This is a genomic window from Pseudomonas sp. Irchel 3E20 (assembly GCF_900187645.1).
GTDB lineage: Bacteria > Pseudomonadota > Gammaproteobacteria > Pseudomonadales > Pseudomonadaceae > Aquipseudomonas.
Genome location: NZ_FYEE01000015.1, coordinates 1 through 96,934 on the forward strand (window position 1 = coordinate 1; position 96,934 = coordinate 96,934).

The 96,934-nt window shown below is 63.2% G+C and carries 97 protein-coding genes, 5 tRNA genes and 2 pseudogenes; 77 read left to right on the forward strand and 27 right to left on the reverse strand.

Translation table 11 applies throughout. From position 1 onward, the window contains the following. A partial coding sequence (locus tag CKW13_RS24600; protein ID WP_218192067.1) for a hypothetical protein occupies positions 1–235 on the forward strand: 235 nt, incomplete at its 5' end. Positions 236–289: 54 nt separating this feature from the next. Here CKW13_RS24600 and CKW13_RS21540 read toward each other — a convergent pair. Then, the gene (locus tag CKW13_RS21540) at positions 290–691 is read right to left on the reverse strand and encodes a GFA family protein (protein WP_256576648.1); all 402 of its coding nucleotides are present in this window, start codon (positions 689–691) and stop codon (positions 290–292) included. 442 nt (positions 692–1,133) lie between these two features. Then, a complete protein-coding gene (gene inhA / locus CKW13_RS21545; protein ID WP_095110802.1) occupies positions 1,134–1,814 on the reverse strand; it encodes an isonitrile hydratase in 681 nt (226 codons plus the stop codon). Positions 1,815–1,920: 106 nt separating this feature from the next. On the opposite strand from inhA, the gene CKW13_RS21550 reads away from it, so the two are divergent. Together CKW13_RS21550 and CKW13_RS21555 are read left to right on the forward strand one after the other, a co-directional pair. Continuing rightward, positions 1,921–2,904, forward strand: a complete 984-nt coding sequence (locus tag CKW13_RS21550) for a GlxA family transcriptional regulator (protein ID WP_095110803.1) — start codon at positions 1,921–1,923, stop codon at positions 2,902–2,904. A gap of 230 nt (positions 2,905–3,134) precedes the next feature. Then, a complete protein-coding gene (locus CKW13_RS21555) occupies positions 3,135–3,443 on the forward strand; it encodes a hypothetical protein (protein ID WP_095110804.1) in 309 nt (102 codons plus the stop codon). 2 nt (positions 3,444–3,445) lie between these two features. Here CKW13_RS21555 and greB read toward each other — a convergent pair whose 3' ends face one another. Genes greB through CKW13_RS21570 form a run of 3 tightly spaced genes read right to left on the reverse strand, consistent with a single transcriptional unit; the run spans position 3,446 to position 7,171 of the window. Beyond that, positions 3,446–3,943 (reverse strand): transcription elongation factor GreB, encoded by a 498-nt coding sequence (gene greB, locus CKW13_RS21560; RefSeq protein WP_095110805.1) that lies wholly within the window; start codon positions 3,941–3,943, stop codon positions 3,446–3,448. 40 nt (positions 3,944–3,983) lie between these two features. Beyond that, complete coding sequence (locus tag CKW13_RS21565; RefSeq protein ID WP_095110806.1) at positions 3,984–6,488, reverse strand: ABC transporter permease; 2,505 nt, start codon at positions 6,486–6,488, stop codon at positions 3,984–3,986. After that, positions 6,488–7,171, reverse strand: a complete 684-nt coding sequence (locus CKW13_RS21570; RefSeq protein WP_095110807.1) for an ABC transporter ATP-binding protein — start codon at positions 7,169–7,171, stop codon at positions 6,488–6,490. The genes CKW13_RS21565 and CKW13_RS21570 overlap by 1 nt, the downstream gene beginning before the upstream one ends. 10 nt (positions 7,172–7,181) lie before the next feature. On the opposite strand from CKW13_RS21570, the gene CKW13_RS21575 reads away from it, so the two are divergent. The 3 genes from CKW13_RS21575 (at position 7,182) to CKW13_RS21585 (ending at position 9,194) form a co-directional block, all read left to right on the forward strand. Further along, positions 7,182–7,787: an arylesterase gene (locus CKW13_RS21575; RefSeq protein ID WP_095110808.1), complete on the forward strand. Its 606-nt coding sequence runs from the start codon at positions 7,182–7,184 to the stop codon at positions 7,785–7,787. Positions 7,788–7,842: 55 nt separating this feature from the next. Next, a complete protein-coding gene (locus CKW13_RS21580; protein WP_095110809.1) occupies positions 7,843–8,136 on the forward strand; it encodes a hypothetical protein in 294 nt (97 codons plus the stop codon). 92 nt (positions 8,137–8,228) lie between these two features. Then, positions 8,229–9,194: a L,D-transpeptidase family protein gene (locus CKW13_RS21585; protein ID WP_095110810.1), complete on the forward strand. Its 966-nt coding sequence runs from the start codon at positions 8,229–8,231 to the stop codon at positions 9,192–9,194. A 124-nt stretch (positions 9,195–9,318) separates the two neighbouring features. On the opposite strand, the gene oprI is transcribed toward CKW13_RS21585, so the two are convergent. After that, positions 9,319–9,570 carry an outer membrane lipoprotei OprI gene (gene oprI, locus CKW13_RS21590; protein ID WP_003172710.1) on the reverse strand — a complete coding sequence of 84 codons (252 nt, stop codon included), beginning with the start codon at positions 9,568–9,570 and terminating at the stop codon, positions 9,319–9,321. Positions 9,571–10,180: 610 nt separating this feature from the next. On the opposite strand from oprI, the gene CKW13_RS21595 reads away from it, so the two are divergent. The 4 genes and pseudogenes from CKW13_RS21595 (at position 10,181) to CKW13_RS25060 (ending at position 14,246) form a co-directional block, all read left to right on the forward strand. Continuing rightward, on the forward strand, positions 10,181–10,462 hold the full coding sequence (locus tag CKW13_RS21595; protein ID WP_022640086.1) for a GNAT family N-acetyltransferase: 282 nt from the start codon (positions 10,181–10,183) through the stop codon (positions 10,460–10,462). A gap of 295 nt (positions 10,463–10,757) precedes the next feature. Continuing rightward, positions 10,758–12,172 (forward strand): annotated as a pseudogene (locus tag CKW13_RS21600) (PLP-dependent aminotransferase family protein). Between the two features lie 1,012 nt (positions 12,173–13,184). After that, positions 13,185–13,388 (forward strand): annotated as a pseudogene (locus tag CKW13_RS25055) (HAMP domain-containing protein); the annotation flags it as partial. Positions 13,389–13,403: 15 nt separating this feature from the next. Further along, positions 13,404–14,246, forward strand: coding sequence for a methyl-accepting chemotaxis protein (locus CKW13_RS25060; RefSeq protein ID WP_371856252.1), 843 nt, complete (start codon positions 13,404–13,406; stop codon positions 14,244–14,246). Positions 14,247–14,313: 67 nt separating this feature from the next. Here the strand turns inward: CKW13_RS25060 and CKW13_RS21610 are convergent, their stop codons facing one another. Beyond that, a complete protein-coding gene (locus CKW13_RS21610) occupies positions 14,314–15,084 on the reverse strand; it encodes a hypothetical protein (protein ID WP_095110813.1) in 771 nt (256 codons plus the stop codon). Between the two features lie 360 nt (positions 15,085–15,444). On the opposite strand from CKW13_RS21610, the gene CKW13_RS21615 reads away from it, so the two are divergent. From CKW13_RS21615 to CKW13_RS21635, 5 genes are all read left to right on the forward strand, one after another. After that, a tRNA-Glu gene (locus tag CKW13_RS21615) sits at positions 15,445–15,520 on the forward strand. Between the two features lie 2 nt (positions 15,521–15,522). Next, positions 15,523–15,598: transfer RNA gene (locus tag CKW13_RS21620), tRNA-Gly, on the forward strand. Between the two features lie 104 nt (positions 15,599–15,702). Then, positions 15,703–15,778 (forward strand) — tRNA-Glu (locus CKW13_RS21625). A 3-nt stretch (positions 15,779–15,781) separates the two neighbouring features. Next, a tRNA-Gly gene (locus CKW13_RS21630) sits at positions 15,782–15,857 on the forward strand. A 186-nt stretch (positions 15,858–16,043) separates the two neighbouring features. After that, positions 16,044–18,104 carry a TonB-dependent receptor gene (locus CKW13_RS21635; RefSeq protein WP_095110814.1) on the forward strand — a complete coding sequence of 687 codons (2,061 nt, stop codon included), beginning with the start codon at positions 16,044–16,046 and terminating at the stop codon, positions 18,102–18,104. Between the two features lie 19 nt (positions 18,105–18,123). On the opposite strand, the gene CKW13_RS21640 is transcribed toward CKW13_RS21635, so the two are convergent. Then, positions 18,124–18,762 carry a LysE family translocator gene (locus tag CKW13_RS21640; protein WP_095110815.1) on the reverse strand — a complete coding sequence of 213 codons (639 nt, stop codon included), beginning with the start codon at positions 18,760–18,762 and terminating at the stop codon, positions 18,124–18,126. Between the two features lie 114 nt (positions 18,763–18,876). On the opposite strand from CKW13_RS21640, the gene CKW13_RS21645 reads away from it, so the two are divergent. Beyond that, the gene (locus CKW13_RS21645) at positions 18,877–19,833 is read left to right on the forward strand and encodes a LysR family transcriptional regulator (protein WP_095110816.1); all 957 of its coding nucleotides are present in this window, start codon (positions 18,877–18,879) and stop codon (positions 19,831–19,833) included. A gap of 39 nt (positions 19,834–19,872) precedes the next feature. Here the strand turns inward: CKW13_RS21645 and CKW13_RS21650 are convergent, their stop codons facing one another. After that, positions 19,873–20,271: a PA2817 family protein gene (locus CKW13_RS21650; RefSeq protein WP_095110817.1), complete on the reverse strand. Its 399-nt coding sequence runs from the start codon at positions 20,269–20,271 to the stop codon at positions 19,873–19,875. Between the two features lie 93 nt (positions 20,272–20,364). Beyond that, entirely contained in the window at positions 20,365–22,812 is a 2,448-nt protein-coding gene (locus tag CKW13_RS21655; protein WP_095110818.1) for an acyl-CoA dehydrogenase, read from the reverse strand. A 238-nt stretch (positions 22,813–23,050) separates the two neighbouring features. Between CKW13_RS21655 and CKW13_RS21660 the strand changes: the two genes are divergently transcribed. From CKW13_RS21660 to CKW13_RS21675, 4 genes are all read left to right on the forward strand, one after another. Continuing rightward, positions 23,051–23,710 carry a transglutaminase family protein gene (locus CKW13_RS21660; protein WP_095110819.1) on the forward strand — a complete coding sequence of 220 codons (660 nt, stop codon included), beginning with the start codon at positions 23,051–23,053 and terminating at the stop codon, positions 23,708–23,710. 43 nt (positions 23,711–23,753) lie between these two features. Beyond that, positions 23,754–24,377 carry a glutathione S-transferase family protein gene (locus tag CKW13_RS21665; RefSeq protein ID WP_095110820.1) on the forward strand — a complete coding sequence of 208 codons (624 nt, stop codon included), beginning with the start codon at positions 23,754–23,756 and terminating at the stop codon, positions 24,375–24,377. 133 nt (positions 24,378–24,510) lie between these two features. After that, positions 24,511–25,443 (forward strand): ABC transporter ATP-binding protein, encoded by a 933-nt coding sequence (locus CKW13_RS21670; protein ID WP_095110821.1) that lies wholly within the window; start codon positions 24,511–24,513, stop codon positions 25,441–25,443. After that, positions 25,440–26,219, forward strand: coding sequence for an ABC transporter permease (locus CKW13_RS21675; RefSeq protein WP_095110822.1), 780 nt, complete (start codon positions 25,440–25,442; stop codon positions 26,217–26,219). Before CKW13_RS21670 ends, CKW13_RS21675 begins: the two co-directional genes overlap by 4 nt. 51 nt (positions 26,220–26,270) lie before the next feature. Here the strand turns inward: CKW13_RS21675 and CKW13_RS21680 are convergent, their stop codons facing one another. Continuing rightward, complete coding sequence (locus CKW13_RS21680) at positions 26,271–26,786, reverse strand: DUF2062 domain-containing protein (protein ID WP_095110823.1); 516 nt, start codon at positions 26,784–26,786, stop codon at positions 26,271–26,273. Between the two features lie 135 nt (positions 26,787–26,921). Between CKW13_RS21680 and CKW13_RS21685 the strand changes: the two genes are divergently transcribed. From CKW13_RS21685 to CKW13_RS21740, 12 genes are all read left to right on the forward strand, one after another. Continuing rightward, entirely contained in the window at positions 26,922–29,141 is a 2,220-nt protein-coding gene (locus tag CKW13_RS21685) for a DNA internalization-related competence protein ComEC/Rec2 (RefSeq protein ID WP_095110824.1), read from the forward strand. 103 nt (positions 29,142–29,244) lie between these two features. Beyond that, positions 29,245–29,880: a MotA/TolQ/ExbB proton channel family protein gene (locus CKW13_RS21690; RefSeq protein WP_176465160.1), complete on the forward strand. Its 636-nt coding sequence runs from the start codon at positions 29,245–29,247 to the stop codon at positions 29,878–29,880. After that, the gene (locus tag CKW13_RS21695) at positions 29,877–30,305 is read left to right on the forward strand and encodes a biopolymer transporter ExbD (RefSeq protein WP_095110826.1); all 429 of its coding nucleotides are present in this window, start codon (positions 29,877–29,879) and stop codon (positions 30,303–30,305) included. The genes CKW13_RS21690 and CKW13_RS21695 overlap by 4 nt, the downstream gene beginning before the upstream one ends. Further along, positions 30,305–31,315: a tetraacyldisaccharide 4'-kinase gene (gene lpxK, locus CKW13_RS21700; RefSeq protein ID WP_095110827.1), complete on the forward strand. Its 1,011-nt coding sequence runs from the start codon at positions 30,305–30,307 to the stop codon at positions 31,313–31,315. Before CKW13_RS21695 ends, lpxK begins: the two co-directional genes overlap by 1 nt. Positions 31,316–31,339: 24 nt before the next feature. Further along, on the forward strand, positions 31,340–31,525 hold the full coding sequence (locus CKW13_RS21705) for a Trm112 family protein (protein ID WP_095110828.1): 186 nt from the start codon (positions 31,340–31,342) through the stop codon (positions 31,523–31,525). Continuing rightward, complete coding sequence (gene kdsB, locus CKW13_RS21710; protein WP_095110829.1) at positions 31,522–32,286, forward strand: 3-deoxy-manno-octulosonate cytidylyltransferase; 765 nt, start codon at positions 31,522–31,524, stop codon at positions 32,284–32,286. The genes CKW13_RS21705 and kdsB overlap by 4 nt, the downstream gene beginning before the upstream one ends. Continuing rightward, a complete protein-coding gene (locus CKW13_RS21715; protein WP_095110830.1) occupies positions 32,286–32,750 on the forward strand; it encodes a low molecular weight protein-tyrosine-phosphatase in 465 nt (154 codons plus the stop codon). The genes kdsB and CKW13_RS21715 overlap by 1 nt, the downstream gene beginning before the upstream one ends. Then, complete coding sequence (gene murB / locus CKW13_RS21720; protein ID WP_095110831.1) at positions 32,747–33,766, forward strand: UDP-N-acetylmuramate dehydrogenase; 1,020 nt, start codon at positions 32,747–32,749, stop codon at positions 33,764–33,766. Before CKW13_RS21715 ends, murB begins: the two co-directional genes overlap by 4 nt. Positions 33,767–34,003: 237 nt before the next feature. Continuing rightward, positions 34,004–34,474: a (2Fe-2S)-binding protein gene (locus tag CKW13_RS21725; RefSeq protein ID WP_095110832.1), complete on the forward strand. Its 471-nt coding sequence runs from the start codon at positions 34,004–34,006 to the stop codon at positions 34,472–34,474. Continuing rightward, complete coding sequence (locus CKW13_RS21730; protein ID WP_095110833.1) at positions 34,471–36,777, forward strand: xanthine dehydrogenase family protein molybdopterin-binding subunit; 2,307 nt, start codon at positions 34,471–34,473, stop codon at positions 36,775–36,777. The genes CKW13_RS21725 and CKW13_RS21730 overlap by 4 nt, the downstream gene beginning before the upstream one ends. Beyond that, a complete protein-coding gene (locus tag CKW13_RS21735) occupies positions 36,777–37,763 on the forward strand; it encodes an XdhC family protein (RefSeq protein ID WP_095110891.1) in 987 nt (328 codons plus the stop codon). The genes CKW13_RS21730 and CKW13_RS21735 overlap by 1 nt, the downstream gene beginning before the upstream one ends. Then, complete coding sequence (locus CKW13_RS21740; protein WP_095110834.1) at positions 37,760–38,341, forward strand: NTP transferase domain-containing protein; 582 nt, start codon at positions 37,760–37,762, stop codon at positions 38,339–38,341. The genes CKW13_RS21735 and CKW13_RS21740 overlap by 4 nt, the downstream gene beginning before the upstream one ends. A 56-nt stretch (positions 38,342–38,397) precedes the next feature. Here the strand turns inward: CKW13_RS21740 and rne are convergent, their stop codons facing one another. Next, on the reverse strand, positions 38,398–41,562 hold the full coding sequence (rne, locus tag CKW13_RS21745) for a ribonuclease E (RefSeq protein WP_095110835.1): 3,165 nt from the start codon (positions 41,560–41,562) through the stop codon (positions 38,398–38,400). A 702-nt stretch (positions 41,563–42,264) separates the two neighbouring features. Between rne and rluC the strand changes: the two genes are divergently transcribed. Genes rluC through CKW13_RS21760 form a run of 3 tightly spaced genes read left to right on the forward strand, consistent with a single transcriptional unit; the run spans position 42,265 to position 44,887 of the window. Continuing rightward, positions 42,265–43,221: a 23S rRNA pseudouridine(955/2504/2580) synthase RluC gene (rluC, locus tag CKW13_RS21750; protein WP_095110836.1), complete on the forward strand. Its 957-nt coding sequence runs from the start codon at positions 42,265–42,267 to the stop codon at positions 43,219–43,221. Beyond that, positions 43,211–43,879 carry an HAD-IA family hydrolase gene (locus CKW13_RS21755; RefSeq protein WP_095110837.1) on the forward strand — a complete coding sequence of 223 codons (669 nt, stop codon included), beginning with the start codon at positions 43,211–43,213 and terminating at the stop codon, positions 43,877–43,879. Before rluC ends, CKW13_RS21755 begins: the two co-directional genes overlap by 11 nt. Before the next feature lie 18 nt (positions 43,880–43,897). Continuing rightward, entirely contained in the window at positions 43,898–44,887 is a 990-nt protein-coding gene (locus tag CKW13_RS21760; RefSeq protein ID WP_095110838.1) for a S49 family peptidase, read from the forward strand. A 102-nt stretch (positions 44,888–44,989) separates the two neighbouring features. On the opposite strand, the gene CKW13_RS21765 is transcribed toward CKW13_RS21760, so the two are convergent. Next, positions 44,990–45,568: a nucleoside triphosphate pyrophosphatase gene (locus tag CKW13_RS21765; RefSeq protein WP_095110839.1), complete on the reverse strand. Its 579-nt coding sequence runs from the start codon at positions 45,566–45,568 to the stop codon at positions 44,990–44,992. 105 nt (positions 45,569–45,673) lie between these two features. On the opposite strand from CKW13_RS21765, the gene CKW13_RS21770 reads away from it, so the two are divergent. The 12 genes from CKW13_RS21770 to CKW13_RS21825 all read left to right on the forward strand — a co-directional run bounded on the left by CKW13_RS21770 (position 45,674) and on the right by CKW13_RS21825 (position 55,435). After that, positions 45,674–46,201, forward strand: a complete 528-nt coding sequence (locus CKW13_RS21770) for a YceD family protein (protein ID WP_017475815.1) — start codon at positions 45,674–45,676, stop codon at positions 46,199–46,201. A gap of 13 nt (positions 46,202–46,214) precedes the next feature. After that, positions 46,215–46,397, forward strand: a complete 183-nt coding sequence (gene rpmF / locus CKW13_RS21775) for a 50S ribosomal protein L32 (protein WP_003179396.1) — start codon at positions 46,215–46,217, stop codon at positions 46,395–46,397. 3 nt (positions 46,398–46,400) lie between these two features. Next, the gene (gene plsX / locus CKW13_RS21780; protein ID WP_095110840.1) at positions 46,401–47,411 is read left to right on the forward strand and encodes a phosphate acyltransferase PlsX; all 1,011 of its coding nucleotides are present in this window, start codon (positions 46,401–46,403) and stop codon (positions 47,409–47,411) included. A gap of 126 nt (positions 47,412–47,537) precedes the next feature. Then, positions 47,538–48,476 carry an ACP S-malonyltransferase gene (fabD, locus tag CKW13_RS21785; protein WP_095110841.1) on the forward strand — a complete coding sequence of 313 codons (939 nt, stop codon included), beginning with the start codon at positions 47,538–47,540 and terminating at the stop codon, positions 48,474–48,476. 16 nt (positions 48,477–48,492) lie between these two features. After that, positions 48,493–49,236 (forward strand): 3-oxoacyl-ACP reductase FabG, encoded by a 744-nt coding sequence (gene fabG / locus CKW13_RS21790; RefSeq protein ID WP_095110842.1) that lies wholly within the window; start codon positions 48,493–48,495, stop codon positions 49,234–49,236. A 191-nt stretch (positions 49,237–49,427) separates the two neighbouring features. Then, complete coding sequence (gene acpP, locus CKW13_RS21795) at positions 49,428–49,664, forward strand: acyl carrier protein (RefSeq protein ID WP_095110843.1); 237 nt, start codon at positions 49,428–49,430, stop codon at positions 49,662–49,664. 111 nt (positions 49,665–49,775) lie between these two features. Beyond that, a complete protein-coding gene (gene fabF / locus CKW13_RS21800; protein WP_095110844.1) occupies positions 49,776–51,020 on the forward strand; it encodes a beta-ketoacyl-ACP synthase II in 1,245 nt (414 codons plus the stop codon). After that, the gene (pabC, locus tag CKW13_RS21805) at positions 51,020–51,835 is read left to right on the forward strand and encodes an aminodeoxychorismate lyase (RefSeq protein ID WP_095110845.1); all 816 of its coding nucleotides are present in this window, start codon (positions 51,020–51,022) and stop codon (positions 51,833–51,835) included. The genes fabF and pabC overlap by 1 nt, the downstream gene beginning before the upstream one ends. 3 nt (positions 51,836–51,838) lie before the next feature. Further along, entirely contained in the window at positions 51,839–52,963 is a 1,125-nt protein-coding gene (gene mltG / locus CKW13_RS21810; RefSeq protein ID WP_095110846.1) for an endolytic transglycosylase MltG, read from the forward strand. A gap of 19 nt (positions 52,964–52,982) precedes the next feature. Continuing rightward, entirely contained in the window at positions 52,983–53,615 is a 633-nt protein-coding gene (gene tmk, locus CKW13_RS21815) for a dTMP kinase (protein WP_095110847.1), read from the forward strand. After that, positions 53,608–54,594 (forward strand): DNA polymerase III subunit delta', encoded by a 987-nt coding sequence (locus tag CKW13_RS21820; protein ID WP_095110848.1) that lies wholly within the window; start codon positions 53,608–53,610, stop codon positions 54,592–54,594. The genes tmk and CKW13_RS21820 overlap by 8 nt, the downstream gene beginning before the upstream one ends. Positions 54,595–54,646: 52 nt before the next feature. After that, on the forward strand, positions 54,647–55,435 hold the full coding sequence (locus tag CKW13_RS21825) for a TatD family hydrolase (RefSeq protein WP_095110849.1): 789 nt from the start codon (positions 54,647–54,649) through the stop codon (positions 55,433–55,435). Between the two features lie 222 nt (positions 55,436–55,657). On the opposite strand, the gene CKW13_RS21830 is transcribed toward CKW13_RS21825, so the two are convergent. Beyond that, the gene (locus tag CKW13_RS21830; protein WP_095110850.1) at positions 55,658–56,791 is read right to left on the reverse strand and encodes an aminotransferase class V-fold PLP-dependent enzyme; all 1,134 of its coding nucleotides are present in this window, start codon (positions 56,789–56,791) and stop codon (positions 55,658–55,660) included. Positions 56,792–56,869: 78 nt separating this feature from the next. Here CKW13_RS21830 and CKW13_RS21835 point away from each other — a divergent pair, with 78 nt between their 5' ends. The 4 genes from CKW13_RS21835 to CKW13_RS21850 all read left to right on the forward strand — a co-directional run bounded on the left by CKW13_RS21835 (position 56,870) and on the right by CKW13_RS21850 (position 59,879). Then, positions 56,870–57,508 (forward strand): TetR/AcrR family transcriptional regulator, encoded by a 639-nt coding sequence (locus tag CKW13_RS21835; RefSeq protein WP_095110851.1) that lies wholly within the window; start codon positions 56,870–56,872, stop codon positions 57,506–57,508. Between the two features lie 141 nt (positions 57,509–57,649). After that, complete coding sequence (locus tag CKW13_RS21840) at positions 57,650–58,618, forward strand: GTP 3',8-cyclase MoaA (protein ID WP_095110852.1); 969 nt, start codon at positions 57,650–57,652, stop codon at positions 58,616–58,618. 77 nt (positions 58,619–58,695) lie between these two features. Next, on the forward strand, positions 58,696–59,298 hold the full coding sequence (locus CKW13_RS21845) for a DUF4823 domain-containing protein (protein WP_095110853.1): 603 nt from the start codon (positions 58,696–58,698) through the stop codon (positions 59,296–59,298). 20 nt (positions 59,299–59,318) lie between these two features. Next, the gene (locus CKW13_RS21850) at positions 59,319–59,879 is read left to right on the forward strand and encodes a DUF1285 domain-containing protein (RefSeq protein ID WP_095110854.1); all 561 of its coding nucleotides are present in this window, start codon (positions 59,319–59,321) and stop codon (positions 59,877–59,879) included. Between the two features lie 16 nt (positions 59,880–59,895). Here CKW13_RS21850 and CKW13_RS21855 read toward each other — a convergent pair whose 3' ends face one another. Further along, positions 59,896–60,222, reverse strand: a complete 327-nt coding sequence (locus CKW13_RS21855) for a hypothetical protein (RefSeq protein ID WP_095110855.1) — start codon at positions 60,220–60,222, stop codon at positions 59,896–59,898. Positions 60,223–60,406: 184 nt separating this feature from the next. Between CKW13_RS21855 and CKW13_RS21860 the strand changes: the two genes are divergently transcribed. Next, the gene (locus tag CKW13_RS21860; protein ID WP_095110856.1) at positions 60,407–60,886 is read left to right on the forward strand and encodes a GNAT family N-acetyltransferase; all 480 of its coding nucleotides are present in this window, start codon (positions 60,407–60,409) and stop codon (positions 60,884–60,886) included. Between the two features lie 110 nt (positions 60,887–60,996). On the opposite strand, the gene CKW13_RS21865 is transcribed toward CKW13_RS21860, so the two are convergent. Then, positions 60,997–62,049 (reverse strand): NAD(P)-dependent alcohol dehydrogenase, encoded by a 1,053-nt coding sequence (locus CKW13_RS21865; RefSeq protein WP_095110857.1) that lies wholly within the window; start codon positions 62,047–62,049, stop codon positions 60,997–60,999. A 180-nt stretch (positions 62,050–62,229) separates the two neighbouring features. Here CKW13_RS21865 and CKW13_RS21870 point away from each other — a divergent pair, with 180 nt between their 5' ends. After that, positions 62,230–63,123, forward strand: coding sequence for an AraC family transcriptional regulator (locus tag CKW13_RS21870; protein ID WP_095110858.1), 894 nt, complete (start codon positions 62,230–62,232; stop codon positions 63,121–63,123). A 67-nt stretch (positions 63,124–63,190) separates the two neighbouring features. On the opposite strand, the gene CKW13_RS21875 is transcribed toward CKW13_RS21870, so the two are convergent. Continuing rightward, positions 63,191–64,855 carry an electron transfer flavoprotein-ubiquinone oxidoreductase gene (locus CKW13_RS21875; RefSeq protein WP_095110859.1) on the reverse strand — a complete coding sequence of 555 codons (1,665 nt, stop codon included), beginning with the start codon at positions 64,853–64,855 and terminating at the stop codon, positions 63,191–63,193. A 560-nt stretch (positions 64,856–65,415) separates the two neighbouring features. Here CKW13_RS21875 and CKW13_RS21880 point away from each other — a divergent pair. The 14 genes from CKW13_RS21880 (at position 65,416) to CKW13_RS21945 (ending at position 76,995) form a co-directional block, all read left to right on the forward strand. Further along, entirely contained in the window at positions 65,416–66,165 is a 750-nt protein-coding gene (locus CKW13_RS21880; RefSeq protein ID WP_095110860.1) for an electron transfer flavoprotein subunit beta/FixA family protein, read from the forward strand. After that, positions 66,166–67,095, forward strand: coding sequence for an electron transfer flavoprotein subunit alpha/FixB family protein (locus tag CKW13_RS21885; protein ID WP_095110861.1), 930 nt, complete (start codon positions 66,166–66,168; stop codon positions 67,093–67,095). A 76-nt stretch (positions 67,096–67,171) separates the two neighbouring features. Beyond that, on the forward strand, positions 67,172–67,996 hold the full coding sequence (locus tag CKW13_RS21890) for an ABC transporter substrate-binding protein (protein ID WP_095110862.1): 825 nt from the start codon (positions 67,172–67,174) through the stop codon (positions 67,994–67,996). A 9-nt stretch (positions 67,997–68,005) separates the two neighbouring features. Then, positions 68,006–68,362: a DUF4398 domain-containing protein gene (locus tag CKW13_RS21895; RefSeq protein WP_095110863.1), complete on the forward strand. Its 357-nt coding sequence runs from the start codon at positions 68,006–68,008 to the stop codon at positions 68,360–68,362. Next, positions 68,359–69,171, forward strand: a complete 813-nt coding sequence (locus CKW13_RS21900; protein ID WP_095110864.1) for an OmpA family protein — start codon at positions 68,359–68,361, stop codon at positions 69,169–69,171. Before CKW13_RS21895 ends, CKW13_RS21900 begins: the two co-directional genes overlap by 4 nt. Positions 69,172–69,411: 240 nt before the next feature. Beyond that, entirely contained in the window at positions 69,412–70,860 is a 1,449-nt protein-coding gene (locus CKW13_RS21905) for a PLP-dependent aminotransferase family protein (RefSeq protein WP_095110865.1), read from the forward strand. 82 nt (positions 70,861–70,942) lie between these two features. Beyond that, the gene (locus CKW13_RS21910; RefSeq protein ID WP_095110866.1) at positions 70,943–71,440 is read left to right on the forward strand and encodes a translation initiation factor 2; all 498 of its coding nucleotides are present in this window, start codon (positions 70,943–70,945) and stop codon (positions 71,438–71,440) included. Between the two features lie 168 nt (positions 71,441–71,608). Beyond that, a complete protein-coding gene (locus tag CKW13_RS21915) occupies positions 71,609–71,863 on the forward strand; it encodes a YkgJ family cysteine cluster protein (RefSeq protein WP_095110867.1) in 255 nt (84 codons plus the stop codon). A gap of 42 nt (positions 71,864–71,905) precedes the next feature. Further along, complete coding sequence (locus tag CKW13_RS21920) at positions 71,906–72,511, forward strand: START domain-containing protein (protein ID WP_095110868.1); 606 nt, start codon at positions 71,906–71,908, stop codon at positions 72,509–72,511. Between the two features lie 127 nt (positions 72,512–72,638). Beyond that, positions 72,639–72,881 carry a hypothetical protein gene (locus tag CKW13_RS21925; RefSeq protein WP_095110869.1) on the forward strand — a complete coding sequence of 81 codons (243 nt, stop codon included), beginning with the start codon at positions 72,639–72,641 and terminating at the stop codon, positions 72,879–72,881. A 198-nt stretch (positions 72,882–73,079) separates the two neighbouring features. Further along, entirely contained in the window at positions 73,080–73,421 is a 342-nt protein-coding gene (locus CKW13_RS21930) for a ribonuclease E inhibitor RraB (RefSeq protein WP_095110870.1), read from the forward strand. A 401-nt stretch (positions 73,422–73,822) separates the two neighbouring features. Further along, positions 73,823–75,232, forward strand: coding sequence for a circularly permuted type 2 ATP-grasp protein (locus CKW13_RS21935; RefSeq protein ID WP_095110871.1), 1,410 nt, complete (start codon positions 73,823–73,825; stop codon positions 75,230–75,232). Between the two features lie 12 nt (positions 75,233–75,244). Continuing rightward, positions 75,245–76,195, forward strand: a complete 951-nt coding sequence (locus tag CKW13_RS21940) for an alpha-E domain-containing protein (protein WP_095110872.1) — start codon at positions 75,245–75,247, stop codon at positions 76,193–76,195. Further along, positions 76,192–76,995 carry a transglutaminase family protein gene (locus CKW13_RS21945; RefSeq protein WP_095110873.1) on the forward strand — a complete coding sequence of 268 codons (804 nt, stop codon included), beginning with the start codon at positions 76,192–76,194 and terminating at the stop codon, positions 76,993–76,995. The genes CKW13_RS21940 and CKW13_RS21945 overlap by 4 nt, the downstream gene beginning before the upstream one ends. Positions 76,996–77,046: 51 nt before the next feature. On the opposite strand, the gene CKW13_RS21950 is transcribed toward CKW13_RS21945, so the two are convergent. Continuing rightward, positions 77,047–77,853 carry a cytochrome c gene (locus tag CKW13_RS21950; protein ID WP_095110874.1) on the reverse strand — a complete coding sequence of 269 codons (807 nt, stop codon included), beginning with the start codon at positions 77,851–77,853 and terminating at the stop codon, positions 77,047–77,049. Between the two features lie 571 nt (positions 77,854–78,424). On the opposite strand from CKW13_RS21950, the gene CKW13_RS21955 reads away from it, so the two are divergent. The 3 genes from CKW13_RS21955 (at position 78,425) to CKW13_RS21965 (ending at position 82,611) form a co-directional block, all read left to right on the forward strand. Beyond that, on the forward strand, positions 78,425–79,630 hold the full coding sequence (locus CKW13_RS21955; RefSeq protein ID WP_095110875.1) for an acetyl-CoA C-acetyltransferase: 1,206 nt from the start codon (positions 78,425–78,427) through the stop codon (positions 79,628–79,630). Between the two features lie 27 nt (positions 79,631–79,657). Next, a complete protein-coding gene (locus tag CKW13_RS21960; RefSeq protein ID WP_095110876.1) occupies positions 79,658–81,802 on the forward strand; it encodes a 3-hydroxyacyl-CoA dehydrogenase NAD-binding domain-containing protein in 2,145 nt (714 codons plus the stop codon). A gap of 95 nt (positions 81,803–81,897) precedes the next feature. Next, a complete protein-coding gene (locus tag CKW13_RS21965) occupies positions 81,898–82,611 on the forward strand; it encodes an amidotransferase (protein ID WP_095110877.1) in 714 nt (237 codons plus the stop codon). 258 nt (positions 82,612–82,869) lie between these two features. Here the strand turns inward: CKW13_RS21965 and CKW13_RS21970 are convergent, their stop codons facing one another. From CKW13_RS21970 to CKW13_RS21980, 3 genes are all read right to left on the reverse strand, one after another. Further along, the gene (locus CKW13_RS21970; protein ID WP_095110878.1) at positions 82,870–83,841 is read right to left on the reverse strand and encodes a magnesium and cobalt transport protein CorA; all 972 of its coding nucleotides are present in this window, start codon (positions 83,839–83,841) and stop codon (positions 82,870–82,872) included. Between the two features lie 167 nt (positions 83,842–84,008). Next, the gene (locus CKW13_RS21975) at positions 84,009–84,731 is read right to left on the reverse strand and encodes a 1-acylglycerol-3-phosphate O-acyltransferase (RefSeq protein WP_095110879.1); all 723 of its coding nucleotides are present in this window, start codon (positions 84,729–84,731) and stop codon (positions 84,009–84,011) included. 308 nt (positions 84,732–85,039) lie between these two features. Next, positions 85,040–85,729, reverse strand: coding sequence for a crotonase/enoyl-CoA hydratase family protein (locus CKW13_RS21980; protein ID WP_095110880.1), 690 nt, complete (start codon positions 85,727–85,729; stop codon positions 85,040–85,042). 307 nt (positions 85,730–86,036) lie between these two features. Here CKW13_RS21980 and CKW13_RS21985 point away from each other — a divergent pair. Continuing rightward, positions 86,037–86,126, forward strand: a tRNA-Ser gene (locus tag CKW13_RS21985). A gap of 150 nt (positions 86,127–86,276) precedes the next feature. On the opposite strand, the gene pcp is transcribed toward CKW13_RS21985, so the two are convergent. The 4 genes from pcp to CKW13_RS22005 form a co-directional block, all read right to left on the reverse strand. Next, positions 86,277–86,912: a pyroglutamyl-peptidase I gene (gene pcp, locus CKW13_RS21990; RefSeq protein ID WP_095110881.1), complete on the reverse strand. Its 636-nt coding sequence runs from the start codon at positions 86,910–86,912 to the stop codon at positions 86,277–86,279. 7 nt (positions 86,913–86,919) lie between these two features. Continuing rightward, complete coding sequence (locus CKW13_RS21995; RefSeq protein WP_095110882.1) at positions 86,920–87,870, reverse strand: DUF979 domain-containing protein; 951 nt, start codon at positions 87,868–87,870, stop codon at positions 86,920–86,922. Next, positions 87,867–88,592 (reverse strand): DUF969 domain-containing protein, encoded by a 726-nt coding sequence (locus tag CKW13_RS22000; RefSeq protein ID WP_095110883.1) that lies wholly within the window; start codon positions 88,590–88,592, stop codon positions 87,867–87,869. Before CKW13_RS22000 ends, CKW13_RS21995 begins: the two co-directional genes overlap by 4 nt. 241 nt (positions 88,593–88,833) lie before the next feature. Further along, positions 88,834–90,399 (reverse strand): PAS domain-containing methyl-accepting chemotaxis protein, encoded by a 1,566-nt coding sequence (locus CKW13_RS22005; RefSeq protein WP_095110884.1) that lies wholly within the window; start codon positions 90,397–90,399, stop codon positions 88,834–88,836. Positions 90,400–90,634: 235 nt separating this feature from the next. On the opposite strand from CKW13_RS22005, the gene CKW13_RS22010 reads away from it, so the two are divergent. Both CKW13_RS22010 and CKW13_RS22015 read left to right on the forward strand, forming a co-directional pair. Next, entirely contained in the window at positions 90,635–91,327 is a 693-nt protein-coding gene (locus tag CKW13_RS22010; protein WP_095110885.1) for an AzlC family ABC transporter permease, read from the forward strand. Next, on the forward strand, positions 91,327–91,638 hold the full coding sequence (locus CKW13_RS22015; protein ID WP_095110886.1) for an AzlD domain-containing protein: 312 nt from the start codon (positions 91,327–91,329) through the stop codon (positions 91,636–91,638). The genes CKW13_RS22010 and CKW13_RS22015 overlap by 1 nt, the downstream gene beginning before the upstream one ends. Here the strand turns inward: CKW13_RS22015 and CKW13_RS22020 are convergent. Both CKW13_RS22020 and CKW13_RS22025 read right to left on the reverse strand, forming a co-directional pair. Beyond that, positions 91,614–92,135 carry a C40 family peptidase gene (locus CKW13_RS22020; protein ID WP_371856251.1) on the reverse strand — a complete coding sequence of 174 codons (522 nt, stop codon included), beginning with the start codon at positions 92,133–92,135 and terminating at the stop codon, positions 91,614–91,616. The genes CKW13_RS22015 and CKW13_RS22020 overlap by 25 nt on opposite strands. Before the next feature lie 166 nt (positions 92,136–92,301). Continuing rightward, positions 92,302–93,369 carry a saccharopine dehydrogenase gene (locus tag CKW13_RS22025; protein WP_095110887.1) on the reverse strand — a complete coding sequence of 356 codons (1,068 nt, stop codon included), beginning with the start codon at positions 93,367–93,369 and terminating at the stop codon, positions 92,302–92,304. Positions 93,370–93,461: 92 nt separating this feature from the next. Here CKW13_RS22025 and CKW13_RS22030 point away from each other — a divergent pair, with 92 nt between their 5' ends. The 4 genes from CKW13_RS22030 to CKW13_RS22045 form a co-directional block, all read left to right on the forward strand. Beyond that, a complete protein-coding gene (locus CKW13_RS22030; RefSeq protein ID WP_095110888.1) occupies positions 93,462–94,025 on the forward strand; it encodes a TetR/AcrR family transcriptional regulator in 564 nt (187 codons plus the stop codon). A gap of 263 nt (positions 94,026–94,288) precedes the next feature. After that, on the forward strand, positions 94,289–94,702 hold the full coding sequence (locus CKW13_RS22035; RefSeq protein WP_095110889.1) for a glycine zipper domain-containing protein: 414 nt from the start codon (positions 94,289–94,291) through the stop codon (positions 94,700–94,702). A 146-nt stretch (positions 94,703–94,848) separates the two neighbouring features. Continuing rightward, complete coding sequence (locus tag CKW13_RS22040; protein ID WP_095110890.1) at positions 94,849–96,054, forward strand: MFS transporter; 1,206 nt, start codon at positions 94,849–94,851, stop codon at positions 96,052–96,054. A 282-nt stretch (positions 96,055–96,336) separates the two neighbouring features. After that, positions 96,337–96,934 (forward strand): type VI secretion system Vgr family protein (locus CKW13_RS22045; protein ID WP_095110893.1); only part of this gene is annotated, 598 nt, incomplete at its 3' end.

Consider the following 96,934-nt stretch of genomic DNA (forward strand, 5'->3'; position numbering starts at 1 on the left):
TGCGCGATGGAAAAGCGCGCAAGTGCACCCGAATCCTCACCGTTGGTCAGCAGCGGACAGTGCTAAGGTTCGCCTCTGGTTTTTTGCATTTTTCAAGGAAGCTCCCATGCCGGATGCGACGTCTCTCTTCTTCCTGCAAGAGCTGCTGCAGGGTCACTTGGTGCCAGTGGTCGGTGTCGGCCAGGGTGCCGTCGGGGTCGAAAATCAGGGGGTGTCCCTGTCTGGGCGCGGCTGAAGCGGTTAAGCCAATGGCCGATTATCCTAGCAGGCAATTTTAAGACAGTGGGGCTCAGTCACCCTGCCATTGGCGCCAGCGGGGCAGGGCCTCATCGGACAGCCAAGGCACCGCGTGTTCGGTCCAGATGTGCGCCGCAGGAGTTAGTTGGGGATCGTCGTCCAGGGTGGCGACCCGCAGGATCACATGGGGCTGGGCCGGGCGTTCGGCCATCAGGTGCGATCCGCAGCGCGTGCAGAAATACCGCAACTTGCCTGGTGATGACTCGAAGGTACCTAACGCCTCTTGCCCCGCGAGCCAGCGAAAGTGCTCACGCAGCACTCCGGCAGTGGTGGCGAACGCCGCTGCGTGGGCCTTGCGGCAGGTGTGGCAATGGCAGTGGCTGATGGGCATGTCCAGGCCATCTATTTGATATCGCACGGTATTGCATAGACAACTGCCGTTGAGTGCGGGCACGGGGAAGGCTCCTTTGTGGTTAAGCGCTGGCCAGTTTCGCTCCAATAGTTCAATGCCGCATCCACTCATCTACGCGATGGTTGGCCAACGGCCAACTACAAGGTCGACGAGCATCTGATTGTAGTGCTGAACCTTAACACCTGTTCAAAGGGAAATACTCCGACGGCTCCTATGACGAGCCGCGCGATGTGGTGGTCAACACCCGGTGGCAGCCCTGACAGGTACCGGGCTCTCAAAGGCTCTAGCCAAAGGCTTACACCAGAGCAGTGGTATGTCGTCTATTGCCTGCGCAATGCCCGCGCTAATCTGGCCTCCGTCAACTGCAGCGCAGGATGCGCTCAGGATCAAGGATGATCGACCATAGGCAAGGAATGCTGCGACAGGGAGTCGTAAATGGTCTGGAAAAACCCGCTTCGGCGGGTTTTTTCATGGTCGCGATTTTTCACGCCAAGCCCTGGGCCACGCGCTCGACGATCTCCTCGCGAGCCTTGAGCGACGGTGCCACTCGCAGCAGGGCCTGCTCCAGCACGACGGCCGGGGAGGTGTCCGGTGTACCGCCATGGAAGGGCGGGGCTGGGGCGTATTCAAGTTGCAACTGCACCAGTTGCGCCAACTCCGTGCCATACAACTCACCCGCCAAGACCAAGGCAAAGTCGATGCCCGCGGTGATGCCGCCGCCGGTCAGCAGGTTACCGTCGCGCACCACCCGGTCCTTCACCGCAATGGCGCCCAAAGGCTTGAGCAAGTCGTGGTACGCCCAATGGGTGGTGGCCCGCTTGCCCTTGAGCAGCCCGGCGGCGCCAAGGACAAGGGAGCCGGTGCACACTGAGGTGATGTAGCGTGCCTGGGCTGCTTGGCGCTGGATGAAGGCCAGCGTCGGGGTATCTTCCATCAGCGGGCCGACGCCGGCGCCACCGGGCACGCAGATTACGTCCAGGGCTGGGCAGTCTGCGTAGGTGGTGGTGGGCAGAAGCACCAGGCCGGTGCTGGAGGTGATCGGGGCAAGGTCCTTCCAGATCAAGTGCACCTTCACGTCCGGCAGCGACGCCAGTACGTCATAAGGGCCGGTCAGGTCCAATTGCTGAATTTGCGGGAACAACAGGAAACCGATCTGCAGGGGCATGGCGCTTTTTCCTTGGGAGACGGCCCACCCGACATGGCTGGACGGTTTCACTCTAGGAGCCTAGGATTTGGCGTATCCGCCAATTAGCCCACGAATTACGCCAAATATGCCCAAGACTATTGATGTACTCGCGTTTGCCAACGTGCAGTTGCTAGATGTCACCGGGCCGCTGCAGGTGTTTGCCTCGGCCAATGACCTGGCGCGCCAGCAAGGCTTGCCGCCGCCCTATGTGCCACGGGTGATCGCGCCGGGACCGGAGCCGGTGATGTCGTCGGCGGGGTTGGCGCTAGTGTCGGCGCAGTTGCCATCCCCCGGCCAGCCTTGTGACACCCTGATCGTCGCTGGTGGCTGGGGCGTGTATGCCGCCGCCGAAGACGCCGCGCTGGTGGCCTGGGTGCGCCAGCGAGCGGCGCAGTCGCGGCGCGTGGCGTCGGTGTGCACCGGGGCGTTTTTACTGGCCGCCAGTGGCTGGCTCGACGGGCGCCGGGTGGTTACCCACTGGACCCGCTGCGAGCAGTTGGCGCAGCTGTATCCAAGCCTGCAAGTGGAGGCCAACCCGATTTTCATTAACGATGGGCCGGTGTGGACCTCCGCCGGAGTGACGGCGGGCATCGACTTAGCGTTGGCCCTGGTGGAGGCGGACTTGGGGCGGGCCATGGCCCTGGAAGTGGCGCGACAATTGGTGGTGTTCCTCAAGCGCCCGGGAGGCCAATCCCAGTTCAGCGTGACCCTGGCCTTGCAGCAGGACGGCAGCCGTTTTGATGAATTGCATGCCTGGATCGCAGAAAACCTGAAGCTAGACTTGAACATCCCCAGCCTGGCGCTACAGGCGGGGATGAGCGAGCGCAGTTTCGTACGCCATTACCGCCAGGAAACCGGCCAGACCCCGGCCCGGGCCATCGAGGCAATCCGTGTGGAAAGCGCCCGGCGCCTGCTGTGTGACACGGGCATGGCGGTCAAGCGCGTGGCGGTGCAGTGCGGCTTTGGTAGCGAAGAGACCTTGCGGCGCAGTTTCCTCAAGGCCCTGGGGGTCACGCCCCAGGCTTATCGGGAGCGGTTCTCCGGGCGCGAGGCGGTACCAGGGGGCTGAAGGGCGGCGCAAACACGCGGACTAAAGCACTGAACGCGGTGGTTGACACTAACTGGCCAGCTTCTCTAGGATGTGCCCCATGCGCCGATTTAAACAGCTACTTGCGGGGCGCCAGGGGACCGAAAGGTCACCGATAGAAGCTTGATACTGGCTTCGAAATACCGCTAAAGCGCTGGTTCGGTGTTGCCTCTCACCTGCCCGGCAGAAATTTGAGGCAGAGACACGACACGATGAATGCACCCAGCCCCCTTGTACGTCTTGCGCCGATTACGGCGAACCTTCCCCAGCACAATCCAAAAATCCTTCTCGGTGGCAAGCATCAGCCCACCTTGCTGCGCTATCTCGATGGCTGGCCGCGCCGTACGGGGCGTCCTGCGGCGTTCCTGATCCAGTTCGTGGCCGATGGCGAATCCCTGGCGCGTTTTGCCAGCGATAGTTTCGACCTGGCCGTTATCCAAGCTCCCAGCGGCGCAGATGCCAACGAGATGATTAAACAACTGGTGCGCGTCAGCCGTCAGGGTCTGATTACCCGCCGTTGAGGCTAGGGATAGTCAATCGCCACGATATACACGCACTGTTCGCCGGTCGGCGTCTGCACCCGCACTTCGGCGTCCAGCGCCTTGCCGATCAAGGCGCGGGCCAAGGGGGAGTCGATGCTAATCAGGCCTTGCTTGAGGTCCAGTTCGTCGGGGCCGACGATGCGGTAGCGCGCCTCCTTGCCGCTCTCATCCTCAATGGTCACCCAGGCGCCGAAGTAGACCTTGTTCGGGTCGCTGGGCCGCTCGCTCACCACTTTCAGAGCTTCCAGGCGCTTGGTCAGGAAGCGCACGCGGCTATCGATTTCCCGCAGCATTTTCTTACCGTAGGTGTACTCGGCGTTTTCCGAGCGGTCGCCCTGGGCCGCCGCCTCGCTCACCGATTGGGTGACCTGGGGGCGGCGCACATGCCACAACTCATGGAACTCGGCCCGCATCCGCGCCTCGCCCTCGGGGGTAATCAGGGCGGTGCCAGCGGTGCGGGGAGGGCGGTAGCGGCTCATTGCGGCTTCTTGTGCGGAGGGCGGAGTGGGCGCGAGTCTATCAACCCTCGCGCAGGACTGTCAGGGGGCTGGCATTGAGCGCCCGTCGAGTGCCGAAGACGCCGGCGCTACCGATCAGCAGTGCGCCGATCAATGGCAGCACCAGCAACCAGGGGTGCGGTTGCCAGGGCAGGTCGAAGGCGTAGCGGTACAGCACCAGGCTCACCACTTCCGAACCCAGCGCGGCCAACAGGCCGCTGACCGCGCCGAGCAAGCCGAACTCGATGCGCCGCGCCTTGACCAGCAAGCGCCGCTCCGCCCCCAGGGCACGTAGCAGGGCGCCCTGGCGAATGCGCTCGTCGAGGGTGGCCTGCAACCCGGAAAACAGCACCGCCATCCCCGCCGCCAGAACGAACAGCAGCACGTACTCCACCGCCAGCGTGACCTGGGCCAGGATGCTGCGCAGCTGTTCGAGCAAGGCTTCGACTTGCAGGATGGTCACCGCCGGGAAGGCGCGGGACAGGTCGATGATCTGCTGATCGTTGCCCGGGGCCAGGTAGAAACTGGTCAGGTAAGTGGTTGGCAAATCCTTGAGGGTGCCGGGTTGGAAGATCATGAAGAAGTTGGGCTGAAAGTTATCCCAGTTGATGCTGCGCAGGCTGGTGACCCGCGCCTCGCGATTGACTCCGGCCACGGTGAACACCAGGTGATCGCCGAGTTTGAGCTTGAGGCTTTCGGCCACCTTGGTTTCCACCGACACGCCTGGCAAGTCATCGGGCGGCTGGGCCGGCCACCAGGCTCCCTCGGTGATGGCGTTGCCTGCCGGCAGGTCGGTGGCCCAGGTCAGGCTCAGGTCGCGCTGCACGGCGCGATCGCCGCTCGATTCCTTGGTGACGATCTCGCGCACCGGCTCGCCATTGATACTAATCAGCCGCCCCGGCACTACCGGGTAGAGCGGCGCCGATTGCGCCGACGCCTCGCTCAAGCGTGCGCTGAAGGCATCTTTATCGGCGGGCAGGATGTTGAGGGCGAAGTAATTGGGCGCGTCCTTGGGTAACTGGTTTTGCCAGGTGTCGAGCAACTCGCCGCGCAGCAGCGCAATCAGCGCCATCGACAGCAGGATCAAGCCAAAGGCCAGGGCTTGCCCGGCCGCAGCCAAGGGGTGGCGCAGCAGTTGCCCCAACCCTAGACGCCAGGGCAGCGAAGCCTTGGCCAGCAGGCGCCGCAGGCTTTGCAGCAGAAGCAGCAACAGGCCACCCAATACCAACGCAGCCACTACGCCGCCGCCCAGCAGGGCGAAGGTCAGCACTAGGTCCAGGCTCAGGCGCCACATAATTAACCCCAGGGCGGCCAAGGCTGCGCCGTACACCACCCAGCTACTGGAGGGGATGGGCAACATGTCGCGGCGCAACACCCGCAGCGGCGGCACGCGGCCTAGGGCGGCCAGCGGTGGCAGGGCGAACCCGGCCAGGGCTACCAGCCCGGTGCCGATGCCGGCGATTGCCGGCAGCAACCCGCCCGGTGGAACATCGTTGGGCAGCAAATCGTGGAGCAGGGCGAACAGGCCCAGTTGGGCCAGCCAACCGAGGAGGGCACCGCTGAGGCTGGCAAGCAGGCCGAGGACGGTCAATTGCACGCTGAACAGCAGCAGGGCTTCGCGCCGCGACAGGCCGAGGCAGCGCAGCAACGCGCTGGCATCGAAACGCCGGGCGGCGAAGCGGGCGGCGGACAGGGCCACGGCCACGCCGGACAGCAGCACCGCCACCAGGCTCGCCATGTTCAGGTAGCGCTCGGCCTTACCCAGGGCGCCGCCGATCTGCCGGTTGCCGTCGCGGGCATCCTGCAAGCGCTGGTTGGCGGCCAGCCCCGGTTTTATCAATTGGCGATAGCTTTCCAGGCGAGTGGCCTCGCCGCGCCACAGTTCCCGGTAGCTGACGCGGCTGCCCGGTTGCACCACACCCGTGGCTTGCAGGTCGGCGAGGTTCATCATCACGCGCGGGGTGAGGCTATAGAAGTTGCCGGCGCGGTCGGGCTCGTAGGTCAGCACACGGCTCAGGCGAAGGGTCTTGACCCCTACATCGATGCTGTCGCCGATCTTGAGTTCCAGGGCGGTCAACAGCCGCGCCTCGGCCCAGGCCTCGCCGGGCTGGGGGCCGCCACCGGGCGCTTCTGGTGCGAAGGGTGCGCTGGCGCTTTTCAGTTCTCCGCGCAGCGGGTAGGCCGGGCTGACCGCTTTTACGCTGGACAACTGGATGCCGTTGTCGGTGGCAATGACGCTGGAAAATTCCACCACCGACGCGTGTTCCAGGCCCAGGTCGAGACCGCTCTGGGTCTGCTCCGGGCGCGCTGGCGAGCTGCCTTCCAGCAGCAAGTCGGCGCCGAGGAACTCGGTGGCGCGCAGCATCATGGCGCCATTGAGGCGGGCGCCGAAATAGCCGATGGCAGTGCTGGCAGCCACGGCCACCAGCAAGGCGAAGAACAACACCCGCAACTCACCGGCGCGGGCATCGCGCAGCAGTTGGCGGACGGCGAGGCTGAACAGGCGCAACAGCGGCAGGCGTGCCATCAAGGCTCCAATGGCGCGACCAGCAGGCCGGCTTCAAGGCGGATCAGGCGTCGGCAGCGATGGGCCAGACGTTCGTCGTGGGTCACCAGCACCAGGGTGGTGCCGCGTTCCTGGTTGAGCTCAAATAGCAAGTCGCTGATGCGCTCGCCGGTATGGCTATCAAGGTTGCCGGTGGGCTCGTCGGCGAACAGCACGTCGGGCTCGGCGGCAAAGGCGCGGGCGATGGCCACCCGTTGTTGCTCGCCGCCGGAGAGCTGGCGTGGCGAGTGGCTCAGGCGCCGACCCAGGCCGACCCGTTCGAGCAACTCGGTGGCGCGCGCGCGGGCGTCTTTGCGCCCATCCAGTTCCAGCGGCAGCATGACATTCTCCAGTGCGTTGAGGCTGTCGAGCAGCTGGAATGACTGGAACACGAAGCCCACGTGTTCGGCCCGGACTCGCGCGCGTTGGTCTTCGTCCAGGGTGCTCAGGGCCTGGCCGGCCAGCACCACTTCGCCGCCACTGGGCAAGTCGAGGCCGGCGAGCAGCCCCAGGAGGGTGGATTTACCGGAGCCGGAAGCGCCGACGATGGCCAGGCTATCGCCCTTGTTCAGTTCCAGGCTGAGTTCGTGCAGGATGGTCAGTTCACCTTCCGCGCTGGGAACCACTTTGCTAAGGTTCCGCGCAGTGAGAATGCTTGCGCCCATGGAGAGTCCGATGCGTGTGTGGTTTTTGAGTGCTGGCCTGGCCTTGGTGTGCATGGCCCAGAACGCAGCGGCGGGTACAGTCCTGATCGTGGGCGATAGTATCAGCGCGGCTTTCGGCCTGGATACCCGCCAAGGCTGGGTCGCTTTGCTGGAGCAGCGCCTGGCGCGCGAGGGGTTCGACGACAAGGTGGTCAACGCGTCCGTCAGCGGCGACACCAGTGCAGGGGGCCAGGCGCGCCTGCCGGCACTGCTTGCAGAGCACAAGCCGGCGCTGGTGGTCCTGGAACTGGGCGGCAACGATGGCCTGCGCGGGCAGCTGTCCACGCAATTGCAACAAAATCTTGCGTCGATGATCGACAGTGCCCGTGCCAGCGGTGCCAAGGTGTTGTTGCTGGGCATGCAGTTGCCACCTAATTATGGCGTGCGCTACACCAAGGCCTTCGCCGAGGTCTACAGCCACCTCGCCAGCGAGAAAAAAGTGCCACTGGTGCCGTTTTTCCTCGAAGGGGTGGGTGGCCATCCGGAGCTGATGCAGCGCGATGGCATCCACCCGGCCGCAGCGGCCCAGGGCCAGTTGCTGGAAAATGTCTGGCCGACGCTGAAACCGCTGCTTTGAGACTTTTCTAGCGGCGGTCTTTCGGCTAAGGTGGCGCCCCGATTTGGAGCCCCCGATGCCACGTCCCGCCTGGTCCCTGTTTGCCTATCAACTGATCGAGCCTGATGAACAGCTGGATCTGTTCGCCTGCCAGGAAGTGCGGGTGCACCTGGTGACACGGCAGTTGGAACTGGGCGGCTCAGCGGATCGAACCCTGTGCGGCACCTTGCTGCCCGCGCAGCCGCGGTGGTCGGCGGTAGACCGCAAAATTTTCCAGGACCAACGCCTGTGCCCGCTATGTCGGGCTATCCTCGAATCCCAGAAGCGCGGTACGCCGCCGATCTGGCCGGAGCTGCGCTTCGAGCTGTAACCCGCCACCCCGCCCGCTGACACCCCCCAAGCCCCGGGCCGCGGTGTACAATCGCCTCTTTTGACCTCTTGACCCTGCGAAGGACTTTCCGGATGTTGCCGCGCTTTCCTGCCGTCACCCGCTGCCTGACCCTTGCCGCCCTGTGTGTGGCTGGCCCCGTTGCTGCCCTGGAGCTGCCGTTGCCGCCGCCGGGCGAAGACATCGTGGGCCAGGTGCAGGTCATCAAGGCCAAGTACGAAGACACTTTCGCCGACCTGGGCACCGCCTACGACCTGGGCTACCTGGAAATGGTCGCGGCCAATCCTGGGGTCGATCCGTGGTTGCCGGGGGCGGGTACCGAAGTCGTGTTGCCGACCCGCTTCATCCTGCCGCCAGGGCCGCGCGAAGGCATCGTCATCAACCTGGCTGAATACCGCCTGTATTACTTCCCCAAGGGGCGGAACGTGGTCTACACGTTCCCGCTGGGTATCGGCCGCGAAGGCTGGGGCTCACCGATCGCCCACACCAGTATCGTAGCCAAGACGCCAAACCCGACCTGGACGCCGCCGGCCTCTATCAAGGCCGAGCACGCGGCTGATGGCGATCCGCTGCCTAACGTGGTGCCTGCCGGCCCGGACAATCCCTTGGGGCCTTTCAAGTTCACCCTGGGCACCCCGGGTTACCTGATCCATGGCTCGAACAAGAAGTTCGGCATCGGCATGCGCACCAGCCACGGCTGCTTCCGCATGCTCAACAATAACGTGCTGGAAATGGCGGGCATGGTGCCAGTCGGTACGTCCGTGCGGATCATCAGCGAGCCCTACAAGTTCGGCCTCAGTGGTGGCAAGGTGTACCTGGAGGCGCATACACCGCTGGATGACAAGGGCAACCCCTCGGTGGTGGACAAGCACACCGCCGTCATCAACGCCTTGCTCAAGCGTGAAGACCTGGCCAACAGCCTGCGCATGAACTGGGACGTGGTGCGTGACGTAGTCGCGGCCGAAGATGGCCTGCCGGTGGAGATTGCGGTGCCGACCACTGCGCCCATGATGAGCAGTACCCCGGTCGAGCTGCAGTAGGCGCCTGCCTAGAGCCCGCCAGCACGGAGTCGTGTTGGCGGGTTTTTTATTGCCTGGGTAAAAAGCGGGCAATAAAAAAGCCGACCCAAAAATGGATCGGCTTGATAACAATCCCTAAGGACTATTACTTGCGGCTAGCTTTTTCCAGCATACGCAGAGCGCGCTCGTTAGCTTCGTCAGCAGTCTGTTGTGCTTTTTGAGCAGCAGCCAGAGCTTCATCAGCTTTACGGTAGGCTTCGTCTGCACGAGCCTGGGAGCGAGCTGCTGCGTCTTCAGTTGCAGTCAGACGTGCTTCGGTTTCTTTGGAGACGCTGCTGCAACCGGTAGCCAGAACTGCGGCCAGAGCCAGAGCAGAGAATTTCAGAACGTTGTTCATCGTGTTCCCCTTCAAGGACTTTCAATTAAGTAGCCACTTCCTCAGAGTGAGGAAATAGCCGGCGTACATACTACCCATTACTTGTAGTAAGTAAACTGACGTAGCGCAAGAAGCAAAAAAATTGTAGGCGTTGATTCTTTTTTGAGCAACTTTTCACAGCGTTGTTTAAAAAAACGCAGGCCTGCGCTCCAGGCAGGGCGATGGTTGTAGGCGCCGTGCAGTGTTGCCAACAGTCATTCTTTATTGATTTGTCTAGACTGTAGATTCTGAATCTGTGGTCGGGCTCTCGTATCTTTATCCATATTGAGGTGACTTTAAGAGTGCTGGTTCGTCTTAAGTGTCAATATCCGGCAATGTGCGGGCTATCGACCCGGCATATTGGGTCGAGCCCCTTCTATAGTCCCCCCGGCACGTTGGCCAGCCAACGTTGCAATGACGAGCGCGCCTTGAGCATTTGCGGCAATGGCGCCTACTATTTGATACGTGCTCGGCTGCGCAGAATCGACAGGTCTTGTTTGGTGCCTGGCAGGCACGGGGTGGCGTAGATGTTCCTTCGCCGGAAAAACATCGGTAAGGTAGGGTCGCTAACCCAGACCCGCGAGGAGTAGTGATGAGCGAGGCGTTGTCCATCCACCATGACCAGGTTGGTCATCAGTTCGAGACCAATGTGGACGGTCATCGTGCCTACTTGACCTATATGGACCTGGGTAAACAGACCCTGGATATCTATCGCACCTTTGTGCCCAACGCCCTGCGTGGGCGTGGTATCGCGGCGGCATTGACCGAGCAGGCGCTGGAATACGCCGATCGCATGGGCTACACGGTCATTCCTTCTTGCTCTTATGTAGAGCGCTACATGGAGCGGCATCAGCGACACGCGGCGAAACTCTGACTTCACGCGCTCACCGCAAGCGAATGCCGTGACCGAACGCCTCGCCCCCTTCACCGGGGGCGGGGCGTTTTGCTATGGGAAGCATGCCTGGCCCTCTGCGGGAAAAGTAGGCACATCCTGACTGCGCATTGGCTCCTTGGGCCATATTTCTGGCTTTTTCGGTCACGATCCCGAGATTGTGTTTCAAGGGGTTAGGAATGGCTGTTTCCGACGCCTTTAGGGGCTTCAGTGACGGGGCACCTGTGCTTAACTTCTTTTTTTGGAAACAAAACAAACAGTTAGGAATCGCTTACTCATGGATCTGAAGATTGATCGGCAGGCGCTCGTGCCCGTGGTGCAGCAAATCGTCAACGGATTGGCCAGTTGGATCCGCCAGGACAACGTGCAACCGGGAACGCGCCTGCCCTCCATTCGGCAACTGGCCAGGGAGAATTTGCTTAGCCAGTCCTGTGTGGTGCAAGCCTATGAGCGAATGGTTGCCCAGGGCGTGCTGGCTTCGCGCCATGGCCTGGGCTTTTACGTGGCCTGCGCGACTTCGCTCACGGAGCGCGAAGCTGCGCCTGCGGGCGCAGAACTGGCGTGGGGGCGGGTGGACGAGAGCCCGATGGGCGAATTGAAACTGGGATGCGGCTGGCTTCCGGAGAGTTGGCGCGAAACGGATGACCTCAGCTATGCGATCCGTGAAGTCACCCGCACTGACATGGCGGGGCTCTTTAGCTACAGCACGCCCCTGGGGTTGCCGGCCTTGCGCCAGCAGCTACGCCGGCACCTCAAGCAGGTCGACATTTGCGTGCAAGAGCAGCAGATCCTGACCACCCAGGGCGCCAGCCACGGCCTCGACCTGTTGGTGCGGACCCTGTTGCGCCCAGGCGATTGCGTGGTGATTGAACGCCCCGGTTTTGCCAACCTCCATCGCCTGCTCACGTTTTGCGGTGCCACGCTGTTGGAGGTTGCGCGTACCCGCACCGGCCCGGATCTGGAGGAGCTCGAACGTTTGCTGGCTGAGCACCGGCCCCGAGCGGTGTTCATTAATAGCCTGTACCACAACCCCACCGGCAGCAGCCTCACGCCCACGGTTGCTCGGCGTCTGCTGCAATTGGCCAGCGAATACGATTGCTACCTGGTCGAAGACGATGCCTACGCCGACTTCCAGAACGGCTCATTCGCTCGGCTCGCGGCGATGGACACCGAGGGCCGGGTGATCTACATCGCCAGCCTGTCCAAAACCCTGAGTAGCTCATTGCGCTTGGGTTACCTGGTCGCCAGCCCCGAGCTGGTGGCACGCCTGGCTGAGGTCAAGATGATTACCAGCCTGGGCACCTCGCGGTTCTGTGAGTCTGTGGTGGCGAGCATGTTGGCCACCGGGGCTTATCGAAAGCTGACCCAGCGCTTGCGCCAGCGCCTCAATAAGGAAATGGCGGCCACGTTGCAAGCCCTCGAAGATGCCGAGTGGGAGGTGTTCACCCGCCCTACCGGCGGCATGTTCATCTGGGCACGGCCGGCGAAGGGCGATGAGGCGCAGGTGCGCGAGCAGGCCACTAGATGCGGCGTGCTGCCGTCGATGGGCGATGCGTTCCATGTGCAGGCCGAGTCTAGCCCTTGGCTGCGGATCAATGTGGCCTATGCCGGCGACCCGCGGGCCCTGGCATTCTTCCAGGCAATGTTGCCGTCGCAGTGATGCGCACTGTCCTGAAAACGACCTCGGCATAGCTTTTTGCCATTATTGCGATGGCTAAGGCTTGTGCTCGGGGTTGGCCCGTTGCGACTCTGCAGGTAGAGAAATGGCGTATTGCCATTGAGCAAGGCAAGGGGACCGCACGCAATGAATACGGCCATTGAAGGGCGTTTCGCCAACCTGGGCATGGCGAAGAAGCTGGCGATCGGTTTTGTGCTGGTGTTGTTGCTGACCGCTGTGGTGGCGGTCATAGGTGTGTGGTCCCTGCAGGCCATTGGCCGCCAGTTCGACGGGCTCAAACAAATGTCTTCCCTTAATAGCCGTTTGCTCGCGGTGCGACTGCTGGAGCAGGACTACGCCTTGCGTGGTGACCCGAAAACCGTCGAAGCCCTGCACGAAGGCACAGACGCCTTGGTGGTGCAGGCGCGGCAGCTCAAGGCCGATTCGCCCGCCAACGGTCAGCTTATGGCGGCGGTCGAGCAATCCCTGGGCGCCTATCGCCAGGCCTTCGACGAGTTTGTCGATTTGACTCAAGCCAAGGAACTGGCCCTGGAAATGGCCAGTTGGTCGGTGTCCAGCGTGGCCAATAACCTGGACGTGCTCCAGGCCGGCCTGATCGATGATGGCACTTACACCCTTAAGGAAACCCAGGGCAAGGACGGCGCCGCATTCGTCGAGCAGGCAAGCCAGATCAGCCAGGTGTCGAAATTAATGCTGCAAGCGATGAACGAAGCGCGGCTGCGCCTGGATCAGAACCGCAAGGGCGAGGACGCCGCGCAAGGCCAGATCGAGCAAGCGCAGCAGGCGCTGGCACAGGTCGAGCAGCTCAAAGGCTTGGTTACGGACGACGGTTACCGGACTGTATTGGGCGAGGTGTCTGGGCACATCGCCAGCTTCGGTGAAAAACTCAGTGAATACACGGCGCTGCTGGCCCGGGAGAACCTGGTGTACCAGCAATTGCACGAGCGGGCCGCCGAGGTGGTGGCGCGGGTCGATCAGGCCTATGGCGTCGAGGACCAGGCCATGCAGGCGCGCATCAAACAGAGCATGTTGTTGATTAGCGCGTCCTCGGTGCTGGCGTTGCTGGTGGGGTTGCTGGCGGCATGGGGGATCACCCGTTTGATCGTGGCGCCGTTGCGCAGCGTGATTGCGGTTGCCCAGCGCATCGCCGCGGGGGACTTGACGGCCATGGCTCCCGTCACCCGGCGCGATGAAATGGGCCAGTTGATGCAGGCCATGGCGCAGATGGGCGAGGACCTGAGCCGCATGGTCAGCGGGTTGCAGGTAGGCATCGAACAATTGGCCGGTGCAGCCCAGTCGCTGTCGGCGGTCACCGAGCAGACGCACCGGGAAGTCAGTAGCCAAAAAGAAGAAACCGAACAAGTGGCGACGGCCATGAACCAGATGACCGCCACCGTGCATGATGTGGCGCGCAACGCCGAACAAGCGGCCCAGGCGGCGCAGACTGCGGACGACAAGGTCGAGGGCGGCCAGCAGGTGGTGCGCCAGAGTTTGCAGCGCATCGAGCAACTGGCGGGTTCGGCCACGGCGGCCAGTAACAGCATCGAGAGCCTCAGTGCGCAGATCCAGAACATCGGTACGGTGCTGGAGGTCATCAAGAGCGTGGCCGAGCAGACCAACCTGCTGGCGCTGAACGCGGCCATCGAGGCGGCGCGCGCGGGCGAGCAGGGCAGGGGCTTTGCCGTGGTCGCGGACGAGGTGCGCGCGCTGGCCCGGCGTACGCAGCAATCGACCGAGGAAATCGAACGCCTGGTCAGTACCTTGCGCGCAGCGGCGAGTGCTTCGGTGCAGCAGATCCAAGGCAGTGGTGAGTTGGTGAAGCTGGCTGTCAGCGATGCATTGCAGACCGAGAGTGCCTTGGGCAGCATTGCGGCGGCAGTGTCGTTGATCCAGCAAATGAATCAGCAGATTGCGGCGGCGGCGCAGCAGCAGAGTTCGGTGGCCGAGGAAATCAACCGCAGCGTCACCAGCATCCGCGCCAGTGCCGAGCATTCGTCACTGGCGATGCAGGGCAATGCCACCTCGAGCATCGAGTTGGCGCAGTTGGGCGGGCAATTGCAGGGGATGGTGGAGCACTTTCGCCTGTAGCAGGCCGGTATTGCGGGCGGGGGGAGAGCGCCCGCCCACGTCGGTGAGCGTGGGCGGGCATTGGCCGTCAGTCGTAGATGACTTTCTTCTTCCAGTCGGCGTCGGCTTCTGCCGCTTTGAGGCCTTCGGTCAGTTCGTTGGCTTCGTCTTCGGTAGGCTGGATGTTGGTCAGCACCATGGAGTTAGCGCGGGCCAGGAGTTTTTCCAGGTACTTGAGCTGCTCGTTGTACACCGCCGGGTCCGGCTGCTTGCGCAGGTATTGGGCGCCGCGCTCGAACGCCAGGCGAGCCTGGCCCGGTTGGTTTTGCTGCAGGGCGTGCTGGCCCAGGTTATTGAAGAACTCGATGTGCAGCAGCACCAGCAGGTGGCGAATTTCCCGCAGCCAGTGCTTGGCCTCGTTGGTGGGCAGAAAGCCATCTTGCACCGCGCGAGTGACCTGGCCGTGCAGCGCTTCGAGCAGGAAACGCACGTCCTTGGCCTTGGCTTCGGTCAGGATCGGCCCCGGCGGGTTGTTGACCGGGATCGATTCGCCCTGGGCCACCAACGCCTGGAGTTCGGCAATCCGCGCTTTGATGGACGGGTCGGACTTGTTCAGGTTGAGCAGGCGCTGGGTGACATTGAGTTCCAGGCGCGTGAGCAGCAACTTGAGGGCTGGCGTCATCAACTGGCCGGGAAAGGTCTCGGTGATTTCGCCGCAACGGCGGATACGGTCATTGAGTTCTACCCGGGTACGCGCCTTTTCCAGTTTGTTGTTTTCCACCACATGGTTCATGTAGCCAATGGCAATCAATAGGACAATCCCGGCTATGACTAGCAGGGCGATCATGAGTGGTGTCACCGGTAAGGCCTCTTCAGGGGATTGGCGTGCGAGTGTAGTGGCTTAGCCTATAGGCGCATAGGCCCGTACGACGAGTTGGAGCCGGTCGCTTCGCTGCTTATATAAGGGTAGTAAACGATGGGTGCACTTTGCCATCATCTGGCTCGGTGAACTATAGCGTCTTGTCGGGCGCCAGAATATAGGCGCCAAACACCGGGCGGCACAAATCCCGGGGAGCGCCCTGAAACCACCCCGAAGTCATTGATTTAAATAAATTTATAGTTGGGGGTTGACGACCCCCCAATCCATCCATAGAATGCGCGCCACTTACAGCGTAAAGCACACAGCAAACACGCAGTAAGCAGTGAATGTTGTACGTGTGTCCCCTTCGTCTAGTGGCCTAGGACACCGCCCTTTCACGGCGGTAACAGGGGTTCGAGTCCCCTAGGGGACGCCATTGCGGGAATAGCTCAGTTGGTAGAGCACGACCTTGCCAAGGTCGGGGTCGCGAGTTCGAGTCTCGTTTCCCGCTCCATTTTTAAACGGTGTTGCTTTCGGGCGGCACTGAGTGAAACCAGGACCAAGCCTTCGGGTGAGGGTCTGGGCACTGGGATACACACCATGTGTTCCAGTTAGCGTGTCCCCTTCGTCTAGTGGCCTAGGACACCGCCCTTTCACGGCGGTAACAGGGGTTCGAGTCCCCTAGGGGACGCCATTTGCGGGAATAGCTCAGTTGGTAGAGCACGACCTTGCCAAGGTCGGGGTCGCGAGTTCGAGTCTCGTTTCCCGCTCCATTTCACGAAAACGCCGCTCAATAGAGCGGCGTTTTTGTTTGTGCGCGATTTGTCGATTTCGGTGTTAATGAGACGTATTATCAATCTTGTTTCTCTGCGCTTGCTTTTCCCTTAGACTCCGCCCCGCTGGCGCCAAGTGCCAGTTTGCAGACAAAAAAACAACGATCTGTCGCAGGGGAGCAGGGCATGCCTTTCAAGAGACGCACCTGGGTGCTGGCCATCGGGTCGGCGTATTACCTGGCGCCTAGCGCTTGGGCTGACACCGTCACGAACGTGCTGGAAATCGCGCCGATCACGGTGACTGGGGAAAAAATCAACCGCACCCTGGCGCAGACCCAGTCCAGCGTGGTGGTGGTCACCGAAGAAAAGCTGCGCGAACACGGCGATAAAGACCTGGTGGACGTCTTCGCCCGCACCCCCGGCGTCTACAACCAGGCCGGCAATGAAACCTGGGGTATTCGCGGCGTGCCGGTGTCCGGTTTCGATGACCAGGGCCCGGCCACCCTCAATGGCGCCATTTCGGTATACGTTGACGGCGCCCAGCAGCCCAACCGCGCCTTGACCCTGAGCCCCACGCCGCTGTGGGACGCCGAGCAGGTGGAAGTGTTCCTTGGCCCGCAATCGACCACCCAGGGGCGTAACTCCCTGGCCGGTGCGGTGGTGATCCAAACCAAGAATCCTACATTCGAGCCGAGCTTTTCCGCGCAGACCAACGTCGGTAACTACGGCGAACACGGTGCTGCCGTGGCCGGTGGCGGTGCGCTTGTGCAAGACAAGATCGCCGGGCGCATTGCCGTGGACTACCAGGAAGGCGACGGCTTTATTCGCAACGTCGACCTGCACGACGACGCCAACCCTCGTCGCACCAGCAATGCCCGCGGCAAATTGCTGATTCTGCCGACAGACGATGTTGACGTACTGTTCACCTACGCCCACAACGAGCACCGCCAGGGCGATCGCTCGGTGATGCGGGTCAACGACAAGGTGCAGTACTACAAGATTTCGTCCGACACCCAGGCGTTCGACAACCTCAAGCAAGACACCCTCAGCGCCAAGGTCGATTACCGCTTGAACGACGCCTGGACCCTGACCAGCCTGACCGCCAACACGCATTCGGACTACAGCGCCCGCTTGGATTTCGACCAGAGCGCGACGGCCAACGATGTGGTCCTGCGCAATCAGGACGGTGACCTGTTCAGCCAGGAACTGCGCCTGGGTTATCAATCCGAGACGCTGCGCAGTTTCGTCGGCGCCTACTACGGCAACACCACCAACAACTTCCACGATCGCCTGCTGTTCGACAAAGTACTGGGCGGCACCACCAAGGGCGATACGCGGATCCAGAACCAGGCCCTGTTCGGCGAGATCAACTGGACCTTCGTGCCGCGCTGGACCCTGATTACCGGCCTGCGCCTGGACCACGAACAGAACGACACCGACATCGACCAGGACGACTTCTCCAGCGCTGGCAAGGTCAGCAAGTCGTTCAATGCCGTGCTGCCCAAACTGGGCATTGACTACGAGTTGGCCACCGACCAATTTGTCGGCTTCATGGTGCGCAAGGGCTATCGCGGCGGTGGCGTCAACGTGCGCGCCGGTGGCGGCCACGCGGCCTACGACCCGGAATACACCACCACCTACGAGTTGTCGTACCGCGGCGCGTGGCAGGAAAAAACCCTGCGCGCCCGCGCCAACCTCTACTACACCGACTGGAAAGACCAGCAGGTTAGCGTGCTGGATGACGCGGGCAACTTCGTGCACATCTATAACGCCGGGCGCAGCGAGATCAAGGGCCTGGAGCTGTTCGTCGAGAAGGACGTGAGCCGCCACCTGACCCTGACCGCCGGCGGTGCGGTGACCGATGGCAAGTACAAGGATTTCGTCACCGGCAATGGCGAGGACATGAGCGGCGAGTCGTTCCTCCATTCGCCCAAGTACAAGGTCTCGCTGGGCGGCACCTATCGCCTGGACAACGGCTTGAGCCTCAATACCGACGTCACCTACCAGGCCGCGAGCCCTTCGCAGTACCAGTTCAACGACGCGGGCAAGGTGACCGGCGAGCGCAAAAGCGACAACTACGTGCTGGTCAACTTCAACGGCCAGTACCCCTTGACCCAGAACGTCACCGTCTCTGCCTACGTGAAAAACGCCTTTGACAAGGAGTACGTCACCAACAACCGCGTGGACGACATCATCGACGTCGGCGCCCCGCGTACCCTGGGCCTGGCGCTGCGCTACGACCTGTAGCGCCGCGGTTCGCCGGGGGTTACAGCGACAACATCAGGCGCCCGGCGAACAGAATCAGGATCAGCCCCATGCTGCGCTCGAACCAGTGCCCTAGGCGCAGGAATACCTGGCGCACCCGGGCGCTGGAAAAAAACAGCGCGACGATGACGAACCACGCCGCGTTGACCAGGCACATCCACACCCCGTACAGCGCCTGCACCTGCAACGGTGTCGAGGCGCTGACCACGGTGGTGAAAATCGCCAGGAAAAACAGCGTCGCCTTGGGGTTGGTGGCGTTGGTCAGGAACCCGGTCATAAAGGCCTTGCCCAGGCGTTGCCGGGGCGAATCGGGTTCCGCTTGCGCCATGCCTTCCAACTGGCTGCGGGCCTTGCTGCGCAGCAGGTTGATCCCCAAATACAAAATGTAGCCAGCGCCCACCACCTTGGCCACCGTCAGTAGCCAGGGCAGGGCGTGCATCAGTGCACCCACGCCCAGCAGGGTGTAGAGCACGTGCACGGAAATCCCCGCGCCAATGCCCAGGGCGGTGCACAGGCCCGTGAGGCGGCCGAAGCGCACGCTTTGGCGGATGGTCACGGCGAAGTCCGGGCCGGGGGCGATCACGGCCAGCAGGTGAATGGTGGCCAGGGCGATGAATTCGCCCAGATAAGTCGAGAGCATGGCGGTTCCAAAAGGGCGGGGAGTGCGGCGGCTGGCGATCAGCGGTATGGGGCGCAGTATAAACTTGCGCGCGATAGTGGATAATCCGTGCAAATTTCAATGGACTTATGCGCCATGGGCATCAATCTACCGTTACCGCTGTTGGCCGAGATGGCCACCTTCGTCAAGGTGGTGGAAACCGGCAACTTCTCCGAAACCGCGCGCCAATTGGGCCTGTCACCCTCGGCGGTGAGCCGCAGCATTTCGCGCCTGGAACAGGCCCTGGGCACGCGCCTGCTGCAACGCACCACGCGCAAATTGCGCCTAAGCGAAAGCGGCGAAGAAGTGTTCAAGCGCTGCCAGGACATGGTCAGCGCCGCCCGTGCGGTGCTGGCGGTCAGCGGCCAGTACGTGCAGGAGGCCCAGGGCCTGGTGCGGGTCAGTGTGCCCAAGGCTGTCGGGCGTTTTGTGTTGCACCCCCACATGGCCGAGTTTTTGCGCCGCTACCCCAATGTGGACGTGCAGTTGATCCTCGAAGACCGCCAGGTGGATTTGATCGACGACAACGTCGACCTGAGCATCCGCATCACCGACAGCCCGCCGCCGGGGTTGATTGGCCGCCCCTTGCTGCCCATCGACCACTTGCTGTGCGCCACACCGCAGTACCTGGCCGAGCACGGCACGCCGCGCCAGCCTCGGGACTTGCTCGGCCACAGCTGTATTTACCTGGGGGAAACCCCGGGCGATGCACGCTGGAAATTCAAGCAGGGCAGCCGCGCGGTGACGGTGGCCGTGCGCGGGCGCTATGCCGCCAACCACACCGGCGTGCGCCTGGACGCGGCGTTGCAGCATGTGGGTATCGCCAGCCTGCCGTACTTCACCGCGCGCCATGCCCTGGAGCAGGGCACCCTGGTGCAGGTGCTGGCGGACTGGGACTTCATCGCCTCCTACACGGGCGACGCCTGGTTGCTGTACTCGCCCACCCGCTACCTGCCGCCCAAGTTGCGGGTGTTTATCGACTATCTGGTTGAATGCCTGGGCCGCGAGCCGACGTTGGCACCCTGGAAAGCCGCGCAAACAAAAGGCCCGTAGCGCAGGGCTGGCGGGCCTTGGGTCAAGCGTGGCGGCGGATCAGTGCTTGCTGCCCTCGTCAGGCATGGCCAGCAGTTGCTTTTCCTGGTTCCAGTCGAAGGGTTCGTCGTTCTGCTCGGCTTCGTAGCGGCGGTCTTCGAGGGCCTGGTACAGGTCGATTTCGTCGTCGGGCATGTAGTGCAGGCAGTCGCCGGCGAAGTACCAGAGCAGGTCGCGGGGCACCAGGTGGGCGATTTGCGGGTAGCGCTGGATCACCTGGCACAGCAGGTCCTGGCCCAGGTATTGGCTTTCGATCGGCTCGATGGGCAAGGAGGCGCGCAGTTCGTCGAAGCGTTCCAGGAACAAGGCGTGGCTCTCTTCCGGCACCTGCTCGGCATCACCTACCGCGACCAGGATGCTGCGCAGAAGGTCGAGCTGGACGAGTGTTTGGTCGAGCATATGAAGGGTCCTCTAGAACTGAAGCAAAACGGGCGCCGGAGTATATAGCCGCGGCGCCCGTTTTTCATTACCCGCCCGCTTTGCGGGCAGTGGTCAGCGCACTTTGCCGGCGCTGGCGCTCAGTTCCTCTTTGCTGAAGTCATCGACGTCGATCACCGCGCGCTGCGCCGTTTGCGCGTCGCGCAGGGTCTGCGCCTCGCCGGCCTGCAACACGCCGGCCTCCAGGGCGGCATCGATGGCATGCTCGCCGGCGGCCGGGGTGACCTGGCCGCTTTTGAGGGCGGCGTGGAGTTTTTTCTGCAAGGGTTGGGCGCCGTCGAGCAGGTCGCAGGCGTGTTGCAGCGCGCCGACCGGGTCTTGCGCCGATTGCGGGCGGTAGCAGCCTTGCAGCAACTCTTCCAGGGCCGGGTCGCCCTTGGCGCGGCCGATTAACGCAGCCACTTGCGCGGCCAGTGTGTCCGACGGCCCGGTGTGGCGCCGGCCGAAGGGGAACACCACCACCCGCAGCAGGCAGCCGAGCACGCGGTTGGGGAAGTTGCTCAGCAGTTCATCCAGCGCCCGTTCGGCCTGGCCGAGGCTTTCCTCCATGGCCCAGCACAGCAGCGGCTCCATGTAGTCGGGCGAGCCGAGGTCGTGGTAGCGCTTGAGGGCGGCGCTGCCCAGGTACAGGTTGCTCAACACATCCCCCAGGCGTGCCGACAGCCGCTCGCGGCGCTTGAGTTCGCCGCCCAGCAGCATCATGCACAGGTCGGCCAGCAGGGCGAAGGCCGCAGCCTGACGGTTGAGGGCGCGGAAGTAGCCCTGGCTGAGCTTGTCTCCGGGCGCCGCTTCGAAGTGGCCCAGGCCCAGGTTGAGCACCAGGGTGCTGGCAGCGTTGCTCACGGCAAAGCCGATGTGCTTGAGCAGCAGGCCATCGAACTCCACCAGGGCTTGGTCTTTGTCTTCACGGGCGGCGAGGGCCATTTCCTTGAGCACGAACGGGTGGCAGCGGATCGCGCCCTGGCCGAAGATCATCAGGTTGCGCGAGAGGATGTTGGCGCCTTCCACGGTGATGAAAATCGGCGCCCCTTGCCAACTGCGGCCCAGGTAGTTGTTGGGCCCCATGATGATGCCCTTACCGCCGTGCACGTCCATGGCGTGGCTGATGCACTCGCGGCCGCGCTCGGTGAGGTGGTACTTGAGGATGGCCGAAAGTACTGAGGGTTTTTCCCCCAGGTCCACCGCGTTGGCGGTGAGCATGCGGGCGCTGTCCATCAGCCAGGCGTTGCCGCCGATGCGCGCCAGGGCTTCCTGGATGCCTTCAAACGCCGCCAGCGGTACGTTGAATTGCTCGCGCACCCGGGCGTACTGGCCGGTCACCAGGCTGGTGAACTTGGCCGCGCCGGTGCCCACCGCCGGCAGGGAAATGGAGCGCCCCACGGAGAGGCAGTTCATCAGCATCATCCAGCCTTTGCCGAGCATTTCCTGGCCACCGATCAGGCAGTCCAGCGGCACGAACACGTCTTTGCCCGAGTTCGGCCCGTTCATGAACGCCGCGCCCAGGGGCAGGTGGCGGCGGCCGATTTCCACGCCGGGGGTGTCGGTGGGAATCAGCGCCAGGCTGATGCCCAGGTCTTCCTGGTCGCCGAGCAAGTGCTCGGGGTCATAGGCCTTGAACGCCAGGCCCAGCAGGGTGGCGACGGGGCCGAGGGTGATGTAGCGCTTTTCCCAGTTCAGGCGCAGGCCCAGCACTTCCTGGCCTTGCCACTGGCCTTTGCAGATGATTCCGGTGTCGGGCATGGCGCCGGCGTCGGAGCCGGCCAGCGGCCCGGTCAGGGCGAAGCAGGGGATGTCGTCGCCCCGGGCCAGGCGTGGCAGGTAGTGGTTGCGCTGCTCATCGGTGCCGTAGTGCAGCAACAGCTCGGCCGGGCCGAGGGAGTTGGGCACCATCACGGTGGACGCGAGGTCGCCGCTGCGGGTGGCCAGTTTCATCGCTACTTGGGAGTGGGCGTAGGCCGAGAAGCCTTTGCCGCCGAATTCTTTGGGGATAATCAGGGCGAAAAAGCCGTTTTGCTTGATGTGCTCCCAGGCCTGGGGCGGCAGGTCCATGTCCTGGCCGATCTGCCAGTCGCTGACCATGGCGCAGAGTTCTTCGGTGGGGCCGTCGAGGAAGGCTTGTTCTTCTTCGCTCAACTGCACCTTGGGGTAGGCCAGCAGCGTGTCCCAATTGGGCCGCCCGCTGAACAGCTCGCCGTCCCACCACACGGTGCCGGCGTCGATGGCATCGCGTTCGGTCTGGGACATGGGTGGTAGGGTTTTCTGGAACCAGCTGAACAGCGGCGCGGTGAACAGTTTGCGGCGCAGGTCCGGCAACAGCAGGGGCGCGGCCACGGCGGCCAGCAACAGCCAGAAAACCAGCAGCAGCCAACCCGGTGCGTGGCTGGCGACGCCCATGGCCACCAGGTACACGGCCACCACGCCCATCGCGGGCAGGGGCGCGACCCGGCGATGCGCCAGGTAAGCAATGCCGAGCACCAGAACCAGTATCCACAACAGCAACATATTCAATCCTCCATGAGGCCAGGGGCAAAACCACCCTCAGAGCGTAGACGGCATCTGTGAAGCGGGGGCGGTGAGAGCGGGGTAGGACAGTGTGCGTGATGATTGTCAGTCGGGTCGGCGGCAGATGTAAGAGTGCTGGCGCCTGCCCCGGTGGCAATCCCTGATATTTGGCCGAAACGTCGTTATCCGTGTGCGGGGTCTGTCGCTAGACTCGGGGCTTCCCCAGGAGAGCCTTCCCATGCACGAATACCTCAAGCCCGGCCGGTTCATCGATAGTGACCACCCTGCGGTGGTGGAGTTCGCGCAAAAACATCGCGGCACTGCTCGCGAGCCGCGCGAGCAAGCGGTGAACCTGTACTACGCGGTGCGTGAAGCGGTGCGCTACAACCCCTACACCTTCAGCCGCGACCCCGACACCCTGCGCGGCAGCTACGCCCTGGACAGCGCCGAAAGTTACTGTGTGCCCAAGGCCACCCTGCTGGCCGGGTGCGCGCGGCATTGCGGGATACCGGCGCGCATTGGCCTGGCCGATGTGCGCAACCACCTGTCCACGCCGCGCCTGATCGAGCTGCTCAAAAGCGACGTGTTCGCCATGCACGGCTACACCGAGCTGTACCTGGACGGGCGCTGGGTCAAGGCCACGCCTGCGTTCAACCAGAAACTGTGCGACCTATTCGATGTGCCGGCCCTGGATTTCGATGGGGTCAACGACAGCGTATTCCACCCCTTCAACCGCCAGGGGCAGCAGTCGATGGAGTACCTGGTGGACCACGGCCAGTTCGCCGATGTGCCCGAGGCGTTGTTCTTCGGCCACATTGCCCAGTGCTATCCGCACTTGTTCGCCGAACATCAGAGCGGCCTGCTGGGGGACTTGCAGAGCGATTTGAGTCGCGCCTGATCCGGCGTAGACTGCCCGGGCATTTAGCCATCTGGGAGCGCTCATGCTGAAAATCTGGGGTCGGAAAAACTCATCCAACGTGCGCAAGGCGCTGTGGTGCGCCGAAGAGTTGGGCTTGGCCTACGAGGCCCTGGACGCCGGCGGTGCCTTTGGCGTGGTGGACACGCCGCAGTACCGGGTGCTCAACCCCAACGGGCGGATCCCGATGATCGAGGACGATGGCTTTGTGCTGTGGGAATCCAACGCCATCGTGCGCTACCTGTGCGCCCGCCACGCCAGCGATTCGCCCTGGTACCCGGCCGATGTGCAGGCCCGGGCCAGCGCCGACAAGTGGATGGACTGGACCACTTCGACCTTTGCCGAACCCTTCCGCCAGGTGTTCTGGGGCGTGCTGCGCACCCCCGCCGAGCAGCAGGACTGGGCCGCCATTCACGCCGCCCGCGACACCTGCGCGCAATTGTTGGCCCGTGTGGACCAGGCGTTGGCTGGCCAACCCTACCTCTCGGGCGAGGCCATCGGCATGGGCGATATTCCCCTGGGCAGTTTTATTTACGCCTGGTTCGAGATGCCCATCGAGCGCGCGCCGCTGCCCCATTTGCACGCCTGGTACGAGCGCCTGAAACAGCGCCCGGCCTACCGCCACGCGGTGATGACTGCGTTGACTTAATACCGACTATCAACACAGGTGACTGTACTTGTGCGGCCTCGACAAGCACCATTGCGCCTGTCGGTGCCGCTGCATTGCTTGCGGCCCACGCTGGTTTTTCTCTTTTCCTTCCTTCTTGGTGCATGAATCCGATATGAGTTCCGCTCTGTCCATCCGGCAGCTAACCAAAACCTACGGCAACGGTTTCCAGGCCCTGAGTGGTATCGATCTGGACGTCGCCGAAGGTGACTTTTTCGCCTTGCTCGGCCCTAACGGCGCCGGTAAATCCACCACCATCGGCATCCTCTCCACCCTGGTCAACAAGACCAGCGGCACGGTGAACATCTTCGGCCATGACCTGGACCGCAACCCGGCGGCGCTCAAGCGTTGCATCGGCGTGGTGCCGCAGGAATTCAATTTCAACCAGTTCGAGAAGACCTTCGACATCGTCGTGACCCAGGCCGGCTACTACGGCATCCCGGCCAAAGTCGCTAAGGAACGCGCCGAGCAGTACCTGACCCAGCTCGGCCTGTGGGACAAGCGCGATGTGCCGTCGCGCTCGCTCTCTGGTGGCATGAAGCGGCGCTTGATGATCGCCCGCGCCCTGGTCCACGAGCCGCGCCTGCTGATCCTCGACGAGCCCACCGCGGGCGTGGACATCGAACTGCGCCGCTCGATGTGGACCTTCCTCACCGAGCTGAACGAGAAAGGCATCACCATCATCCTCACCACCCATTACCTGGAAGAGGCTGAACAGCTGTGCCGCAACATCGGCATCATCGACCACGGCACCATCGTCGAGAACACCAGCATGCGTCAGTTGCTCGGCCAACTGCATGTCGAGACGTTTTTGCTCGACCTCAAGCACAACCTGCAAGCGCCACCGGCGCTGGTGGGCTACCCCAATCGGCTGGTGGACAACCACACCCTGGAAGTCCAGGTGGACAAGGCCGTGGGCATCACCGCGCTGTTCGGCCAACTGGCGGCGCAGAACATCGAAGTGCTGAGCTTGCGCAACAAAACCAATCGCCTTGAGGAGTTGTTTGTGTCCCTGGTGGAAAAAAACCTGGCGAAGGTGGCCATATGAACTCGGAACTGCGGCCCAACCTCGTTGCCCTCAACACCATCATCTACCGTGAAGTGCGGCGCTTTACCCGCATCTGGCCGCAAACCCTGCTGCCGCCGGCGATCACCATGGTTTTGTACTTCGTGATCTTCGGCAACCTGATCGGCCGGCAGATTGGCGACATGGGCGGTTTCACCTACATGGAGTACATCGTGCCGGGGCTCATCATGATGTCGGTGATTACCAACGCCTACAGCAACGTGGTGTCGAGCTTCTTCGGCGCCAAGTTCCAGCGCTCCATCGAGGAATTGATGGTGTCGCCGGTGTCGCCCCACACCATCCTCATCGGCTATACCGTGGGCGGCGTGTTGCGCGGCCTGATGGTGGGGTTGATCGTGACGCTGCTGTCGCTGTTCTTCACCGATTTGCAGGTTCACCACCTGGGCGTGACCGTGGTGGTAGTGGTGCTGACGGCGACGATCTTCTCGCTTCTGGGGTTCATTAACGCGGTATTTGCACGCAACTTCGACGATGTCTCGATTATCCCGACCTTCGTGCTGACCCCGCTGACTTACCTGGGCGGGGTGTTCTACTCCATCAGCCTGCTGCCGCCGTTCTGGCAGACCGTGTCGCTGGCCAACCCGGTGCTGCACATGGTCAACGCCTTCCGCTACGGCATCCTGGGCGTGTCGGACATCAAGATCAGCGTCGCCATCGCCTTTATGCTGGTGGCCACCGCGGTGCTGTACATCGGTTGCGCACGGCTGCTGGTGAGCGGGCGCGGGATGCGCCAATAGCTAATTGATACGTAATGAAAAACGGCCTCCATCTGGAGGCCGTTTGCGTTTTTACTGGCGCTTTTTCTGGCGTTGCTTCCACTGGCGTCCCACCCACCAGCGCCAGTACAGCATGGTCAGGCAATAGGCGAGGGCGCCGAGTACCACGCCGGCCACCACCGAGCCCAACAAGAACGGCTGCCACAGGGTGGAAAGCTGGCTGCTGATCCACTCCCAGGTCAGCTCGTCGGGCAGGCTGCGCGGCGGCACGTTCATCAGCCAGGCCCCGAGCTGGTAGGTGCAGAAAAACACCGGCGGCATGGTGATGGGGTTGGTCAGCCACACCAGGCTCACGGCAATCGGCATGTTGCCGCGCACCGACACCGCGAGGGCGGCGGCCAGCAGCATCTGCGCCGGGATCGGCATGAACGCGGCAAACAGGCCCACCGCCATGGCGCGGGCAACCGAGTGGCGATTGAGGTGCCAGAGGTTGGGGTCGTGGAGCAATTTGCCGAGAAAGCGTAAGGACTTGTGTTCCCGGATACTGGTCGGGTCGGGCATGTAGCGTTTGAATAAGCGCCGGGGCATGGGAATTCTCGGTCGGTTCAAGCGGGCAGTATGCCCGGAATCTACCGAAGGCCGATTCAGACTTTGTGACAATTAATAAGCGCGTGCCTGTGTGACCCGGCTATTCCTCAGTCGTGGACTCTCAAGGACGGGCTTATGCGCACAGGGATGCTGGCGCTGGCGCTGGGTTTGTTGGCGCTGCGTTTTCTGCCGGTACTGCCGCCGGTCGGGTTATTGCTGCTGGCGGTCACGCTGGCGCTGATGCTGTTGCCGTTTCGCACTTATCCACTGGCGTTGTGCCTGCTGGGGCTGAGTTGGGCCAGCGTGTCGGCCCACTGGGCCTTGGCCGATCGCCTGGCCCCGGCGCTGGACGGGCAGACCCGCTGGGTCGAGGGCCGCGTGGTGGGGTTGCCGCAAGAGGCGGGCAGCGTGGTGCGTTTCGAGCTGGCCGGGGCCACGGCGCGCAAGGCCCGCTTGCCCAAGTTGATGCGCCTGGCCTGGCACGGCGGGCCACCAGTGCGCAGCGGCGAGCGCTGGCGCCTGGCAGTCAAACTCAAGCGCCCGAGCGGGCTGCTCAACCCCCACGCCTTCGATTACGACGCCTGGCTGCTGGCCCAGCGCATCGGCGCCACCGGTACGGTCAAGGACGGCCAACGCCTGGCACCGGCGCACGGGGCCTGGCGCGACAGCCTGCGCCAGCGCTTGGCGCAGGTCGATGCCCAGGGCCGCAACGCAGCCCTGACGGCGTTGGTGCTGGGGGACGGCGCGGGCCTGGACAGCAGCGACTGGCAGGTGCTGCGCGATACCGGCACCGTGCACCTATTGGTGATTTCCGGGCAGCACATCGGCTTGCTGGCGGGGTTGGTGTATGGCGCGGTGGCCGGGTTGGCGCGCCTGGGCCTGTGGCCGCGGCGCTGGCCGTGGCTGCCATGGGCCTGTGGCCTGGGGTTCGCGGCGGCGCTGGGGTATGGCCTGCTGGCCGGGTTTGATGTGCCGGTGCGCCGCGCCTGCCTGATGATCGGCCTGGTGCTGTTATGGCGTTTGCGCTTTCGCCATTTGGGCGCGGGGTGGCCGCTGTTGCTGGCGCTTAATGGCGTGCTGCTGGTGGAGCCGCTGGCCAGCCTGCAACCGGGTTTCTGGCTGTCGTTTGCGGCGGTGGCGGTGCTGGTGTTCATCTTCAGCGCTCGCCTGGGCCGTTGGCGCGGCTGGCAGGCCTGGACGCGGGCGCAGTGGCTGATCGCAATCGGCCTGGGCCCGGTGCTGTTGGCGTTGGGCTTGCCCATCAGCCTGAGCGGGCCTTTGGCCAACCTGGTGGCCGTGCCCTGGATCAGCCTGTTGGTGTTGCCCCTGGCCCTGCTCGGCACGGCGTTGCTGGCGCTGCCGTTTGTCGGAGAGGGGCTGTTGTGGCTAGCTGGCGGCGCCCTCGATCTGCTGTTTCGCGCCCTCGCGCTGCTGGCTGCGCAACGCCCGGCCTGGGCGCCGCCGGCCTTGGCGGGGTGGGCGTGGGCGATCACCGCCCTGGGCGCGTTGTTACTGCTGTTGCCCGCCGGCGTGCCGTTGCGCGGGCTCGGCTGGCCGATGCTGCTGATGGCGGTTTATGCGCCGCGCCCGGAGATTGCCCACGGCCAGGCGCAGGTCTGGCAATTGGACGTCGGCCAAGGCCTGGCGGTGCTGGTGCGCACGCGCCAGCACGCCTTGCTGTACGACGCCGGCCCGCGCCAGGGCGAATTCGACCTGGGCGAGCGGGTGGTGCTGCCGGCGTTGCACAGCCTGGGGGTTCAGGGCCTGGACCTGATGCTCCTCAGCCACGCCGACGCCGACCACGCGGGCGGTGCCGGCGCGGTGGCGCGGGGCCTGCCGGTGGCGGCGGTGATCGGCGGCGACCCGGCCGCGCTGCCGGCGTTCTTGAACGCCCAGGCCTGCACCAGTGGCCAGCAATGGCAATGGGATGGCGTGACCTTCCGCCTCTGGCGCTGGGCCGACGCCCGCGACAGCAATCAGACCTCTTGTGTGTTGCAGGTGGAGGCCGGCGGCGAACGCTTGCTGCTGACCGGCGATATCGACACCGAGGCCGAACGGGCGCTGCTGGCCAGCCCCCTGGCGGTGCCGACCCATTGGTTGCAAGCGCCCCACCATGGCAGCCGCAGCTCATCCTCAATGGCGTTGCTCCAGGCCCTGAAACCGGGCGCCGTGTTGATCTCCCGCGGCCAGGGCAACGCTTTTGGTCACCCTCATCCACGGGTGATGGCGCGTTACCACTACCTTGGTATGGACGTTTACGACAGCGCCGAACAGGGCGCCATCCGCCTCGACCTGGGCACCTTCAGCGCCGCGCAAACCCTGCGCCAGCAACGGCGCTTCTGGCGCGCGCCCTGAGATAACCCGGTGTTATTAAACGCGGGGTCAATGCGACATCACGTTCTTCGGTGGCCTGCGGCGCTATGTTAGAGTGGCGCACTTTTTCGAGGGGGCTGTCACTGTGTGGGAATTGGTCAAATCCGGCGGCTGGATGATGCTGCCGATCATTCTGAGTTCCATCGCGGGCCTGGGCATCGTCGCCGAACGCCTGTGGACCCTGCGCGCCAGCCGTGTCACCCCCGAGCACTTGCTGGGCCAGGTGTGGCGCTGGATCAAGGACAAACAGCTGAACAAGGAAAAACTCAAGGAGCTGCGCGCCAATTCCCCCCTGGGCGAGATCCTGGCCGCGGGCCTGGCCAACTCCAAGCATGGCCGCGAGATCATGAAGGAGTGCATCGAAGAGGCCGCCGCCCGGGTCATTCATGAACTGGAGCGCTACCTCAACACCCTGGGCACCATCGCCGCCATGGCGCCGCTGCTGGGCCTGCTGGGCACGGTGCTGGGCATGATCGATATTTTCAGCTCATTCATGGGCACTGGCATGAGCGCCAATGCCGCGGTACTCGCTGGCGGCATTTCCAAGGCCCTGATTACCACGGCCGCGGGCCTGATGGTGGGCATCCCCGCCGTGTTCTTCCATCGCTTCCTGCAACGCCGGGTCGATGAACTGGTGGTGGGCATGGAGCAGGAAGCGATCAAATTGGTCGAGGTGGTACAGGGCGACCGGGACGTCGATCTGGTCGAGGGCAAAGCGTGAAATTTCGCCGCAAACCGCGAGAGACGGTTGATATCAACCTGGCCTCGCTGATCGACGTGGTGTTTATCTTGCTGCTGTTTTTCGTCGTGACCACCACCTTCACCCGCGAAACCCAACTGCGCGTCGACCTGCCCGAGGCCGTCAGCGGCTCGCCGGCCGAAGACCAGGTGCTCAAGCAGGTGGACATCGCCATCAGCGCCGACGGCGTGTACAGCGTCAACAACCAACTGCTGGCCAAGAACGACCTCGCCGGCCTGATGGAAGCCTTGCAGAAGGAGTCGGCGGGCGACACCAGCCTGCCGCTGTCCATCAGCGCCGATGGCAAGACCCCGCACCAAGCCGTGATTACCGCCATGGACGCGGCCGGCAAACTGGGCTTCAGCCATTTGCGCATGACCACGGTCGAAGCGGCCCCGGTTCCCTGATGGCACTTTCCGATCGCTTGCTCGACGCCTGGTACACCGGCCACCCCGCGCTGAAGCTGTTGCAGCCCCTGGAATGGCTGTACCGGCGCGTGGTGGCGGGCAAGCGCGCACGTTTTCTGGCCGGGGAGGGCACGATTTACCGCGCACCCGTGCCGCTGATCGTGGTCGGCAATATCACCGTGGGCGGCACCGGCAAGACGCCGTTGATCCTGTGGATGATCGAACACTGCCAGCGCCAGGGCCTGCGGGTGGGTGTGGTCAGCCGTGGCTACGGCGCCAAGCCGGCGCAATTGCCGTGGCGCGTGCGCGCCGAACAGAGCGCCACCGAGGCCGGGGACGAACCCTTGCTGATCGTGCAGCGCACCGGTGTGGCGCTGATGATCGACCCCGACCGCAGCCGCGCCGTGCAGGCCTTGCTGGCGGCCGAACCGCTGGACCTGATCCTGTGCGACGACGGCTTGCAGCATTACCGCTTGGCTCGCGACCTGGAACTGGTGCTGGTCGACGCCGTCCGGGGCCTGGGCAATCGCCGTTGCCTGCCGGCCGGGCCGCTGCGTGAGCCGGTGGAGCGTCTGCACAGCGTCGACGCGCAGTTGTTCAACGGCGCGGCCAGCGATACCCCCCAGGGTTACGCCTTCCAACTGCAACCCACGGCGCTGGTCAACCTGCTCACCGGCGAGCGCCGTGGCCTCGATCATTTCGCCCCGGGCCAGGCCCTGCACGCGGTGGCCGGCATCGGCAACCCGCGGCGTTTCTTCACTACCCTGCAAGCGCTACACTGGCGGCCCGTGGCCCACGCCTTCGCCGACCATGCCCAGTACAGCCCGCAGGCCTTGAGTTTCACCCCTGCGCTGCCGTTGGTCATGACCGAAAAAGACGCGGTCAAATGCCGGGCCTTTGCCTTGGCCGATTGGTGGTACCTGGCCGTGGATGCCGCGCCGTCGCCGGCCTTCGTCGCCTGGTTCGATACCCAATTGATGCGCCTGCTATCCACCCGTCTCTTGCCTTAATACGCTGTTATCCAAGGAGTTTTCATGGACACCAAACTGCTCGATATCCTTGCCTGCCCGGTCTGCAAAGGCCCGCTCAAACTCAGCGCCGACAAAACCGAACTCATCAGCAAGGGCGCCGGCCTGGCGTACCCGATCCGCGACGGCATCCCGGTGATGCTCGAAACCGAGGCCCGCACCCTGAGCAACGACGAGCGGCTGGATAAATGAGCACCGCGTTCACCGTTGTCATCCCGTCGCGCTTTGCCTCCACCCGCCTGCCGGGCAAGCCGCTGCAACTGATCGCCGGCAAGCCGATGGTCCAGCACGTCTGGGAACAGGCCTGCAAAAGCAGCGCCGAGCGGGTGGTGGTGGCCACCGATGACGCGCGCATAGTCGACGCCTGCCGCGCCTTTGGTGCCGACGTGGTGCTGACCCGCGAAGACCACAATTCCGGCACCGATCGCCTGGCCGAAGTGGCCACGGCGCTGGGCTTGGCGCCCGACGCCATTGTGGTCAACGTGCAGGGCGACGAGCCGTTGATTCCGCCGGCCCTGATCGACCAGGTGGCGGCCAACCTGGCGCACCACGGCGAGGCGCGCATGTCCACGCTTTGTGAGCCGATCGAAGACGTTGAAACCCTGTTCAATACCAATGTCGTCAAAGTCGTCAGCGACTGCAACGGCCTGGCCCTGACCTTCAGCCGTGCCACCTTGCCCTGGGCACGCGATGCCTTCGCCAGCGATCGCACGCAACTGCCCGCCGGCGTGCCGTACCGCCGCCACATCGGTATCTACGCCTACCGCGTCGGCTTCCTTCATGACTTCGTCAACTGGGGCCCGTGCTGGCTGGAAGACACCGAGTGCCTGGAGCAACTGCGCGCCTTGTGGCACGGCGTGCGCATCCACGTCGCCGACGCCCTGGAAGCGCCACCGGCCGGGGTCGACACCCCGCAAGACCTCGAACGCGTTCGACGTCTGCTGGAGGCCTGATGCGCGTTTTGTTCGTGTGCCTGGGCAACATCTGCCGCTCGCCCACCGCCGAAGGCGTGTTGCGCCACAAATTGCGCGAGGCCGGGTTGGCTGCGCAGGTGCAAGTGGCTTCGGCCGGCACCGGTGACTGGCACGTCGGCAACGCCCCGGACAAACGCAGCCAGGCCGCGGCCCTGCTCCGTGGCTACGACCTCTCGGCCCAGCGCGCGCAGCAGGTGAGCCGCGCCGATTTTGCCGATTACGACCTGATCCTGGCCATGGACCACAGCAACCTGCGCAACCTCAAGGCCCTGCAACCGGCCCAGGGGCGTGCAGAGTTGGACCTGTTCCTGCGCCGCTACGCGTCCAGCGTCGATGAAGTGCCCGACCCTTACTACGACGCCGAGCAAGGCTTCGAGCAGGTGCTGGACTTGATCGAGCATGCCTGCGATTTGCTGGTGATCGAAGTCAAGGGGCGCCTATGAGCCTGGTGTTTGAACCGCAGGTTTCGCTCAAGGCCTTCAACACCTTCGGCGTCGATGTGCGCGCCCAGGTGTTCGCCCAGGCCCACAGCGACGCTGACGTGCGCGAAGCGCTGGCCTATTGCGCGCAACAGCAATTGCCGCTGTTGGTGATCGGTGGCGGCAGCAACCTGCTGCTGACTGCCGACATCCCCGCGTTGGTACTGCGCATGGCCACCCAGGGCATCCGCATCCTTAGCGATGACGGCGTGCAGGTGATCGTCGAAGCCGAAGCGGGCGAGGCCTGGCACCCCTTTGTGCTGTGGACACTGGCCCAGGGCCTGTCGGGGCTGGAGAACCTCAGCCTGATCCCCGGCACCGTGGGCGCCGCGCCAATGCAGAACATCGGCGCTTATGGCGTGGAGATCAAGGACGTGTTCGCTGGGTTGACCGCCCTGGACCGCGAAAGCGGCGAGTTGCGCGACTTTGACCTGCACGCCTGCCGCTTCGGCTACCGCGATAGCCTGTTCAAGCAGCAGCCGGGGCGCTGGCTGATCCTGCGGGTGCGCTTTGCCCTGAGCCGCGTCGAGCATTTGCACCTGGGCTACGGCCCGGTCAGCCAACGCTTGGCGCAGTTGGGCATCGCCCAGCCCAATGCCAGCGACGTGAGCCAGGCGATTTGCAGCATCCGCAGCGAAAAACTGCCGGACCCGGCCGTGCTCGGCAATGCCGGCAGCTTCTTCAAGAACCCGCTGGTGCCGGCAGCGCTGGTGGCCGAGCTCAAGGTGGATTACCCGGACCTGGTGGCTTATCCGCAGGCGGACGGGCAGATGAAACTGGCCGCCGGGTGGCTGATCGAGCGCGCGGGGTGGAAGGGCTTTCGCGAGGCCGATGCCGGCGTGCACCGCCTCCAGGCCTTGGTGCTGGTCAACTACGGCGGCGCCACCGGGTTGCAGTTGCTGAACCTGGCCCAGCGCATCCAGCAGGACATCGCCCAACGCTTCAAGGTGCAACTGGAGATGGAGCCCAACCGCTACTAGCCTCGGCACCTGCGGTATCCAAAGCCCTGTGATCGTTTCGATCCCAGGGCTTTTTTGTCAATTGCTGCTTAACTTGGCCTGCTAACGATGCGTCGTTCGTTGTACTTAAAAGGCCCGGTGAAGACCCGTCTTCGCAAGAGAGCCTCCCTTTAGCCTGAGCCCATCTGCGTTGCCACACCGCTCGGCCCCGAGCGGCAGATGGCTCGACCCAAAGCCAAAAACAAGGCGGGCGTGCCCATGATGACACTCAAACTCAACGGTCAAGACCACCCCCTGGACGTCACCGAAGACATGCCCCTGCTCTGGGCCATCCGCGATGTGATCGGTTACAGCGGCACCAAATTCGGTTGCGGCATGGGCCTGTGCGGTGCTTGCACCGTCCATATCGACGGCGCCCCGGCGCGCAGTTGCATCACCCCCATCGGCTCGGTGGCCGGGCGTAACGTCAGCACCATCGACAACCTGCACAACGACCCGGTGGGCCAAGTGGTGCAGCAAGCCTGGCTCGACGTGGCGGTGGCGCAATGCGGCTACTGCCAGGGCGGGCAGATCATGTCCGCCACCGCGTTGCTCAAAACCACGGCCAACCCCAGCGACGAACAAATCGAACACGCCATGCTTGGCAACCTGTGCCGCTGCGGCACCTACAACCGCATCAAGACCGCCATCCACCAGGCCGCGGCCCGGTTGCAGGAGGCCAAGGCATGAGCCCGTTACCCAGCGATTTTGCCCTGAGCAACTTGAGCCGCCGCGGCTTCCTCAAAGGCCTCGGCGCCACCGGCGCATTGGTGCTGGCGGCCAGTTGGGGCTGGCAGCAGGCCTTGGCCGACGAAGCCAAGTTCGGCGCCGAAGGCATGCCCCACGGCGCGGTAGACGACCCCAAGGTGTACGTGAGCATCGCCGCCGACGGCCAGGTCACGGTGCTGTGCAACCGCTCGGAAATGGGCCAAGGCGTGCGCACCAGCCTGGCCATGGTGGTGGCCGACGAATTGGAAGCAGACTGGGCGCGGGTCAGCGTGGCCCAGGCGCCGGGGGACGAAGCGCGCTTCGGCAACCAGGACACCGATGGTTCGCGCAGCATGCGCCATTGGTTCGAGCCGATGCGCCGTTGCGGGGCGGCGGCGCGGGCGATGCTGGAGCAGGCGGCCGCCGCCCAGTGGCAGGTGCCGGTGGGCGAATGCCGGGCCCGCTTGCACCAGGTCATTCACTCGCCCAGTGGCCGCGAACTGGGCTACGGCGCATTGGCCAGCGCCGCCGCAGCCTTACCCGTGCCACCGCGTGATGGCCTGCGCCTCAAGGGCCCGGACGAGTACCGCTACATCGGCAAGGAGGCGACGCGGGCCATCGACGGCGCCGATATCGTCAACGGCCGGGCTATCTACGGCGCCGACGTGCATTTTGAAGGCATGCTCTACGCCACCGTGGCGCGGCCACGGGTGTATGGCGGCAAGGTCAAATCGCTGGACGACAGCGCGGCGCTCAAGGTGCCCGGGGTTATCAAAGTCATGGCCATCGAGGGCCGGCCGTTGCCCTCGGAGTTCCAGCCCCTGGGCGGTATCGCCGTGATTGCCCGTAACACCTGGGCCGCGATCAAGGGCCGCGAAGCGCTGAAAATCGAGTGGGACGACGGCGCCAATGCCGGCTACAACTCCATCGCCTATCGCCAGGAGCTGGAAGCCGCCGCCCGCCAACCCGGCAAAGTGGTGCGCAACAGCGGTGACATCGAGCAGGCCATGGCCAGCGCTGACAGCAGCCTGGAAGCCGCCTACTACTTGCCGCACCTGGCGCAATCGCCGATGGAGCCGATGGTGGCCATCGCCCGCTTCCAGGATGGCCACTGCGAAGCCTGGGCGCCGAGCCAGGCACCGCAGGTGACCCGCGAGCGCATTGCCGAACGCCTGGGCATCGGTTTTGAGCAGGTGCGGGTTAACGTCACCCTGCTGGGCGGCGGCTTTGGCCGCAAATCCAAGCCGGATTTCATCCTAGAGGCGGCGATCCTGGCCAAGGCCTTCCCCGGCACAGCGGTGCGGGTGCAGTGGACCCGCGAGGACGACATTCATTTTTCCTACTTCCACACGGTGTCGGCCGAGTACCTCAAGGCCAGCTTGAACAAGGACGGCTTGCCGTCGGGCTGGTTGCACCGCACGGTGGCGCCGAGTATCACCGCGCTGTTCGCCCCAGGCATGGCCCACGAGGCTGCGTTCGAGCTGGGCATGGGCTTTACCAACATGGCCTACGCGATCCCCAACGTGCGGCTGGAAAACCCCGAGGCGGCGGCCCATACCCGGGTCGGCTGGTACCGCTCGGTGTCCAACATCCCCCATGGCTTTGCCATCCAGAGCTTTGTCGATGAACTGGCCCATAAAGCCGGCCAGGACCCGCTCAAATACCAGCTCAAGTTGTTGGGCCCGGACCGCCAGATCGACCCGCGCACCCTCAGCGAAGAGTGGAACTACGGCGAATCCCCCGAGCGCTACCCCATCGACACCGGGCGCCTGCGCCAAGTGCTGGAAGTGGCGGCCAAGGCTGCCGGGTGGGGCCGGCCACTGCCCAGGGGCCGGGGGCTGGGGCTGGCGGTGCACTACAGCTTCGTCACCTACGTGGCGGCGGTGCTGGAAGTGGAAGTCCAGGACGATGGCACCTTGATCGTGCACAAGGCCGATATCGCCGTCGATTGCGGCCCGCAGATCAACCCCGAGCGCATCCGCTCGCAGTTCGAGGGCGCCTGCGTGATGGGCCTGGGTAACGCGGTGCTGGGGGAAATCAGCTTCAAGGATGGCCGCGTGCAGCAGGACAACTTCCATATGTACGAAATCGCGCGCATGTCCCTGGCGCCTCGGGAAATCGCCGTGCACCTGGTCACCCCGCCCGGCGAGGTGCCGTTGGGCGGTGTCGGCGAACCCGGTGTGCCACCCATCGCGCCGGCGCTGTGCAACGCGATTTTCGCCGCCACCGGCAAGCGCATCCGTAACTTGCCGGTGCGCTTACAGGCCCAGGGATGGCGCGCCTGATGGACAGTGTCGACCTGAACGTGTTGCGCAGCGTGCTGCAATGGCGCCGTGATGGCCGCGCGGTGGTGCTCTACAGCGTGGTGCAGACCTGGGGCAGCGCGCCCCGCCCGCCAGGGGCGATGCTGGCGTTGCGCGATGATGGCGTGGTGATCGGCTCGGTGTCCGGCGGCTGCATCGAAGACGACCTGATCGCACGCCTGCATGACGGACGCCTGGCGGCGAGCGGCCCGCCCGTGGAACTGCTGACCTATGGCGTCAGCCGCGACGAGGCGGCCCGTTTCGGCCTGCCCTGTGGCGGCACCTTGCGCCTGGCCCAGGAACGGCTCGACGACCCGGCCTGGGTCGCGCAACTGCTGGAGCGCTGCGCGGCCCACGAAATCGTCGCCCGCGAGCTGGACCTGGCCACAGGCCGGGTGACGTTGCTGGCGGCGGGGCGGGCCGACAGCCTGAGTTTCGATGGGCGCACCTTGCGCGCGATCTACGGCCCGCGCTGGCGCTTGCTGCTGATCGGCGCCGGGCAGCTCTCGCGCTATGTGGCGCAGATGGCGCGGTTGCTGGATTTCGAGGTGCTGGTCTGCGACCCGCGCGAAGAGTTCAGCCACGGCTGGGACGAGGCCCATGGGCGGTTCGTCGCGGGCATGCCGGATGACGCGGTGCTCAACATCCACACCGACGAACGCACTGCCATCGTCGCCCTGACCCACGACCCGCGCCTGGACGACATGGCCTTGCTCACGGCGCTGGAGTCCCGGGCTTTCTATGTGGGCGCGCTCGGCTCGCGGGCCAACAGCCGCAAACGCCGGGAAAACCTCGCCCAACTGGGCTTGCCCGGCGCCGCAATCGAGCGCTTGCATGGGCCGATCGGCTTGTACATCGCCAGCCACACGCCAGCGGAGATCGCCCTGTCGCTGCTGGCGCAAATCGTCGCCCACAAAAACGGCGTGGCCCAGGCCGGCATGCGGCGGGCGGACGAGGCGGCAGCGTGACGCCTTTGGTGGTGGTGCTGGCGGCCGGCCAGGGCAGGCGCTTTCGCGAGGTGGCGGGGGCGGGGCAGGACAAGTTGCTGGCCCCTTGTGTCGGCCGTGATGGCCATCGTCGGCCGGTGATCGAGCAGGTGCTGCGCAACCTGCCGGTGCAGTTCACGCGCCGGCTGCTGGTGACCACGGCGGATCGCCCCGGAGTGGCCAGCCTGGCGCGGGCCTATGGCTGCCAGGTGCTGATCGTCGAGCCGGGCGGTATGGGCGATAGCATCGCTGCGGCGGTCGCTCTCGGGCCTTCTGCGGGTGGTTGGTTGCTGGTGTTGGGGGACATGCCATTTGTGTTGCCCGCGAGCATCGAGCAGGTGGCTGCCGCGTTGATGCCGGACAGCATCGCGGTGCCGCTGCATCAGGGCGAGCGCGGGCACCCGGTGGGGTTTGGCGCAGGGTTCGGTGCGACATTGGCGGGGCTGAGTGGGGACCGTGGGGCCAAGCGCCTGTTCGCTTCGGCGCGGGTGGCCGAGGTGGCGGTGCCGGATCTGGGCGTGCTGTGGGACGTGGACGAGCCGCAGGCCTTGGTGTTCTGAACCATAAAAAAGCCCCGCCTGATTGCTCAGGCGGGGCTTTTCAACAGCTGTTGGCGTCAGGCGAGGGGTTTAGGCTCGTGTTCTGCTTCCAGGGCTTGCGGGTTGTGCTCGACCACTTCTTCGACGCTACGCAGGTTTTCGTCGATGGCAGGCTCGGCGGCCACTTCGCTAGCCTGGGCTGGCGCCTCGACCACTTCGGCAACCGGCGCCGCTTCCATGGCAGCAGGCGCAGCAGCGCTAGCCAGTTCGGCTTCCTTCTGCAGACGCTCGGCTTCACGCTTGCGGCGACGCACTTCACGTGGGTCGTTCGGTGCGCGACCGTTTTCGCTGAGTACCACGGCTGGGGCCACTTCGGCGACCGGCGCGGCGGCTTCGGCAACCACTGGCGCTTCGACTGCAGCTTCGACGGCTGGCGCCGGCTCAGCAACAGGCTCGGCAACCACTACTTCGGCCACTGGGGCTGGGGCTTCGACTACAGCAGGCTCCGAGGTCCAGTTGAACGCGGTCTGTTCTTCACGAACCGGCTCTGGTGCGGCTTCTGCCACTGGCACTTGGGCCAAGGCTTCGATACCGGCCGCAGCCGGCTCTGCGATGGCCACGGCTTCAGGTTCGGCCTGAGGCTCGGCGGCTACTTCCACTTCAGCCACGACGGGCGCTGCTACGGGCGTGGTCGCTTCAACGGCGGGCGCTTCGACCTGCGGCGCGTCTTCGATGGCAGCGGTGGCGCGTTCGGCTTGCTGGTGTGCCTGGGCTTCGGCCGGGGCGCTGATGACGGTGCTGGCCACGGCGGCAGTGACGGCCAGGCCGGCAGCCAGGTCGGCGCTGCTTGGTTCTTCGCCGTTCTCGGACTCTTCCGAGCCTTCGATCACGTTGCCGTTGGCATCACGCTGACGCTCGCGACGGTTGCTGCGACGACGCTGGCCACGGGAGCGGCGGCGTGGGCGATCGCCTTCGGCGCCGTCCTGACCGTCGTCCTGCAGTTGCTCTTCATTAGGCAGCAGTTCTTCTTCGGCAACGGCGGCTACGGCCTCTTCGGCACGTGGCTGGCGCTCTTCACGTGGTGGGCGCGGTGCGCGCTCTTCCCGTGGTTGGCGGGCCGGGCGTTCTTCACTCACGGCTGCAACGGCGGCGGCAGCGGCTGGAGCGGCGTCCAGGGGCTCGCGCAGTTCACGTACCGGGCGCTCTTCACGCTCGCCGCGTGGCTTGCGGTCTTCGCGTGGGGCGCGAGGGGTGCGTTCTTCGCGAGGTGGGCGCGGTGCGCGTTCTTCGCGGGCGACTGCCGGGGTCTCTTCACGGGCTTCGCGTGGCGCGCGGTCTTCACGTGGCTCACGGGGTTCGCGCGGTGCGCGTTCTTCGCGAGGGGCACGTTCTTCACGGGGCTTGCGTTCTTCGTCGCGGCGGCCGTTGCGGTTGCGGCTTTGCTGGCGACCGTTACGACGTTCTTCGTTGCGGGCAGGGCGCTCGCTGGCCGGTTTCTCGACCACGACCGGTGCGGCAGGCTCTTCCTTGGTAGCGAACAGGCTGACCAGGGACTTGACCAGGCCCTTGAACAGGCTCGGCTCAGGCACGACGGCCGGTGCGACCGGGGCGGCGACGGCTTCGCTCGGTACTGGTGCGTTGGCACGGGCCGGCGCGGTTTTCACGGCGGCTTCCTGGCGAACCAGGGTGCGGGTAGCGGCAGCCGGTTGCACTTCTTCCACTTCGGCAGCGGCAGCGGCGATTTCGTAGCTGGACTGGTTGATGTGGGCTTCCGGGCTGTCATCACGCAGGCGCTGCACTTCAAAGTGCGGCGTCTCGAGGTGATCGTTCGGCAGGATGACGATGCGGGCACGGGTGCGCAGTTCGATCTTGGTGATCGAGTTGCGTTTTTCGTTGAGCAGGAACGCGGCGACCGGGATCGGCACTTGCGCGCGGACTTCGGCGGTGCGGTCTTTCAGGGCTTCTTCTTCGATCAGGCGCAGGATCGCCAGGGACAGCGATTCGACGTCACGGATGATGCCGGTGCCGTTGCAGCGCGGGCAAACGATGCCGCTGCTTTCGCCCAGGGACGGACGTAGGCGCTGACGGGACATTTCCAGCAGGCCGAAGCGCGAGATGCGGCCCACTTGGACGCGGGCGCGGTCGGCTTCCAGGCATTCGCGGACTTTTTCTTCCACGGCGCGCTGGTTCTTGGCCGGAGTCATGTCGATGAAGTCGATCACGATCAGGCCGCCAATGTCGCGCAGACGCAGTTGGCGGGCGATTTCCTCAGCCGCTTCCAGGTTGGTCTGCAGGGCGGTTTCTTCGATGTCGCTGCCTTTGGTGGCGCGCGCCGAGTTGATATCGATGGACACCAGGGCTTCGGTCGGATCGATGACGATGGAGCCGCCGGACGGCAGTTCGACGACGCGCTGGAATGCGGTTTCGATCTGGCTTTCGATCTGGAAGCGGTTGAACAGCGGCACGCTGTCTTCGTACAGCTTGATCTTGCTGGCGTACTGCGGCATCACCTGGCGGATGAAAGTCAGGGCCTCGTCCTGGGCTTCAACGCTGTCGATCAGCACTTCGCCGATGTCCTGGCGCAGGTAATCGCGGATCGCGCGGATGATGACGTTGCTTTCCTGGTAGATCAGGAACGGCGCGGAGCGATCCAGGGACGCTTCTTTAATGGCGGTCCACAGTTGCAGCAGGTAGTCGAGGTCCCACTGCATTTCTTCGCTGCTGCGGCCAAGGCCGGCAGTGCGCACGATCAGGCCCATGTCGGCAGGCGCCACGAGACCGTTGAGGGCTTCGCGCAGTTCGTTGCGCTCTTCGCCTTCGATGCGGCGCGAGATGCCGCCGGCACGCGGGTTGTTCGGCATCAGTACCAGATAACGACCGGCCAGGCTGATGAAGGTGGTCAGGGCTGCGCCCTTGTTGCCACGTTCTTCTTTCTCGACCTGGACGATGACTTCCTGGCCTTCGCTCAGGACGTCCTTGATGTTGACGCGGCCTTCGGGGGCTTTCTTGAAGTATTCGCGGGAGATTTCTTTGAGGGGCAGGAAGCCGTGGCGCTCAGAGCCAAAATCGACAAAGGCAGCCTCAAGGCTTGGTTCGATGCGAGTAATCCGGCCTTTATAGATGTTGGCCTTCTTCTGCTCGCGTGCACCGGACTCGATGTCCAGGTCGTAGAGGCGCTGGCCGTCTACCAGTGCAACACGCAACTCTTCGGGTTGAGTTGCGTTAATCAGCATTCTTTTCATGTAGTACCGTCGGTTTCCGGGCTGCCGGAAACGGCGTTCGGCACACACGACTTCTCACGGTCGGTGTCAGGTGCGTCAGGAGTGGTTGGCCACTCCCGTGTCTGGCGAGGTTCGTCCAAAGGGGGCGAAGTCGCGACTTACGCGTCCTGCTTGCTGTGGCTACTTAAGCACTCAGTCAGGAGGAGGAATCAACCGGCGGATGTGGACGAGATGAAGCGTCTAAATATAAGCCTAGTGCTACACGGTCCGACGGTTGTGCATCTCCACCCTACACGTATCCCTGATAATTCGGGTGCTGCCGCGCGCAGAATCCGCAGCGGGTTGGCATTTACCGTGAGCTCCGAAAGGGGAGGTCACGCATCATGGCTAATTTAGGCGTTGTTTCCGAAGCCTTCGCCAAGGTTCATTCGCGACTGACTGCACTTTGTGAACTGGCCGTGAATATCGGCGTAAAAGGCGAGTAATGACTCTGCTTCTCACGCTCGCTTCAGGCCTCATGTCACCTGCGCTTGTTACACCCGCGAACCTTGCCTGTAAGTGGCGAAAGCCCCGTAGGACGGCCTCGCGTCCTGATGAATTGCGTTGGTCAGGGCCGGTGGTTGACCGTATATGCGCTGCCCAGGCCGCTTTTGGCGGCGTTCGCGACTATAGCAGCAATCATTAAGTGCTTCAAATCCATAAAAAATTGTTATCATTCGCGGCATGACGACTACTGCCCCCCCGACCCCCAGTGTCCAGCTGCTTGAGGTCTCGCCGGAATATGCCGGCCAACGTATCGATAACTTCCTGCTTGCCCGTCTCAAAGGCGTGCCCAAGACCTTGATTTATCGCATTTTGCGTAAAGGCGAAGTGCGGGTGAACAAGGGCCGGATCAAGCCCGAGTACAAGTTGCAAGCCGGCGATATCGTCCGTGTGCCGCCTGTGCGCGTGCCTGAGCGCGACGAGCCGGTGCCTTTGGCCCGGGGACTGTTGCAGCGCCTGGAAGCCTCGATTGTCTTTGAAGACAAGGCCCTGATTGTCATTAATAAGCCTGCTGGCATTGCCGTGCACGGTGGCAGTGGCTTGAATTTCGGCGTGATCGAGGCCTTTCGTCAGTTGCGCCCGGACACCAAGGAGCTGGAGCTGGTGCACCGCCTCGACCGCGACACCTCCGGCCTGCTGATGATCGCGAAGAAGCGCAGCATGCTGCGGCACTTGCACGCGGCATTGCGCGGCGATGGCGTGGACAAACGCTACATGGCGCTGGTACGCGGCAACTGGGCGACGTCCATCAAGCAAGTGCGGGCGCCGTTGCAGAAGAGCAACCTGCGTTCCGGCGAGCGCATGGTGGAAGTGGACGAGGAGGGCAAGGAGGCGCTGACCCTGTTCAAGGTGCTGCGCCGTTTCGGCGACTTCGCCACCATGGTCGAAGCCAAGCCTGTGACCGGCCGGACTCACCAGATTCGCGTCCACACGCTGCACGCCGGGCATTGCATTGCCGGTGACAGCAAGTACGGCGATGAAGAGTTCAGCAAGGAAATCCGCGACTTGGGCGGCAAGCGCCTGTTCCTGCATGCCTACATGCTGACAGTGCCGTTGCCCGATGGTGGCGAGCTCAAGTTGCAGGCGCCGGTCGACGAGATGTGGGCCAAGACCGTGGAGCGCCTGAGTGCAAGCTGACTACAAGCTGCTGATCTTCGATTGGGATGGCACCCTAGCCGACTCCGTTGGTCGGATTGTCGAGGCCATGCATGTGGCTTCCACCCGTTCGTCCCTGCCGCTGTGCAGCGACGAGGCGGTCAAGGGGATTATTGGCCTGGGCTTGCCCGAGGCGATTCGCACCCTGTACCCGCAGATCGGCGACGTCGAGCTGCTGGCGTTTCGGCAGCATTACGCAGATCACTACATAGCCCTTGAGGCCGAGCCTTCGCCTTTGTTTGCAGGTGTGGTGGAGTCGCTGGAGGGCTTTCGGCGCGACGGCTATCACTTGGCGGTGGCCACCGGCAAGGCGCGCCGAGGCCTGGATCGCGTGCTCAAGGCTCATGGCTGGGAAGATTTTTTCGACATCTCCCGGGCCGCGGATGAAACCGCGAGCAAGCCCCATCCTTTGATGCTTGAGGAAATCCTTGCCCATTGCCGTGTTCCGGCCGGGCAGGCGTTGATGGTGGGGGACTCTTCGTTCGACCTGCTGATGGCGCGCAATGCGGGGATGGATTCGGTGGCGGTCAGCTATGGAGCCCAATCGGTGGAGGCTTTGCGCACCTTCGAGCCGCGGTGGGTGATCGATCGTTTCTGCGAGTTGCGCGACTGGCTAGGCCAGGGCGCACCCATTAAGTAGTGGCTTGGGGTAGATGGCATGAGCAATGAATGGAAGGAACCCGTTAAGGCAGGCGCCGAGGCCGGTGAAGACAAGAGCTGGAAACTGCTGGAGAACACTCTCCTGGCGGGTGTGCAGGAGCAGCGCCGCTCGCGGCGCTGGGGGATTTTCTTCAAGCTGCTGACCTTTGTGTACCTGATGCTGGCGTTGGTGCTGTTTTCGCCCCTGATGGACATGGAAAAGAGCGCCGCCCGCGGCCCTGGCTACACCGCGCTGATCGATGTGGTTGGGGTGATTGCCGACAAGGAAGCGGCCAGCGCCGATAACATCGTCGCCAGCCTGCGTGCTGCGTTCGAGGACCCGAAGGTCAAGGGTGTGGTGCTGCGCATCAACAGTCCTGGCGGCAGCCCGGTGCAGTCCGGTTATGTCTACGACGAGATCCTCCGTTTGCGTGCTCTGTATCCAAAAACCAAAGTTTATGCGGTGATCTCGGACCTGGGCGCTTCCGGCGCCTATTACATCGCCAGCGCGGCGGACCAGATCTACGCCGACAAGGCCAGCCTGGTCGGCTCCATTGGGGTGACAGCGGCGGGCTACGGCTTTGTCGGCACCATGGAGAAGCTGGGCGTCGAGCGGCGCACCTACACCTCGGGCGAGCATAAGTCTTTCCTGGACCCGTTCCAGCCGCAAAAGCCTGAAGAGACGCAGTTCTGGCAAGGCGTGTTGGACACCACGCACCGCCAGTTCATTGCCAGCGTCAAGCAGGGCCGTGGCGAGCGCTTGAAGGACAAGGAGCATCCGGAGTTGTTTTCCGGCCTCGTGTGGTCCGGCGAGCAGGCGTTGCCGTTGGGGTTGATCGATGGTCTGGGCAGCGCCAGTTCGGTGGCGCGGGATGTCATCAAGGAGAAGGAGCTGGTCGATTTCACCGTCCAGGAATCGCCCTTTGATCGCTTCTCGAAAAAGCTCGGTGCCAGCATTGCGCAGCAGATGGCGATGTGGATGGGCTTCCAGGGACCAGCCTTGCGCTAAGCGCAGTCATTCAAGTGGGGGCGACCCTGCTCGCGACAGTGGTATCACGGCCAGTGCCTGTGAAGTGCCGCCATCGCGAGCAGGCTCGCTCCCATTTTTGCTTCAGGGGATCTGCACGCCTTCGGTCAGTAGCATGTCTACCAAGCGAATCAGCGGTAGGCCGACCAGGCTGGTGGCATCCGGCCCTTCGGTGCTCTGGAACAGGCTGACCCCTAGGCCTTCAGCTTTGAAGCTGCCGGCGCAGTCGTAGGGTTGTTCGGTGCGCAAGTAACGCTCGATGCGTGGCGCATCGAGGTGGCGCATGTGCACGGTAAAGGGGATGCAATCGACCTGGCAGTGGCCTGTCTGGCTGTTGAGCAGGGCCAGGCCGGTGAGGAAGGTCACACGGCTACCGCTGGCGGCCAGCAGTTGTGCGCGGGCGTTCTCGAAGGTGTGGGGCTTGCCGATGATGCGGCCATCGAGTACGGCGACCTGGTCGGAGCCGATTATCAGGTGGGCATCGTGGCGGGTGGCGAGGGCTTGGGCTTTTTCCTGGGCGAGGCGCTTGACCAAGTCTGTCGCGGCTTCGCCGGGGCGGTGGCTTTCGTCGATATCCGGCGAACTGCAACTGAACTCAAGGTGTAACCGCTCGAGCAATTGGCGGCGGTAGACCGAGCTTGAGGCAAGTAATAAAGGCAGCATGCGGTTCTCCAGAAAGTGGTTGGCAATTCTAGCCAGGCTGGCAAGTGACGCACAGGGCTGAATTTCCTTTGACATGGCTGGGGGCATCCCTATAATGCTGCGCCTATGTTGAATGACCCGATTCCACCTCACGTTGACCCGCGCAAATTGGCTGATCGTGGCACCACCCTTCAAGGTGAGGTGCTGCTGGCCGATTTGGAGAGACTCTGCGACCCGCTTTCCGACACTGTCGGTACGGTGCAGGCCAAATTCGTATTTGAGCGAGATGAACGTAAATCTGTGGTTATCCACAGCTTTATCGACACCGAAGTCAAAATGGTTTGCCAGCGTTGTCTTGAGCTGGTCACCCTGCCGATCCACAGCGAGTGCAGTTATGCCGTGGTGAAAGAGGGTGCGAATACCCAGTCGTTGCCGAAAGGTTATGACGTGCTGGAACTGGGCGAAGATCCTTTGGATCTGCAGTCACTGATCGAGGAGGAGCTTTTGCTCGCCTTGCCCATTGTGCCTGCTCATCATCCGGAAGAATGCCAGCAGCCGGCGGGTCTCGATGAGCCCGAACCGAGCGAGGACGAGGTAACGCGGTCCAACCCGTTCAGTGTATTGGCGCAGTTAAAGCGTGACCCAAACGTTTAGGAGTTAATCAATTATGGCTGTTCAGCAGAACAAAAAATCCCGCTCCGCCCGCGACATGCGTCGTTCCCACGACGCTCTCGAGGCTAGCACCCTGTCTGTAGAAAAAACCACGGGTGAAGTTCACCTGCGTCACCACGTATCGCCAGAAGGCGTATACCGTGGCCGTAAAGTGATCGACAAGGGCGCTGACGAGTAATCCTTGTCCGCTCAAGTCATCGCGATTGACGCAATGGGCGGGGACTTCGGTCCCCGCAGCATTGTCCAGGCCAGCCTTGCTTGTCTGTCTGCTACGCCATCGTTGCATCTGGCCCTCGTCGGTCAACCCTCCCTCCTTGAAGAAATGATTGCTGGCCATTCGGCTGTGGATCGCGCGCGCCTGGAAATCATCCCGGCAACGCAGGTGATTGCCATGGACGAGAAGCCGTCGCAGGCATTGCGTGGCAAGCCCGACTCTTCCATGCGGGTGGCGTTGCAATTGCTGCGCGATGGCAAGGTGCAGGCCTGTGTCAGTGCTGGCAATACCGGGGCGTTGATGGCGTTGGCGCGGCACGTGCTCAAGACCCTGCCGGGCATTGATCGCCCGGCAATGGTTGCGGCTATCCCGACCCAGGCGGGTTATTGCCAGTTGCTGGACCTTGGGGCGAATGTGGATTGCAGTGCCGAGCATCTGCTGCAATTCGCCATCATGGGGTCGGTGGCAGCCGAAGCTTTAGGTGTAGTGCGTCCGCGGGTGGCGTTGCTGAACATCGGCACTGAGGACATCAAGGGCAACCAACAGGTCAAGCTGGCCGCGACCTTGTTGCAGGCTGCCCCGGGCCTGAACTACATCGGCTTTGTCGAAGGCGACGGTTTGTACCGTGGCGAGGCCGATGTGGTGGTGTGCGACGGTTTTGTCGGCAACATCCTGCTCAAGTCCAGCGAAGGCCTGGCCACCATGATCGCGGCTCGCATCGAGGCGCTGTTCAGGCAAGGTTTGCTGTCGCGCATGGTTGGAGCCTTGGCAATGCCATTGATGCGGCGCTTGCAGCAAGACTTGGCCCCGGCACGGCACAATGGCGCCAGTTTCTTGGGGTTGCAGGGTATCGTGGTGAAAAGCCATGGTTCGGCCGGTGTGCAGGGTTTCCAAAGTGCGATTCAGCGGGCCTTGATCGAGATTCAGGAGAACCTGCCCGAGCGCTTGCACGGTCGCTTGGAGGCGCTGTTGCCTTAGCGGCTTTTCGTAGGCCAGCGGGGCGATGTGACCGCTGGGTTCAAATTGCCATCCAATTGTCAGTTTCTCGCGCCTACAGTAAGTGGCGCCAATTCTTCGACGACAAGATCATTAGGGGCTTGTTTCATGTCTACCTCCCTCGCATTCGTCTTTCCCGGACAGGGTTCGCAATCCCTCGGCATGCTGGCCGAGCTTGGCGCGCAATATCCGCTGGTTCTGGAAACCTTCAAGGAGGCTTCCGATGCTCTGGGCTATGACCTATGGGCGTTGACCCAGCAGGGGCCGGAAGAACTGCTCAATCAGACCGACAAAACCCAGCCAGCGATCCTCGCCGCGTCCATCGCTTTGTGGCGCTTGTGGTTGGCTGAAGGTGGCGCGCGCCCGGCTTACGTCGCCGGCCACAGCCTGGGTGAATACAGTGCATTGGTTGCGGCCGGTAGCCTGAGCCTTGGCGAAGCTGCCAAGTTGGTGGAGCGTCGCGGCCAGTTGATGCAAGAGGCCGTACCGGCCGGGCAGGGTGGCATGGCTGCGATTCTGGGCCTGGAAGACGCCGATGTGCTGACAGCCTGTGCCGAAGCGGCGCAGGGCGAAGTGGTTAGCGCGGTCAACTTCAATTCCCCGGGCCAGGTCGTCATCGCAGGTGCCAAGGCTGCGGTCGAGCGCGCCATCGAAGGCTGCAAGGCGCGTGGTGCCAAGCGCGCGATGCCGTTGCCGGTCAGCGTCCCGTCCCATTGCGAACTGATGCGCCCGGCGGCCGAGCGGTTTGCCGAGTCCGTCGCTGCCATTGATTGGCAGGTGCCGCAGATCCCCGTGGTGCAAAACGTCAGCGCCGCGGTTGCCGCAGACCTGGACACCCTCAAGCGCGATCTTCTGGAACAGTTGTACAAGCCTGTGCGTTGGGTGGAATCGGTGCAGGCACTGGCCGCTAAGGGCGCCACCCAATTGGTCGAATGCGGTCCAGGCAAAGTGCTCGCCGGCTTGAACAAGCGTTGCGCTGAAGGCGTTTCGACTGCAAACCTCAATACACCCGACGCTTTCGCTGCCGCTCGCGCAGCGTTGGCTTGAATCAGGAGAAGCCTGCATGAGTCTGCAAGGTAAAGTTGCATTGGTGACCGGCGCTAGCCGTGGTATTGGCCAGGCCATTGCGCTTGAGCTGGGGCGTCTGGGCGCTGTAGTGATCGGCACGGCAACCACTGCTTCGGGCGCCGAGCGCATTGCTCAGACCCTGAAGGAAAACGGCGTCCAAGGTACTGGTCTGGAGTTGAATGTGACCAGCAATGAGTCCGTTGCCGCCGTGTTGGCGAGCATTCAGGTGCAGTTCGGTGCGCCGGAGATCTTGGTCAATAATGCCGGTATCACCCGCGATAATCTGATGATGCGCATGAAAGATGACGAGTGGAACGATGTCATCGATACCAACTTGAACAGTCTCTTTCGTCTGTCCAAGGGTGTTCTGCGCGGTATGACCAAGGCACGCTGGGGGCGAATTATCAGTATTGGCTCGGTTGTGGGTGCCATGGGCAACGCGGGCCAAGTAAACTACGCGGCCGCCAAGTCGGGGCTGGAAGGTTTCACGCGCTCGCTGGCGCGGGAGTTGGGGTCGCGTTCGATCACGGTCAACGCAGTGGCTCCGGGGTTCATCGACACCGATATGACCCGCGAGCTGCCAGAAGCGCAACGTGAGGCCTTGCAGGCGCAAATCCCCCTGGGCCGTCTGGGGCAAGCTCAAGAGATCGCGCAAGTGGTCGCTTTTCTGGCTTCGGATGGTGCTGCTTACGTGACTGGGGCTACAATCCCGGTGAATGGCGGCATGTACATGAGTTAAATGTGACGGATCGCTTCAAAAAAATGTCATACGAGCTGTCTAAAATCCGTTATAAAGCTGCAATCTATTTATAGGCAGATGGTCGCAGGGTTTGAGGAGTGAAGCTTTCAGTTGAAAAGCTGAAAAGTCTTTCTATACACTTACCCACTGGCCAGCTGCCTGAATTTGTCCATTAGGAGTGAAAACAAGGTATGAGCACCATCGAAGAGCGCGTCAAGAAAATCGTTGCCGAGCAACTGGGCGTTAAAGAAGACGAAGTGAAGAACGATTCTTCCTTCGTAGAAGACCTGGGTGCCGACTCCCTTGACACCGTTGAGCTGGTGATGGCTCTGGAAGAGGAATTCGAGACCGAAATCCCTGACGAAGAAGCTGAAAAAATCACTACCGTTCAAGCGGCCATCGACTACGTTACTAGCCACCAGGCTTAATCGTTTGTAGTCGTTGCTAGCTGTCATGGAAAAACCGCACTGCCATCACGGCGTGCGGTTTTTTCTTTAGGCCTGATACAAAAGTGTCGTCATTAGAAAAAGGAGAGTGCTGTGTCGCGTAGACGCGTCGTAGTCACCGGTATGGGTATGTTGTCGCCATTGGGCACGGATGTTTCGAGCAGTTGGCAAGGCATTCTGGCCAGCCGCAGTGGCATTGGTCCGATCGAACACACGGACCTTTCTGCCTATTCCACCCGTTTTGGCGGCTCGGTAAAGAACTTCGATGTCGAGCAATACCTGTCGGCCAAGGAAGCGCGCAAGCTCGACCTGTTCATCCAGTATGGCCTGGCCGCTGGTTTCCAGGCAGTCAACCATGCGGGCCTGGAAGTTACCGACGCCAACCGCGAGCGCATTGGCGTGGCCATGGGCTCGGGTATTGGCGGCCTGACTAATATCGAAGAAACCAGCCGCACCCTGCATGAGCAGGGGCCGCGCCGGATCTCTCCTTTCTTCGTGCCTGGCTCGATCATCAATATGATCTCCGGTTTCCTGTCCATCCACTTGGGCACTCAGGGGCCGAACTACGCTATTTCCACGGCTTGCACCACAGGTACGCATTGCATCGGTATGGCTGCACGCAACATCGCCTACGGTGAAGCGGATGTGATGATCGCCGGCGGCGCTGAGATGGCGGCCTGTGGCTTGGGCATGGGCGGTTTTGGCGCGGCGCGTGCCTTGTCGACCCGCAATGACGAGCCAGCCCGCGCGAGCCGCCCTTGGGACAAGGGTCGTGATGGCTTTGTCCTATCCGATGGCGCCGGTGCGCTGGTACTCGAAGAGCTGGAGCACGCCAAGGCGCGTGGCGCGACCATTTATGCCGAGTTGATTGGCTTTGGCATGAGCGGCGACGCGTACCACATGACGTCGCCTTCGGCCGATGGCGCGGGCGCCGCGCGCTGCATGAGCAATGCACTGCGCGATGCCGGGATTGCCCCGCAAGACGTGGACTATATCAACGCCCACGGCACCTCCACCTCGGCGGGTGACCTGGCGGAAGTGCAGGCGATCAAGTCGGTGTTCGGCGAGCACGCCTACAAACTGGCGGTCAGCTCGACCAAGTCCATGACCGGCCATTTGCTTGGTGCCGCGGGCGCGATCGAGGCGATCTTCAGTGTGAAGGCGATCAACGACCAGATCGCGCCGCCCACCATCAACCTGGACGAACCGGACGAAGGTTGCGACCTCGACTTCGTGCCCCACGAAGCGCGGCGCATGCCCATTGATGTGGTGTTGTCCAACTCGTTCGGCTTTGGCGGCACTAATGGCTCCCTGGTGTTCCGCCGGTTCGTTGATTGATGCACAGCTGGGTTGACGGTCAGCCCGAAAGCGCTCTGCCACTCAAGGATCGTGGCCTGGCCTACGGCGACGGGTTGTTTGAAACCGTCGCCGTCAAGGGCGGTCGGCCCGTGTTGCTGGAGCGGCACTTGCTGCGGTTGGCCGAAGGCTGTTCACGCCTGGGCATCAACGCCGATGCGGCGCTGATTCGCAGTGAACTGCTGGCCTACGCGGCGGCGCTGGGGGAGGGCGTGCTCAAGCTGATCCTCACCCGCGGCGATAGCCTGCGCGGTTATGCCGCGCAGCTCGGCGCCCAGCCTCGGCGGATCCTGCAAGGCAACCCGCCCGCCGTCTATCCCTCAGCTCACGCGCAGCACGGCGTGCGCCTATTCCCCTGTACCACCCGGTTGGCCGAGCAACCCTTGCTCGCCGGCCTCAAGCACCTCAATCGCCTCGAACAAGTCATCGCCCGCGCCGAATGGCAGGACGCCGAGCACGCCGAAGGCCTGATGCTCGACACCTCGGGTCGTCTGATCGAAGGGGTGTTCAGCAATCTGTTCCTGGTACGTGATGCTGTGCTGTTGACGCCGGACCTGAGCCGTTGCGGCGTGGCCGGTGTGATGCGCGCCGAGTTACTGTTCCAAGCCGAGTCCCTGGGCATCGCCGTGCAGGTCGCGGACTTGGGGCTAGAGCACTTGCAGCGGGCCGACGAAGTCTTTGTGTGCAATAGCGTGTATGGCGTCTGGCCTGTGCGCGCTTATGCAGCGCTGAGCTGGCCGGTTGGCCCGCTCACCCGTAAACTGCAGAGCATTGCCCGCGCGCTACTGGATGTTTGATTCGTGAGACGTAAATTTTTGCTGCTGCTGGAAACCGGACTGGTTCTGGCAGGCTTGCTGCTGGGCGCTTCTGCCTGGAAGCTGTATTCGGCACTGGAGCAGCCGCTGAACCTGGCTACCGAAGAACTGCTGGAAGTCCCGGCCGGTTCGACCCCCACGGGAACCTTCAATCGCCTGCAAGCCGATGGCGTGCTTGAGGATGCTTTCTGGCTGCGCCTGTACTGGCGTTTTAACCTTGCTGGCCAGCCTTTGCACAGCGGTGAGTACCGCATGCTGCCGGGCATGACCGCCCAGGGCTTGATTGGCCTGTGGCAGCGCGGCGAAGTGGTGCAATACAGCCTGACCCTGGTTGAGGGTTGGAACTTCCGCCAGGTGCGCTCCGCCCTGAGCAAGAACGACAAGTTGGAACAGACCCTGGCGGGGCTGAGCGACAGCGAAGTGATGGAAAAACTGGGCCATGGCGGCGTGTTCCCCGAGGGGCGGTTCTTTCCCGACACCTATAGTTTCGTGCGCGGCATGAGCGATGCCGAGTTGCTGAAAAAAGCCTACGAGCGTCTTGAGGAGGTGCTGGCCAAGGAGTGGAGCCGGCGCGCTGCCGACTTGCCCTACACCCAGCCCTATCAGGCGCTGATTATGGCCTCGCTGGTGGAGAAGGAAACCGGTGTGCCCCAGGAGCGCGGGCAGATTGCCGGGGTGTTCGTGCGCCGCATGCGCACCGGCATGATGCTGCAAACCGACCCGACGGTGATCTACGGCCTCGGCGAGCGCTACAACGGCAAGCTGACCCGCTCCCACCTGCGCGAACCAACGCCGTACAACACTTACACCAACTTCGGGTTGCCGCCGACGCCCATTGCTATGGTCGGGCGCGAAGCAATCAACGCCGCGCTCAACCCGGTTGCTGGCAGCAGCCTGTACTTTGTCGCCCGTGGCGATGGCAGCCATGTGTTCTCCGACGACCTGGATGCGCACAACGCCGCCGTGCGCGAGTATCAGCTCAAGCGTCGTGCCGACTACCGCTCCAGTCCGGCGCCACTGCAGGTGCCGCAGGCTGCTCCTGAAGACGTCGTGCCGCCCCAGGATGATGAGCCCGCGCTGGACGCCAACCCGCCGCAAAGCCCGCAATGACATTGATTAAGGACTGCCCGTGACTGGTTTGTTTATCACGCTGGAAGGCCCGGAAGGCGCCGGCAAAAGCACCAACCGCGAATACCTGGCCGAGCGCCTGCGCGCCGCCGGCATTGAAGTGTTACTGACCCGCGAACCGGGCGGCACACCACTGGCCGAACGCATCCGCGAGGTGCTGCTGGCGCCCATCGATGAAGTGATGAACCCGGACACCGAGCTGCTGCTGGTGTTCGCCGCACGGGCCCAGCACTTGGCACAAGTGATCCGCCCGGCGCTGGCACGGGGCGCGGTGGTGCTGTGTGATCGCTTTACCGACTCCACTTACGCCTATCAAGGCGGCGGCCGCGGTTTGTCCGTGGAGCGTATCGCGGCGCTGGAAACGTTCGTTCAGGGCGATCTGCGCCCGGACCTGACGCTGGTGTTCGACCTGCCGGTGGAAATCGGCATGGCCCGGGCCAGCGCCCGTGGGCGGCTGGACCGCTTCGAGCTGGAAGATCGGCTGTTTTTCGACGCGGTTCGCAGCGCGTTCCTCGCCCGAGCCAAGGCGGACCCGGCGCGCTACCTGCTGGTGGACGCCGCTCAACCCCTGGCGCAGGTTCAACGTGCGCTGGATGCCCTGGTGCCGACCCTGCTGGAGCGTCATCGTGGCTGAAGCCTATCCGTGGCAGGACAGCCTCTGGCAGCAATTGGCCGGCCGCAGCCAGCACGCCCACGCTTATTTGCTGCATGGCCCCATGGGTATCGGCAAGCGCGCCCTGGCCGAACGCCTGATGGCCAGCCTGTTGTGCCAACGACCCGAGGGGCTGGAGGCTTGCGGCCAGTGCAAATCCTGCCTGCTGCTCAAGGCCGGTAGCCATCCGGACAACTACATTCTGGAGCCGGAAGAGGCGGACAAGGCGATCAAGGTCGATCAGGTCCGTGACCTGGTGAGTTTCGTGGTGCAGACCGCGCAAATGGGCGGGCGCAAAGTGGTGTTGATCGAGCCGGTGGAGGCGATGAACCACAACGCAGCCAACGCTTTGCTCAAAAGCCTCGAAGAACCCTCCGGCGACACGGTGCTGCTGCTGGTCAGCCACCAGCCAAGCCGCTTGCTGCCCACGGTCAAGAGCCGCTGCGTGCAGCAGGCGTGCCCGTTGCCGAGCCCAGCCATGAGCCTGCAATGGCTGGCCCAGGCGTTGCCCGACTGCACAACGGATGAGCGTGGTGAACTCCTGACCCTGGCCGCCGGCTCGCCGCTGTTGGCGGTCAACCTCCAGGCCCAGGGCGTGCGCGAGCAGCGGGCGTTGGTGGTTGAAGGGGTGAAGAAACTGCTCAAACAACAGCAATCGCCGACCCAATTGGCCGAGGGCTGGAATGCCATCCCGTTGTTACTGCTGTTCGACTGGTTCTGCGACTGGTCGAGCCTGATCCTGCGTTATCAACTGACCCACGACGAGGCTGGCCTGGGCCTGGCCGACATGCGCAAGGTGGTGCAGTACCTGGCGCAAAAGAGCCCGCAGGGCAAGGTCCTGGAGATCCAGGACTGGATCCTCGCCCAGCGCCAGAAAGTCCTGGGTAAGGCCAACCTCAATCGGGTGTTGTTGCTCGAAGCCCTGTTGGTGCAATGGGTGGGGTTGCTCGGCCGCCGTTGATCGGCGCCGCCCGCGGCGCTTTTTTATCCACAGAACCGAGTTGCGACTTTTTATGCTTGTAGATTCCCACTGCCACCTCGACCGCCTCGACCTGGCTGCCCACGGCGGCTCCCTGGACGCAGCACTGGATGCTGCCCGCCAATGTGGCGTCGGGCATTTCCTGTGCATTGGCGTCAGTGTCGATAACGCGGCCGACGTCAAGGCACTGGCCGAGCGCTATGACGATGTCGATTGTTCGGTGGGTGTTCACCCGCTCGACGTTCAGCCCGGCGCCGCGCCGGCGCTGGACTGGCTGCTGCGTGAGCTCAACCACCCGCGTGTCGTGGCCATTGGCGAGACGGGCCTGGATTACCACTACGAACCTGAAGCCGCCGAGTTGCAGCAAGCCTCATTCCGCCTGCACCTGGAGGCCGCCCAGCAAACCGGCAAACCGGTGATCGTCCACACCCGTGGCGCGCGGGCCGACACCCTGGCCCTGCTGCGCGAAGCAGCGTTGCCCCAAGCGGGCGTGCTGCACTGCTTCACAGAAGACTGGGACATGGCCAAAGCCGCGCTGGACCTGGGCTTCTACATCTCGCTGTCGGGGATTGTCACCTTCAAGAATGCCGAGGCCTTGCGCGATGTGGCGCGCCAGGTGCCGGCCGATCGCCTGCTGGTAGAGACCGACTCGCCTTACCTGGCCCCCATTCCGTACCGGGGCAAGCCCAACTTGCCGCAGTACGTGCGGGAAGTGGCGCAGTATCTGGCGATGCTGCGCGGCCAGCCCTTTGATGCTTTTGCCCGCCAAACCAGCGAGAACTTCCAGCGGTTGTTCCCGCTGGCTCGGGTCAAGCCGTTCTAAGGTAAATCGCGGGCAAAAAAAACCCGGGTTCTGGGGGGTGAATCCGGGTTAAGACCATTAGGAGTAAAACAAAGGCACGCGGTCCGTTGGTACCTTCATCGCCGCGACACTTGGGGGAGATGCCGCGTCGACAGCTCAAGTATTGATCACAATGGCGTTGCGTCCAGTTCGCGCTGGCTATTTCTTAAACAGATTTGGAATACGCGCGCTTCGCTTGAGTTCTCATTGCCGCGCCAGGGTAGCGACAATCGCCAGAGTTTCGTCGATTACGCGCTTTTCTGTATAGAAATGCGGGGAAAAACGCACACCCTCACCACGGGGGATGCACACCACCTGTTGCGCCATCAACTGCCGCCATAGCTGCTGATTATCGATGCCATCGATACTGAACGAGAAAATCCCGCCCCGACGCGCCGGATTCAGCGGGCTGTGCAAGCGCACCCCGGGAATGGCGCTCAAACCGTCTTGCAACCACTGCACCCGTTCGGCGATTAACCGGGCGACTTCTTCCATGCCCACGTCTTCAAGCAGCGACAGGCTGGCCTCCAGCGCCATGGCCCCGAGCATATTGGGGCTGCCGCATTCAAAGCGCCGGGCGCTTTTTGCCGGCTCCCACGCGGTGCGGCTATAGTCGCCCATATGTTCAAGCATGTGCCAGCCGAACTCGTGCAGCTTGAGTTGTTCACGCAACTCGGCGCGGCAATAGAACACCCCCAGGCCTTCCGGGCCGAGCATCCACTTGTGGCCGTCGGCCATGGCGAAGTCGCACTGATAGGCCTGCACATCGAAGGGTAGGGCGCCCAGTTGCTGGATCGCGTCAATGCAAAACAGCACGTTGCGCTGCTTGCAACCGGCCCCCAGGCGTCGCAGGTCCAGCAGCAGGCCGCTAGCGAACTGCACGGCGCTGACCGACATCAGCCGCGTGCGCGGCCCGCAGGCCGCCAGCAGCGCGGCTTCCGGGTCATCGCCCTTGAGGCTGACTTGCACCACTTCCACCCCTTGCCCGGCCAGGGCTTCCCAGACGATGCGGTTGGAGGGGAATTCTTCGTCGCTGATGACGATCTGGTCGCCGTTTTTCCAGCTCAAACCGAAGGCTACGAAAGAGAGGGCTTCTGATGTATTTTTGACCAGCGCCACGTCATCCGTTGCCGGTGCGTTGAGCAGGCGGGCAAGGCGTTCGCGAAGGCGTTGTTCCAGTACCATCCAGTCCGGATAGTCCCTGGCGCCGAGCAAAACGTTCTCCTGGGCGAAGCGGGTGACGGCTAATGCGGCGCGATTGGGCCAGGGCGCAACGGCCGCGTGGTTCAAATAACGCAGGCCGGGAGCCTGTACAAATTCATCAAGAAACGTAGTCATGGTCGGATGATCCGTGCAATTTGGCGCAAGTTAGGCATAATACGCGGCTTCGATTTTGACCCCTACAGACCTTTTCTTATGCACAAAGAACCTCGTAAGGTCCGTGAGTTTCGTCGCCGCGAGCAAGAAATTCTCGATACCGCGCTCAAGCTGTTCCTCGAACAAGGTGAAGACAGTGTCACCGTCGAGATGATCGCTGATGCCGTGGGTATCGGCAAAGGCACGATCTACAAGCACTTCAAGTCCAAGGCGGAGATCTACCTGCGCTTGATGCTCGATTACGAGCGCGACCTGAATGAGCTGCTGCACTCTGCCGATGTGGACAAGGATAAGGAAGCCCTGTCCCGGGCTTACTTTGAGTTCCGCATGCGCGACCCGCAGCGCTATCGCTTGTTCGATCGCCTGGAAGAGAAGGTGGTCAAGGGCAACCAGGTTCCGGAGATGGTCGAAGAATTGCACAAGATCCGTGCTTCGAACTTCGAGCGCCTGACCCTGTTGATTAAGGGCCGCATCAGCGAGGGCAAGCTCGAAGACGTGCCGCCGTACTTCCACTATTGCGCGTCCTGGGCGCTGGTCCACGGCGCCGTGGCGCTGTACCACTCACCGTTCTGGAGCAATGTGCTGGAAGACCAGGAAGGCTTCTTCCAGTTCCTGATGGATATCGGTGTGCGCATGGGCAACAAGCGCAAGCGCGACACCGACGCCCCGGGCAGTTGAGCCATTCAAGTGCTTTATTGCGCCATCATTGAGCTACGTGGCGCGAACCTCCCCAGCTTATACTCAGGCATGGGACTTGCTAAAACCTGATTTATAAGTCAGGTTTTGCCGGTCCCGATTTTTCTTCCGCCGGAGTGCTTCATGATCGTTGACCGTCAAGGCAGGCGTTTTCGCAATTTGCGTATCAGCCTGACTTCAGCCTGCAACTATGCCTGTACCTACTGCGTGCCCAACGGCAAGCGGCTGGTGGCTGCGCAGGATGAACTGTCGGCCGAGGCCATGGCCCGGGGCGTGGCGTACCTGATCGAGGCGGCAGGCATCGAGCGTTTGCGCATCACCGGCGGCGAACCACTGGTCAGCCCCAAGCTGGAAGCGTTCATGGCGGCCGTGGGGCAGATGGGCCTGGCGGACATCAGCCTGACTACCAATGGCCAGTTGCTGACGCGCAAGTTGCCCTCCCTGGTGCAGGCCGGCATCCGCCGCATCAACGTTTCCCTCGACACCCTCGACCCGCAAGCCTTCCGCGCCATCGCCCGGGGCGGCGACCTACCCACCGTGCTCGACGGTATGGCCCAGGCCAAGGCCGCCGGGATGAAGGTCAAGGTCAACATGGTGCCGTTGCGCGGGCAGAACCTGGACCAGGTGATGCCGCTGCTCGACTACTGCCTGGAGCGTGGCTACGAGTTGCGCTTCATCGAGTTGATGCGCATGGGCCACCTGGCCAGCGATGGCAACAGCTTCCTGCAGCAGTTCGTCAGCCTCCAGCAGTTGCTGGGCCTGATTGGCGAACGCTACGAATACTTGCAAGCCGACGCCCCGGTGGACGCCACTGCGGTGCGCTACGAAGTGCCGGGCCATGGCTTCTTCGGTGTGATTGCCAATGAAAGCGTGCCTTTTTGCCGGACCTGTTCGCGCTTGCGTCTGTCGTCCACCGGTTGGCTGCATGGCTGCCTGTCGTCGAGCAACCGCCACTACATCGGCGACTTGCTGGACAAACCGCGCCACCAGGCCCTGCCCGCGTTGCAGCGGCTGCTGATGAAAGCCCTGGACGACAAGCAGGAAGTGGCGTTCTCCGGCGGCGCGACGGTGATGAAGATCATTGGCGGCTGAGGCCCAGGCAGGCTGGCCCGGAAGCTGCATCTGGTGCCCATTCGCCGGTTTTCCGTCACCGGCCTCTGGAGGGTAGGATGCGTAGCCTGGTTTTGCTGCTGGCCGTTTTGGCGCTTGGTGGCTGCATGAATGTCAGTGACCTGGGCGAGGGCGCTCGCTACCACATGAGCGATGCGGGCCTGTTGGACCACAGCGATACCCGCCGCACCAGCTCCGTGCGCATCCAACCCGATTCCTTCGTGTTTATCGCCCAGGGCGCGTTCGCCCCGCCGGGCAGCGCTTACCCGCGGCCCAATGTGGTGGCCGAAGAGGCGTTCAACAGCTTCGTCGAGTATTTCCCCATGGTGCGCCGCGCCCGTGCCCCCGAAGGGCTGGACGAGGCAATGACCGAGGCTCGCGCCGCCGGCGCCCATTACCTGCTCTACACCCGCTTCGCCAAGGCCGAAGACCGCATCGGCAACTACGATGAATGGGCCGACCAGGAAGCCGTGGATCGCCTAGGGGTGGACACCGGTGTGATTCAGATCATGCTGATCGAGACCAGTACCCAATACCTGATCGACACGGCGCGCATCCGCAGCCGTGGCGGTTTACTGACGTTCCATGACAACAAGCCGCAAGACCTGCTCGGCCAACCCCTGCGCCAGTACGCGCGCAGCCTGCTGGGCCTGAGCGACTGAGCGCGGCCCCCGGAGCCTCCATGAGCGACACGCAAAAAGCCCTCGACCTGTTCGCCCAGATCCCCAAGGCCAAAGGCCTGCCGCCGGTGCACCTGTGGAATCCCGAGTTCTGCGGCGATATCGATATGCGCATCGCCCGCGACGGCACCTGGTACTACCAGGGCACGCCCATTGGCCGCAAGCCGATGGTCAAGTTGTTCTCCACTATCCTGCGCCGCGACGGCGATGACTACTTCCTGATTACCCCAGTGGAAAAAGTCGGGATCAAGGTCGATGACGCGCCGTTCATTGCCGTGACCCTGGAGGTTGAAGGGCAGGGCGAGAGCCAAGTGTTGCGCTTTACCAGCAATGTCGAAGAGTCCTTCGCCGCCGATGCCGAACACCCATTGCGGGTGGTGATCGATCCTGCGAGCCAGGAGCCAGCGCCCTACGTGCTGGTACGCAGCAATCTGGAAGCGCTGATCCACCGCAACGTCTTCTACCAATTGGTGGAGCTGGCGGTGAGCCGCCCCATCGATGGCCAGAACTGGCTCGGGGTGTGGAGCGCCGGGGTGTTCTTCCCCATCGGCCTGGAACCCTGAGCCAGGGGCCTGGCGCTTACTGAGCGGCGCCGTTGCCTTCGGAGCCGGAGCCGCCGGTGGTGGTTTTCGAGCCGCTGCCCATCTTGCCGTTTTCCGGATCGGGCGCGCCGCCCTGGCGGCCGCTGTCGTTACCCTGCACCCGCGGGTCGGTGCCGGTGGATGGAGGCAGGCCGCCGTTATCCATGGCGCCGCCGGTGTCCATCGACGGTGTCGAGCCCTGGGTGGTGGGCGGCGTTGGCGAATCGACCGGGTTGGTCGGCCCGGTGGAACCGGCGAACGAGGCCAGGGAAACCGAGGACAGCAGGCCGGCCAGGGCCAGGTTTGTAAGGAGTGAGCGATTCATGGTGTCGTCTCCAATGTCAGGGGGTTACCTTCAATTGGTCAGCCGCTGGCCGGTGGGGTGCCGGGCGGGCGACGGGCGGTGCTGATCCTGCTGCGAAGGTTCTGCCATTCGCCGCTGAAATTGAGCTGCGCCAGGTCGGCAAACTGCATTAGCATCGCCTTTTGAATTTTTGCCAGGATCGTCCATGACCATCGAAATCCGCCCGGCGTTGCCCAGTGACGCCCAGCAAATCCTTTCCTTTATCACTGAGCTTGCGGATTACGAGAAGGCCCGCCACGAAGTCATTGCCAGCGTCGCCGACATCCAGCGCAGCCTGTTCGGCGAAGGCGCCACGGCCCATGGCCTGATTTGCCTGCGCGACGGTTTGCCGATCGGCTTCGCGGTGTTCTTTTTCAGCTACTCGACCTGGCTGGGCAGCAATTGCCTGTACCTCGAAGACCTGTACATCAACCCGGAGCAGCGTGGCGGCGGCGCGGGCAAGAAACTGCTGCGCCACCTGGCGCGCATTGCCTGCGACAACGGTTGCGGGCGTTTCGAGTGGAGCGTGCTGGACTGGAACGAGCCGGCGATCAAATTCTATGAATCCATCGGCGCCAAGCCCCAGGAAGAATGGGTGCGCTATCGCATGGAGGGGGATTCTCTGCGCGAGTTTGCCCAGGGCTGACACCGCGTCTGTGTTGGCAGGGCCACGGCCATCGCGAGCAAGCCGCCCGGGTTGGGAGCGAGCCTGCCCGCGATGAGGTCAGAACAAACGCAGCTTTTCTATCGGCCGGTTCAGCCCTTGAGCGTGGCCATGTCGATCACGAAGCGGTACTTCACATCGCCGGCGATCATGCGGGTGTAGGCCTCGTTGATCTGGCGGATGTCGAGCATTTCGATGTCGCAGGTGATGTTGTGCTCGGCGCAGAAATCCAGCACTTCCTGGGTTTCGGCCATGCCGCCGATCAATGAGCCTGCCAGTACGCGGCGCTGGGTCACCAGGTGTGCGGCGTGGATCGGCGGGTTCACCGGTTCGATCAGCCCGACCAGGATATGCACACCGTCAAAGCGCAGGGTTTGCAGGTAGGGGTTGAGGTCGTGCTGCACCGGGATGGTGTCGAGCAGGAAGTCGAACTGCCCTGCGGCGGCAGCCATCTGCGCGGCGTCGGTGGATACGATCACATGGTCCGCACCCTGGCGCCGCGCTTCTTCAGCCTTGCTGGCGGAACGGGTGAACAGGGTCACTTCTGCGCCCATGGCTTTGGCGAACTTGATGCCCATATGGCCCAGGCCACCCATACCGAGGATGCCAACCTTGTCACCGGGCTCGACACCGTAGTGCTTGAGGGGCGAGTAGGTGGTGATGCCGGCGCAAAGGATCGGCGCGGCGCTGGCCAGGTCCAGCTTGGCCGGGATGCGCACCACAAAGCGCTCGCTGACCACGATGCTGTCGGAGTAACCGCCCATGGTGTTGCTGCCATCGACCCGGTCCGGGGTGGCGTAGGTCATGGTCGGGCCTTCGAGGCAGTACTGCTCCAGGTCGGCGTGGCAGGCGTCGCAGTGGCGGCAGGAATCGACCATGCAACCCACGCCCACCAGGTCGCCGACCTTGTGGGCTGTGACCTGGGCGCCGATGGCGGTGACCTTGCCGACGATTTCATGGCCCGGCATCAGCGGGTATACGGCGATGCCCCACTCGTTGCGCGCCTGATGGATGTCGGAGTGGCACACGCCGCAGTAGAGGATTTCGATGGCCACGTCGTCGGGGCGCGGGCTGCGGCGTTGGAAGGTCATGGGGGCGAGGGGAGTGGTCGCGGACTGGGCGGCGTAACCGATGGCTGTGTACATGAAGAACCTCGCAGATGCGTTGACTGTTGAGGCGGGTTATTTTGCGCGCCGGTGGCCCGGCTCGACAGGGCGAATACTCCGGCTCTCTTGCCTATTCCTCCGGATTCGCCCCGTGGCGCGCGGCAACGGCCAGCAGACCTGCGATGATGGGCGCCTCATTTTTTGCCTGAAGCCTGTGCCATGTTGTTGACCCGTCATTTGGACGCCAATGCCACGTTGGTTGCCTTGCTCGCGCCGCTTGCTACCCGCGATGGCTTCATTCCCACCGCCGTGCCGGGCGTGCAATTGCTGCGCGCCAGCCGGGATGTGGCGCGCGGGCCACAGATCTACGAGCCGAGCCTGATGGTTATCGTGCAGGGCAGCAAACTGGCGTATCTGGGCCCGCGCACCCTGGAATACGGCGCTGGCCATTACCTGATCCAGGCGTTGCCGGTGCCGTTCGAGTGCGAAACCTTCGCCTCGGCGGATGCGCCTTTATTGGGCTTGGCGATCGGCATCGACCGCGCCGTGCTCGGCGAGTTGGTGTTGGCGATGGGCCGCGACGAGGGAGGCCCCGTGGCGGCGCAAACCCTGGAGTCCATGAGCTCGGCGGTGCTCGATGACAGCATGCGCGGTTGCGTCGAGCGGCTGTTGCGCTGCCTGCACGATCCGCTGGAATGCCAGGTGATGGGCAGCGCCCGTTTGCGCGAGCTGTTGTTCGTCGCGCTGCGCGGGCCCCAGGCCGATGTGCTGCGGGCGCTGGTGGAACAGCAGGGGCAATTTGCCCGGGTCGCCGCGTCCCTCAGCCATTTGCACGAGCACTATGCCGAGCCGCTGAATGTGGAAACCCTGGCGCGCTACGCGAACATGAGCGCATCGACCTTCCACGAGCATTTCAAGCGCAGCACCCTGTTGTCGCCGGTGCAGTACCTCAAACGCCTGCGTTTGCTCAAGGCCCAGCAATTGCTGGTGGCCGAAGGCATGGGCGTGGCTCAGGCGGCCCACCGCGTGGGGTATCAGAGCACCTCGCAGTTCAGCCGTGAGTACAAGCGCTATTTCGAGCGTAACCCGGGGGCGGAGCGGGTGGCGTCGTAGGCGGGCGCTAAAGCGGCGGGCAACAAAAAGGCCCCCATGCGGGAGCCTCGATGTTCAAGCGTGCGGCTTACATGTTCGGGTAAGTCGGGCCGCCAGCGCCTTCGGGCGTGACCCAGGTGATGTTCTGCGCAGGGTCCTTGATGTCACAGGTCTTGCAGTGTACGCAGTTCTGGGCGTTGATCTGGAAGCGCTTTTCGCCGTCTTCTTTGGTGATGACTTCGTATACGCCGGCCGGGCAGTAGCGCTGCGCCGGTTCGTCGTACAACGGCAGGTTCTGGTTGATCGGGATGCTCGGGTCGGCCAGTTTCAAGTGGCACGGCTGCTCTTCTTCATGGTTGGTGCTGGAGAGGAATACCGAGCTGAGTTTGTCGAAACTCAGTTTGCCGTCGGGCTTGGGGTAGTCGATCTGCTTGCTGTCCTTGGCCAGCTTTAGGCAGGCGTAGTCCGGCTTGGTGTCGTGCAGGGTGAACGGGATCTTGCTGCCCAGGATGTTCTGGTCGAACCAGTTGAACCCGGCGCCCAGGATCGGGCCGAACTTGTGCATCGCCGGGCCGAAGTTGCGGGTGGCGAAGAGTTCCTCGTAGAGCCAGCTGGCCTTGAACGCATCGACGTAGCTGGTCAGCTCGTCAGCGCCTTCGCCGCCGGCCAGCAGCGCATCGGCCACGGCGTCGGCGGCGAGCATGCCGGACTTCATGGCCGTGTGGCTGCCCTTGATCTTGGCGACGTTCATGGTGCCCAGGTCGCAACCGATCAGCGCGCCACCCTTGAAGACCATTTTCGGCAGCGAATTCAGGCCGCCCTTACTCAGTGCGCGGGCGCCGTAGCTGATGCGCTTGCCGCCTTCGAGGTACTGCTTGAGCACGGGGTGATGCTTGAGGCGCTGGAACTCATCGAACGGCGACAGGAAGGTGTTGCTGTAGGACAGATCGACGATCAGGCCGACCACCACTTGGTTGTTTTCCAGGTGATAAAGGAACGAGCCACCGGTGTTCTCGTTGCTCATGATGTCCAGCGGCCAGCCGGCGGTGTGCATTACCAGGCCTGGCTGATGCTTGGCCGGGTCGATTTCCCAGATTTCCTTCAGGCCGATGCCGTAGTGCTGGGCGTCGGCGTCGCTGCCCAGGTCGAAACGCTTGATGAGTTGCTTGCCGATATGGCCACGGCAGCCTTCGGCGAACAGCGTGTACTTGCCACGCAGTTCCATGCCGGGGGTGTACAGGCCTTCCTTGGGCTGGCCTTCGCGGTCTACGCCCAGGTCGCCGGTAATGATGCCGCGCACCACGCCGTTTTCGTCGAACAGCGCTTCCTGGGCAGCGAAGCCTGGGTAGATCTCCACGCCCAGGTTCTCGGCCTGCTGGGCCAGCCAGCGGCACAGGTTGCCCAGGGAGATGATGTAGTTGCCTTCGTTGTGCATGCTCTTGGGCACAAAGAAGTCGGGAACTTTGGTAGCGTTCTCGGCACTGCGCAGTACATAAATGTCATCGCGTACCACTGGCGTGTTCAGCGGTGCGCCCAGTTCCTTCCAGTCCGGGAACAGTTCGTTCAGGGCCCGGGGTTCAAACACGGCGCCCGACAGGATGTGCGCACCGACTTCCGAGCCTTTTTCGACCACACAGACGCTGATTTCCTGGCCCGCTTGCGCGGCCTTTTGCTTCAGACGGCAGGCGGCAGACAGGCCAGCGGGGCCGGCTCCGACGATGACTACGTCGAATTCCATGTATTCGCGTTCCACAGGCTCTCTCCTACTCAAGGCTCACAGTTTTTTTCTAATTGGAGGTTTGGTGTTGCATCCGTTGTTTGGGCTACCGCTTTATGACGCCGCACTCAAGGGGGGCAAGCAATGGATGACCCACCTGTCTCTCTAAGCGGCGCATTATATCTACACCACTCTCAGCGTCCAATACAAACGTTTGTTTGAATTTGCTGGAAGCCAGATAAATCAAAGAAGCGCGGCTTATAACTGACCATTTTGCCGTATTGACCGGAATAGGCGTTCCGGTCAAGATACGGTCGGTTTTGCGCTCGCCGTAGGCTGGCTGTTGGTTTCAAGAGCACCTCTAAAGACAGGGCGAAGGCAGCATCAGGTGACATAGGCGCGTGGTTTGGCGCGCAGTTTACACACCGCGAAAGGGAATGACTTGTCAGTCACTACTGACGAATGGTCATCCGCCTTGCGGGCACAGTCCCCCGTTCAATATGCCGGCGTTTTTAGAGGTGCCCTTGCGCCGATAAGCATCAACCGCCAGGTTCGCCTAGGCGACTTTCTTTTCACCGGAGAGTAACGAGGAATCCATGAAGGTTCTTGTAGCTGTCAAACGAGTGGTCGACTATAACGTCAAGGTTCGCGTCAAAGCGGACAACTCCGGCGTCGACCTCGCTAACGTCAAGATGTCGATGAACCCTTTCTGCGAAATCGCAGTGGAAGAAGCGGTACGCCTGAAAGAGAAAGGTGTAGCGACTGAAATCGTCGTCGTCTCCATTGGTCCGTCCACTGCCCAAGAGCAACTGCGTACCGCACTGGCCCTGGGTGCCGATCGTGCCATCCTCGTCGAATCCGCCGATGAACTGAACTCCCTGGCCGTGGCCAAGCTGCTCAAGGCTGTGGTCGATAAGGAGCAGCCGCAACTGGTGATCCTGGGTAAACAGGCCATCGATAGCGACAACAACCAGACCGGCCAGATGCTGGCGGCGCTGACCGGTTTCGGCCAGGGCACCTTCGCGTCGAAAGTCGAAGTGGCGGGCGACAAGGTTGCAGTCACCCGTGAAATCGACGGCGGCGCGCAAACAGTCTCCCTGAGCCTGCCAGCGATCGTCACCACCGACCTGCGTTTGAACGAGCCGCGCTACGCGTCCCTGCCAAACATCATGAAAGCCAAGAAGAAGCCTCTGGAAGTGCTGACTCCGGACGCTTTGGGCGTTTCCACCGCCTCCACCAACAAGACCCTGAAAGTCGAAGCGCCGGCTGCACGCAGCGCGGGTATCAAGGTCAAGTCGGTGGCTGAACTGGTCGAGAAACTGAAAAACGAAGCGAAGGTAATCTAAATGACTATCTTGGTTATTGCTGAACACGACAACAAAGTGCTGGCCCCGGCCACGCTGAACACTGTGGCTGCGGCTGCGAAAATCGGTGGCGATATTCACATCCTGGTAGCGGGCTCCAACGCTGGCGCCGTGGCTGAAGCCGCTGCGAAAGTGGCTGGTGTGTCCAAGGTGCTGCTGGCCGACAACGCTGCCTATGCCCACCAGTTGCCGGAAAACGTCGCGCCGCTGGTTGCCGAACTGGGCGCTGGCTACAGCCACATCCTGGCTGCCGCGACTTCCAACGGCAAAAACATCCTGCCGCGCGTTGCCGCTCAGTTGGACGTTGACCAGATCTCCGAGATCATCTCGGTAGAATCGGCCGACACCTTCAAGCGCCCGATCTACGCCGGTAACGCCATTGCCACCGTGCAATCCTCGGCCTCGGTGAAAGTCATCACCGTGCGTGCCACCGGTTTCGACCCGGTTGCCGCCGAGGGCGGTTCGGCCGCGGTTGAAGCCGTTGGTGCTGCGCACGACGCGGGCAAGTCGTCCTTCGTTGGCGAAGAGCTGGCCAAGTCCGACCGCCCTGAGCTGACCGCTGCCAAGATCGTCGTTTCCGGCGGCCGTGGCATGCAGAACGGCGACAACTTCAAGCACCTCTACGCCCTGGCCGACAAGCTGGGGGCTGCTGTGGGTGCTTCCCGTGCGGCCGTGGACGCAGGCTTCGTGCCTAACGATATGCAGGTTGGCCAGACCGGTAAGATCGTCGCGCCACAGCTGTACATCGCTGTCGGTATCTCCGGCGCGATCCAGCATTTGGCCGGTATGAAAGACTCCAAAGTGATCGTTGCGATCAACAAGGACGAAGAAGCGCCGATCTTCCAGGTGGCTGATTACGGCCTGGTAGCTGACTTGTTTGAAGCTGTACCTGAGTTGGAGAAGCTGGTTTAAACCAGTCGCTTCACTTATAAAGAGCCCGGCCTTATGGTCGGGCTTTTTTTATTGTGTTCTGGGTGGGGAGGTAGGCATGGCGTTGCGACGCTTGGGCGGAATGTCGTTGCTGGTGGGGTTGGGCCTGTTGCCGGTACTGGCGGGCGCGGCCGGTAAATGCGAGCGGCTGGTGGTGACTGGCAGCCCGGATGCCCCGCCCTACCTGTGGCAGGACCCGCAAGACCCCAAACATTTGATCGGCGCCAGTGCCGACCTGATGCAGCAAGTGGCCGGTGAGCTGGGGCTTAAGGTCGAAGTGTTGTACGCGGGCAAACGGGCCCAGGCCCTGGACGAAGTGCGCAGCGGGCGCATGGACCTGCTGCTGGACGCACCGTTGACGGTTAATGAACTGGCCGCCCTGGACTACGTGCACCCACCGCTGGTACGCAACGACTATCTGGTCTGGACCCGCAAGGATTCTCCGCTGGTCTACAGCCAGGCTTCAGACTTACAGGGCCACTCCGGGGCCTTGTCGCAAAAGGCCCGGCTTACCCAGGGTTTTGAACTGTTCGCCGAGCAAAACCTGGCCCTGGTGCGCACCCCCAACCTGACCCAGGCCTTGCAGAAACTGCTGCTGGGCGAAGTGGAGTACGTCCTGGCCGGGCGCTATGCGGGAATGGCCATGGCCCAGACCCTGGGCATGGCCGACGACCTCCTGGCCCACGGGCAAGCGGTGGATCAGCCGGGGTTGTTCCTGGCGGTTTCCCATAACTCGGCCTGCAACGATCCATGGTTGCGCGGACAGTTGGCCAAAAAGATGACAGAATTGCCCGCGTCCGGCCTGGCGCAGGCTGTGCTGCAGCGCAATATCGAGCGCTGGAAGGCCCAGCAGAAGCAACCCGCCAGCGCCCCAAATCAGTAGGGATTTTTAGTGAGTATTCGACCTCTTTTCGCTGCCCTGGCCGTTCTGGCTCTGGCGGGTTGTGCAGCCGATCCGGCGCCGAATGAACAAATGCGTTTGACCGAGCAAGCCCTGGAACAGGCCAAGGCCGTGGGCGCCATGCCCGAGGACGTGGCCGAGTTGAAACTGGCCGAAGATAAATTGCTGCGCGCGCGGGCCGAGATGTCCGATCAGTCCTTCAAGGACGCCCGCATGCAGGCTGAACAGGCCGAGTTGGACGCCCGCCTGGCCGAAGCGCGGGTCCTGACCCTCAAGAGCCGCGAGCAGTTGAATGTGCTTAACACCCGTATCACGCGCTTGCGCAAGCAGTTGGGAGACGCCCAATGAGCCTGAATAAAAGCGTGATGGGCGGTGTGCTCCTGGCCAGTTGCGCCAGCCTTTTCGGCTGCGCCGGCCAACACAGTGATGCGGCGCTGCAACAGGCAGCGACCCAGTTCCAGAAGGTCAAGGAAGACTCCAATGTGCTGCGCATCGCGCCCAAGGATGTGATCCGCGCCGGTGAATCCCTGGCCCGTGCCGATCGTCTCTCCAGTTACTGGGGCAGTGGCGAAGACGTGGCCCATTACGCCTACCTGAGCCAGCGCTACAGCGACATCGCCCTGGAGCACACCGAGCAGGTGCTCAACCAGGAGCGCGCCGCCAAGCTGGAACTGGAGCGCCAACGCCTGCAACTGGCTTTGCGCGAGGCCAAGTTGCTCAGCGTGCAGCAGCAGGGCAAGTGGCTGGAAGAGCAGATCATCAGCCTGGCCACCACCCAGACTGACCGCGGCTTGGTGATGACCCTGGGCGACGTGTTGTTCGACACCGGCGAGGCCGACCTGAAAAGCTCAGCCAACCGTACCGTGCTCAAACTCGTGCAGTTCTTGCAACTGAACCCAAAGCGCGTGGTGCGCATCGAGGGTTACACCGACAGCACGGGCGGGCGCCAGGACAACCTGAAACTGTCCCGCGACCGCGCCCAAGCGGTCGCGGACGTACTGATCGACCTGGGTATCGACGAAAAACGCATCCAGGTCGAAGGCTATGGCGATGAATACCCGGTGGAAGCCAACGCTTCCGAGCGCGGCCGTGCCCAGAATCGCCGGGTGGAAATCGTCTTTTCCGACGAAAAAGGCCAACTCGGCGCCGCCCGCTAAATCCGGCCCTCCAAAAAAAACACTGAACGAGCCTGTGGGAGCGGACCAAACCCGCGCCCACAGGGTAAACCTGCCACTGATGCGCGGGTTTGCACCTGTGAACAACAGCGCAAACCGTCCAGTTTTTCCTGTCACTGCCTTGGCTGCTCGACTATTGTGGCAACTGTGCCCGTACACTTCTAAACTGTGCCGGTGTTACGTCCCACAAAAATAATAGGCCCGTGAGCCGAGTACCGCGTCATGACCAACCTTTTGCTCTACCAACGTATCGCCCAGCAGTTGGCCGAGGACATTCGGCGCGGTGTCTATCAGCCCGGCGAGCGCGTGCCGTCGGTGCGCAAGATGAGTTCGCAGCTCAATGTCAGCCATGCCACAGTGCTGCAGGCGTATGCCAACCTGGAAGACCAGGGCCTGATCCGCGCACGGCCGCAGTCGGGTTACTACGTGCACCAGACGCCAGCACTGACGGCGCCTACCCCGGATATCGCGCGGGTCGAGCGGCCGGGGTTGGTCACCCGCAGCAGTATCATCCAGCAGGTGTTGGTCGAGTCGCGCCGCGAAGGCGTGTTCCCTCTGGGGGCGGCGGTGCCCAGCGTGGATTACCTGCCGGTAAGGGCGTTGCACCAGCAACTGGCCAAGGTCACCCGTTTCCATAGCCCGCGGGCCTTCAGCTACATGTTCAGCCCCGGGTTCGAACCGCTGCGCCGCCAGGTGGCGATCCGCATGCGCGATGCCGGGGTGGTGGTTGACCCTTCGGAAATCGTTATCACCCACGGCTGTGTCGACGCTTTGCAGATGTCGCTGCGGGTGCTGACCCGCCCCGGCGATCTGATCGCCGCCGAGTCGCCGACCTATTACGGCCTGCTGCAACTGGCGGACCTGCTGGGGCTTAAGGTCATCGAGATCCCCAGCGACCCCTCCACCGGCATGAGCCTGGAGGCCCTGCAATTGGCGGCCAACCAGTGGCCAATCAAGGCCCTGGTGCTGACCACGCGCCTGAGCAACCCCTTGGGCGGGACCATGCCGGAAGAGCGCCAGAAGCAACTCCTGCGCCTGGCCTCGGATTTCGATATCCAGATCGTCGAAGACGATATTTATGGCGAACTGATGTTCGAGCAGGGGCGCACCAAGTCCCTCAAGGCCTACGATCGACTGGACCGGGTGATCTACTGTTCGAGCTTTTCCAAAACCCTGTCGCCGGGGGTGCGCATCGGTTGGATGATTGCCGGCAAATACCAGCAGGAAATCCAACGTTTGCAGACGTTCAGTACCCATTCGGCCTGCAGCGTCACACAAATGGGCATCGCCGCGTATCTGGAAAACGGCGGCTACGACCGCCACCTGCGCTACATCCGCCAGGAGTACCGCAAGAACCTCAGCGCCTTTCAACTGGCGGTGCAGCAGCATTTTCCCGAAGGTACGCAAATGACCCGGCCTACGGGCGGCTTTATCCTGTGGGTCAGTTTGCCGGGGCGGGTCAACACCCAGGAGCTGCATGTGCGGGCGTTGCAGCAGGGCATCAGCATTGCACCTGGGCTGATTTTCAGTAACACCGAGCAGTTCAACCACTGCATCCGCCTCAACTGCGCCACGCCCTGGAACCGTGAGGCGGAGCGCACCTTGATGACCTTGGGCATGCTGGCCAGCCAACTGTGCCAGGAAACCACCGGCGGTTTTGCGGGGCTTTGAGCGGGCGATTGAGCCGGCGCGCTTGTCATCAAGTGTTCAACAGGCCAGCATATGGCCCTCTGCCGTTAATGCTGTCAGGTCTATGAAACCGAGTTTTCCCGCTGTTTGGTTATTGGTCGGCCTGTTGAGTGCCCTCAATGTGGGCACCGTGCTGGCGGCCAGCGGCCAGGAGAAGTCCACCGCTAGCACCACGGTGAACCCGGCTGGGGTCGGCGCGAAAAAAACGGTCTCCCCGAAAAATACCGCCGCCAAGCCCAAGCCTCGGCCCACGCGCAAACGTGCGCCGGTCGCGGCTAAATCCAAGTCTGCCAGCGAACTGGCGAAAACCCCGTTGGTGCCGGCGCACTTGGACCTGAGCTTGCCCCAGGACATGGTTCGCCACTTGCAGCCACTGGGCGCGCTGCCCTCGCTGGTCAAGCGCGAGCCGCTGCTGCCGCCGTTGTTCAACGAAAAACCCAAGGACGACAGCCCCTTCCAGCTCAACGGGCGCTTGCTCAGCAACGAAATGGGCCTGCAATTGCGCAATGACGAGCGTCGCGATGTGGAAGGCGCAGCCCTGGACTTCGAGTTCAAGCAGTAGCCCATCACCGCCGTTGCGCGTTCTGGCCATGACCCTTTGTCGCCGACTGCCCGGTCACGGCACTTTGCGCGTAAAAACCCGGTTCCGGGGAATTTCAAACGGCTGTTTTAGCGAGTAACCTGTGCCGCGTTTCACCTGCTCTGGCTTGTTATCTAGGAACCCCTCGTCATGAACTGCCGCCAAGGCTGTGGCGCTTGCTGCATCGCCCCCTCCATCAGTACACCGTTGCCCGGCATGCCTAACGGCAAAGCTGCGGGCGAACGTTGCCTGCACCTGTCGGTCGAACACCTGTGCCTGATTTTCGGCCAGCCCGAACGCCCGCCCGTGTGTGGTGCGTTTCAGGCGGATGTCGAGGTCTGTGGTAGTGATCGCGAAGAAGCCATCAGGCTGATCGGTTGGTGGGAAGACATGACGGCGGCCTGAGGGCCAGCCATGACCGGAACTTCAACAACAAGGAATAAGACAATGGGTTCGCTGCATCGAATGGCAATGTGCTGTGGTTTAACGGTTTTATTGGCGGCCACCGCCCAAGCTGAGGACTGGAAAACCGCCAAGGATGAGGACGGTATCAAGATTTCCCTGAGTGAAGTCGCAGGCTCTCAGTACAAGGCCTACCGCGGCGTCACGGTGATTAAGACCTCCATGGACAAGCTGCGCGGTCTGCAGGAAGACGTGGCCGGCGCTTGCGCCTGGATCCACGAGTGCAAGTCGCAGAAACTGCTCAAGCACGAAGGCGCGCAGAGCTGGACCTACACCCAGTTCAATACGCCATGGCCGGTCACACCGCGCGATTCGGTGACGCAGATCACCACCGAGCAAGGCGCCGATGGCAGCCTGACCCGCACGCTCAAAGGCGTGCCCACCTACCTGCCCGAAGAAAAGGGCTTTGTGCGGGTGGCCCAGGTCGAGGGCTTCTGGAAGTTCGTGCCCAAGGGCGCGGACCAGATTGAAGTGACCTACCAGGTCCACACCGAGCCGGGCGGCAGCGTGCCGTCGTGGCTGGCCAACAAGTTCGTGGTCGAGGCGCCGTTCAATACCTTGAAGGCCCTCAAGGAACGCGCCGAGAAGTAAGGGCGCAACGTGCCCGCCCAAGACCGCCCCCGTGGCGGTCTTTTGCTGTGGGGCGGGTTGAACGAATCGGGCGTGGGGCCGGTCGAGATACTGTGAGCCCACTTTGGGGTTTATCGAGGAGGCGCTGATGCAAAAGTGGAATGTCACCTATGTCGACGATCACGGTGAACCCAATGTCGAGGTGTTCGAGTGCGTCGGTCCGCCCAGTCATGAAGAGGCGGCCAAGCTGATCCGGGCCCGCTTGTTTCCCGCGCTCGACGCCTTGCCCCTCAATGACCTGGAAGGGCGCACCGATGACCCGACGCTCAAGAGCCTGAAAGAGCAGAACAGCATCGAAATCATCAGTGTTCTACCGACCAGCCCCGGTTAAAAAACCCACGATAGCCCGTTGGCAGAGCTAATGGCTTCGGGCTACTCTGCAACGGAGATCAGCGAGTCCATCGCTAGTTCCGGTCTTGTCAGCTACATGCTTGTTTCCCGTTGGCCATTACCGGGCCATATCGCTGTCCGCCGTCGTGCGCCAGTGCAGGGAGTACGGAAAGTCTATCCATCGTGAGGAGGACGTTTCATGAGCACAGCCTATCAAGAAGACCTCAGCACCAGCGTGCTGCGCCGCATGAAAGAAGGCGGCTTTGATTTTTCACGATTCCATCCCATCGAGTTTTACGCCATTTTCCCGGACGAAGAAGGAGCGCGCCGGGCAGCCAGGCAGTTTCGCGGTGAATCCCTCAATGCCCAAGTCAGTGCGCGCGACGACGGCGCCTGGCACCTGGAGTTGAGCAAGGTGATGTACGCCACGTACGGTGGCATCGGCGATTTCGAGCAGGACTTCGAGGCAGTGGTCGAACCACTGGGCGGCATTCTCGAAGGTTGGGGCGTCAAGCAGGAGGTTCGCGGGCGATTGGCCTGAACACCCTGAGTGTCATCACACACCAGCATCGGCTGACCTTAGGGTCGGCCGATTTTGTTTGTGCGGCACTGAACCTGGCGACAGACGCGCAAAAAAAAGCCACCGCGAAGGTGGCCAAAAGGGAAGAGCGTGGGCACCCGGTCCGCCGTCCTGGGCGCTTTGGGGCAAGTGGCGGCGATTATCCCGACGCGCCGGCGTGCAGTGAAATCAACTCTGACTATGCTGTTGATAGCTATGGCTATTGCTTCGCAATGAAGCGGGATCGATCAGAGGGAGGCGTTTGTTGCACAGGAATGGTGCGCCGTACGCTGGCTGTATATCCAACTGATTGATATTTAAGCGTTTATGCCGATGGCACGAGGCTTGCGAAGCCTTCGTGTCCTGGTGACAAGGAGTACGGCATGATCCGCACCTATTTTGATGAGATGTACGATGCCGCCGGCCTAGTGCGCCCGCATTACCGGGAGTTCGCCCGCTGGTTGGCCGAAACACCGGATGAACTGCTGGCTCAGCGGCGTCGGGAGGCCGACCTGCTATTTCATCGGGCCGGCATCACTTTCACCCTCTATGGCGACGAGCAGGGCACCGAGCGCCTGATTCCCTTCGACACCATCCCGCGCAGCATCCCCGCCAGCGAATGGCGCGTGGTCGAGCGCGGCTGCATCCAGCGGGTCAAGGCCTTGAACATGTTCCTGGCCGACCTCTACCACGAGCAGCGCATCATCAAGGCCGGGATCATTCCGGCCGAGCAGGTGCTGGCCAACGAGCAGTATCAGTTGGCCATGCAGGGCCTGGACCTGCACCGCGACATTTACTCCCATATTTCCGGAGTGGACCTGGTGCGCGACGGCGACGGCACCTACTACGTGCTCGAAGACAACCTGCGCACCCCCAGCGGCGTGAGCTACATGCTCGAAGACCGCAAGATGATGATGCGCCTGTTCCCCGAGCTGTTCGCCGCCCAGCGCATCGCGCCCATCGACCACTACCCCAACCTGTTGCTCGACACCCTGAAAAGCTCCAGCCCGTTGGACGACCCTAGCGTCGTGGTGCTGACTCCCGGGCGCTTCAACAGCGCGTTTTTCGAGCATGCGTTCCTGGCCCGGGAAATGGGCGTGGAACTGGTGGAGGGCGCCGACCTGTTCGTGCGCGACGACCGCGTGTTCATGCGCACCACCGACGGCCCGAAGGCCGTTGACGTGATTTACCGGCGCCTGGACGACGCCTTTCTCGACCCCTTGGCCTTCAACCCGGACTCCATGCTCGGCGTGCCGGGCCTGCTGGCGGCCTATCGCTGCGGCAACGTGGTACTGGCCAATGCCATCGGCACCGGGGTGGCGGACGACAAGTCGGTGTACCCCTTCGTCACCGACATGATCCGTTTTTACCTGGACGAAGAGCCCATTCTGAAGAACGTGCCGACCTGGCAGTGCCGCAACCCCTCGGAGCTTTCCCATGTGCTGGCCAATCTTCCAGACCTGGTGGTCAAGGAAACCCAAGGCTCGGGTGGCTATGGGATGTTGGTGGGGCCGGCGTCCACGGCGGCGCAAATCGAAGCCTTCCGCGAGCGGATCAAGGCCAAGCCCCACGCCTATATCGCGCAACCCACGCTGTCGCTGTCCACCTGCCCGACGTTCGTCGAAAACGGCATTGCGCCGCGCCATATCGACTTGCGCCCGTTTGTCTTGTCTGGCCGCGAAACCCGGGTTGTGCCCGGCGGCTTGACCCGCGTGGCCCTGCGCGAGGGCTCCCTGGTGGTGAACTCGTCCCAGGGCGGCGGTACCAAGGACACCTGGGTGGTCGAGGATTGAAGGAAGCTTGCCATGTTGAGTAGAACTGCCTCGGATTTGTATTGGATGTCGCGTTACCTGGAGCGGGCGGAAAACCTCGCGCGGATGCTCGATGTCAGTTATTCGCTGTCGCTGATGCCCCAGGACGGGCGCGGCGATGGCCTGCATGAACTGGCGATGCCGTTGCTGATTACCGGCACCCTGGACGATTACCTGGCACGCCACGGCGAATTGCACGCCGAACGCCTGCTGCATTTCTTCGCCCTGGACGCGGAGAACCCCGCCAGCATCTACAGCTGCCTGGGCGCGGCGCGGGCCAGCGCCCACGCGGTGCGTGGGCGGATTACCGCCGACATGTGGGAAAACATCAACGCCACTTGGCTGGAAATTCGCGGCATCGCCGAGCAAGGCCTGGGGCGCTACGGCATGAGCCGTTTCTGCGAGTGGATCAAGGAACGTTCCCACCTGTTCCGCGGGGCGTCCTACGGCACCATCATGCGCAACGATGCCTTTCGCTTCATACGCCTGGGCACCTTTATCGAACGGGCCGACAACACCCTGCGCCTGCTCGATGCGCGTTACGAGATGGCCGGCGACCAGGCCGAAGCGGTGAGCGACGGCACCGCCCATGCCTATTACCAGTGGAGCGCTTTATTGCGGGCGCTGTCCTCGTTCGAGGCCTACACCGAGATCTACCGCGACGCCCCCGGCGCGCGGCATGTGGCCGAACTGCTGCTGTTACGCGCCGACGTCCCGCGCTCGCTACGTGCCTGCACCGAAGAAATCGACCAAATCCTCGCCAGCCTGCCCGGCACCAACGGCCGCCCGGCCCAACGCCTGGCGGCGGAAATGGACGCGCGCCTGCGTTACACCGGCATCCACGAAATCCTCGACGAAGGCCTGCACGCCTGGCTGACCGAGTTCATCCCACTGGTGCGCCAGTTGGGCAACGCCATTCACCGTTCCTACCTGGAGGCTGCATGAGACTCTCCATAAGCCACGAAACCACCTACCACTACGACGACCAGGTGCGCGCCAGCATCCAGTACCTGCGCCTCACACCCCACGACAGCGAGCGCCAGCACGTATTGAGTTGGCAACTGGACCTGCCGCGCCCGGTGCGCGCGCAACTGGACCCGTTCGGCAACATCCTCCACGTGCTGACCCTGGACGAGCCCCACGAAGCCATCATCATTGGCGCGCGGGGCCAGGTGGACATCGACGAATTACGCGAGGCCGAGCACGAGAGCCAGTCGGCGCTGCCGTTTTTGCGCTTCACCCGGCTGACCGAGGCCGATGAGGCCTTGCGCGAATTCGCCCGCCGCCAATGCTTCAGCCGTCGCGACCGCAGTGCCTTGATCGACCTGATGCACGCCCTCAACCAGCACATGACCTATACCCCCGGCTCCACCGAAGTGGACACCAGCGCCGCGCAGGCCTTCGCCGGGCGCGCCGGCGTGTGCCAGGACCACACCCACGCCTTCCTCGCCTGCGCCCGCAGCCTGGGCATCCCGGCGCGGTACGTGTCGGGTTACCTGTACAGCGAAAACTGCGAACACCTGGCCAGCCACGCCTGGGCCGAAGCCTGGCTCGACGACGCCTGGTACAGCTTCGACGTGACCAACGAACTGGCCCGCCCCGAACGCCACCTGAAACTGGCCGTGGGCCTGGATTACCTCGACGCCTGCCCGGTACGCGGCATGCGTCGGGGCGGCGGCTGCGAGCAGATGCACGCCAAGGTGTTCGTCTCGCCCACACCGGTGCTTCTCGTCCAGCAGCAGTAAAGCTAACGGCGTGCTGCTGATGCCGCCGCTTGCTACAGCAGCCGCGCAGCCTCAAAGGCGCGGTTTGCGCCCCGCCATATGGGTCAAATACTCCACCAACCACGCCAATTGCTCATCCGGCAGAATGCTGGCGTTAAAGCCCGGCATTTTTGCCTGGGGCCAGTGGCGTAGGCTTTGCGGGTCGCGGATGTAGCGCTTGAGAAAGTCGGCGCCGAAGTATTCGGTGGGGCTGTAAGGCAGGTTCAGGTCCGGGCCGACCTGGGCATCGCCCGCGCCATTGAGGCGATGACAGGCCAGGCAGTTTTTCTGGAACAGGGCAAAGCCACGGTTGACCGGGTTGTCGCTGGCCAGGGCCGGGTCGGGGCGCAGCGCCGGGAAGCGTTCGGCCACCGGGGCCAGGCGTTTGATTCGCGTCACTTGGAACGGCCACTGCTCGGGGCTGATGGCGCTGGCCTGCGGGTGTGTCCACACCAGATAGAACGGCCCGGCGCTGGGCTTGCCCTGGGCCAATGGCGGCCAGGGTGCTTGCGGGTCTTCCACCGCCAGCCAAGCCTGGGCGCCGGCAGTTTGCAACAGTGGCGCGGCGGCCAGTTCGGCGGCAAAACCGTCCAGGGCCACGGCTTGCAGGTGATCGGCCGCAGTAATGCCCGTCAGCAACGCTGCCAGGGGCACGGCGCGGTAAGTCATGTCGCGCTTATAGGTCACGTCGTTGCGGATATGCACGGCTTGCGCTTGCGGGTGGGCGAGCAGTTCGGCGGTTTGCCAGGTGCGTTGCGGGGTGCCCAGCTCCAGCACCAGTTGTGCCGCGGACAAGGGCGGGCAAAGCAGCAGGGCTGCCAGCAGCAGAAGGGCTTTCAAGAAGGGAGGCCTGTCGAAAAAAGTGGGGTATGTGCCAGTTACCGGGCGAGCCGGCAAGACTGGCACACCCACGTCTACCCGATCAACTTGGTGATGTTCGGCACGATCAACAGCAGAGTGGTGGCGAAAAGAATGAGCCCGGCCTGGCGTACTTTCGAGTGTTTAAACATGGCTGACTGCCTTTTTTGTTATTTCCTGAGCGTCAAATGCTTGCCTGTCAGATCCGTCTCGGCAAAGCGCTGTACTTTCCTTGTGACGAGAGCCCCGGCAAAACCCGACGGCTATCTCGTACAGAATTTACCTTAGGGGCCACGTGGCGCCTGGCTTAGACCCATTTCATATGGATGTCTTTATAAAACCTTCCAAATAGGTATGAGGCCTATTGCCAGCCGCCTAGCGGCCCCTTGGCTAGACACGTGGCGCCCTCACGCGGGGCAATCCGTTAGGCGACTACCGTTCGTCTGAGCGTGACCGTCAAGGCCCGTGAGCGCTTAGGTCATTGAATCCGCCGCCGCCGAGCCTAAGGTGGGAACTCGCCATTCACTCTCCTGCACAGCGGTTCGAGGACGTCATGACCCAAGCGTTGATTTTCGATGCACTACGCACGCCCCGTGGCAAAGGCAAGGCCGACGGCGCCTTGTACAGCGTCAAACCCGTGAACCTGGTGGCCGGGTTGCTCGGCGCCCTGCAACAGCGCACGGCACTGGACACCAGCCAGGTCGATGACATTGTCCTGGGCTGCGTGACGCCCGTGGGTGACCAGGGCGCCGATATCGCCAAGACCGCTGCCTTGGTGGCCGATTGGGATATCTGCGTGGCCGGTGTGCAAATCAACCGCTTTTGCGCCTCGGGCCTGGAGGCGGTCAACCTGGGGGCGATGAAAGTGCGTTCCGGTTTCGAGGATTTGGTGGTGGTCGGCGGCGTCGAATCGATGTCCCGCGTGCCCATGGGCAGCGACGGTGGGGCCTGGGCCCTGGACCCGCAAACCAACATCCACAGCCAATTCGCGCCCCAAGGCATTGGCGCCGACCTGATCGCCACCCTCGAAGGCTTCAGCCGCGAAGACGTCGACCGCTTCGCCCTGCATTCCCAGCAAAAAGCGGCACGCGCCAGCGGCGACGGCTCATTCGACAAATCCCTGGTGCCGGTGCGCGACCAGAACGGCATCGTGCTGCTGGCCCATGACGAGTTCATCCGCGCCAGCACCACCCTCGAAGGCCTGGGCAGCCTCAAGCCGAGTTTCGAGATGATGGGCCAGATGGGCTTCGACGCCACGGCGCTGAGGGTCTACAGCCACGTGGAGCGGATCAACCACGTACACACCCCGGGCAACAGCTCGGGGATTGTCGATGGCGCCGCGTTGATGCTGATCGGCTCCGAGGCCAAGGGCCGCGAACTGGGCCTCACGCCCCGGGCGCGGATCGTTGCCACGGCGGTCACCAGCACCGACCCGACCATCATGCTCACCGGCCCCGCGCCCGCCACGCGCAAGGCCCTGGCCAAGGCCGGGCTGCGGGTCGAGGACATTGACCTGTTCGAGGTCAACGAAGCCTTTGCCTCGGTGGTGCTCAAGTTCATCAAAGACATGGCCATCGACCCGGCGCGGGTTAACGTCAACGGCGGCTCCATCGCCATGGGCCACCCCTTGGGCGCCACCGGGTGCGCCATCCTCGGCACCTTGCTCGATGAACTGGAAGTGCGCGGGCAACGCTATGGCCTGGCCACGCTCTGCGTCGGCGGCGGCATGGGTATCGCCACCATCATCGAACGCCTCTGAGCCCCCCATTCCAAGGAAACTGCTGCCATGACCGCTGCCATTCGCTATGAAAAAGACCAGGACCGGATCGTCGTACTGACCATCGACATGCCGGGCCAGAGCGCCAACACCATGAACGCGGTGTACCGCGACGCCATGGCCGCCACTGTGGCCCGGCTCACGGCCGACAAAGACGCGATTGCCGGCGTCATCATTACCTCGGCGAAAAAGACCTTCTTCGCCGGTGGCGACCTCAACGAACTCATCAAAGTCGGCAAGCCCCAGGCCGAAGCCTTCTACCGCAATATCCTGGAGCTCAAGGGCCAACTACGCGCCCTGGAAACCCTCGGCGTGCCAGTGGTTGCGGCGATCAACGGCGCGGCTCTGGGCGGCGGTTGGGAAATCTGCCTGGCCTGCCATCACCGCGTCGCGCTGGACCATCCATCGGTGCAGATCGGCCTGCCGGAAGTCACCCTCGGCCTGCTGCCGGGCGGCGGTGGCGTGGTGCGTACGGTGCGCATGCTGGGCCTGGAAAAAGCCCTGCCGTATTTGCTTGAAGGCAAGAAAGTGCGGCCCCAGCAAGCCTTGCAGGCCGGGTTGGTGGATGAGTTGGCGGCGGACCGCGATGAACTGCTGAGCAAATCCCGCGCCTGGATTCTGGCCAACCCCGGCGCCAAACAGCCGTGGGACATCAAAGGTCATCAGATCCCCGGCGGCACGCCGTCCCACCCGAAAGTGGCGCAGATGCTCGCCATTGCCCCGTCGATCCTGCGCAGCAAGACCCAAGGCTGCCTGCCGGCCCCGGAGAAAATCCTTTGCGCCGCCGTAGAAGGTGCGCAGGTGGATTTCGACACCGCGCAGTTGATCGAGGCCCGCTACTTCACCGAGCTGACCACCGGCCAGGTGGCGAAAAACATGATTGGCACCTTTTGGTTCCAGCTCAACGAAATCAACGCCGGCGGCTCGCGCCCCGCCGGGTTTGCCCCGACCGTGACGCGCAAGGTCGGTGTGCTGGGGGCGGGCATGATGGGCGCCGGCATCGCTTACGTCAGCGCCGTGGCCGGCATCGAGGTGGTGCTCAAAGACGTAACCCTGGCGGCGGCGCAAAAGGGCAAAGCCCATAGCGCGGCGCTGCTCGACAAGAAGGTTGCGCGTGGCCAGTTGAGCGCGGAGCAGCGCGACGCCACTCTGGCGCGCATCCACGCCACCGAGCAGGACGCCGATTTGGCCGGTTGCGACCTGGTGATCGAGGCAGTGTTCGAAGACCGTGAACTCAAGGCGCGCGTCTCGGCGGCGGCGCAGCAGGTGGTAGGCGCCGATGCGGTGATCGCATCCAACACCTCCACGTTGCCCATCAGTGGCCTCGCCACGGCCGTGCCGGACCCAGGCAAGTTCATTGGCCTGCACTTCTTCAGCCCCGTGGACAAAATGCCCCTGGTGGAAATCATCAAGGGCACCCACACCCGCGACGAAACCCTGGCCCGGGGGTTCGATTTCGTCCTGCAAATCAAGAAAACCCCAATTGTGGTCAACGACAGCCGCGGCTTCTTCACCTCCCGGGTGTTCGGCACCTTCACCAACGAAGGCATCGCCATGCTTGGCGAAGGCATCGCTGCAGCGATGATCGAGACCGAGGCGCGCAAGGCCGGCATGCCTGTCGGGCCGCTGGCGATCTCGGATGAAGTGTCCCTGAGCCTGATGAGCCACATCCGCCAGCAGACCATCAAAGACCTGCAAGCCGAAGGCAAGCCGTTGCCCGAGCACCCAGCGTTCGCCGTGATCGACCTGTTGCTCAACGAGTATCAGCGCCCGGGCAAGGCCGCCGGTGGCGGTTTCTACGATTACCCGGTGGGCGACACCAAGCACCTGTGGCCCGAACTCAAGGCGCGGTTCGAGAAGGCTGACGGGCAGATCGCGCCCCAGGACGTGCGTGATCGCCTGCTGTTCATCCAGGCCCTGGAAACCGTGCGCTGCGTGGAGGAGGGCGTGCTGCGTTCGACCGCCGACGCCAACATCGGCTCGATCTTCGGCATCGGTTTTGCCCCATGGACCGGCGGTGCGCTGCAATTTATCAACCAGTACGGCGTGGCCGATTTCGTCGCCCGCGCCCAGTACCTGCGCGAGCAGTACGGCGAGCGCTTCGCGCCGCCGGCGCTGCTGCTGGAAAAAGCCGCCCGGGGGCAGTTGTTCTGACTGGTTGAGCCGCGCCCCGACGCTTGCCTTGGGCTGGTATTTCAAGGCAGGCTCTGGGGCGTGCGCTCTTGCCTTTACCGTGTCAGGTACTTTTTATGTCGCTACACATCTGCATTCTGGAAACCGACGTTCTGCGCCCCGAACTGGTGGACCAATACCAGGGGTACGGGCAGATGTTCCAGCGCTTGTTTTCACGCCAGCCGATTGCCGCCCAGTTCACCGTTTACAACGTGATGCAGGGCCAGTACCCGGCCGATGACCAACACTTCGACGCCTACTTGGTCACCGGCAGCAAGGCCGATTCCTTCGGCACCGACCCGTGGATCGAAACCCTCAAGACCTACCTGCTTGAGCGCTACGAGCGCGGCGACAAACTGCTGGGCATCTGCTTTGGCCATCAGTTGCTGGCGCTGTTGCTGGGTGGGCGCAGCGAGCGCGCGACCCAGGGCTGGGGCGTGGGCACCCACAACTATCAACTGGCGGCCAAGGCGCCGTGGATGAGCCCGGTGGTGGAAGAACTGACGCTGCTCATCAGCCACCAGGACCAGGTCACCGCGCTGCCGGAAAACGCCACGGTGATCGCCTCCAGCGATTTCTGCCCGTTCGCCGCCTACCACATCAACGACCAGGTGCTGTGCTTCCAGGGCCACCCGGAATTCATTCACGACTACTCCCGCGCCTTGCTCGACCTGCGCCAGCAGCACCTGGGGGAACAGGTCTACACCCGCGGCGTGGCCAGCCTGGAACACGACCACCACGGCACCACGGTGGCGGAATGGATGATGCGGTTTGTGGCGCATCAGGCCTGACAGGCCGCCACTCCCTGGTGGGCGTTTGTGTGGAAGAAGGCTTGTGGGTGCGGGCTTGCCCGCGATGAGGCGGGTAAAACCGCAGCCTCTCTAGTGATTGGAATGCGGCCATCGCGGGCGAGCCCGCTTCCACAGTTGAACGGGGGTGTGGGCGGGATTTTCATTTTTCCACTGTGGGAGCGAGCCTGCTCGCGATGGCGGCATTGAATGGCGGTGAGAGGTAAGACAGTTGCTCCGACAGCGTAGCCATGTGGTTTGCTACAGCCACCCTGAGCGCTTGAAGCTGGCCCACAACCCCACGCACCCCAAGGTTATGAACCCCAGCACGCCGAAGTAGCCGTAGTGCCAGGTCAGTTCAGGCATGTTCTCGAAGTTCATCCCATAGATGCCCGCCACGGCGGTGGGGAAGGCGAGGATCGCCGCCCACGCCGCGAATTTGCGTTGCACCACGCTCTGGCGCGCCGCTTCGAGTAGCACGCCGATCTCAATGGTCTGGCTGGCGATATCGCGCAGGGTCGACAAATCTTCCATCTGCCGCGTGACGTGGATCTGCACGTCGCGAAAGTAGGGGCGCATGTTCTTGTCGATAAACGGGAAGTTGAGCTTTTGCAGCTCCTCGCTGATCTCCACCATGGGCGCGGCATAGCGGCGCAGGCGCAGCACATCGCGGCGCAGGCTGTGCAGGGCCAGCACGTCGCGTTCGTTCATCGCGCTGCACAGCACGTTGCGCTCCAGTTCATCGATCTCGGCATGAATGGCTTCGCCCACGGGCTGATAGTTCTCGATCACGAAGTCGAGCAAGGCGTAGAGCACGAAATCTTCGCCGTGCTCCAGCAGCAGCGGCCGCGCCTCGCAGCGCTGGCGCACGTGGGCATAGGACGCCGAGTGGCCGTTGCGGGCGGTGATGATGTAGCCCTTGCCGGCGAAGATGTGGGTTTCGATGAACTCCAGCTTGCCGGCGGTGCGGATCGGCGAGTAGGTCACGATAAACAGTGCGTCGCCGAAGGTTTCCAGCTTGGGGCGGCTGTGTTTTTCCAGGGCGTCTTCGATGGCCAGTTCATGCAAGTTGAACTGGCGTTGCAGGTTGGCGAGCTCCTGGGCATCGGGCTCTTCCAGGCCGATCCACACAAAGTGGCCGGGCTTGGCGGCCCAGGCACTGCCTTCGTCGAGGGTGATGTTGGTGACTTTCTTGCCGGCGCTGTACACCGCTGCTGCAACGACTCTACCCATGGTCCCGGTTCACTTCTTCTGGCCACAAACAGCGTGCAGCTTAGCCTGAGCGTGCTTGAGTAGTCAGCAGGCTTGCCTGCGCTCGGCTGCGCAGGGTCGTAAACCTCTACTGGGCAATACACCGTCGGGGTGCGCTACGCACCCAGCGCGGGCCAGCCCGCTTGCTACTACCGGGCCAGCACTTGGCGGTCGAGGGCGGCGATACAGTCGTGCATTTGCACGCGGCATTGTTCGATCAACCCGGGGATGTCGTCCAGGGTCAGGCCGGCGGTGGGGATGGGGGCCAGTGATTCGATCAGGATCTGCCCGCTGTTCCAGCGATTCAGGCGCATGTGGGTGATGTAGCTGCTCACGCACACCGGGATGATCGGCACGCCAGCGGCGATGGCCATATGGAACGCGCCTTTCTTGAACGGCAGCAGGTCCTGGCCCAGGTTGCGGGTGCCTTCGGGGAACACCCAGATGGAGGTGTCCTTGTGCTGCAAAGTCTCGGTGGTGGTGAGCATCGCCTGGCGCGCCTTGCGGGCGTTGCCGCGGTCGATCAGCACATTGCCCGCCAACCAGAACAACTGGCCGAACAGCGGTACCCACTTCAGGCTCTTTTTGCCAATGCACACGGTGCGGTAGGGCACCACGTTGCCCAGCACGAACAGGTCGTAGTTGGACTGGTGGTTGGCGACGATCACGCAGCCCGACGGCTTATGCTTGAGGGAGGCGATTTTGGCCCGCACCCGCAGGCGCAAAATGCACATCGCCGGCCAGGCGTAGAGCCGCGCGCACAGGCGGCTGTTGTCTGGGTTGAACGGGCGGCATAGGCCGAGCACCACGCCCAGCACACCTGCTAGCAGAAAGTGCAGGCTCATCAGCAACATGCGAAACAGGTACAGCATTTGTGGGCCCGCCGGGACAAAAGGTGGCGCAGTGTACGGATGTGCACTGTTTTGCACAATTACCCCGGTGGAGGTAGGAGATAGCGGATGTTTAAGCGCATGTTTCCGGCAGATGGTGTCGGATCAAGTCTCTATGTTGCGTGGGGATGCTCACCGGGCCGCTCCATCGGCACCCTCCAAACAGCTCACACGTCACCCCTCACGGCGAGAGTTCGGGCGCAAGTCAGCCACGCCTTCGAAGGCAAACTCCAGGCAGAAAAAAACCGCAGCCCCAGGGATGCGGTTTTTTTACGGCCAGGGAGCGCGGCTTAGCCCATGTGCTGCTGATCCTGGGCGATCGCGCTCTCCAGGGCATCAAGCAGGGCTTTACGCACTTTGAGCTTGGTGTTCTTGTGGGCGGTCATGTTGATCTTCTTCAACTGACGGGCAGCTTCCAGCGCTGCACTCTGCAACTCTTCAGGGGCCACAACCTTGTCGAGGAAACCGGCGTCTACCGCGCTCTGCGGGTTGAACATCTCGCCATTGATGACCGAACGGTGGAACGCCGAACGGCGCAGGCGATCGCGGGCCAGCTCGATGCCGGCGTGGTGCATGGTCATGCCGATCTGCACTTCGTTCAGGCCAATGCTGAACGGGCCGTCGACACCAATGCGGTAATCGGCCGACAACAGAATGAAGGCACCTTTGGCCACCGCGTGCCCAGGGCAGGCGACGATCACCGGGAAGGGATGCGACAGCAGGCGCCGCGCGAGTGTGGAGCCCTGGGTCACCAGGCTCACCGCCTCCTTGGGGCCGGCGGTCATGACTTTCAGGTCATAGCCACCGGACAGAATTCCCGGCTGCCCGGTAATGATGACCACGGCACGGTCGGCCACTGCCTGGTCCAGCGCGCTATTGAACGCGGCAATCACGTCCGGGGAAATGGCATTGACCTTGCCGTTGTTCAACGTCAGGGTCGCGATACCGTCTTCGAGGTGGTAGGAAATCAACTCACTCATGACGCTATTCCTTGTAATGAAGTAGGCAGACGTTACTCACCGCCACCCTCCAGGTAAAGCGCCGTGACTGACCGCCCGGTCAGCCCCGAGCCCAGCGCCAGGCCCCACCCGCCACGCCCGCGGCCCATTACCTTCTATATAGAAGGGCCCGCCAAGCCAGAGATTGGCCGGTTTGCCCTGCACCCCAGCCGGGCAAGCTGCCTAAATGCCTTAAGCGCATGAAAATTCTGAAAAAAACCTTTGCCATCGGAAAAGCTTTCGACTACATTAGCGCGCCTCGACAGACTGAAAGAGTTTGAAGAGCAACGGTTGGGTGTCCGAGTGGCTTAAGGAGCACGCCTGGAAAGTGTGTATACAAGAAATTGTATCGAGGGTTCGAATCCCTCCTCAACCGCCATATTCGATACACAAAGCCCCTGGTTTCTAGCGAAATCAGGGGTTTTGTGGTTTCTGGCATCTGGAAAGTCGGCCTTCGGGTCATCACGCTACAGGCTCAGTGCATGTTTACGTGCGGGCAGAAGCGCTGTGGAACCAGCCGTTACTGCCCCTAACTCACCTGCCCCCCACTCTCCACCACATCCACCGCAGTCTCCCAAGCCGCCAGCGCAGCGATGCGCAGGCCCTCGACTTGTGTGGCCAAAGCCATGGTCGGATGGGGCGTGGTGGGGGCGGGCAGGCAGGGAACGTGGATAAAGCCGCTGCGTATGCCGGTGCCGGCGAGGCTGTGTTGCAGGAGGTAGAACACCTGGTTGCAGACAAAGGTACCGGCGGTGTGTGAAACGCTGGCGGGGATGGCGGCTTCGCGCAGGGCTTTGACCATGGCTTTGACGGGCAGGGTGCTGAAGTAGGCCGCGGGGCCGTCGGGGGCGACGGGGGTGTCGATGGGTTGCTGGCCGAGGTTGTCCGGGATGCGGGCGTCGTGGAGGTTGATGGCCACGCGTTCGATGGACAGGTCTGGGCGCCCCGAGGCCAGGCCCAGGGCGATGACCATCTGCGGGCGGTGTTCGGCCAGCAGTTGCGCCAGGCTGCCCGGCGCGGTGGCGAAGGCGCAGGGCAACTGGCGGGCGACGATCCGCAGGTCGTCGCGCAACTGCACGCCGTCGAGCCTGCGCGCCACTTCCCAGGAGGGGTTGATGGGGTCTTGGTCGAAGGGCTCGAACCCGGTCAGCAGCAGGGTGTTCATTGGCGCCTCACATCAACAGGTAGAGAAGGACGATGTTGACCACCAGCATCAGCAGCGCGGTGGGCATCTGGGCCTTGATAACGGCGTTTTTGTCCGGCAGTTCCAGCAGCGCGGCGGGGACGATGTTGAAGTTGGCCGCCATGGGCGTCATCAGGGTGCCGCAGTAGCCGGAGAACATGCCGATGGCCGCCATCACGGCGGGGTTGGCACCGAACACACCCACCAGCACCGGTACGCCGATGCCGCCGGTCATCACCGGGAACGCGGCGAAGCCATTGCCCATGATGACGGTGAACAGGGCCATGCCCAGTACGTAGACCATCACCGCCACCAGGCGCAGGTCGAGGTTGATGTAGGTAGTGGCCACGTGCGCCACGGCGTCGCCCACGCCCGCTTCGTTGAACAGCAGGCCGAGCATGGCCAGCATCTGCGGCAGCACCATGGCCCAGCCCAGGGCTTCGGTCAGGCGCCGGGATTCGCGCATGGCCTGGATCGGCGTGTCGCGGGTCAGCCAGCAGGCCAGCCCGAGGGCGATCAGGCAGCCCAGGCCGAGAGAGACGAAAGTGGTGTTCTTCGGGTCCAGCAGTGGCACGCCGTCGATCTCGGTGTGCTTGAGCAGCACTGAACCGATGACGGTGGTCAGCGGAATGGCCAGGGCCGGAATGAACAGTTTGTGGCCCAGGCGTCCGGCACTGGCGCGGGCGGCCTTGACGTGCAATTCGGCGTGGGCGCCACGGCCGACGCCGCCCAGGCCGGCGATGATTGCCATCAGCACCACACCGCCGCCGACGACGGCCGGGTCAAGGCGTTCACCCACCAGGAAGACCACGGCGAAGAGCATCCAGAACAGCCCGGTGGACCAGCGCTTGGGGTGGCTGCGGTCGCTGAGGATCATGCCGGCGGTGATGAGCAGTAGCACTCCGGCCAGCCAGAACAGGTATTGGATCGAGATAATCATTGCGCGCTCTCCACCTGGCGGCCGGGTTGCCCGGTGGGCTGCATTTCGCGGGTCAGCATGCGATCGAAACGGTGCAGGCGGATGGCGTGGATGATGAACGCGCAAATGGCCGTGGGGATGCCCCAGAAGGCGATGTGCAGCGGTTCGACGTCCAGGCCCGAGCCCAACAGGAAGGTGTGCATCAGGGCAATCGCACCAAAGGCGACGAAGATGTCTTCGCCAAAGAACAGCCCCACGTTATCGGTGGCCGCGCACATGGCCAGGACTTTGTGGCGCAGGGCATCGGGGAGTTTGCCGTAGCGTTTTTCCGCTGCGCCCTCGGCCATGGGCGCCAGCAGCGGGCGCACCATTTGCGGGTGCCCGCCCAGGCTGGTCAGGCCCATCGCGGCGGTGGATTCGCGCACGAACAGGTAAATAATCAGCAGGCGCCCGACGGTGGCGCGCTGGAACCGTGCGATCCAGTTCTGCGCATGCAGGCGCAGGCCGTGGCGTTCCAGCAGGCCGATGACGGCCAGGGGCAGCAGCAGGATCAGTTGCAGGGCACGGGTTTCGATGAAGCCTTCGCCCATGGTGGCGAGGATTTTTTCCGGGGAAAAGTGTGCGGCCAGGCCCGTGGCGATAGACGCCGCGGTGACGACGAGCAAGGGGTTAAAGCGCAGCACGAAGCCGACCACGATGACGAGCACGCCTATCAGCGGCCACAGGTTCACGACGGTTTGCATGGGGTTGAAGTCCTCAGCGGCAGGCCACGGCGCCACAGCGAACCGACGCGCAGGTCAGGTTCATGCTTGGAGAACGGCGCGCAGCGCGACTCGGTTTTTATTATTGACCCGGGAGGCCCAGCGTCAGTGGCGAGCATCTTTGCCGCCAGGGGGGGATGCGTCCAACAAAAAAACTTGTAGCTGCACAACAGGAAAACTTGTCGCGCACGGGGCGCCGCAACTGGCGTCGCCCCGCTCGCGGCTAGCGGTTGAAGCGTTCCACCAGGGAGTACTGGGTGGTGGCGGTGCGGGTCAGTTCCTGGCTGAGCAGGGCCGAATGCTGGGCCTGCTCGGAGGTCTGGTCGGCGAGGTGGGCGATGTTGGTGATGTTGCGGCTGATCTCTTCGGCCACGGCGGTTTGCTCCTCGGTGGCGGCGGCGATTTGGGTGGTCATATCGGTGATGTGGGCCACCGCATCGCTGATGCCCACCAGCGCCTTGTCCGCTTCGAGCACCCAGGCCACGCCTTCTTCGGCCTGGCGATGCCCGCTGGCCATGACCTGCACCGCGTTGTTGGACGACTGCTGGAGCTGGGTGATGAGTTGGTGGATTTGCTGGGTCGATTGTGTGGTGCGCTGGGCCAGTTGCCGCACTTCGTCGGCGACCACCGCGAAGCCGCGGCCCATGTCGCCGGCCCGCGCCGCTTCGATGGCGGCGTTGAGGGCCAGCAGGTTGGTTTGGTCGGCGATGCCTTTGATGACGTCCACCACCGTGCCGATTTCATTGCTGTCGCGGGCCAGTTGAGCCACGGTCTGGCCAGTTTCGCCCACCACCACCGATAGGCGCTCGATGGCCTGGCGGGTGTCGCGGGCCACGTTGCGGCCATGGCTGGTCAGTTGATGGGCCTGCTGGGTCGCGTCGGCGGTGCGCTGTACATGGCTGGCCACTTCCTGTGTGGTGGCGGCCATCTGGTTGACGGCGGTGGACACCTGCTCGGTTTCCACGCGCTGGCGTTCCAGGCCTTTGGAGCTATCGGCGGCGAGCGTGTCGGAGCGGCTGGCCAATTGATTGACCTGCTCGGCGCTGTCCTGCAGGCGCGTGAGGCAGGTTTTCAGGCGTGCGTCCTGGCTGATGAGGGCGGTTTCCAGGCGCGCCTGGGGGCCACGGCCGTCGCTGTACATCTGGGCGATCAAACCATCACAGGTGCTGCGTTCCACACCCTGGAGCAAATGCTTGAGGCCGTTTTTACGCCCGTACAGGGTCGCACCGCCAAGGGCGATGGCCAGCACCGCCGCCAGGGCGAAAGCCAGCGACGCGCCGAGCCACAGCATCAGCGCCGCGCTCACTTGGCTAAGCAGCAGCAATGGCAGCCAGTCTTGGGCCAGGCTCAGCCACAGATGGCGCCGGGGGAGGGCCGGTTTGCCCTGGTTGATGCGCAGATACAGGGCTTGGGCGCGCTGGATCTGCCGGGCCGTGGGCTTGACCCGCACCGACTCGTAGCCCACCACTTGGTTGCCCTCGAAGATCGGCGTGACGTAGGCGTTGACCCAGTAGTGGTCGCCATTCTTGCTGCGGTTCTTGACGATGCCCATCCACGGGCGCCCTTGCTTGAGGGCCGCCCACATGTGGGCGAACACGGCGGACGGTACATCGGGGTGGCGCACGATGTTCTGCGGGGCGCCGATCAGGTCATCGCGCTCAAAGCCGCTGATCGCGACAAACGCATCGTTGCAGTAGGTGATGACACCCCGCGCATCGGTAGTGGAGATGAGCTTTTGCGACGAACCCAGGGCGACTTCTCTGTGGGTGACAGGCTGGTTGTTTCTCATATCCCTATGCTCTTGATGGTATGACGGGGGGAATATCATCGGCTGAATGGTCTAAAAGGTTAGTCCAAGCGCAAATAAAAACGGTAATTGACCGGTTTTATTTGCATGCCGCCCCCATTCGCCGCCGTTTGGCGCCCCATTTGTGCCGTTTTCTACGTTCGCAACGCAAGATCGTTCAAGACAGGCATTGGCAAAACTGCCAACCTTGGCGGCCGACCTTGATGAGCACCCTGCGATGCCCACTGCGCTTCCCCAACATGCATTCGTCCGTGGCGCGATTGCGATCCTGCCGCTGTCCCTGGCCTGTGCGCCCTGGGGCCTGCTGGCCGGGTCCACCGCCATCGACGCTCAACTCACGCCGCTGCAAAGCCAGGGCCTGTCGGTGATTGTGTTTGCCGGCGCGGCGCAACTGGTGGCCATCGGCATGATTAAAGGTGGCGCGGGCGCGCTGTCGATCTTGTTGACCACGCTTTTGTTGACCTCCCAGCACTTGCTGTATGGCATGCACATGCGCACGACCCTGTCGCCGCTGCCGTTGCGCTGGCGTATGGGCTTGGGCTTTTTGCTCACCGACGAGTTCTTCGCTCTGGTCAGCCAGTACGACCGCCAGACCTTCAACCGCTGGTACGCCCTGGGGGTGGGCCTGAGTTTTTACCTGATCTGGAACCTCTTCACCCTCGCCGGCATCGTGTTGGGCAAGAGCATCCCGGGGCTGGAACACCTGGGGCTGGAATTCTCCATCGCGGCAACTTTCATTGCCTTGATTACGCCGGTGGTGCGCGACGTGCCTACGGTGATCTGCGTGGCGGTGTCGCTGTTTTGCGCGGTGCTGTTCAGCTACTGGCGGTGGGAGTCGGCGGTGGTCGCCGCGGGGTTGGCGGGCATGGCCGCCGGGTTTATGTGCAAACGCCTGGCGGTGCGCCTGTGATGATCTTCGCCATTATTGTGGGCATGGGCCTGATCGTTTTTTTCAACCGCTACCTGTTCCTGGAACCGCGGCTGCCATTGCGCCTGGGGCGCAACGTGAAGGATTTTCTTGGTTTCGCGGTGCCGGGCATGCTCACCGCGATCTGCGGGCCGATCATTTTCATCAGTGACCATCAGCTCAACCTCAACCCGGCCAACCCTTACCTGTGGGCCGGCCTGTGTGCGGTGGGGCTGATGCTGTGGACTGGCCGTGTGCTGACCACGGTGCTGCTGAGCATGGGGATGTTCTACCTACTGCGTTGGTGGCTCTGAAGGGCCAGGCCTTGCTGGGCGGCGGTGGCGTTGAACGGGCGCGGTGGTGGCTCATGGAAGCGCTTGGCGGTTTTGTAGCTGCGCCGCCAATAGTTGTTGCTCAAGCTGTCGATGCGCACGTTTTTGCCGGTGCGCGGGGCGTGGATGAATTTGTCGTCACCGATGTACAGCCCCACATGGTTGATCGGGCCTTTGCCATTGCGCGCGAAAAACACCGCGTCTCCCGGTTTCAAATGGGGCTTTTCAACGGTCTTGTAGCCGGCCTTGACCATGGCGGCGGTGGTGCGAGGCAACTTGATGTCGGCTTCATGGTGAAACAGGTAGACCATCAGGCCGCTGCAATCGAAACCGCTTTTTTCGCTGTTGCCGCCCCAGCGATAGGGTGTGCCAATCAAATCGTGGGCACGGTCGATGACCTGGGGCAGTGGGCTGGCTGTGGTTTGGCTGATGTGTACGAAAAAGCTACAGGTGATGAGTAAGAAAAGGCGCTTAAACACGAGGAAATTACCGTGTTGAAAAATGAAGGCGCCAATCTAGGGATATAACGAGAGCAGCTATGTAGGGCGTTTTACCTTGTTCTGGGTGAATAGTTCTCGCCCGATAAACGGTCATTCTCTGTCGCAGGCAACCGGGCGGTTCTATCTCGCCCGTCAGCCTGGTTTTTTACTCGCTTATCAACACACCTTCTGCCTGAAGCTGTGCTTTGGTCTGGCAGGGGTCGAGCAGGTTTTCCCCCAAATAAACCCCCGGTGCGGGCGGCGGTTGTTCCAGGCCCAGCAGGCGCTCGATTTGCAGCACGGTGCCCAGGGCGGTGAGGTGGGTCTGGCCGGCGGGGTCGGTCAGCAACAGCGTGCGCTGTGCGGGGCTGCCCTGCCGGTCCGTGCCTGCGGCGCGCAGGCGGATGCGGTGCGGCCCGCCGTTGCCGGGGTTGTACAGCATGGCGCGGCGCAGGGGAGTAAAACGCGGGCCGGCAATCAGCTTCCACACGCCGCTGGCCACCAGGGTGCGCAACAGGCGCGTGGCGTTGCGGTCGTCGAAGGCGATGCGCGCTTCCACCGTCGCCGCGCCCAACAGGTGCGGCAGGCTGGCTTGGTCGGGGGTGTCGAAGCGGTACGTGGTGTGGCGCCCGGCGTCGCCGAAATTCGCCACCTGGCCGTCGCTGAAACCCTGGCGCTGCTGCCACTGCCCGCCATCCAAGGTGTGGAAGGGCACCGACAGACGATCCAGGTACTCCACCGAGTTCGGCCCGGCACGGTCGGCCAAGGCGTAGAGAATGTCCAGGCTGATGCGCTCGACGCTGGCCAAGTCCTGCACCAGTTCGCGGGCCATCAGGCCGGCGGTGGCGGCCATCCATGCCGAGGCGAAGACCACCGGCGCCCGTGGCGGCGGGCCACTGGCGACGCACACCAGCGCTTGCTTGAGGCGCTCGGTCCAGCGCGTGACATCTATATAAGGATGGCCGCCGTCCAAGGCGAACCGCAGCAAGCGGTCGTGGCGGTCATTGGCCAGGGCGACGATCAGCGTGCCCTCGGCCAGGGCCGGGAACTGCGGCCCGTCGATGTCCAGTTGCAGCGTTTCGGCGCCCAGGGGCCGTGCCACTTCCTCGGCGGCCTGCACGCGACGCCCGGCGACAATCAACTGTACTTGGGGCTGGCGCCGATGCAGCATGGCCGCCACTTGCGCGCCGACGACGCCGGCCCCGCCGGCCAGCAATACGCGGTGTACTTTCACGGGGTGATTTCCTATATTTGGTCAATTGACCAATTATTGGCATCGGTGGCGGGCGGCGTCGAGGTTTTTTTTCAACGGTCAGGAGGTAAGGGATGGCGACAAAAGGCGAGGTGCGCCGCGAGCGGGTTCTGGAGGCGGCGTTGCAAGTGCTGGCGCAGCAGGGCGCCCATGGCTTTCGTATGCGTGCGGTGGCCAGCGCGGCGGACCTGTCCCTGAGCCATGTGCAGTATTACTTCCCCTCTCTGGACAGCCTGCTGGCAGCGGTGGTCGAGCGTTATCTGCGCGAGTGGGACCAGCGCCTGGCCGCGGCTCCAGACGACCTGGCCTCGGCCCTGACCCTGGTACTCGACAGCCATCTGCACTGCCAGGACTGCCAGGTGCTGTGGGAACTGTGGGCGATGGCCGGCCACGACCCGGCGGCCAACACCGCGCTGACCGGGTTCTACCAGGCCTACATCGACCGCGTGTGTGTGCTGCTGGCGCGGGACGCAGCCCAGGTGCCGGCCGAAACGATACGGGGGCGGGCGGTGTTGATCGTGGCGCTGCTGGAGGGGTTGTCGGTCCTGCGTGGGGCAGGGCGCGAGGCGGCACTGGCGCCCGAGGCCGGGGAGCAGGCCTTGGCGGCCATCATGGCTCTGGCGGCAATGCCTGTGTGATGTGTTTTTAGGAACTTTCCTACGGTTGTGGGCGTTATTTCTCGTTCTGTCCACATTCCTTTCACGAATTATTCACAAGCGCCTCGGTAGTCTCAGCTCATCCGTTAAAAAGCAGATCCATTCAAGCCCGTCTTCCCCAGCGGGCTTTTTTTTGCCTGTGTGAATCTCTCTCGCCATTGCCTGTCCAATCCTTTGTCGCCCGCACCGCGCCTTTACCGGCGCGTGGGTCGGGCACTCCCATTGCGATTCTCGAGGTTCTCGTCATGCGTCTAACACTGCCTGCTCTGGTTTTCGGTCTGCTCGCCGCACAAGGTGCAATGGCGGCAGGGGATGGCACCGCTGCCGTCGGCGGCGGCCTGGGCGGTGCCCTGGGCAACGTGGTCGGCCAGCAACTGGGCGGTAGCACCGGCGCGGCCATCGGTGCCGGCGTCGGTGGCGCGGCGGGCAGTGCGGTGGGTGCGCGCAAGGGCAGCCGCACCGAGGCCGCCATCGGTGGTGGCCTGGGCGGTGCGGGTGGCTCGGTGGTCGGTAACCAGTTGGGTGGTTCCACCGGTTCCACCATCGGCGCGGGCCTGGGCGGTGCGGCGGGTGGGGCAGTGGGCAGCAACCTGTCCAACGACGACGGCAAGAGCCACGGCAAGTCGAGCAAGCACAAGCGCAAGCACAAACGGCACTGATCGCCTGATACTGATTCTGACGTAGCCAGCGGGCTGCCCGCTGGCTACCCACGGTCCTTACCAAACACCTACACACTCTGGGTATTTGCAGGTCCCTGACCTGTGCTTTGATGCTGCGTCACACCCCGACCCAGAGACCCAGCCCCATGGCCAACCCTTACCGCGAACTCTTCCAGCTCCCTGGCACCCGGGCCTTTGTCCTGGCGGGCATAGTGGCGCGCATGCCGTATTCCATGACGGGGATCGGCCTGATTACCATGCTCGCCCAATTGCAGGGCGGCTATGCCCTGGCGGGGGCGGTGGCGGCGACCTTCGCCCTGGCCACGGCCTTTTGCGCGCCCCAGGTGTCGCGCCTGGTGGACCGCTTCGGCCAGGGCCGGGTGCTGCCGCTGGCGGCGTTGGTGGGCGGCGGCGGGTTGCTGATGGTGCTGGTGTGCACCCGCTTGCAGGCGCCCCACTGGATGCTGTTCGTGTTCGCCGCGCTGGCCGGTTGCATGCCCAGCATGTCGCCCATGGTGCGGGCGCGTTGGACGGCGCTGTACCGCGGCCAGCCACAGCTGCAAACCGCTTACGCCCTTGAGTCGGTGCTCGATGAACTGTGCTTCATCCTCGGCCCGCCCGTGGCGGTGGGTTTGTCAGTGGGCCTGTTCCCCGAGGCCGGGCCGTTGGTGGCATTGGTGATGCTGGTGATCGGCGTGACCGCGTTCGTGCTGCAACGGGCCACGGAGCCGGCGATTCACCCCCGCGCGGCCGGCCGCCAGCGCTCGGTGATCCGCAGTGGCGCGGTGCGCCTGTTGTGCCTGTTGATGATGGCCATGGGCACCATCGCCGGGGTGGTGGACGTGGTCAGCGTGGCCTTTGCCCAGCAGCAGGGGCAACCGGCGGCGGCGAGCATCGTGTTGTCGGTGTACGCCATCGGTTCGTGCGTGGCAGGCCTGGCCTTTGGCGCGTGGAAAACCGCCATCCCCTTGCCCCGCTTGTTCCTCTACGGTGGCATGGCCACGGCCCTGACCACCCTGCCTCTGTTGTTGGCCAGCGATATCCTCGGCTTGTCCCTGGCGGTGTTCGTGGCCGGTTGGTTCTTCTCCCCGACCCTGATCGTAGCCATGGCCCTGATCGAAAAACTGGTGCCGCCGGCCCGTCTTACCGAAGGCCTGACTTGGCTTATCACCGGCCTGAGCGTCGGCGTGGCGATTGGCGCCGCCGGTTCCGGCGCGTTGGTGGACCAGTTCGGCGCCCGCAGCGGTTTCTGGCTGGCGCTGGCGGCCGGGGCGGTAGTGCTGGCGGCGGCGCTGCTCAGTTACCGGCGCCTGGGCGCGGGCAGCGAAGTGCTGGTGCAGAACTTCTCCTGATGGGCCCCGCCCGCCGTGTGCTCCCCTTACAGATCGCGTTGTGAGGGGGCTACGGTGCCCCCCAACTGGCATGTTGCGTAGGGTTTTTCTCTAATTTATGTAGGCCGCATATTTAAACGCTCCACCCCCCCTCAATCCTCCCCCGCAACTAGGCACAATGCCGCCGCGCCCCGCTGCCTGGCGCGTTTCACATCCCAACGCTGTTAGCCTCTTTGGCGGGTTATGGCCGACTGGCTGAACTGCGAATTTCGCAACCTTATGCCTGGTTTGGATTTCACGCCCATGAACCCCACTGCCCCGATCATCAGCGATCAAACACGCCTGTATTCCCTGCAAACGCCCACGTCCATGGCCCCGTTGCACGTTGAACGCTGGGCCGGCCGCGAGGCGCTTTCCGAGTTGTACCGCTGGGACGTGCTGGCCCTGAGCGCCGACCATCGCCTGCCCCTCGAGGCGATGCTCGGCGCGCCCATTACCTTGCTCACGGCCCTGGCCGATGGCAGCCACAGCCGACGCAGCGGTTTGCTCAGCCGTGTCGCCCGCCTGGGCAGCGACGGCTCCCTGACCCGCTATCACCTGACCTTGGTGCCCTGGCTCTGGGTGTTGAGCCAGAGCTTTCGCTCCCGGGTGTTCCAAGACAGCACCGTGCAGCAGATCGTCAGCCAGGTCTTCGCCGGTTACGAGGCCTACGCCCGTTGGCGTTTCACCCGCGACGCCGACCAGTTACTGAGCCACGTGCGCCCACGCAGTTATTGCGTGCAGTACCGCGAAACCGATTTCGACTTTGTGCAGCGGCTACTGGCCGAAGAGGGCCTGGGCTATTGCTTTGTCGAGGACCCACAAGCACCGGCCGGCCACTGCCTGGTCATCTTTGGCCAGA

Excerpts from the sequence above, each read along its gene's own strand:
- inhA (WP_095110802.1), bottom strand. The coding sequence starts at position 1,814 with ATGCCCCTGCAGATCGGTTTCCTGTTGTTCCCGCAAATTCAGCAATTG.
- CKW13_RS21550 (WP_095110803.1), top strand. The coding sequence starts at position 1,921 with ATGCCCAAGACTATTGATGTACTCGCGTTTGCCAACGTGCAGTTGCTA.
- CKW13_RS21555 (WP_095110804.1), top strand. The coding sequence starts at position 3,135 with ATGAATGCACCCAGCCCCCTTGTACGTCTTGCGCCGATTACGGCGAAC.
- greB (WP_095110805.1), bottom strand. The coding sequence starts at position 3,943 with ATGAGCCGCTACCGCCCTCCCCGCACCGCTGGCACCGCCCTGATTACC.
- CKW13_RS21565 (WP_095110806.1), bottom strand. The coding sequence starts at position 6,488 with ATGGCACGCCTGCCGCTGTTGCGCCTGTTCAGCCTCGCCGTCCGCCAA.
- CKW13_RS21570 (WP_095110807.1), bottom strand. The coding sequence starts at position 7,171 with ATGGGCGCAAGCATTCTCACTGCGCGGAACCTTAGCAAAGTGGTTCCC.
- CKW13_RS21575 (WP_095110808.1), top strand. The coding sequence starts at position 7,182 with ATGCGTGTGTGGTTTTTGAGTGCTGGCCTGGCCTTGGTGTGCATGGCC.
- CKW13_RS21580 (WP_095110809.1), top strand. The coding sequence starts at position 7,843 with ATGCCACGTCCCGCCTGGTCCCTGTTTGCCTATCAACTGATCGAGCCT.
- CKW13_RS21585 (WP_095110810.1), top strand. The coding sequence starts at position 8,229 with ATGTTGCCGCGCTTTCCTGCCGTCACCCGCTGCCTGACCCTTGCCGCC.
- oprI (WP_003172710.1), bottom strand. The coding sequence starts at position 9,570 with ATGAACAACGTTCTGAAATTCTCTGCTCTGGCTCTGGCCGCAGTTCTG.
- CKW13_RS21595 (WP_022640086.1), top strand. The coding sequence starts at position 10,181 with ATGAGCGAGGCGTTGTCCATCCACCATGACCAGGTTGGTCATCAGTTC.
- CKW13_RS25060 (WP_371856252.1), top strand. The coding sequence starts at position 13,404 with ATGGTCAGCGGGTTGCAGGTAGGCATCGAACAATTGGCCGGTGCAGCC.
- CKW13_RS21635 (WP_095110814.1), top strand. The coding sequence starts at position 16,044 with ATGCCTTTCAAGAGACGCACCTGGGTGCTGGCCATCGGGTCGGCGTAT.
- CKW13_RS21640 (WP_095110815.1), bottom strand. The coding sequence starts at position 18,762 with ATGCTCTCGACTTATCTGGGCGAATTCATCGCCCTGGCCACCATTCAC.
- CKW13_RS21645 (WP_095110816.1), top strand. The coding sequence starts at position 18,877 with ATGGGCATCAATCTACCGTTACCGCTGTTGGCCGAGATGGCCACCTTC.
- CKW13_RS21650 (WP_095110817.1), bottom strand. The coding sequence starts at position 20,271 with ATGCTCGACCAAACACTCGTCCAGCTCGACCTTCTGCGCAGCATCCTG.
- CKW13_RS21655 (WP_095110818.1), bottom strand. The coding sequence starts at position 22,812 with ATGTTGCTGTTGTGGATACTGGTTCTGGTGCTCGGCATTGCTTACCTG.
- CKW13_RS21660 (WP_095110819.1), top strand. The coding sequence starts at position 23,051 with ATGCACGAATACCTCAAGCCCGGCCGGTTCATCGATAGTGACCACCCT.
- CKW13_RS21665 (WP_095110820.1), top strand. The coding sequence starts at position 23,754 with ATGCTGAAAATCTGGGGTCGGAAAAACTCATCCAACGTGCGCAAGGCG.
- CKW13_RS21670 (WP_095110821.1), top strand. The coding sequence starts at position 24,511 with ATGAGTTCCGCTCTGTCCATCCGGCAGCTAACCAAAACCTACGGCAAC.
- CKW13_RS21675 (WP_095110822.1), top strand. The coding sequence starts at position 25,440 with ATGAACTCGGAACTGCGGCCCAACCTCGTTGCCCTCAACACCATCATC.
- CKW13_RS21680 (WP_095110823.1), bottom strand. The coding sequence starts at position 26,786 with ATGCCCCGGCGCTTATTCAAACGCTACATGCCCGACCCGACCAGTATC.
- CKW13_RS21685 (WP_095110824.1), top strand. The coding sequence starts at position 26,922 with ATGCGCACAGGGATGCTGGCGCTGGCGCTGGGTTTGTTGGCGCTGCGT.
- lpxK (WP_095110827.1), top strand. The coding sequence starts at position 30,305 with ATGGCACTTTCCGATCGCTTGCTCGACGCCTGGTACACCGGCCACCCC.
- CKW13_RS21705 (WP_095110828.1), top strand. The coding sequence starts at position 31,340 with ATGGACACCAAACTGCTCGATATCCTTGCCTGCCCGGTCTGCAAAGGC.
- kdsB (WP_095110829.1), top strand. The coding sequence starts at position 31,522 with ATGAGCACCGCGTTCACCGTTGTCATCCCGTCGCGCTTTGCCTCCACC.
- CKW13_RS21715 (WP_095110830.1), top strand. The coding sequence starts at position 32,286 with ATGCGCGTTTTGTTCGTGTGCCTGGGCAACATCTGCCGCTCGCCCACC.
- murB (WP_095110831.1), top strand. The coding sequence starts at position 32,747 with ATGAGCCTGGTGTTTGAACCGCAGGTTTCGCTCAAGGCCTTCAACACC.
- CKW13_RS21725 (WP_095110832.1), top strand. The coding sequence starts at position 34,004 with ATGATGACACTCAAACTCAACGGTCAAGACCACCCCCTGGACGTCACC.
- CKW13_RS21730 (WP_095110833.1), top strand. The coding sequence starts at position 34,471 with ATGAGCCCGTTACCCAGCGATTTTGCCCTGAGCAACTTGAGCCGCCGC.
- CKW13_RS21735 (WP_095110891.1), top strand. The coding sequence starts at position 36,777 with ATGGACAGTGTCGACCTGAACGTGTTGCGCAGCGTGCTGCAATGGCGC.
- rne (WP_095110835.1), bottom strand. The coding sequence starts at position 41,562 with ATGAAAAGAATGCTGATTAACGCAACTCAACCCGAAGAGTTGCGTGTT.
- rluC (WP_095110836.1), top strand. The coding sequence starts at position 42,265 with ATGACGACTACTGCCCCCCCGACCCCCAGTGTCCAGCTGCTTGAGGTC.
- CKW13_RS21760 (WP_095110838.1), top strand. The coding sequence starts at position 43,898 with ATGAGCAATGAATGGAAGGAACCCGTTAAGGCAGGCGCCGAGGCCGGT.
- CKW13_RS21765 (WP_095110839.1), bottom strand. The coding sequence starts at position 45,568 with ATGCTGCCTTTATTACTTGCCTCAAGCTCGGTCTACCGCCGCCAATTG.
- CKW13_RS21770 (WP_017475815.1), top strand. The coding sequence starts at position 45,674 with ATGTTGAATGACCCGATTCCACCTCACGTTGACCCGCGCAAATTGGCT.
- rpmF (WP_003179396.1), top strand. The coding sequence starts at position 46,215 with ATGGCTGTTCAGCAGAACAAAAAATCCCGCTCCGCCCGCGACATGCGT.
- fabD (WP_095110841.1), top strand. The coding sequence starts at position 47,538 with ATGTCTACCTCCCTCGCATTCGTCTTTCCCGGACAGGGTTCGCAATCC.
- fabG (WP_095110842.1), top strand. The coding sequence starts at position 48,493 with ATGAGTCTGCAAGGTAAAGTTGCATTGGTGACCGGCGCTAGCCGTGGT.
- acpP (WP_095110843.1), top strand. The coding sequence starts at position 49,428 with ATGAGCACCATCGAAGAGCGCGTCAAGAAAATCGTTGCCGAGCAACTG.
- pabC (WP_095110845.1), top strand. The coding sequence starts at position 51,020 with ATGCACAGCTGGGTTGACGGTCAGCCCGAAAGCGCTCTGCCACTCAAG.
- CKW13_RS21825 (WP_095110849.1), top strand. The coding sequence starts at position 54,647 with ATGCTTGTAGATTCCCACTGCCACCTCGACCGCCTCGACCTGGCTGCC.
- CKW13_RS21830 (WP_095110850.1), bottom strand. The coding sequence starts at position 56,791 with ATGACTACGTTTCTTGATGAATTTGTACAGGCTCCCGGCCTGCGTTAT.
- CKW13_RS21835 (WP_095110851.1), top strand. The coding sequence starts at position 56,870 with ATGCACAAAGAACCTCGTAAGGTCCGTGAGTTTCGTCGCCGCGAGCAA.
- CKW13_RS21840 (WP_095110852.1), top strand. The coding sequence starts at position 57,650 with ATGATCGTTGACCGTCAAGGCAGGCGTTTTCGCAATTTGCGTATCAGC.
- CKW13_RS21845 (WP_095110853.1), top strand. The coding sequence starts at position 58,696 with ATGCGTAGCCTGGTTTTGCTGCTGGCCGTTTTGGCGCTTGGTGGCTGC.
- CKW13_RS21850 (WP_095110854.1), top strand. The coding sequence starts at position 59,319 with ATGAGCGACACGCAAAAAGCCCTCGACCTGTTCGCCCAGATCCCCAAG.
- CKW13_RS21855 (WP_095110855.1), bottom strand. The coding sequence starts at position 60,222 with ATGAATCGCTCACTCCTTACAAACCTGGCCCTGGCCGGCCTGCTGTCC.
- CKW13_RS21860 (WP_095110856.1), top strand. The coding sequence starts at position 60,407 with ATGACCATCGAAATCCGCCCGGCGTTGCCCAGTGACGCCCAGCAAATC.
- CKW13_RS21865 (WP_095110857.1), bottom strand. The coding sequence starts at position 62,049 with ATGTACACAGCCATCGGTTACGCCGCCCAGTCCGCGACCACTCCCCTC.
- CKW13_RS21870 (WP_095110858.1), top strand. The coding sequence starts at position 62,230 with ATGTTGTTGACCCGTCATTTGGACGCCAATGCCACGTTGGTTGCCTTG.
- CKW13_RS21880 (WP_095110860.1), top strand. The coding sequence starts at position 65,416 with ATGAAGGTTCTTGTAGCTGTCAAACGAGTGGTCGACTATAACGTCAAG.
- CKW13_RS21885 (WP_095110861.1), top strand. The coding sequence starts at position 66,166 with ATGACTATCTTGGTTATTGCTGAACACGACAACAAAGTGCTGGCCCCG.
- CKW13_RS21890 (WP_095110862.1), top strand. The coding sequence starts at position 67,172 with ATGGCGTTGCGACGCTTGGGCGGAATGTCGTTGCTGGTGGGGTTGGGC.
- CKW13_RS21900 (WP_095110864.1), top strand. The coding sequence starts at position 68,359 with ATGAGCCTGAATAAAAGCGTGATGGGCGGTGTGCTCCTGGCCAGTTGC.
- CKW13_RS21905 (WP_095110865.1), top strand. The coding sequence starts at position 69,412 with ATGACCAACCTTTTGCTCTACCAACGTATCGCCCAGCAGTTGGCCGAG.
- CKW13_RS21910 (WP_095110866.1), top strand. The coding sequence starts at position 70,943 with ATGAAACCGAGTTTTCCCGCTGTTTGGTTATTGGTCGGCCTGTTGAGT.
- CKW13_RS21915 (WP_095110867.1), top strand. The coding sequence starts at position 71,609 with ATGAACTGCCGCCAAGGCTGTGGCGCTTGCTGCATCGCCCCCTCCATC.
- CKW13_RS21920 (WP_095110868.1), top strand. The coding sequence starts at position 71,906 with ATGGGTTCGCTGCATCGAATGGCAATGTGCTGTGGTTTAACGGTTTTA.
- CKW13_RS21925 (WP_095110869.1), top strand. The coding sequence starts at position 72,639 with ATGCAAAAGTGGAATGTCACCTATGTCGACGATCACGGTGAACCCAAT.
- CKW13_RS21930 (WP_095110870.1), top strand. The coding sequence starts at position 73,080 with ATGAGCACAGCCTATCAAGAAGACCTCAGCACCAGCGTGCTGCGCCGC.
- CKW13_RS21935 (WP_095110871.1), top strand. The coding sequence starts at position 73,823 with ATGATCCGCACCTATTTTGATGAGATGTACGATGCCGCCGGCCTAGTG.
- CKW13_RS21940 (WP_095110872.1), top strand. The coding sequence starts at position 75,245 with ATGTTGAGTAGAACTGCCTCGGATTTGTATTGGATGTCGCGTTACCTG.
- CKW13_RS21945 (WP_095110873.1), top strand. The coding sequence starts at position 76,192 with ATGAGACTCTCCATAAGCCACGAAACCACCTACCACTACGACGACCAG.
- CKW13_RS21955 (WP_095110875.1), top strand. The coding sequence starts at position 78,425 with ATGACCCAAGCGTTGATTTTCGATGCACTACGCACGCCCCGTGGCAAA.
- CKW13_RS21960 (WP_095110876.1), top strand. The coding sequence starts at position 79,658 with ATGACCGCTGCCATTCGCTATGAAAAAGACCAGGACCGGATCGTCGTA.
- CKW13_RS21965 (WP_095110877.1), top strand. The coding sequence starts at position 81,898 with ATGTCGCTACACATCTGCATTCTGGAAACCGACGTTCTGCGCCCCGAA.
- CKW13_RS21970 (WP_095110878.1), bottom strand. The coding sequence starts at position 83,841 with ATGGGTAGAGTCGTTGCAGCAGCGGTGTACAGCGCCGGCAAGAAAGTC.
- CKW13_RS21975 (WP_095110879.1), bottom strand. The coding sequence starts at position 84,731 with ATGCTGTACCTGTTTCGCATGTTGCTGATGAGCCTGCACTTTCTGCTA.
- CKW13_RS21980 (WP_095110880.1), bottom strand. The coding sequence starts at position 85,729 with ATGAGTGAGTTGATTTCCTACCACCTCGAAGACGGTATCGCGACCCTG.
- pcp (WP_095110881.1), bottom strand. The coding sequence starts at position 86,912 with ATGAACACCCTGCTGCTGACCGGGTTCGAGCCCTTCGACCAAGACCCC.
- CKW13_RS21995 (WP_095110882.1), bottom strand. The coding sequence starts at position 87,870 with ATGATTATCTCGATCCAATACCTGTTCTGGCTGGCCGGAGTGCTACTG.
- CKW13_RS22000 (WP_095110883.1), bottom strand. The coding sequence starts at position 88,592 with ATGCAAACCGTCGTGAACCTGTGGCCGCTGATAGGCGTGCTCGTCATC.
- CKW13_RS22005 (WP_095110884.1), bottom strand. The coding sequence starts at position 90,399 with ATGAGAAACAACCAGCCTGTCACCCACAGAGAAGTCGCCCTGGGTTCG.
- CKW13_RS22010 (WP_095110885.1), top strand. The coding sequence starts at position 90,635 with ATGCCCACTGCGCTTCCCCAACATGCATTCGTCCGTGGCGCGATTGCG.
- CKW13_RS22015 (WP_095110886.1), top strand. The coding sequence starts at position 91,327 with ATGATCTTCGCCATTATTGTGGGCATGGGCCTGATCGTTTTTTTCAAC.
- CKW13_RS22030 (WP_095110888.1), top strand. The coding sequence starts at position 93,462 with ATGGCGACAAAAGGCGAGGTGCGCCGCGAGCGGGTTCTGGAGGCGGCG.
- CKW13_RS22035 (WP_095110889.1), top strand. The coding sequence starts at position 94,289 with ATGCGTCTAACACTGCCTGCTCTGGTTTTCGGTCTGCTCGCCGCACAA.
- CKW13_RS22040 (WP_095110890.1), top strand. The coding sequence starts at position 94,849 with ATGGCCAACCCTTACCGCGAACTCTTCCAGCTCCCTGGCACCCGGGCC.